The organism is Synechococcus sp. PROS-U-1, assembly GCF_014279755.1.
Classification (GTDB): Bacteria; Cyanobacteriota; Cyanobacteriia; order PCC-6307; family Cyanobiaceae; genus Parasynechococcus.
Map to the genome: position 1 here is coordinate 112,158 of NZ_CP047951.1, position 111,988 is coordinate 224,145.

Here is a 111,988-nt window from a genome sequence, read left to right on the forward strand (position 1 = left end):
GTTTGAGCGATTGCTGAGCAGTCTGTCTGATGCTGTCGGCACCAGGCTAGTTTTTCAGGCAGGTCATTCAGGTCTGCTGCGATCGGCACGTGGGTGTGCCAGGTCTTGAGATGCCGGTAGAACCACTGTTGGCGCTTACTTTCAACGCGTAGGATGCAGCTGCCGCTTAGTAACTTCCACAGCAGGCCCCAAGAATTCACGTTGCCGTCGATATCAATAAGCCAACGGTGTAGTCCCATGTGTTCAGGCTCCATGCGGGGACGCAGCAGGTCGAGTTCAACGAGATGTTGACGGATCACCTGATTGGCCTCGACTGTTGCTGTTTGCACCACTGCACTGAAGCGGGCATCCAGCCATCCTGGATCCTCTAGCGAGTGTCGGCAGAGTTGATAGCGCTGCAAGCTGTTGAATGTGTCCAGCCGGAGTTCTCCAGCGCCAGTGCTAGCCCCTCGCCAGATAGCGATGGGCAATCGCCTATGCCAGTCAGGCAGCTCTGCAAATCGTTGGCGAAGGGCTGCATAGCCTTGGCTGCCCAGGCAGTAGAAGTCTGGGATTAGAGGTAATTGATTGGGGTTCTGATCAGCTGCCGCATCGATCAGAAAGCTGGGGCAGCTGGGCTCATCGTCATGCAACTGAATCGCGAAACGAAGAGTCACGTGTCCCAGCTGTCGAAATCGATGCGCTGCATGGTGAATGAATCCCCTACAGGCTTGAACTCGCGTTAACAAGCCTTTCTCCAAATTTGACGGCAGCTGAACCTCGTTGCTGCCATCAGAGTGGAGCTGAACGACGATCACCTCATCGCGAAGGCGGGAGCTTGCTGGCATGGTGTGTCCTTTCGCCTGCTGACCGGAGAACTCCGGGTAGTCTGCCGCCCATGAAAATCCTGCTGGCGATTGTCCATTACTGGGATCCCAAGGGAAACCGCAGACACCAGTCGTTGCGGCCCAATCCTGCCCCCCGGTGTTTGGCGCTACAAAACCAGTTGTTGGCCCTTCGGCGCCTTGGAACGCAGCAATACATGCTGCACATGGCCGATCGCGTGATCTGTCGTACGAACGACGCCTATCGCCACAAGATTGACATCCGTGTGATAACTGATGGTGAGCATACGGTTCTGGATCGCTTGGAGCCTGGCTACGACCAGTTCACGCATGAGGTTTCGACAACTCCCAACAGCGGCCTGATGCTCGGATTCGAAGCTCAGCGTTATCTCGCTTCACAGCTCGATCAGGGGTATGACTTCTATGGCTATCTAGAGGATGATCTGGTGATTCATGACCTCCAGTTCTTCCAGAAACTGAGATGGTTTCAGTCGTTGATGGGGCCAGAAGACGTTCTATTGCCTCAGCGGGTGGAGCTGTCACGGGAGCCGCATTGGGTGGACCGTTTCTTCATCGACGGCCCTCTGGACACTGCAGAGCTTGAGAAACTTTCGTTGCGTCAGTCTGAAACGGTTGTGTTGAACGCTCCAGGCGGCGAAGTTGCCTTGGAGGTACCCCAGAATCCCCATGCTGGTTGTTTTTTTCTCAGTCATGACCAGCTGCAGCATTGGGTAAACCAGCCGCACTGGATGGACCAAGACACCAGCTTCATCTCCCCGCTCGAGAGTGCTGCCACCCTGGGTCTGGCCAAGACGTTTCGCCTTTGGAAACCCTGTTTTTCCTACGCCAGTTGGTTCGAGCTCCAACACTGGGGCACCTCATTTCATTCCCTGATCCCAAGGCCTGAGGACGATTGAAATGACGGCCAGTATCCAGCTGATCTGGGGCTGTGATCCAGAACGTCAGTTTGAGCGGGCTTGGGTGGCGAGTTTGTTGCAACCCCTTGATGTGAGGGAGGCTCGCTCTGATGCCGCAGCAGCAGTGAGCCATGAGATGCCGCGCCTTTTGGTGGAAACTGGTCTGCTGCGCTTGGAGCGGCAGTTGGATCCACAGCGGCTGACGCTTCAACAGGAACAACGTCAGCATCGTCTCAAGCAGATCGCCAAAAGTGGACCATTCGTGCTGGTGCATCTCAGCGATGAGGAAGGCTTGGATGGCGACGTGTTGTATCCCCAACTGCCCAACGGCACAACGGTCTGGCGTAATTTTTGGTATCCACGCTTTGACCATCAGCAGCGTGTGCTGATCCGCAATTTCCCCATCGGGCCGCGACGCGAATTTCTGGGAAGCGGTCCAGGCCTATTGGCCTCACAACGCTCTTTCCCTTGGGCTTTCATGGGCACGCTCTGGCGATCAGGTCACCGCTTGCTGGCCACCTCCCTCTTTTTAAGCAAGCTGCCCCAGGGGCATTTCTTCGGGGGCCGTCATTTCGGAGTGGGTCTTCCCTTGGCGCAGTACCGCCAACGCCTCCAAGACAGCGTGTTTGCCCTGTGCCCGGAAGGAGATCGTCACTTTGACACCTTCCGCCTCTACGAAAGCCTGCAGATGGGCTGTCTGCCGCTGGTGGTGGAGCGTCAGCAGCAGGCAGTCACGTTGCTGGGTCCTGATTTCCCCTTGCCAATTTTCCCGAGCTGGGCTGTTGCTCTTGCGGAGGTGGAAGCCCTTCTGAAGGATCCACACCAAATGGATCAACTGCAACGGCAGGTGTCGGCGTGGTGGGTCTCACGCAAAGCCGCCCTGGGGCTTCGGCTTCGGCAGGATCTGGAGGAGGCGCGCTGACAATGTTCGTCTGTCGTGGAGGTCGGGCCTGATGCGGCTGCTGCTCATTCATCAGAATTTTCCAGGCCAGTTTCGGCAGTTGGCTCCCTACTTGCAAAAGCAGGGCCATGAATTGGTGGCGATCTGCTCGCACCAGCGCCCGACTGGCGTGAACTGCCGGATCCTTCGCTACGCCGAGCCTCCCCGCCGGGATGATCTCCCGCAGGGTTCATCCTTGGCCCACGATCATCTGCATAGAGCCGCTGATGTGGCCAGGTTGTGCGCCCAGTTGGATCAAGAGGGATGGCGACCCGACTGCATTGCTGTGCACACGGGCTGGGGGGAGTCCCTGGCCTTGCGTGAGGTTTGGCCTGAGGTGCCCCAAGTGCTCTGGCCCGAGCTGTGGGTGTTGCCTGAGCATGGCGGCCACGGCCATGACCCGTTGCTCCCGCCGTCGGACCTGAGCAAGCAGCTTGATCAACTGGCGCGAAACACCTTCACTCGTGCAGCCCTGGCTCAGGCTGAGGCTTGGGTGATGCCGACGCGGCACCAGGCCGCCAGCCTGCCGATTTCACTGCAGGATGATCGGTTGCATGTGATTCATGAGGGCATCTCCACGGCGCAGGCCTGTCCTAATCCGGATGTGAATTACACCGTTGCGGGTCATTTTATTGATCGTTCCGTTCCAACGGTCACGTTTGTGAATCGCAACCTGGAGCGCTTGCGGGGATTTGACCTGTTCATGCGTGCCTTGCCGCCTGTGCTGCGGACCCATCCGCGGTTGCGCGTGCTTGTGGTGGGGGACAACGAACGGGGCTATGGCAGTGGCCATCCCAGTGGACGCCCCCTCAAGGATGTGATGCTGAAGGAATTGCAGGGGAGCATGGATTGCAGCCGCATCCATTTCCTTGGCCGCATTCCTCACGAACACCTGGTTGGAATCCTCCAGGCCAGCTGGGTGCATGTTTATCTGAGCTATCCCTTCGTGATGGGGTGGAGCCTGCTCGAGGCCATGGCCTGCGGTTGTGCCATCGTCGCCAGCCGCGGCATGCCGGTTGAGGAAGCGATCACGGATGGTGTGGAGGGCCTGCTGGTTCCGATGCAGGACCCGCAGCTATTGTCGCAACGGATTCTCTCGCTGCTGGCTGATCCAGGCTTGCGCCGAGGATTCAGTGAACGGGCCCGTGCTCGAGCACTTCATTGGGATCAGCAGAGGATGCTGCCGAAGTTGGAAGCCGTCCTGGCTGTTACCGCTGCCGGCGGGGCTCAGCCCCGGTCCTGAAGCAGGCGTTCCAGCTCAAGGCTGCTTGCGCGAACGCTGAAATGTTGCCTCACGCTGTTCTGCCCATCCCGGGCAATCCGTCGAAGATCTTCCGGCCGCTGTGCGAGCCAGGCCAGTTGTTGGGCCAGGTCTTCGGCATTGCCAGGCTGGAAGCGAAGTCCGGTCTGGCCATGGTCGAGAACTTCGGCGGCGCCGCCGACGCCACTGCTGATCAGGGCCAGGCCGCTGGCTTGGATTTCTGCAGCCACAATGCCGAAGGCTTCAGGGTAAATCGAAGCGAAAACGCCCACATGATGGAGGCCGTACATCCGGGCAAGCTGTGGACGGTTCAGGTTTCCGCAGAACAACACCTGATCCTTCATGCCATGCCGTTCGAGCAGGTCCTCCAGGGCCGTTTGGTATTCGGGCTGGAAAGCGGCACCGGCGATTGTGGCCCTGACATGGATGCCTTGGTTTTGCAGACCAACCATGGCTTGGATCACGGTGTGGGCGCCCTTGCTGCCCATCAGCAAGCCGGCAAAACAGAGTTTCAACGGATTGCTTGTTGTGCCGATCGGCTTGGCATGCCCTGAGAGTGGGCTGGGTAGAGAACGTCCTGTGGCAGCTGGGCCCAGAAGATCATCGCGTGCACCGGGATAGATCACCCGGTTCTTGGGGATGGAGAAACCGGCCTGAATCAGGCTGGTTCGCACCGCTTCACTGGCGGGTGAGATGCGGAATTGGGGGCTGAGCGGTGCTGATGCCACCGGATATGGGGGGGCGACGAATCCCACGTGATGCACCACCGGCACCCCGAAGCTCAGCAGGGACGGCAGGAGTTCTGCGCCCAGGAGGTCCAGGTTTCCCACCAAAACGGCATCCCAGTGCCCATTTCTGAATGTTTTGAGCAGGCTTTGGTTTGTCTGGTCGATGCGGGCTCTTCCGGCTGGATCTCGCATTTCTGAAACGCCGTTATGGAAGCTGCCTTTCAGTTGCAATTTGCGTTGGACCGGCTCTCCGTTCGGCCCGTGAGTTGATGGGCCAAGGTAAGGAGCATCGCTACACAGCACCGAAACCTGATGGCCCCTCTGTTGGAGTCCCCAGCAGAAGTCGCTCATGCAACGTCCGTATCCGCCCAGTTCCTGTGGTGGATACAGATTCGTAACCAGCAGAATATTCAGGGCTCAATCATTCGTATTCCATGAGACTCTCACTTCTTCAGCGCTTGCGCCACTGGTTGATCCGCAGCCGCTGGCAACGTTGGTTGCTGCCGGTTCTGTGTACTGTGCCATATCTGATTTCTTTGCTTTGGCTGCTGACGCGCGGCCAGGTCTGGATCGTTCAGATCATGTTGTCGCCGCTGGTGATGTTGCTGATGATCGCCGCGCTCACCTGGTGGCTGGCGGTACTCGAATTTCGACTAGTGCGGCTTTCAGCCGGTAAAATTCGAAAAAGATATTTCTGAAATGGTGACCCTTCCCGATCAAACCTGGTCTCTGGGAACTGCTTCCGCGGAGGGACATCGTGACGCAATGGCTCGCTTCTGGCTTGCCGCTCCTGCTGATCAGCTTGAACCCCTCTGGAAATCTCAGTTCGGCACGGTCACGGTTGAATTGATTCGTCAGTTGACTCCCCAAACCACCTTCACCACTGAGCAAGTGGCCATGCGTGACCGCATAAACCAGGTGTTAATGCAGGGTGGCCTGCAGCAGCCCCTTGGCCCTCAGCTCATTCTGGCTGTTTTTCTGTATTCACCTAGAGGGTTGATGCAGGTTGCCAATCCGGAGATGAATCTGCCGGCATGGCTGTCGGCTGCCTACAGCCAAATTTATCTAGAGCAGTCATTCCCCCAAGATTCTGCTGCTCAGGTATCTCAAGCACAGGCTGCTCCCGATTTCGGACCGTTTCCTTCGAGTCTTCAGGAGTTGCTTGGAAACAGGATTCAGCTCAACAGGATTCTGGGTCTCTCCAATCTGTACTACATCGATCCGGAAGATCGTGAGATCTGCACTGAGCTGATGGACGTGCGTATTCAGTTGGTGGAGCTCATCCGTCAGGCGCCTGAGGCAGACCTGGAAGGGGTTTGGGCTGGCGATTTCGGGGATCGTTACTGGGCCATGGTTCGTTCCGGCATCCAACAAGAGCAGCGTCGTCCTGAGGATGAGCAGTTCATGCAAGCGGCACTAAAAGCTCTTGATCAAAGCCAGGGAGGAGGTTTCGGCAGGCCCGGGGCTGTGAATGCCTTGCTCATTGCCATGTTGTACTTCAAGCCCGGCACTATGCAGGTGGCTGATGCGGAACGGCAGATCCCGGGGTGGCTGCTCGAGAACTACCGGCAGATTTTTATTGTGGAGCCTGCACAGGCGTCTGCTCCTTAGTGCGGATTCTGTTCAGTCACATCAACCATCCGGCTCAGTTCCGGCGGTTGATCCCTGCATTGGTTGCAGAAGGCCACGATTTGATCTTTCTGGCCCAATCCAACGAGTGGCATGCACCTGACGTAACGGGGTATCGACTTCTACCCGTTCGTTCTCATCGCGATACTGGTGGACCCCACGTTCACCCATTTTTAAGGCGTTGTGAGTCGGCAGTTGTTTTAGGTCAAGCCACCTTTCGCGCTGCATGTGACTTGAAACAGCAAGGTTGGTACCCTGACGTGATCGTCAACCATGTGGGTTTCGGCAATGGCCTTTACCTGTCGGATGTTTTCCCGACGGCTAGGCGTGTCGCCTTGTTCGAGTGGTATTACAACGCTGACGGGAGTGATCTGGCGTTTCTTCGTCCTGAAGGAGTTTCAGACGATCACCGGCTTCGCTTGCGCACTTGGAATGCCCAGATTTTGCTCGAGCTGGCGGATGTCGATATTGCGATCACTCCTACAACCTGGCAACAGGAGCAATTCCCTTCGTGGATCCGGCCTCGTTTACGGGTGATTCACGAAGGTATCGACGTTCCTCGCTTACAGGCCCTTCGCCACCAAATACCAAAGCAGCGTCCCTTCTGCTTGCCACCAGGTGACATCGAAGTGGTCACCTATCTAAGCCGCTGTTTTGAGGAGTATCGCGGCTTCCCTCAGGCCATGCATTCGTTGGCGCGGCTTCAGCGGGAACGTCCCAGTGTTCATTTGCTTCTAGCGGGATCCGATGAGATTGCCTACGGCTCGCCTCGCACCGATGGCCGCAGCTGGCGCCAGTGGGCAAACGACGAACTGGATTTGGATCCCGCCCGAACCCATTGGCTCGGCATCTTGCAGAACGAACAATACGAGCAGCTGCTCCAGTGCAGCGACGTGCATCTTTATCTCACCGTTCCTTTTGTGCTGAGCTGGAGTTTGCTCGAAGCTATGGCAGCTGGCTGCGCCATCGTGGCCAGTAGCACGGCGCCTGTTCTGGAGGTGATGGAGCACCAGCAATCTGGTCTGTTGGTTGACTTTTGGAATGAAGATATGCAGGTGGAGGCCATGCACCGTTTTCTAAATGAATCCGAGGTGCGCAGGCACTGTTCGGCAGGGGCTCGGATTGCGGCTTCAAAGTACAGCGCAGCGGAAGGACTACGTCAATGGCGAGCGGTTCTGTGCGAGGACACCGACCAAACCGCCTGAAATCCTTGTGCAGGACGGTTATTTCAGATATAAATGGACCGTGCAATAGGTATGTTGCGCACACGCCGCCCCCTTGGTGGGTGCGGTAGTGAGGAGATCAACCCACCCACCACGTCTGAAATCGACCTCCATGACTTCGAGTTACAACTCCATCACTGGAACCAGCACAGCGGATGAGCTAACCGCCAATTCCGCAACGGCTGATTCCATTACCGCTCTGGCTGGTAACGACACCCTGACGGGCGTTGGCGGCAATGACATTGCCGACTTGGGCGCCGGTAATGACACGATCTATTCGGCAGTTGCCTCCGATGGCGCGTCGATCCTGGGCGGCACAGGCAATGATTCGCTCGCCTTCAACACCACCGTCTCCAACTCCACTGTGAGTGGTGATGCAGGTGATGACACGATTTATGTCAAGACCGAAGGCAACAGCAACTCCTTGCTCGGTGGTCTCGGTACTGACTCCATCTACATCGCAGATGCGATCGATGGCACCACCATCTACGGCAACGCCGGAGCCGCTGAATCTACCGATGGCAACGACACCATCTACATCAGCGGAACCGCTTCCGGTGCCTATCTGAGTGGTGGCGCTGGTAAAGACACCATCACCATTGGTGGGGCTTCAACAGCTACCACAGTTTTCGGTGGTGCCAATAACGACAGCATATTCATCAGTGGTGCTGCTTCTAGCAGTTCCTACGTAGTGGCTGGTCTGGGTGCCGACTCTCTTGCCATTAAGGGTGCCCTCAATAGCAGTTCCGTTTACGGCAATGCTGCCGCAACTAACACTGCTGACGGTGCAGACACCATTTATGTCAGCGGCACAGCCTCTGGTTTCTTACGTCTCCGCAGGTGCTGGTAGTGACACCATTCATCTCAATGACAATGTCACCAACACAACTGCTCTTGCTGGTGCTGGTAACGACTCTCTCTACTTGAAGTCTGCAGTTACTTCAGAGGTCTCTGGCAACAAAGGTGCTGACACCTTCACCTTTGAAGGTGGCATTGAGAAGTCCAGTATTTACGGTGCTGGTAATGCCATCACTACCGCTGATGGCGCTGACTCCCTTTACGTCTCCGGTGTTGTTTCCAGCTCAACCATTCAGGGTAATGGTGGTTCAGACACCATTTTCTTGGCGGATGCTCTGAATCAATCTGTCCTCAAGTCTGGGGCTGATGGTGACTTTATTTCCTTGGTCGGCCAGGTTTCCAGCGCGGCTGTTTCCGGCAACAAGGGTGATGACACCTTCAACATTCAAGGTGTTTCCACGAATTCCACTGTCTACGGTGGTTCTGCTGGCTCCACGGCTGACGGTTCTGATTACATTTCACTTGCTGGAAGCGTTACAGCTTCGACCATTTACGGCAATGCCGGAAATGACACCCTGGATTTCACCAATTTAATTAATCGTGGTGCCGTCTTTGGTGGTGCTGACAAAGATTTCATCTCTGCTCAAACGACTGTTACCACGTCTGAGATTGCTGGTAACAAGGGTAAGGATACCTTTGTGCTCGCTAGCGATGTCATTAAGTCAAGTATTTATGGTGCAGGCAATGCAATCACCACTGATGACGGTGCAGATTCTCTGAGTCTGTTCGGAACATTGAGTTCCTCCACCATGCAAGGTAACGCAGGTAATGACACCTTCAATTTTGATGGTGGTATTACCAGCTCGTCGGTTCAGGGTGGTGCAGACGACGACCTTGTTGAAGTTGCCGGTGTTATTTCTGCATCACAAGTCCTTGGCAACAAGGGTGATGACAGCATCCAAATTGCTGGTGCAGTTCACGCTTCTTCCATCTTTGGTGCTTCCGACGGCAGTACCGATTCAGGAGCGGATTCACTTGCATTTACTGTCGGTGCTTCTACTTCCTATATCCACGCCGGAGCAGGTGAAGATACTTTCGAAGCACTCCACCTGAGTTCTTCCACCGTCTATGGCGGTGCAGGTGCTGACACCATCGAAATTGCAGGCGCTGGAACAGTTCGTGTCTCCTCCATCCTTGGTGGAGCAGGCGACGATTACATCACGAGCGGAGCAGCTACAACTAACTCTGCCTCTGTTCTGGGTGGATCTGGTGACGACTCTCTGGCCTTCAACTTCGCCACCAATATTTCCAGCTCCAACATCGAAGCTGGAACCGGAAATGACACTCTTGTCTTTGACGGCGCTGGTGTCCTTTCCGACTCCACTGTCCTTGGTTCGACTGACGCTGCAACCTTCCTGACTGGTTTTGCAGGCATCACAGCCTCGAGCGTTGTTGGTGCCTCTGGTGCTGACAGCTTCAACTTTGCTGATGTCACAGCTTCCACTGTCCAAGGTGCTTCTGGTAACGACTCTCTCACTTTGTTTAGTGCCGCTCTAACTAACACCGTCCTTGGTGGTGCCGGTGCAGATACCATTTACTTCATCGCTGGTATTACTGGTGGAAGCCTGAACAGTGGTGCAGGTGATGACTTTGTGAGTGTTGGCGGCAACGTCAGTGCCGCATCGATCATGGGTGGATCAGGTGATGACACACTTGTCTTTACCTATTCAGCAACTATGGCCCTCGCCGGATCTTCGATCGGTGGTGGCGTCGGTAATGACAGTTTCCTCTTTGGAGACGGAATGACAGGTGCTCCTACCGAGACGACCTACTTCTTCGGTACGAACTCTGGTAGCGATACACTCTCGTTTGTTGCCGGCAATGCTTCTGCAAGCACTGGTAACTCTCTTGTTCTTGGCTTCGACACCGCCACTATGGGTGCAGGTGTTACCAATGCAGTTGTGTCCTATGTCCTATGCCCTCGACTCTACTTACACCACCTTCTCTGGTGATGTCGGTGGATCGTTGACAATCATCGGTGCACACTCTTCACTGACTACTGTTACCATTTCGGCTGCTGACATCACTGCATTTGAATCCTGATTCTTCTGCAGTCACCTACAGTTAAACGGGGGGGGAGCTTTGCTCCCCCCCCTTTTTTTTCGTTCTAGAAATATGATGGGGGCTCTAGCCCCCTTTTTTATTTTTAATTTGCGAGAAGTATATTAGAGACATAGTTGCTATTGTTAGTTTAATTTGATTTGTATTTTTTGCTTTGTCTGGTTGCTTCGTCCAATTGATTCCAGCTTGTAGTATTATGATTAGGAATTTCGATAATGATGGCAATTCACTTTTCTGTACTAGAGCAACGTCTTCTTGAATTTCCTTGTAAACAGTCTAGCGGCGTTTCATCGGCTTCTTTAGAAGCCGCTATTATAAATATTCGCCAAGAACATTATTTACAAGCTGAAAGCCATATCCTTGTCTTTTTAACATGTAACCCCTCTGATAAAGTTGGATTATGGCTTTTATGCTATCTCCACTGTGAGCTTTTGAATTTCGATAAGGTTTTGGAAATCTATGAAAAACTAAGTCCATCAATTAAGAATTGCAGTGATATTCCTTGGGCTTATATAAAATTGCGTTGTCTTGCATCTATAAACCAAACAGGCCTTGATTTGAAAGCCCAGTTTGCAGCTATTCATGAATGTCTTTCGAACGAAAAATCTAGCAGCCTCTTTACTCAAATTGCTTGGATAATCTTTCGATTCTCCACCAAGGGTGCTGATAGTGCAAAGTCATTTTTAGATAATTTTCCCTTAAAAGATTGTATTGAATATCGTCGTCAGGTCGCCCGGTACTTGATGCTGAAACGTGAGTTTGACGGTGCTCTCAATTTATTACATACGTTGGTTCAAAAATTACCGACAAATCCAGCTTTGTTAATCCACTTTGCAGAGACATGTATTGATGCTCAAAGCACATCTCTAACTTTGAAAGCTCTTAATGAAGCCTATAACAGACTTGGTGATCATCCTAGAGTGCTTCCGATGATCATACAAATTAAGTTATTACAACGGCAGCCATCAATTGCACTACGGGCTTCCCTTCTATTGAGATCCTATGGAAAGCTACATCTCCGCTCGCGCACAAGACATATTTCAAACCAAATTACTAGTTATGAGGCTACTGGTCGAGTTAGTTGGTTTCCATTTCTTTTGCAGAAATATCGCCATCCTTTGATAAGTGAATCCAAGGGACAACTATCTAATATGATTTACCATTTGTCTAGCATTGAGTCGTCATTGTCTCGCGATCTTGCATCTACCTTTTTCCAGACAAATCAACATATGATTAAAGAATCTCAATTAGTGCATAATCCATGCTCTAATTTAAGAGTTGGTTGGATCACTCCAGATATAACTCCTCACCCTGTCTCTCGTTTTTTGTATTCTTTTCTTAGGCATGCAAGCTCTGCCAATAATGTTTCACATTCTCTGGTTGGAGTTTCCGATAATCGTAATAATGGAACTGAATTGTTTGATTTATTTTCTTCTCTTGATTCTGTTTCGGTTTTGGATTTGGGTTTGAAGAGTTTTGAAGATCGTATTCGTAGTATTCGTAACTCTGGATTCGATGTCGTTATTGATCTTGCTGGCTGGACTGGCGGTGAATTTCAAAAGGGATTTGCAAATAGACTGGCTCCTATTCAGGTTAATTATCTTGGTTACTTTGCCTCTACAGGAAATCCCTGTATTGACTATTGGATTGGCGATAATTCACTTTTCCCCTCTGATCATAAAGAATGGCACACTGAAAAATTACTTCGTTTACAACGATGTTTTATTGCATGGGATCCATCACCACATTTTGCAGAAGGTAAGTTAGACGTTACTGGGCCACCTGCTGGTCCGGTACGTTTTGGAAGTTTTAATCATAATCGTAAGCTTTCGGATCAGACTCTTAAATTGTGGGGAGAAATTTTACGCAGATGTCCAGACTCTAGACTAGTTCTGAAGGCTAATTCTTCTTCTGATCCTGGAACACAAGAACTTCTACGTCGTCGAATGCTCCGTCAGGGTCTTAATACTGAACAAGTAGTTTGGTTACCTCTCGCAGCCAGCCATGAGGACCATTTAAATCAGTACTCCGAAGTCGATATTGGCTTAGATTGCTTCCCCAACGGTGGCTGCACAACTACTTGTGAGGCTTTATGGATGGGCGTACCTGTAATTACCAAGTCTGGTTCAAGTTACGTTAGTCGAATGAGTACAGCTGTTTTGAATGGCGCTGAAATGCCAGAGTTCTGTGCATCGTCTGAAGCGGATTATATTGACATGGCTTTAAAGCAAGTTGATAACTTGATGTGGCTCCGTTCCAATAGAGATTTTTGGCGTAAAAAAATTATAAATACACCTCTTGGTGATGCATCAGATTTGCTAAATCATTTGTGCTATGAATTTCGTAATCTTTGTTCATTATCATAGATTTTTTCTAATTCTCTCGCTAAGCGTTTTGGATCTCCTAGGGATGAAGACATTAATTGATATCTTACCTGCTCTCTTTCTTCTTTGCTGAGGTGGTTGTTATTACATATAGATTTGGCTTTGTTGATATATTCAATTTTATCTTTTGCTACCCATTTCGATAGCCCTGCATTAATTAAAATGCTAGTGCTTAGCCTGCCAACCATTCCTTCCCCAGCTAAGCTCAATACAGGTACTCCCATTATTAACGCTTCGCACGTTGTTGTTGCTCCACCGTATGGTATTGGGTCCAAAGCGATATCAATTTCATTATACATTTTCATGTGGTTATCCCATCCTTCAACCCAAGGCAAAGTAATTAGTTTATCTTCTGCAAGTCCTGCTTCCGCGAACATTTTTTTTATACGATGTTGTTCTACTTTTTCTACAAAGCTGATGCTTTTTAGTAGCAATTTGGTTTCTCTGTGTGTCTCTCTCATCACGTTGCAGAACAATTCTATGCATTCATGAGTTAATTTTCTGGCATGATTGAAGCAGCCAAATTGTAATTGACGCACTTCTCTGATCGCCGCTATTTTTGGCATAGCCTCCGGGAAAAATGACATATATCCACCCTTCACAAGCAATAGCTTATGCGATTCACTATCGGTTGAGTTCAGACCACCAAATAATTCTTTATCTCCTATCCATCCATCAATGCATTTTAGATATGTTGGAGCATAATAACCTAGATAACTGAACTGTAGAGGTGCGGGTTTGTGTACTAAAACACCTAGTCTATTATGAGCCGTATAGCCACCAAGCTCAACCAGAATGTCTAGCTGTTTGTCAGAAAGTATGCGAGCAGCTTCTAAGTCTGTCCTATAATTTATGTTCACCCATTCATCGCACTCCATCCTTATTTTATGAGTCAATATGTCTTCATGAGGCCCACATGTAATTCCAACGACTGTCACTTCATTCTTATTATGATTTTTGAGTACCGGATATATAAAGCGACCTACTGGATGTGTCGTGAAATCAGCAGATAAGTATCCTATTCTTAAAGGTCTTTTTCTCATGTTAGATCTGATTCTGTCCCCCCAGAGTGCTCCAACACCTTCTCTCTGAGTTTTTCCTTCCCACTCACGAGCAATTCTCTTTCTTTCAATACTCTCAATCAGGTTATATCCCGCACCAATAAACTGAATATTGGTTAAGTATGTTGCATTCATAGAGTTAAAGTTATTACTTGCCTCTAATACGCAACTAATTGCTGCTTTGTGTCGACCCATTTCCGCCAATGATTGTCCTAAGGCTAGCTTTAAATCACTATTCAATGGTTCTCGCTTTATTCCCTCTTTAATAACCCTACAGCTTGCATTATTGTGCTTTAAAGCTTTTAGCGTCGCCGCATGGTTAAGCCAGTGGCTGCTATTATAAGGATCTTCCATGCACAAATTTGATAGCAGTCTCTCCGCAGTTTCGTTATCCTGTTTATCCATCAATAGATTTGCTAATGCAGTTTTAATTTGGACACTAGCTTTCTGATTTGGGTCTAAATTTGCATAGATTACTTCTGCTTCTCTATGACGTCCAAGTCTTTGAAGCATTAGAAGTTGATTTGTCGTTCCTCTCTCGTCCTTTGGATGTAATTTTTTCATTTCTTGAAAGATCTCTAATGCCTCTTCCCAATTACCAAGTGCGTCCATTGCTTGGCCAAGGCCTAGAAATCCATTGATGTTGTGTTTGTCTAACTTCAAAAGCTTTTCGAACGTACTTTTTGCCTTCTGATACTCTTGTTTTCCTAAAGAAACTCGGCCAAATGTTTCAAGTAGAGTGCGGTCTTCAGGGTTTAATTTAAGACCTGCAATATTTAAATTCTCTGCTTCCTCAAGTTTTCTGGCTTCGATGAATAGATTTATTGCATTGGCTCTCAGTTGAATGCATTCCGGAATCAATTCTAGAGTATTTTTGTAATGCTTTTCGGCTTCTTTAAGCCTTCCTTGTTGTCTTAATAATCCTCCAAGGTTAATGGCGTCTCTTGAATCAATTTCCCCTTTTTTTGAGCATTCTTCAATGAGCATTCGGTATAATCTCTCAGCTTCCTCTAAGCCGCCCTTTTGATGAAGTGCCCATGCCTTCTCGCGAATCTGCTGAGTGTCCAAGGATATTTTCGTAGATAACCTATTATATTGCTTCTTTTACGGCTTCATCCTGATATAGAATAGCTATCTCAAGAATTTGAGTGTTCCTCATGTCTCCCGTCGTATGCACAATAGTGATCAGGGCAACCTCCTGCATTTGGCTAGCTCTCTGCCAGTATCTGACTTAGATGCTTTTTGTGACACTTGTCTCGCATCTCTTCCTGCTTCTCCTGAAGTGCAGGACTGTACTTTTATGGCGTTAGGTTTGGCGCATTGGAGATCTCAAAGGTATGAAAAAGCTCTTCATTTTCTCGATCAAATTCTTATAACGAACCAAAATAATGCCGACTATCTCGTCTTACGTGGGATGGTGTTGAGGCAGTTGCCTGGTTTGCTTGAACAAGCCTTGAGTACTTTCTGCAGCGCAGTTCTCTTAGATCCGCAAAGGGCAGATACGTATTATAATTTAGCTAATTTATTGTCAGACAATGATAAAGAATTACAGGCTGAGCGAGCATTCCGAATTAGTCTGAGATTTAATCCCAAGGCTGCTCTTGCATTGCACAATTTAGGAATTTGCTTGAATGGACAGCAGAGATTTGAGGAGGCGCTCATTTCTCTTTCGCAGAGTGTCAAGGAGGATCCATTGTCTGCAGATGCTTGGTGTAATTTAGGCCTTGCCTATTTTGGTCTAGATCGTTTCACCGATGCCAAGGATTCTTTTGCCAAAGCAATATCTTTAGACCAATCTCATGGCGCGAGTCATGTAAACATGGGTAATGCGTTGGTAAGTACGCTTGAGCCTGAGCTTGCTTTGTCTTATCTTCAAAAAGGAGTTGAGCTTGAATCTAGTTCGGCTAATTCTCTTTGGAATCTTTCCCTAGCTTATCTTCTTACAGGGGATTTCACTCGCGGATGGGATTTTTACGAGGCGCGGTTTTCTACAAAGAACTTTTCTGATTACGAAAGACCTACAGTCGGTTCACAGCCCCAGTCTCTCGCGGACTGTACTCATGACCCGAATCGCCCGTTGGTTGTTTGGACAGAACAAGGCATAGGTGATGCTGTTCAGTTCTGTCGTTACTTATTGATGCTCCAGACTGCGTCAATTCCTTTTGTGTTTATGACGCGTTCCTCTCTCATGCGTTTGTTCTCTGAATGGTTTGAAATACCCGACCACCTTATCGTCGATCAACCGATGAGTACTAACCCTACCGATGATCGTCAGCAAATACCTTTGTTGAGCCTACCCCGCCTTTTTCGTACGGATATTTTAACTATTCCTTCTGTTACCCCATATTTCAAGGCGTCTTCCAAAACTCCACCTGCCCTTCTAATTTCTCCACCACCAGGTGGACTTTCCATTGGCTTGGTTTGGGCTTCCAATCCCACCAATAAGGCTATGTATCGAAATAAAAGTTGTCCCCTCGAGTTGCTGATGCCACGTTTTCTCCAGCTTCTCGATCTTGACTTAATAGATTTGCACTGTCTGCAGTTCGGTAGTGACTCCTGCCAGCTAGATCCTTGGCGTCTCTCTAATCGAATTATCGACTGGTCGGAGTCGATATCTGACTTCTCAGATACCGCTCATGTGCTTAGTCAGCTTGATCTTGTGATTAGTGTTGATACTGCTGTTGCCCATATTTCTGCCGCTCTAGGTCGCAACACTTGGGTTTTACTGCCGCATAATGCAGATTTTCGTTGGCTTCGTGACCGCGATGATTCCCCTTGGTATTCTTCGATGCGACTATTTCGTCAGCCAGATCACAGAGATTGGCAGGGTTTGGTTGACCTGGTTAATCAAGCCCTTGATGAATTATTCATGTTCGACATAAATTCTCTTTCAAAGGAGGTTTTGGTGTGAGCGATTTGACCCAACCTCCTGTTTTCCTTCCTGAAAAAGTTCAACTAGACTTGCTAAAACGCATGGATATGCGTAGATTATTTATTCGCAGGTGGTTAGAAGAGGAAATTGCTGACCTAGTTCAGGTAGATGAGGCGTGGTTGGAAAACAGGCTCACTAATTTTCTTCAGGGTCAACTACTTGAAGATGTTCTTGCTTCTAATTCCTGGACTTTTTCTGATTTGAGTCTTAATCTTTGGCTGCCCGAGGCTTTGAAGCGTTTTGCAAAATATCGTTTTGGAGCTGGGGTTGAGGAGGAATTTCTGCTGCATGGCTGGAAACGTGATCAAGTTGTATATTCAATGATTCGATTTACTACACCTGAGCTTGCGCGTGAGATTTGGATTCGTGCTGAGGAAAATGAAATTAGTTTCACTGAAGCGGCTACTAAATTTGGAGAAGGACCCGAATCTTCACATCTTGGAGTTATTGGTCCCATAGAGATCCGGCATATCCAGCCTGTAGCTCTTAGGGATTACATCCGCCAACTTGAGCCTGGTCGAATACAAGGTCCAGTGCGCCTTGGTGATTGGTTGATACTAATAAAACTTGAGAGAATCATTCCTAATATTTTTGATCAGTCATCTCGAGACCGGCTGATGGACGATTTGCTTCAAGACTTTCTTGACGACCGAGTTGGCCGATTTATGGAGGGTGAGTCCCTTGATCAGCTCGAGTATCATCCACCCTCATGACCAGTACCGTTGCAACCCTGACCTCTTGGTTGAGCCGTTTTGATGCATTCCAAGGATTAAGCGCTGAGGAACTCGACTGGTTGGCGCATCGTGCCAAGCCCTTTCACTGCGGAGTGGGTCAGGAGCTACTCGCTCGCGATCGTCTTCCGGAGTATTGCTATGCGGTAGTCGAGGGTCGTGGTCGTGTGCTGCACGATGACCCCGGCCTTCGTCGCCCCGTCACCTTGGCATATTCCAACCCCGGTGATCTGGTTGGTTGGGCTGGGCTTGCATCTCGTCGGCCATGCGAGTGGATCACAGCGGCTCAGTCCCTCAAGTTGATCGGCATCAAGGCCGAGGATTTCCAGGAGCTGGAGAATCGCTCGGAATCCTTCCGTTCCTGGCTCGATCGAGCATCGTCGCCGGCGGAACTGATGGCCGTCCTCGCCCCTGCTCTCCGCCAGCGCCCAATGGCAGATCCGCCAGAACGCGATGTTCTCCATCAGCTTCTGCCGGGGTTGAAGGTGATAGCTGCTCGGCAATTACGGGAATTACCGGACGATGGGGCGGTCTGGTTGTGGAATGGTCAGCCCTCCAGCAAGGTTGTCCCCATCGGCACCCCGGTTGATCCAGAAGTGTTGCGGGAGATTCCTCCCGGGGAGTCCCTGCGCTTGCTACGAGTGGAACCCGATCTCTGGGAGCGGGTGCTGAATCCGCCGCTTCAGGCTCCGGAAAACCATCAACAACCTGAAGCCAGCGATCTTTGGGATAACGACCGCTACTCGGATCTACTTGTTCCTGAGCCCCAGGGAGAGAAAGTGGTGAAGCTGGAAGACGCCCCGGCTGAGGCGTCGATTCGGTACCGCGGCAAAGAAATTCCGGTCTGCACGGGCACCCAGCCCTTGGGACACGCCATGGCAAGTCTGGAGATGCTGGCTCGTTATTACAACATTCCTTTTCGCAGGGATGTGATCGAACGGGCGGCCAAGGGTGCTCTTGGCTCTCAGGGGGTGACCCTTCAGCAGTTGGGCAACTTGGCCACCATTCTGGGCTTCACCGGAAGCCTGGCTGACCTGCCTGCCACCCAGTTCTCCCGCCTACCTTTCCCCTGTTTTGCCATCGTGGAAGGGCAGCCGGCCATGCTTCACGACGTCAGTGGTGGCCATGTGAAAGCGGTGTTGCCGGAGTACGGCCGCGTTAACTTGCAGATCGAGGATCTCACCCAGGGCCAGGAGGGCGCCAGCGTTCTGATCCTTAATCCCGGTCGCGACTCGCAACAGCGCAAGCTTGGTCTCTCCTGGTTCATCCCTCAGATCCGAAAGTACCGCCGCAGCCTGATCGAGGTGCTGGTGGCATCCCTGGTTCTGCAGCTGCTCAACCTTGCCCAGCCTCTGGTGATGCAGCAGATTTTCGACAAAGTGATCGGTCAGCAGAACCTCGATACCCTCTACACCCTGGGCCTGATTTTGCTGGGGGTGAGCCTCTTTCAGGGCGTCTTGAATGCATTACGCACTTATCTGTTTGCCGATACCACCAACCGCATTGACATTTCCCTCGGTGCAGAAGTCATTCAGCATCTGCTGCGGCTGCCGCTGAATTATTTCGACAAGCGTCCCGTCGGCGAATTGCAGACCCGTCTGGGAGAACTGGGCAACATCCGCGGCTTCCTCACCGGCAGCCTGTTGACGCTCGCCCTCGATTCGGTTTTTTCGGTGATCTACATCGCCGTGATGGTCAGCTATTCCGGTGTGCTCACAGCAGTCACTCTTGGTGTGATCCCCCTGTTCCTGGGCCTCACCCTGTTGGCGTCGCCGGCGATTAGGGCCCAGTTGCGCAAGGCTGCCGAGAAGAACGCCGCCACCCAGGCCTTCCTGATCGAATCCCTGAACGGTGTGCAGACCATCAAGGCCCAGAACGCTGAGAACACCGTGCGCTGGCGCTGGCAAAAGCGCTACTCCTCTTTCATGAGTGAGACCTTCCGCACCCTCCTGATCGGTGTCTCCACCGGCACGGTGGGAAGCTTCCTCAGTCAGCTCACCGGTCTGCTCACCCTCTGGGTGGGGGCCTACCTTGTAATTAAAGGTGATCTCACCATTGGCCAGCTAATCGCCTTCCGTATCATCTCAGGGTATGTGGTGGGCCCCCTGCTCAACCTGGCCACCAGCTGGCAGACCTTCCAGGGCGTCGCGCTTTCGATCGAGCGTCTGAGCGATGTGGTTGATGCCAAGGCCGAGGGATCTGAACTCGAGGCCGATCTCCTGCCGTTGCCGCCGGTGGCCGGTGAGGTCACCTTCCAGGGCGTTGATTTTCGCTTCAAAGAATCGGCGCCACTCGTGGTGAAAAACGTGAGTTTTCAGGTGGAAGCGGGAGCGTTCATTGGGATCGTCGGCCGGAGCGGCAGCGGCAAGAGCACGATCATGAAGCTGCTGCCAAGGCTTTATGCCCCGGAAAAAGGCCGGATCCTGATCGACGGCTACGACATCAACAAACTTCAGCTGGGGTCGGTGCGTCAGCAGATCGGCATCGTCCCGCAGGACAGCCTTCTCTTTGATGGCAGCATTCGCGACAACATCGCCCTCACCCGGCCTGAGGCCACCAGCGAGGAGATCATGAACGCGGCACGTGTGGCCTGTGCCCATGATTTCATTATGGAACTTTCCAATGGGTATGCGACCCGCGTGGGCGAACGGGGCAGTTCCCTCTCTGGCGGTCAGCGTCAGCGTCTTGCGATTGCCAGGGCAGTGCTCCAGCGCCCCACCTTGCTGATCTTGGACGAAGCCACCAGCGCCCTCGATTACATCACCGAGAGACAGGTGTGCATCAACCTCAAGCGTACCTTTGAGGGAACCACGGTGTTCTTCATTACCCACCGTCTCAGCACCATTCGCAGCGCCGATCGCATTTTGATGATGGATCAGGGCTCGCTGGTGGAGCAGGGGTCCCATGCTGAACTGCTGGACCTTCAGGGTCGCTATGCGGCGCTGTACTCGCAGCAGGAGTCCGACATTGACTGAGATGCCCCCTTCCGCTCCGATTACAGAAGAATCCAAGTCCAAGAAGAAACTGCAGGTGTGGGACGGCAGTGCCGCCATGGTCGAGCAGGGCCGGCACTGGTCCAGTGCCCTGATCTGGACCTTCGCCTTATTGTTCGGCTCCACGTTGCTCTGGGCCTTCACTGCGAAGCTAGATCAGACCATCACGGTGCGTGGTCGCATCGTTCCCGCCGGTCGTGTGCGCGACGTTGAATCCCCCAGTGCTGGCGTGATCAGCCAGGTTCATGTCACCGAAGGTCAGTTGATTGCTCGCGGTGATCCGCTGTTCACAGTGGAGGCCAAGGGCTTGTCCAGCCGTCGCCAGGCCTTGCTCAGCACCGTTCAGCTGCTCGACCTCCAGGCCGAGGGCATGCAGGGCATCCTCTCCAGTGGTGGAGATCCCGATCGCTTGCCTCCCCTGCCCACGGTTCCGGTGGTGGCCGATCCCGACCAGGCCTCCAAGCTGCTCACCGCCAACCAGCAGGCCCTTCAGATGCGCTCGCAGCTGGTGCAGCTGGCCAACAAGCTGGCCAGCGCACGCCAGACCTTGGAACTAAAGACAGCTATTGCCGCCGATATGAAGCCGTTGTTTGATTCTGGTGGCATGTCTCGCAATGCCTACCTCGAGCAGCTCAACCGCCTGCAGGAGATCAAATCGAACGTCGCAAATCTGGAGGAGGAACGCTCCAAGGTGATGGGTCAGGTGGCCAGCCAGCTCAACCAGACCAACCGTCAGCTGCTTGGCCTCCGCGCTGAACTGGAGGGGCTTAAGGAATCGATCTCCTACCGGACGGTCAAGGCGCCGAGCGCCGGCCAGGTGTTCGACACCGCCATCAAACGATCGGATGTGGTCAACACATCCGAAATCGCCCTCAAGATCGTTCCCCGCAACCGGCTTGAGGCCAGTGTCAACATCCAGGATAGAGACATCGGTTTCGTCAAGTTGGGCATGCCCGCCAGCGTCTCTGTTGACTCCTTCCCTTCTGGAGAATTCGGCTATATCACCGGTGAAGTGAAAAGCCTCGGCCTGGATGCCCTACCCCCCACCCAGGAGACCCAGGCCTACAGCTTCCCGGCGAGCATCAGCCTCGATCAGCAGGAGGTTCTGGCTGGTGACAACAAGCTCAACCTGCAGAGCGGCATGGCCGTGAGTGCCAACATTAAACTGCGTTCCCGCCCGGTGATCAGCATCGTCACCGACATGTTCACCAAGCAGTTGGAGGGTGTGAAGCGCTTCCGCTGATCAGCGTTGCTTCGCCAGCACCCGCTCGTAGAGCCTTTCGGTGGCATCCGCGGTGCGTTCCCAGTTGAATTCCTCCAGAATTCGCCTCTTCAGCCGTACTGGACGTTGATCGGTCCGGCCCGCCTGCCAGGCCCCCACCACGGCATCACGGATCGAATCCGGGTTGGCTGGATCCGCCCACCAGCAGTCGTTGCGCAGATATTCAAGCTCGTGGCCGAAGGTGCTGCCCACCACCGGTGCTCCGGCCAGGGCCGCTTCCAGGGTCACGAGGCCGCAGGTCTCCATCCAGCTGGTGAGCACGTGCACCGATGAGGCGGCATAGGCCGACGCAAGCAGCTCCTGCGGCAGGTGGTCGATGATCGTCAGCCGGTTGCCGAGGATCTCGCGGCAGCGATCGGCAAAGCCCTGCCAGCTGCGGGTCTTGCCGATCAGCACGAGCGGCAGGTTGGTGTTGCGCAGGGCCCAGCAGAGCATCAGTTGGTTCTTCGCCGGTTCGATCCTGCCGGCCTGCACCACAAACGGACCCTGAATGCCGAACTTCTGCCGGAACGGCTCGGGGTCCGCATCCAGGAACAGCCGTGGATCGACGCCGTAATGCGCGATCTCGAAGCAGTCGCCGCACCAGTGCAGGTCTTGCTGCACCGCCTTCAGTTCCAGAAAGCTGTTGGGCAGCAAACCATCCACCCCCTGCAGCAGGGCGCCGACCCGCTTCATCCAGCTCATGTCGCGGCTGCCGCGACCATCGGCCTCGATGCTGCCGTCATCCAGATGCACCGTCAGCTCCCGTCCGATCAGCTGGCGCAGCCCTTGATCCGCTTGAGCCCCGGGCTCCTGCACCAGTCGGTTCACCACGGCCATGCTGCCGCGGCTGCCCCAGATCGCCTGGGGGATCGACACCCAGATCGGCGACACCACTGTGGGCACGCCAGCGGCCCGGCAGGCGGCGATCTGCTGCTCGAAGGACTGCGGTGCCCGGCAGTTGAAGATGTGCACCAGATCGAACTCCCTTGGATCCGGCTGGTCGCTGTTCACGGCCACCACCTGATGGCCCCGGTTCGCCAGGCGTTGGGCCGTTTCGCGGATCTGCACGCCATCGCCTCCGCCCATGGAGTCGGCGCCACCGTGGTTGACGAACAGGATCTTCATGGAACTCCGCCGGATCACGGGTCAAAATGACCCGTCGCCCAGTGAACTTAATGCCGGTGCTGCAGCGTTATTGCGGAGAGCCGCTGGGAGACCGCCCCCATATGGTGGTGCTCGGCTCTTGCAAGGTGGGCAACTTCGTGGTGAGCACGCCCGTGCTCCAGGGATTGCGTGCTCGCTTCCCCGATGCCGTGATCGGGTTCCTCGGCAGTGAGGTCACCGCTGCTTTTGAAACCGCGCTCGAGAGCATCGACTGGCGTCATAGCTGGGATGCCTCGGCAGCCGATGCCGGTCTGCAGTTGCAGCAGCAGCTGGCCCAGCACAGGCAACACCACGGTCCCATCGCTCTTGCGGTGAATCTGGATGGGTTCAATCCGGTGACCTGCACCCTCGTTCCTTGGCTGCAGCCTCGCTATGTGGCCGGGGGCAGCCTCAGTGCCAACCTGCGCCGCTCGCTCCCCTGGGGTGATCAGCCCCAGCAACGCTTTCTGGCGGATCCGGACTGGGACAGCCCGACATTCCTGGCCCGTTATGAGGGCGTCTTCGCCAGCAACTACATCGCTGAGTTGTTCGCGCAGCTCGCCTATGTGGCTGATCACGTGGATGTGACGGCGATCGAGCTGCCGTGTGAGCCACCGCCGTTTGCGGTGCCCGATGTGCTGGTTCACTGCACCACGGCTCGCGGTGCCAAGGTCTGGCCCTTCTCCGCCTGGCGTCAGGTGATTGATCACCTCAGTGCCCACGGCGTCAGTGTGGGCCTGGTGGGGAGTCCGCCGGCAGCTCAGAAGGAGGCTTACAACGCCGGTGACGGTGAGGACGCCCTGCTGGAGCAGACGGCTCTGATCGATCTGCGCGGCCGCACCAGCCTGATTCAGCTGGCCGGGGCCTGCGCCCAGGCCAAAGCGGTGGTGAGTGTGGATGCTGGCCCACTGCACATCGCAGCTGCCGTCGGCGTGCCCACCCTGGCGGTGGTCGGCAACGATGCCGATGGCGTCGGCGCCAGTCCGGTGCGTCTGTGGTTGCCCCGCTGCGCCAATGTCACGCGCACGGTGTCGGAGCGTCATTGCGACGCCTGTGCTGAGAACCGCTTCCGCAATGACGACTGCCTGGTGGATGGGCATCCCTGCATGGCCGGCGTGCGTCCTGCGCAGGTGATTGATTGGCTGGATCGCAGCCTGGCCGGATGACCCGGCCCAGGCTTTCCGTTGTGGTGGCGGTCTACAACATGCGCCGGGAGGCTCCGCGCACCTTGCAGACGCTCGCCGCCGCGTATCAGGACGTTCCCCGGGATGCCTACGAGCTGATCGTGGTGGAGAACGGCTCCACCGATCCCCTTGGTGCGGAGGCGGTTGCAGCGATCGATCCCAGCTTTCAGTACCGCTGGAGCGAGCCCGGCAATCCCTCCCCCGCAGCGGCGATCAATGCCGCAGTGCGCCAGAGCCGTGGGGAGGCGGTGGCGCTGCTGATTGATGGCGCCCGCATGCTGTCGCCGGGGTTCCTGCGCTACAGCCTGCTGGCCCTGCAGGCCTACCGCCGGCCGCTGATCAGCACCCTGGGTTGTCACCTGGGCGCTCGGCCTCAGCAGCAGGCCGTGCGGGAGGGTTACGACGCGGCCGCGGAAGATCAGCTGCTGGCGTCGGTGCCCTGGCAGCGGAATGGCTACAGCCTGTTCCGGATCGCCTGTTTGGCCGGGTCGTCCAAGTACGGGATCCTGGCGCCGCTGGCGGAAAGCAATGCGCTGGTGATGCGCCGCCAGATGTTCGATGAGCTGGGTGGTCTGGAGGAGGGATTCACCAGTCCGGGTGGTGGTTTGGTGAACCTCGACTTCTACCAGCGAGCCCAGGCGCTGCCGGGGGTGCAGCTGGTCACCCTGCTCGGGGAAGCCAGTTTTCACCAGATTCATGGTGGTGCTACTACCGGAGCGGCCAACCGCTGGCAGGCGATGACGGCGGAATACGCCGCCCTGCGGGGGAGGCCGTTCGATCCGTATCCGCGCCCCTGGCCACGGCCGGATTTTCTGGGGCAGATCCGCCCTCTGTTCCGCCCCTGGCTGCGGCGGGCTTTGGCGGAACTGCGCCCGCTCGAGCAGGCCCAACCCGGATTGGCCTATGCCGACAGTCCCCATCCGGAGCGCTTTGCGGCCCCCCCGCAGCGGGTGTTGGCGGTGCTCGGTATGCACCGCAGCGGAACCAGCATGCTCACCGGCACGCTCCAGGAAGCGGGTCTTGTGCTGGGGGATGTGGTGACGGCAGCACCCCACAACCGCAAGGGCAATCGAGAGGCGTTGCCGATCCGCACCCTCCACGACGATCTGCTGGCCTCTGCCGGTGGCGACTGGAAAAGCCCCCCGGAGGCAGTGGTCTGGCGGCCGGTGCACCGGCTGCTGCGGGATGCCCTGATCGAACGCTTCGCCAATCAACCCCTCTGGGGTTTCAAGGACCCCCGCAGCCTGTTCTGCCTGGAGGGTTGGCGCGAAGCGCTGCCGCAGCTAGAGGCCGTTGCGATCGTGCGTCATCCCCTGGAGGTGGCTGCGTCGTTGCAGGCCCGGGACGGCCTGCCCCTCGCCGATGGGATGGCGTTGTGGGAGCGCTACAACCGCCGCCTGCTCCACTGGATCGAGCAGTTCGACTGCCCCCTGCTGGTGTTTGAGCCCGAAGCGGAGGGGATCAAGCAGCAGCTGGCGGGCTTGATCAAGACGCTTGACCTGCCCCGTCAGCTCGGCCCTGAGGAGCTGCGCTTTTTCGCCAGCGAACTCCGCCATCAAGGTCTTGCTGCCCGCGAGCAGGGCATCCTCCCGGCTTCGGCTCGCCGGCTCCATCAACAACTGCTGGAGCGGGCTATTCAGGCCTGAGGGGTCTCTGCTTCGAAACGGTGGCGGGTCCAGAGCTGGTCCTGATGGCGCACCATTAGGAAGCGGTAATGCTCCGGCACCGGCTTCATCACCTTCAGCACCGGCAGCAGGATGCCGCTGCCCGCTTGTTCCAGGGGGCCGGAGAGCTGGAAGTCCGAGCTCCAGTGCCGCGGCTCCCAGAAGTTCCTCACCTTCTGAGCCTGCTCGCGGGTGAGGAAATAGCAGCCGGAATGGGGATTGGTGGCGCGGTAGAAGCGCCGCTCACCCAGGGGCCAGGCCATGGCCACGGTTTCGCCGGTGTCCCAGAACAGATCCGGCCGACCGCCATCGGGGTCCCCCGAGAGGATCACATCCCCGCGGCCGGGGATCTGCTCGCAGCGGTGAGGCAGAAAGGCGAACGCGCCGCCACTACAGCCCACCAGCCAGCGGATCTTGTGGAAGAACTCCGGGTCTTCGATCAGCAGGTCGTCCTCCATGTAACCGACCACGTCGTAATCGGCGGCCTGCTCGATCACCCGCCGTGAGGCCAGCATCGGCATCTTGGTGCGGTCCTCCAGCGCTGCCCCGATCAGCTGCACGCCGTCGCAGGGGCTGAGCTGGTCCGCCAGGGTCGTCGCCGGATCGGTGAACACCTGAATGGTGAGGTCGATGCCCATCGCGCTCTGCAGCTCACGCGTCACCACCGGTTTCTGCAGGCCCAGGGAGGCGTGGATCCAGTAGCGGCGGCTGAGCCGGTTCCAGTTGCCTTCCGTGGCGGTGCGCAGGGCTGCCGTTTTCAGCGCCCGCTTCTCTTCCGTCTGCGACGAGTAGAGCGAGCCAGCCTTGGGGGCGAACACATGGGGAATCCCCAGCAGCACTCTCATGGGTCGGTGGGGGTTTGCCAGTGCCGGAGGTCCCAGCCAAGCATGGCCTCCAGGTTGGCGATTTCCGGTGCGTACAGCCGTTGCAGGGCGTCGCGCACAGCTGTGGGGGCTTTGTTTGGGATCGTCTCGGGCTGGGGCAGGGGTCGATTCGGGGTCTGCTCCGGAACCGACCGCCAGGAGATCACCGATTGGGCCCCTTCAAACGGCAGTGGCTCCACACCGAGGTGGGCATGGATCCGCGCCAGGGTTGTGGCGGGCTGCTCCATCAGCTCCTCCTGGCGCAGCAGCAGCAGCTGCTCGCGCGGAAAGTAGCGCCACACCCGCCGGATCTGTTCGCTGTACAGGCCGCGGCTGAGGTATGAACGCACCCGGTGCTGAAGCGGCAGGGACTCGCGGCAGCGTTGTTCCTCCTCGGCCAGGGACAACGGCAGGGGGCCCCTGTCCCTGCCCTTCAGCTGCTCCATCCGCCAGTTGGCATAGGCCCGACTGATCGGATTGCGCAGGATCGCGATCAGCCGCATCGCCGGGTTGTAGCGCCAGATCCGTTCCATCGCCGGCACCCACCACAGGCTCACCGGTGTGGCTTCGCCGCAACAGCGGCCCGACTGCGTGGACGGAAAGTGACGGGCGATGGCCGCATCGATCCGATCGATGCCGGCATCACTCCAATCCGCGGCTTCGTTGTCGAACAGGTGCAGCTCCTTCACCAGCGGCAGGTCGATCTGGGGGTGCCGCCGCAGGTAATCGTGCAGAGCGCTGGTGCCGCTCTTCTGGGCTCCGCAGATCAGGAACGACAGCCGGCGGGTCTTCACGGCCTCCGATGCCGCATTGGCTGGAGTGTATGGCAGCTCTACAGCGCCTACGCTCCCGGGCATGCATCGCCTCGATCCGCACCGGCTGCAGCAGCAGGCGACTTCCGCCGCCGCTGATTTCAGCGGGGCAGCCCCCTTCGCCCATGCCGTTCTGGATGGCTTCCTGCCCCAAGACCATGCCGAGGCCCTGGCCAGGGATTTTCCGGCGCCCGACGATCCGATCTGGGCCGATTGGCGCCAGCGCACTGGTCATCAGTACGGCAAGCAGGGCACTCGCAACAGCGACAACTTTGGCTGCCTGTCCGACACCCTTTATTCCTCACTGCTGGAGTTCAACTCCAGTGTGTTCCTTCAGTTTCTGCAGCAGCTCACCGGCCTTGAGGCGTTGCTGCCGGATCCCTATTTCCAGGGAGGTGGTCTGCATCAGATCGTCAGCGGTGGGATTCTGGACATCCACACCGATTTCAACGACTACCGCCGGCTGGGCATCTACCGGCGCTTGAACGTGCTCCTCTATCTCACGGCCGACTGGCAGCCCGGTGATGGCGGCGAGCTGGAACTCTGGAATGGTCCTCCGCCGGACGGCTCCTGCGTCAGGCAACTGCCGCCGCTGTTCAACCGTCTGGTGGTGTTCAAGACCGACAAGAGCTCGTTTCATGGCCACACCCATGAATGGATGCCCCGCGACCGCACCCGCCGCTCGATCGCCCTGTACTACTACACCTGTGATCCCGAGCCCGGCCAGCACTATGACGCCTGCACCGACTTTCAGTCCGTGGTGAAGAAGGCGTTGCCCTCGCGCAGCTGATCCAGGGTCAGGCTCCAGAAGGCATCGTTCATGTGGATCCGATCGCCGCGGGAGTAGTGCGCCAGTGTCACGCGGTTGCGGTGGCTGCTGTCCGGTTGCAGCAGCAGCTGGATGTCCCGCTCCGCGCAGAACTGTTTCAGACCCTCGATGTAGGCCGCGATGTAGGTCGTGGGGATGTCGCGGTAGTGGCCGTGGCAGTGATGGGCCTCCCAGTGGCTGTCGGCATGGGGGTAGGGATCGCACAGCAGCCAGCAACGACTCGGGGCCAGAGCTGGAAACAGCTGCAGCGGTTCGTTGAAGGCGCCATCGGGCGGCTGCAGCAGGATCCCGCCATCGCTCACGATGCAGTCGAGCAGTTCCGCTGACAGCGGCTGATGGGCCCGGAACACCTTGTGCGGCTGGATCCACTGGCCAATGAATACGATGGCGTCGTAGTGGCTGAGATCGATGCTGCGAACCGGGTGGTAGGCATTGGGCCCGATGCAGGTTCCGCGCACCGGGTAGCGGCCGCCTCGAGCGGACCAGCGGTTGTTCTCCGGCCCTGCCGTTACATAAAAGCTGTTGTCGGCATCAGGCCAGCGCTGGAGGATGTGATCCTGTGCATGGGCCAGGTGGGATCCCCCGCACCAGAGCAGCCGTTTCATGGCGCGAAGGCCTCCAGCAGTGCCTCATCGCAGATCAGATCATCGCTGCCGGGATTGTTCGGATCAACGGCCATGGCTGCTGTGGGCTCAGGCCCGTAGCTCCGTTGAAACACCTCCATCACGTCAGCGACTGCTTCCGCACGGATGCTGCGCAGATTGGCGGTGAAGGCCGAATCGCGGCGGTTGGGGTGGTGAATGATTTCGTAGGAGGGGAAATAGTGAATTCGTTCCTGGTCACGGGCCAGTTCCTGGGCCACGCTGAGCAACGTGGCCTTGGCTTGAAGCGTGGCGCTGAGCACGTGTTGGCCACTGGCGGTGGCGGTGAGCGGCACCGGTGACACCGTCAGCAGCAGCTCGAACGGTCGTCCCCCCCGCAGGCTTTCGATCGTGCTGCGCAGGCTGAGCAGATCCTCCTGGGCCTCCCGGTGGCTGCTGATCCACAGCTCGTGGAGATCGGGATCAAAGCAGCCTGCCTGGGTGCCGGGGGCCATCGGGAACACCGTTCCGGAGGGTCGGTGTCGCCAGCACTCCGTCAGCCCCAGGGTCACCACCAGCCAATCCAGCTGCTCGAGCATCGCGGCCACGCACTGGAGATGGAAACGGCGGTGGGTGACTACCTCTTGCGCGGTTCCAAGACCAATGGGTTCCACGCTGGGCCGCAGCCCATCGATCCAGTGGTTCCCGCGTCGCCAGAGGTGTCCCTCGGGTTGGTGCAAGTCGGTCGCTTCCTCCACCAGCTGACGCAGCTGGCGCACCGTGTAGACGTTTCCGTAACGGGCGCTGTACAGCGAATAGCCGAAGCGATGGTGCTGATTGGCGGCCAGGCCGGGAGGTGGCGGCTCGCAGTCCAGCAGGTTGGTTGTGTTGCGCCGTAGGTGGGCGGCGACGTGCTGGGCAAAGCAGGAACCAGCGGTGGCGATGCGTGCCCCGGGATGGATCCGTTGTTTGGTCTGCACCAGCTCGATCCAGCTGTCTGGCGATGCCGGGGTCTGGGCTACACCGGTTTTCCAGAAGGCCGACCCAGCCAGGTTCTGGTATGGATGACGGGTCATGGCATCCCACGCAGTGTTCTCCTTGGTTCCCGGTGAGCCGCCATCGGCTGTTGCGTTGACCTGTCGCATTCTCACCGTTTGGCGCAGCACGGGTGTGCATGCGGCGGCGGCCGCGTTGGATCAAGTCGATTCACGACAGATGCGGCAGTCGGTGCTGCTGCAGGAACTTCGGTACCGCCTCGACGGTGCACCGGGTCCACGCCTGCTGGTGGATGGAGTGTGGTTCGTGCATCCCCATGGTGGGATCTCCCGGGTGTGGGAGCAGATCCTGCGTTGCTGGGCGTTGCCGGGTTTGGTCGGTCAGGCGGCGCCGGTGCTGGTGGTTGATCGCGACTCCCACTTGGCCGCCATCGATCCGTTCCCGCAGCTGGCGGGGGATGTCTTTGATCCCCTCGACTGGTCGCGGTTGGCCCAGTGTTCCGAGACCAACCGCGCCTTGGTGGGACAAGCCGAGGCGGATGTGTTCGTCTCCAGCTGGATCACCAGCACCGGGGGGGAGCGGGCCTCGATTCCGGAATTGGCCCTGGTGCACGACTGCATCCCGGAGCGCTATTCAGGGCTCGACCCTGCCCTGCGTCAGCTTCGCAATCGCTGGTTGCTCGGTGCTGCTTCCCACCTGGCGGTGTCGGCTGCCACGGCCCGGGATCTCTCCCAGGCTCTGGCCAGCGATGTGGCTTCCATTCCTTGGTGTCATCCCTGCACTGTGCACTGTTTCAGCGCGGAGCCAACCCGTCGGGATCTATGGCCAGCTCTGCAGAGCCGCTTGCAGCTGCCGGAACCGTTCGTGCTGCTTCCAGCCTCCAGTTCAATCGGCAGTTACAAAAATCCCGAGTTGGTGCTGGAGGCGTTATCGGCTGATTCGCTTCAGTCGGTGCAGTTGCTCCTCAGTGGCGTAGCCGCGTTGAAGCATGCGCAGCGTTATCGGGAGTGCTTCCCCCGGCTGGCGGCTCGGATCCACGTGCATTCTCTGAATGATCTGGAGTTACAGCTGCTGTATCGCCACGCTCTGGCGGTGGTTGTTCCCAGCAGGCGCGAAGGCTTCGGGCTGCCGGTGCTCGAGGCTCTGGCCAGTGGTGGTCGAGTGCTCACCATGGACGTGGATGGGTTGCGCGAAGCGGCATCAGGTGCCGTGCCCTGTCTGGATCCAGAAGACCCGACGCTGCTGCGTCGCTGGTTGGAGTTGTTCTTGGATCCCGCTTCGCGGTCTTGGCTGGCACCACACCTGGCCCGCCGTCGTCAGGCGCGGCTGGCTGGGCTCAATTCCGATCTGCTTGGCTTAACGCTCCTGGCTGAGGCCAGGCGGCTGGCTACTCGCCAGTCTCGGTAGGCTGGCTCGCGATTCTGGTAGTTGCCGTAACCATGCTCAAGCTCCTGCTGGGTGATCCCAATGCCCGCAAGCTGAAGCGCTACCAGCCGATCGTCTCTGACGTCAATCTCCTGGAAGAGGAGATTGCTCCCCTCTCCGACGATGACTTGCGTGGCAAGACGGCATTCTTCCAAGAGCGCCTCGCCAACGCTGGCAGCCTGGAGAACCAGCGCCCGATCCTGGACGAAATCCTTCCTGAAGCTTTTGCTGTGGTGCGGGAAGCGGGCAAACGGGTCCTGGGCATGCGTCACTTCGATGTGCAGCTGATCGGTGGGATGGTTCTGCACGAAGGCCAGATCGCTGAGATGAAAACCGGGGAGGGCAAAACCTTGGTGGCCACCCTGCCCAGCTACCTCAATGCCCTCACCGGCCGCGGCGTGCACGTGGTGACGGTGAACGATTACCTGGCCCGCCGCGATGCCGAGTGGATGGGGCAGGTGCACCGTTTCCTTGGCCTCTCCGTCGGTCTGATCCAGCAGGACATGCGTCCGGAGGAGCGGCGTCGAAACTACGGCTGTGACATCACCTATGCCACCAACTCCGAGCTGGGCTTCGACTATCTGCGGGACAACATGGCCGCAGACATCAGTGAAGTCGTCCAGCGCCAGTTTCAGTATTGCGTGATCGATGAGGTCGATTCGATCTTGATCGATGAAGCCCGTACTCCTTTGATCATTTCCGGCCAGGTGGAGCGGCCCCAGGAGAAGTATCAGCAGGCGGCTCAGGTGGCCGAGGCCCTGGAGCGGGCGGCCGAAGTAGGCAAAGACGGCATTGATCCTGAAGGGGACTACGAGGTGGATGAAAAGCAGAGAAGCTGCACCCTCACCGATGAAGGTTTCAGCAAGGCCGAGCAAATGCTTGGTGTGCAGGATCTGTTTGATCCTCAGGATCCCTGGGCCCACTACATCACCAATGCCCTGAAGGCGAAGGATCTCTTCGTCAAGGATGTGAACTACATCGTTCGTGATGGCGAGGCGGTGATTGTGGATGAGTTCACCGGCCGGGTGATGCCTGGGCGCCGCTGGAGTGATGGACAGCACCAGGCGATTGAAGCCAAGGAGAGCTTGCCGATTCAGCCCGAAACCCAGACCCTGGCGTCGATCACCTACCAGAACTTCTTCCTGCTTTACCCGCGCTTGGCTGGCATGACCGGTACTGCGAAGACCGAAGAAGTGGAATTCGAGAAGACGTACAAGCTTGAAACCACGATTGTCCCCACCAACCGCGTGAGGGCCCGTCAGGACTGGGCCGACCAGGTGTACAAAACCGAAGTCGCCAAGTGGCGTGCCGTGGCCAACGAAACCGCCGACATTCACAAGAAGGGACGGCCGGTGCTCGTGGGCACCACGTCGGTTGAGAAGAGCGAATTGCTCAGCTCGCTTTTGGCGGAACAGGACATCCCCCACAACCTGCTCAACGCCAAGCCGGAGAACGTGGAGCGGGAGTCGGAGATCGTGGCCCAGGCCGGCCGCGCCGGCGCCGTCACCATCGCCACCAACATGGCGGGCCGCGGCACCGACATCATTCTCGGCGGCAACAGCGATTACATGGCGCGCCTCAAGCTGCGGGAAGTGCTGTTGTCGCGGCTGGTGAAGCCGGAGGAGGGTCACAAGCCTCCTGTTCCGCTGCAACGCACTGCAGCCGCAGGCTTCTCTGAGAACCCTGTAGCGGCACCAGCTAAGAACCCAGACAGTCTCTATCCCTGTCTGCTCACCGATGACACCGATCAGGCTTTGGGGCAATTGGCCCGGGATCTGGTGAAGCAATGGGGCGATCGTGCCCTCACCGTGATTGAGCTGGAGGAACGCATCGCCACTGCTGCCGAAAAAGCCCCCACCGATGACACCCAGATTCAGGCGCTTCGGGATGCCATCGCTCGCGTGAGGGGTGAGTACGACGCGGTGGTGAAGCAGGAAGAGGCCCGGGTGCGTGAGGCCGGGGGGCTGCATGTGATCGGCACGGAACGCCATGAATCCCGCAGGGTGGACAACCAGCTGCGCGGTCGTGCCGGTCGTCAGGGCGATCCGGGTTCCACCCGCTTCTTCCTCTCCCTCGGCGACAACCTGTTGCGCATTTTCGGTGGCGATCGCGTTGCCGGCCTGATGAATGCCTTCCGGGTGGAGGAAGACATGCCAATCGAATCAGGAATGCTCACTCGCTCCCTGGAGGGAGCCCAGAAGAAGGTGGAGACGTATTACTACGACATTCGCAAGCAGGTGTTCGAGTACGACGAGGTGATGAACAATCAGCGCCGCGCTGTCTATTCCGAGCGCCGTCGTGTGCTGGATGGCCGGGCCCTGAAGAAGCAGGTGATCGGTTACGGCGAGCGCACCATGAGTGAGATCGTTGAGGCCTATGTGAATCCGGATCTTCCGCCGGAGGAATGGGATCTCGCTCAGCTGGTAGGCAAGGTGAAGGAGTTCATCTATCTGCTCGAGGACCTCACCCCTGAACAGGTGCAGGGTTTGGGCATGGACGAACTGAAGGCGTTCCTGCAGGAGCAATTGCGCAATGCCTACGACCTCAAAGAGGGCCAGATTGAGCAGCAGCGACCTGGGCTGATGCGGGAAGCGGAGCGCTTCTTCATCCTTCAGCAGATCGACACGCTCTGGCGGGAACATCTGCAGTCGATGGATGCCCTGCGGGAGTCCGTTGGCCTGCGCGGTTATGGGCAGAAAGATCCGCTGATCGAATACAAAAACGAGGGCTACGACATGTTCCTCGAGATGATGACCAACATGCGCCGCAATGTGATCTATTCGATGTTCATGTTCCAGCCGCAGGCTCCTCAGACCTGATCCGCAGTTGATTCCGTGGATCCAACAGAACAACGGGTCAACGACCTGATCGTTCAAGGGCACTGGGCTCAAGCCTGGTCCCTCACCGAAACTTGGCCTGAGCAGCCGCTCACTCTTTGGGTGCGTGCCAATTACCTGTTGCAGGACTGCGGCGATGACGCAGGCGCCGAGGTGTTGTTGCGTCGTTTGTTGGCTTCGCCGGGATGTCCGGACCAGGTGCACTTGCGGTTGGGCAAGGCGCTACATGGTCAGGATCGTGTGGCTGAAGCGCTACACCACTATCTGCAGGCGTTGGTGGCCTGCCGCCGGAAACCGGGAGCCGGTTTTGAACATGCTGTGAATGCCTATGGCTTGGCTTGCCTGGAGTTGGGGCTGCACCAGCACTGGCTCGACGTTCTCGAACGGCTGGATGACGATGATCAGCCCCTGCCGATGTGCCCCTACATCGCAGCCCTGGCTCATCTGAGCCTGGGTCAGTGGAGGCCTGGATGGCAGCTCCTGGAACAGCGGGAGCCCTGGTTTCACCGTCAGGACGGCTTCAGCTGTCCTCTCTGGCAGGGCCAGCTGCTGGAGCCAGGCCAGACGGTGCTGATCAGCTCCGATATGGGCATCGGCGATTTCCTCTTCTTTCTGCGCTTTGTGCCGGAACTGCGGCGCTGGTACCAAGCGCTCACCTTGGTGCTGCTGGTGCCACCTGGGCTGATGCAACTTGCTTTGGAATGTGAGTTGTTCGATCAGATCGTCACGGATTCATCTCACTTGCCTGGGCATTTCCCCTGGCAGCTTCGCATTGCATCTCTGCCGGCACTCTTGGGGGTTGATCGGCCTGATCAGTTCCCCCAAGCAGGGTATGTCAAGGTTTCTTCGAAGGCTATCTCGGTTTGGAGCGGCCTGGCATCAGCCACAGCCAGGGCCCGTCCTCTCGTGGCCATTAACTGGGCGGGCAACCGTACGGCGGAGTCGCCTGGGCTCACAGTGCGCGGGCGATCTCTCAGCCTCGATCAGATCGAATCCATAACGGCTCTGCAGCAGGTGGATCTGATCAGCGTGCAGGTCGGTGCCGAGCCCAGTGTGCTGCAGTCATCCCTCGCCCACTGTTGTCATCCAGCCCAACGTCGCTTCGAGGCGTCAGCCCCGGATCTGATCGATACGGCCGCCGTGCTGTCGCACTGCGATCTCGTGATCACCAACGACACCTCGGTGGCTCATCTGGGCGGTGCCCTTGGTCGTCCCACCTGGGTGATGCTCAAGCGGCATCCGTCCTGGCAGTGGGGTGAGGCAGGGCTGACGCCCTGGTACAGCTCGGTGCGCTGCTTCCGGCAACAACGGGCGTTCGACTGGGCTGGGGTGATCAGTGATCTGGATCAGGCGCTGCTGGCCTGGATCGCGGCATGGCCGGCAACGCAGCGCCGTTAATGAATCCGCGGGAGCGATTGCGTTTTGGTTTGGCTCGCTTGCATGCGCAGGACTGGCAGGAGGCGGAGTGTTGCTTCGACCGTCTGCATCTGAAGAGGCCGTCAGGGATCGATTTAAGCCGTGTTCGCCTCTTGCTGGCTGCGGCCCGCCATGGTCAGAACAAACTCATGCCTGCCATGCAGCTGTTGCTGCCTTTGCTGAAGGATCAGCGGGATTCCCGTTGGTTTGAGGAAGCCTTGTTGCACTACGGCAGCCTGTGTTTCGAGTTGGGTTTGGCGCAACATTGGCTGGATTCTTGTGATCGCCTTGGTGTCTCATTTGATCTGGAGCGGCGTAGTGGTAACTCGCAGCTGATCGCCATGCGTGGCGCTGCCAAATTGCTGGTGGGGGATTACCGCGGCGGCTGGGCTGATTCCGAGGCGCGTTCGGCTGTCGGCATGTCCCGGTCGTTAGCTCCCTCGATTCCGAGATGGCTGGATGGTCAGAACAACAGCAAGGCCAGGCTTCTGTTGCTGGCAGATCAAGGCTTTGGTGAACTGCTCTTTTCGCTGCGATTCGTGCCCTTGCTGCGTCAGCAGGTGGGCTTTCTTCAGCTGGCATGTCCGCCAGGATTAGGACGATTCATGGAGCAGACCCAGCTTTTTGATGTCGTTCAGACATCAGACGTGCTTCGACCTGCGGCATTTGATTGCTGTGAATATCTCACCAGCCTTCCGGTGTTGCTGGGGATCGATTCTCCGGATCAGGTGCCGCCACCGGTTTTGAAGTTGGCTCCCGAATCGTGCGCTGACTGGACCTTGGCATTGCGTTCCAGCAGGAATGACGCACCTTTGGTTGCGCTCAACTGGCAGGGTGGAAAGGCTGCTGAGAGTATTTATTCCGGCGGCATTCGTGAACGCTCCTTCCCTGCCGAGGCCCTGGAACAGGTGCGCTCCCTGCAGCGTTGTGATCTTCTGTCGGTGCAGGTGGGTGAAGCGGCCCAAGAGATCCAGGGCACCAGCTTGGCCCCACGGCTTGTGCCACAGCAGGCTCGTTTTGATGCCACACCAGCCGACTTCTTCACCACAGCCTCGGCGTTGATGCGTTGTGATCTGTTGATAACGAACGACACCTCCGTGGCGCATCTGGGTGGTTGCCTGGGCCTGCCCACCTGGGTGGTGTTGCGCAAGCATCCGTCCTGGCACTGGGGCGATGGGGGTGAACGGTCACCCTGGTATCCCTTGCTCCGTTGTTTCCGCCAGAGCATTGCTTTCGATTGGAGCAGTGCCCTGGGTCCTCTGGACCAGGCCTTGGCCGTCTGGCTCAGCGATTGGCGTCGTCGCCGAGGAATTCCAGAATCTCCCGATCCTTGAGGCTCTGCGATTCGCCGCGACAGACATCCCGCAGCTGACGCCCCTCGGACACTTCCCGCAGGCAGCGCTGCAGGTTGGTCACGGTGCTCTCTAGCTCGTCGATGCGTTCCATCAGGTTGCGGATCACGTTGGCTTCCGCATCGGGCAGAGCCGAATGCGCCAGGGGATTGATCCGCACGCCGCTCTGATGGATCACGCGTCCGGGGATCCCCACCACGGTGCAGTCGTGATCCACATCGCGCACCACCACGGATCCGGCGCCGATGCGGGTGTTGGCGCCGATCGTGATCGCCCCGAGCACTTTCGCGCCGGCCCCCACCACCACGTTCTCCGCCAGGGTCGGGTGACGCTTGCCGTGATCTTTGCCCGTCCCGCCCAGGGTGACGCCTTGATAGAGCAGGCAGCGGTTGCCCACTTCGGCGGTTTCACCGATCACCACGCCCATGCCGTGGTCGATGAACACGCTGTGCCCGATCCGGGCTCCGGGGTGGATCTCGATGCCGGTGAGCCCACGGGCCAGTTGGCTCAGGCCGCGCGCCACCAGCTTGAGAGGCAGCCGGCAGGTCCAAAGGCGATGGCTGAACCGGTGCAGGCTGATGGCGTGGAAGCCCGGATAGCAGAAAAGGATTTCCAGCCAGCCACGGGCAGCTGGATCGCGCTCGCGGATGATCGCGAGGTCGGCGCGGATCTGATCAAGCATCGAACGGTGGTCAGCTGGCGGCCGACGGGGTCTGCAGGCCGATCTCCTTGCGGAGAAGATCGATCGTATCGGTGCTGAGGTAGCTCTCAGCGCAGTGCACCTGCGGCATCCGCATCAATTGAGAGCGGTTCTGGCGCAGGCTCTGCTCCACCAGCGGCAGGCTTGGTCGATCGCAGAGCACGTGGCTAGATGCTCTCAGCAGGGCCAGCAGGCGGCTGCCCACATCGGGCGTGGCGGTCATCAGCAGCAGTTCATTGCCCCGCATCGAGTGCAGGATCACCTCAGCGGCCCGCAAGATGCCTGGGCTGATGCTAACCAGGCCCACGCAGCTGCCGGGGCGCAGCTCCTTGAGCATGGCCAGCTCCTGGCGGAAATCATTGAGGTCAACGGCCACGGCGCGGACGCTGTGCTTTTTGGCCAGGTCTTCCACCGGCTGGAGGAAGTAGCGGCTGGTCACCACCGTGCCATTGCTCGAGCTTTCCAAAACGCTCTCCAGTTCTTCCATCGGCACCACCTCCACGGGCACGTCAAGGCAGGGTTCCAGTTCTTCAGCGATCAGCATCGAGGCGCCAATGTCTTCCCGGGGGGTGCTCACCAGCACCCGGGCGCCGCAGCGCAGCCGCCAGTCGATCTCGCGGGTCAGCAGCTCTCGGGTTTGCTGCAGCGTGCAGCCGGCGTTGAGCAGGCCATCCACGCACTTGCGTACTTCCCGATCCAGATCCGTCACACCACGGTTGCGGATGTGCGGTGGGGTTTTGATTTCACGCGGCTTCTGCTGATCGCGCACATAGATGCCGGAGCCGGCCATGGCTTCCACTACGCCATCGGTCTCCAGCTGGCGGTACACCTTGCTGATCGTGTTGCGGTGCAGACCGGTCTGCATGGCCAGTTGGCGCGTGCTTGGAAGCCTGTGGCCAGGGGGATAGTGCCTGGCAGCGATGGCGAAGCAGATCTGGTTGTACAGCTGGGTCGACGCCGGGATATCGCTTTCCTGCTGAATGTGGAATCGCACTCCGATGGGCCGGCTCAAGATGCGGCCACCATAAGGAGCGAATTGCCTGGTGACAATTAGGGGTGTGTCCTGTGGACCTGTGACAATTTCTGAATCCGTAGCCGGACGTTGGGTCGTCATCGATGAAGGCCCTGTGCCGCTGCGCGCATGGTGGGCCGCTCCAGTGCCGTTTGAGCGCGAAATTGATTCTTTTTCGTTTCAAAAACGTGTAGTTATCGTGCTGCCCGAGGTGTTTGGCGTGAATGCCTGGCTCCGCAGCATCACCGATCGCCTGGCCGCCCATGGCATTCCAGCCCTGGCCATTCCCCTTTTTGCTCGGACGGCTCCGGATCTTGACCTCGGCTACTCCGATCAGGATCTGAAGGAGGGTCGTCGGCACAAGGACGCCACCACCGCCGCGCAAATCCTCGCTGATGTTTCAGCGACCATTCTTTGGCTGCAAAAGCGTTGCCCGGCTGTTGAGGTGATGGTGGTCGGGTTCTGCTTCGGGGGGCATGCGGCTTTGCTGGCCGCGACCCTTCCCGACGTGGCGGTCACGTTGAATTTCTACGGTGCTGGAGTCAGTCGTTTCCGTCCTGGTGGCGGGGAACCCACGCTCTCTCTGATCCCTCAGGTCAAAGGGCGGCTCATCTGTCTGTTCGGACTGGCTGACTCCCTGATTCCTGAAGACGATCGCCAGGCGGTTGAGCAGGCTCTACGGCAGGTGGATCCGGTTGGTGATCGCCTGCGCATGGAGCTGTTCCCGGAAGCTGATCACGGCTTCATGTGTGACGCCCGGGGCAGTTTTCAGGCCGCGGCGGCTGAGCGGGGCTGGGCTTTGATCCGGGAGGCGGTCGTTTTCTAGGGTCGAATCAGCCCCTGCTTCAGCCACCAGCCCTTGCGGCGGGCATCGGTTTGCTTCAGCAGGGTGTCGTCCCATGCTTGGAAGGGATTGCCGTGGCGCTCGGCTTCGAGCTGGGTTGCAGGGACCGGGGGATTCCAACTGGCAGGAAGGATCTCGCTGGCGAAGTTGCCGAACGCCATGCTGGTGTCCGGCATCCAAGGCGGTAGTTGAGGTGGTGTTGTTTGTCCTTTGGCGATGGCGTGATGTCGACGTTCGTTCAGCTCCGCCACCAGCTGTCGCCATTGCTCCATTACCACCTTCCAGTCGTAGATCCGTTGGACCCGTTCCCGGCCGGCGGCTCCCATCGCCTGCCGCAGCTCCGGTTGGCTCAGCAGGGTGGAGAGGTGGCGTTGAAACTGATCCAGATCCACAGCGATGCCCTGTGACATCCGGCCGACGGCTAGGCCGAAATCGATGCTCTCGTGAAGCATCCCATGGGCCTCCGCGGCACCGAGACCCTCCACCATGCGGGTGGTCACCCGCAGGCCAGTTGCTGCGCCAGTTTCACCGGGTTGAATCACGCTTTCCTTGTATCCATCCCAGTCGCTCACAAGGCAGGGCAGTTCCGCAGCCATCGCCTCCAGCGGAGTGATCCCGAAGGTTTCCTGGGGGTTGTCAGAGAGGCTGACGAACACATCCGCAGCCCAGCGCACCGGTCCGGCCAGGGAGGCGTCCTTGCCGGGGACCCAGTGCACCTTTAGCCGAGGAGCCAGCTGCTGCACCGCTTGGCGCCAGAGGTTCTGCATCGCTGGTGTGGGAGCTTCCCCGTACACCAGCACTTGCAGCTTCGGATGGCTGCTGTCCTGGAGAGCGGCCAAGGCCTGGAAGAGTGGAGCTGGTTGAAATTTGGTCAGCAGATCGAGGCGACCAGCGATCAGCACGATGTCGGCATCCTGGGCAAGGCCCAGTTGGGTTCGTGCATGACGGCAGGCGTCTTGCTTGCCTTCAGGTGGTGCCCATACCTCCGGACTAATGCCCAGGGGGATCACCGGCAGCTGCGGCCGTTCGAAACGCATCGCTTCGTTGTGCCGACGTAACCAGGCTTCCTGCCGTTCCAGAAAGCCTTCGATCGCCACTCTTGAGGCCTGTGACGTGCAGATCAGGGCATCCCAGTGGCGCACTGGTGCGGTGCAGAACTGTCCCAGCGCGTGTTGGACGTTGTAACTGCACAGCGTATGAACGATGCCCAGCAAGGAGAAGCAACCATCCCCCCAGGGCATCCGTTTCCAGCTCCAGTGGTTTAGGCCGGGGTCTGGGAAGTGGAAGGTTCCACTCTGTTCCGCCGCATCGCCCCAGCGGTCGAGAGGCACAGCCAGGGTTCGAGCCTGAGAGTGAAGGGCTTCAGCCTGGGCGTGGAACCATTCCGCCTCGCCGGTCTGGGGAACGGCCAAATGATGATCACTATTCCCGGAGTACTGCAGATATGCCTCGAGAAATGAGGCGCCAGCCGACTGTCGTCCCAGCGGTTGCTGGGGGTTGACCTCAAAACCGTTGCGCGCCATCACCAGCGTGATGGGCAGCGGTTGTCTGTGTTTGGTCGAATCAGCTGGCATCGCGGTGGGCGAGGTTGCGCCTTGGAGTTGATCCTCTCCCACTCAGGCTTACGGGCTGGAGACCTTGGCGGCGGTGGGCCGCGGCGGTGCCGGGATCGTGCGCACGGCCTTGTTGGCGGCTTGCTCCTTTTCCTCCTTCTTCACCAGCGGTGTTTTGCGTGGGGTGAGGAACATGATCATGTTGCGCCCCTCCCGTTTGGGGGCCTGCTGGATTTCGGCCTTTTCCTCCAGGTCCTTGGCCATCCGCCGCAGCAGGGTCTCTGCCAAAGCGGTGTGTTGAATTTCCCGGCCGCGGAAGATCACGGTGCACTTCACTTTGTCGCCGGCCTTGAGGAAGCGCTGGGCCTGACCGATCCGCACGTCGTAATCGTGCTGGTCGATCTTGTACCGCATCTTGACTTCCTTGACTTCAGTCTGGTGTGACTTCTTCTTGGCTTCCTTGGCTTTCTTTTCCTGCTCGAATTTGAACTTGCCGTAGTCCATGATCCGGCAGACCGGTGGATCGGCCTTTTCGCTCACCAGCACCAGATCCAGTTCCCGGTCGCGGGCCACATCCAGGGCTTCTTCCCGACTGATCACGCCCAGTTGAGCGCCGTCTGAATCGACCACCCGCAACTGGGGATAGTTGATCCGGTCGTTGATGTTGGGCAGCTCCCGAACCGGGGCACGACGGTCAAAACGGGGACGTGGGGGCATTCAGGCGATGACGGGGACAAAAGCAGACAACTTCGGTGCATACAACGTCTGCATCCTTCACCTTAGATGCTGCTCGATCAACGTCATCGCATCCGTCACCGATGCCTGCTCTGGCAGCCAGTGGGGGTTGTGCTGACGCCGGAACCAGGTGCGTTGGCGTTTGGCGAACTGGCGGGTGCGTTGACTGGTGATTCGCACCGCGTCTGCCTTCGTCAGGCTGCTAGCGATCACTTGCAGTGCTTCGCCATAGCCGATGGTTTGCAGCAGCGGCAGATCGGCGCTGTAGCGCGCGCTCAGTCTCCGGGTCTCCTCCACTAGCCCTTCCCGGTACAGCTGTTCGGTGCGTTGTTGGATCCGCTGGCGCAGGTTGGCGGGATTGAGGCCCAGTTCCAGAACATTCCAGGGCGGAGGGGTGGCCGTTGCTTGACGGCTCATCGGTTGTCCTGAGGCGTAAAGCACTTCCAGGGCCCGCTGGGTGCGTACGGCATCGGCCGGAGCGATTTTGGCGGCGGCCTTGGGGTCGGCGCTCTGCAGCAGTGGATGGCAGATGCCCTGGCCCAGGGCCGTCAGCTGCTGGCGCAGCTGCGGCTGCGGAGCCACGGCCGGAGGCTGCAGCCCGCTGGTGAGCGCTTTGAGATAAAGGCCACTTCCGCCCACCAGCAGAGCGACGCCCCGCTGCTTCAGCTCACGGGTGATGCAGGGATTGGCTTCCGCCTGGAACTCCTGCAGGGTGATCGGCTGGTCCGGTGAACGCAGGTCCAGCAGATGGTGCTGCACCCGTGCCTGTTGCTCCGCCGTCGGTTTGGCGGTGCCGATATCCATCTCCCGGTAGAGCTGGCGGGAATCCACGTTGATCACCGGCAGATCCAGCCGTTCGGCGATGTCCAAAGCCAGGGCGGTCTTGCCGCTGGCGGTGGGCCCGAGCAGGGCGATCACCAGGGGATTGGAGCTATTCAAAAGCGTGAGGGGGGTGCAGCCCGGCTTGGAACGACCTCTGAGAGGCCTCTGCAAGCCTCTATAGACAGCCGGTGGTAGATTGGCATTGTCAGGTCGAGGTTTAGAGCCGTTGCGCCCGCCCATGACCCGGTTTCCTGGCTTGAGACTTACTGAATGAGCGACGCTTCTAAGGTCCAGAACGCCTACGGCGCTGAGCAAATTCAGGTGCTGGAGGGGCTTGAGCCCGTTCGCAAGCGCCCGGGCATGTACATCGGCACCACGGGGCCGCGGGGCTTGCACCACCTGGTGTACGAGGTGGTGGATAACTCGGTCGATGAGGCTCTGGCGGGCCATTGCGACCGGATCGTTGTTGTTCTCGGTGATGATGGTTCCGCCTCGGTGAGTGACAACGGCCGTGGCATTCCCACCGATGTGCATCCCCGCACCGGCAAGAGTGCCCTGGAGACGGTGCTCACGGTGTTGCATGCCGGCGGCAAATTCGGAGCCGGCGGTTACAAGGTGTCTGGCGGTTTGCACGGCGTCGGCATCTCGGTGGTGAATGCCCTGAGTGAATGGGTGCAGGTGACGGTGCGCCGCCAGGGCCAGATTCATCGCCAGCGCTTTGAGCGGGGCACTGCCATTGGGGCGCTTGCCTCGGAGTCGCAGCCATCGGCGGAGTCTGGCGAGACCGGCACCACCGTCTGCTTCAAGCCCGACCGTGAAATCTTCACCGGCGGCATCGTCTTCGATTACGCCACCCTCTCGGCCCGATTGCGGGAACTCGCCTATCTCAACGGCGGTGTTCGGATTGTCTTCCGTGATGAGCGGGAGTCGGCCCGGGATGAGGAGGGTCAGCCGCATGAGGAGATCTATTTCTATGAAGGCGGCATCAAGGAATACGTCGCCTACATGAACAAGGAGAAGGATGCCCTTCACCCCGAAATCATCTACGTGAATTCGGAGAAGGATGGGGTTCAGGTGGAGGCCGCCCTGCAGTGGTGCTCCGATGCCTACTCCGACAGCATCCTTGGCTTTGCCAACAACATCCGCACTGTGGATGGGGGCACCCACATCGAAGGCCTCAAGACGGTGCTCACCCGTACCCTCAACGCCTTCGCCAAGAAGCTGGGCAAACGCAAGGAAGCTGATTCCAACCTGGCGGGGGAGAACATTCGTGAAGGACTTACCGCTGTTCTTTCGGTGAAGGTGCCGGAACCGGAATTTGAAGGTCAAACCAAAACCAAGCTCGGCAATACCGAAGTGCGGGGCATCGTCGACAACCTGGTGGGCGAGTCGCTGGGGCAGTTCCTCGAGTTCAATCCTTCCGTGATCGGTCTGATCCTGGAGAAGGCGATCCAGGCGTTCAATGCGGCGGAAGCCGCCCGCCGGGCTCGGGAATTGGTGCGCCGCAAGAGCGTTCTGGAGAGCTCAACCCTGCCCGGAAAACTGGCCGACTGCAGCTCCCGCGACCCTGGCGAATCCGAGATCTACATCGTGGAGGGTGACTCCGCTGGAGGTTCCGCCAAGCAGGGCCGGGACCGTCGCTTCCAGGCGATCCTGCCGCTGCGGGGCAAGATTCTCAACATCGAGAAAACCGACGACGCCAAGATTTATAAGAACACCGAGATCCAGGCGCTGATCACCGCTTTGGGCTTGGGGATCAAGGGCGAGGACTTTGATGTCAAGAACCTGCGCTATCACCGCATTGTGATCATGACCGATGCTGATGTGGATGGCGCCCATATCCGCACCTTGATCCTCACATTTTTCTATCGCTACCAAAAAGAATTGGTTGAAGGTGGTTATATCTACATTGCCTGTCCACCGCTCTACAAAGTGGAGCGCGGTAAAAATCATACCTATTGTTATAACGAATCAGATCTGCAAAAAACATTGAAAGGGTTTGGTGAAAAAGCCAACTACACCATTCAGCGTTTCAAGGGTCTTGGAGAAATGATGCCCAAGCAGTTATGGGAAACCACCATGGATCCCAGCACCCGGATGATGAAGCGCATCGAAATCGAAGACGCCCTCGAGGCCGATCGCATCTTCACGATCCTGATGGGTGACAAGGTGGCTCCTCGCCGGGAATTCATCGAAACCCACAGCGCCGAGCTGGACATGGCAGCCCTCGACATTTGATGGGGCCTCTTCTCCGTTGGAGTTGGTTGCTGGGGGTGGCGCTGATGGCCCCGGCGGCCTTGCCGGCCGGTGGTGCTGATCGGCGTCAACCGCAGCCCCGTCGTCGCGTGGTGTCAGGCCCTCTGCACACTGCATCAGATCAGCCATTGCGGCTTAGTCCGCTAGCGGTGGCCCCACGGTTGCGGACCCTCAAGGCGGGATCGTCCCTGCGGCTGCTGCGGCGTTGGTCCGCCGCTGATGGCCAAGACTGGCTGCACGTGCAAACCCTGTCTGGAGAGCAACGCCGTGGCTGGCTCCGCGCCTGAGGTGGTTCTGGTGGGCCTGGGGGCAATCCCTGGGGCCTGGCTGCGCTTGAAGGTGGTGAACCACTTTCAGCCGATGGTGCCGAAGAAGCACTGGGGCACCTTCATGGTGAATGTGGTGGCCTGTTTTGCCCTTGGCCTGGTGCTGGCGCTCAATGAAAGCTGCGCCGCCAGCACCGGTATTGCCTTGCTGATGGGTGTGGGCTTTTTCGGCAGCCTCAGCACCTTTTCCACCTTTGCGGTGGAGCTGCTCAACGAGCTGCGGGCCGGGCAGGTGTTGACGGCGCTGGTGCTGGCGGTGGCCTCGATCGGTGCGGGCCTGTTGGCCTCTGCCGTTGGTTATGGATTGGGGACCCATGCCTGAGACCAAACCGAGCCTTCAATTCGAACTGCAGGAGCTGCTGCTCGTGGGGGTGGGCGCTGTTCCTGGAGCCTTGCTTCGCTGGCAGGTGGTGCTGCATCTGGGGGATCAGAACCTGCTGGTGAACGTTCTGGGGGCTGCCCTCCTGGGCTTCTTGGCCGGATTGCCCACTGCACCGCGGCGTCAGTTGCTGCTCGGCATTGGCTTCTGCGGCTCGCTCACCACCTTCAGCAGCTGGATGCTGGCGGCCATGAAGCATCTCAGCGCCGGTGATTGGGTCGCAGCCTTGGGCTTGATCGGGCTGACCCTAGGGCTGGGTTTGGGAGCGGCTGGGCTGGGATTCTCGTGCGGACGTCGCTTCGCAGACTGATCAGCCACGGATGTTTTTTTACGTCGATCACACGACGCGATTTGCGCACAACACTGGTATCCAGCGCTGTGTGCGATTAACAGCCCGAGCCTTGATCGACCTGGGTATTCCGCTGCGGCCTGTCTGTTGGCGGGCTGATCAGGGCTTTGTGTTGGCGACGATGGATCAGTTGCATCACCTGGAGTGCTGGAACGGTCCGCCAGCTGGTGCCTGGACCATGGATCTCGAAACGCCGATGACGCCGTCTTGGCTTCTTGTGGTGGAGTTGGTGCGGGAAGCGAACAAGCCCACGCCACAGCAGATGCAGGCGGCAGCTCGGGCGCGAGGGCTCAAGGTGGCCTGGGTGTTCCATGACGCGATTCCGATCCGCTTGGCCCATCTCTATGGGGGACTGCAGTCTGTGGCTGCCCGGTCCCATGCGGCTTACATGCGCGGTCTTGCGGTGGCGGACCGGGTGTTGGCCAACTCCCACACCACAGCTGAGCATCTCCGCAGCTTCCTTGCTCACGAACAGTTGCCTTTCACTCACGTTCATGGTCTTCCCCTGGCCCAGGCCTTTCCCAGCCCCCGGCGGAGCAGCCCGCCCGAACCGCATCAGGTCGGGTCACCCTTGCGCCTGCTTTGCGTGGGATCGCTAGAAGCCCGTAAAAACCACCGCAGCCTGCTTAAGGCTCTGGCCTGGTTGGAGGCCCATGCCAGTGGGGCCGTGCACTTGCGCATCGTTGGCTGGGCCAACGAACCGGCGGTTGCGGCGCTGGTTCAACGCGCGGCTCGCCGCGGCCTCCCCGTCAAATGGATCGAAGATGCTGACGATGAGCGCCTCGATCAGCTCTATGAATGGTCGCAGTTCACTGTCTATCCATCTATTGAAGAAGGGTTCGGTCTGCCAGTTGCCGAGAGCCTCTGGCATGGCCGTGGTTGTCTCTGCAGCAGTGATGGCGCCCTCGGCGAACTGGCTGCTGGTGGTGGATGCCTGATGGTGAACACCAACAGCTGGCGATCGATGGCGGATGCCCTGCATAACCTGCTGGCATCACCGGATCGAATCGCCGCATTGAATGCAGATGCGCAACGGCGCCATCTGCGCAGCTGGTCCGATTACGGCCAGCAGTTGCTGGCCGTGTTGACTGCTAATGCTGCCTAACTTCAGGCTGCGAGGGCCTCTTCAATCGCCGCTTTGAGGTCCTCTGGGGTGACGCCACTTTTGAAGCGTGCGATCACCGTGCCGTCCTTGCCCACCAGGAACTTCTCGAAGTTCCACTCCACATCGCCGATGGGGTCCATCTGATTGAGGGTGGTGTACGGCTCTGTGGTGCTTCCCATGGCGTGCACTTTCTCGAACAGCTCGAAGTCAGCGCCGTAGGTGCTGGAGCAGAAGCTCTTGATCTCGTCGAGGCTGCCGGGCTCCTGGGAACCGAAATCGTTGCAGGGGAAGCCCAGAACGGCCAGGCCCTTGGCGCCGTAGGTCTCGTTCAGGGCTTGCAGACCGGCGTATTGCTTGGTGAAGCCACAGCGGCTGGCGACGTTCACGATCAGCAGCACCTTGCCGGCGTAGTCGCCGAGGGATTTGCTGCTGCCGTCGGGGGTGGTGACGGAGACGGAGCTGACGCTGATCGCCATGAGAGAGCACTGATAGAGCGCTGACGTTAACCGGCTGTAACGGCCATACACTGGGCTCCCGGCCGGAGGGGCATGACGGAGGCATCGGGGCTGAGCAGCGTCAGCGTGACGGTGGAACACCACCTGCTGGCGGACGTGGTCGCACAACAGCTGGAAGGGATGCTCGTTGTGGGCAACTACGACGCAGTGAAGCTGCTGCTGGAGCCGGTTCAGCCCGTGGACATCGCTGAAGCGATCAGCAACCTGCCCACCAACCTGCAGGCCATCGCTTTTCGTCTGCTCAGCAAGGACGAAGCGATCAGTGTTTACGAGTACCTCGACACCGCCACCCAGCAAAGCCTGTTGAGCCTGTTGCGCTCCGGTGAGATGCGGGAGGTGATGGAGGAGATGTCGCCCGATGATCGCGCCCGATTGTTCGAGGAGCTGCCCGCCAAGGTGGTACGGCAGTTGCTCAGCGAGCTCAGCCCCGATGAGCGTCAGGTGACGGCGCGTTTGTTGGGCTACCGCTCCGAGACGGCCGGTCGCTTGATGACGACCGAGTACATCGCCCTCAAGGAAAACCAGACCGCGGCTGTGGCGTTGGACATCGTCCGGCGTCGCGCCCGAGATACCGAGACGATTTATTCCTTGTATGTGACCGATGCGGAGCGCCGTCTCACCGGCATCCTGTCGCTCAGAGATCTTGTGACGGCAGACCCCCAGGCCCGTATCGGCGATGTGATGACGGAGGAGGTGCTCAGCGTCAGCACCGACACGGATCAGGAGAAGGTGGCCCGAACGATTCAGCGCTACGACTTCCTCGCGGTTCCCGTGGTTGATCTGGAACAGCGTCTGGTGGGCATCGTCACGGTGGATGACGTGATTGACGTGATCGAGCAGGAAGCCACCCGGGATCTGTACGCCGCCGGCGCCGTTCAGGCCGGCGATGACGATGACTATTTCAGTAGCAACCTGTTCACCGTCGCCCGTCGCCGGGTGGTGTGGCTGGCGGTGCTGGTGCTGGCCAGCTTCTTCACTTCAGAAGTGATTGCCGCCAATGAAGACGTACTTCAGAAGGTGGTCTTGCTGGCGGCGTTCATTCCTTTGCTTGGTGGCACAGGCGGCAATGTGGGGGCCCAGAGCTCCACGGTGGTGATCCGTGGCTTGAGCACTCAGAGCATCTCCAGCCTCGGACCCTTGCGGGCGATTACCCGCGAAGCGATGGCGGGGGCGTTGCTGGGCATTTTGATGATGCTGTTGGTGGTGCCCTTTGCCTGGTGGAGAGGGGAAAGCGCGTTGGTAGGCCTCTCCGTGGGGATGAGTCTTTTGGCGATCACCACCCTGGCTGCCACCGCCGGTGCGGCGTTTCCGCTGCTGTTTGACCGCATGGGTTTGGATCCTGCGTTGATGTCCACGCCTTTCATCACCACCTGTACCGACGTGGCCGGCACACTGATTTACCTGAAGACGGCGGGGTGGCTGTTGGTCCACCTGCCGCAGCTGGTTCAGGCTGCAGGTATTTCTACCCATTTCTTTGCCACGGGCGTTTTCTGAGAGTCTGTTTACGTTTCTTAGGAGTACTCTTCACATAACTCAAAGAAGCGCCATGGCTCCGGCTGCAACCGCTGCTTCCAAGCCGAAAACTGCCGCAAGAGCCGTCACGGCTGATGTCGATCTTGTTCGCTCTTACCTGCGCGACATCGGCAGGGTTCCCCTCCTGACCCACGAGCAGGAGATCACCTTGGGGCGCCAGGTTCAGGAGCTGATGGATATCGAATCCATCGAGTCTGAATTGGAGAGCAAGGAGGGTGAAAGGCCCAGCCGCGACCAGCTGGCTAAGGCTTCTGGTCTGTCCTCGATACAGCTCAAACGCAAGCTGCAGCACGGCCGACGCGCCAAAGAGCGCATGGTGGCTGCCAATCTGCGATTGGTGGTCAGCGTTGCCAAGAAGTACACCAAGCGGAACATGGAACTTCTGGATTTGATTCAGGAGGGCACCATCGGTTTGGTGCGTGGGGTTGAGAAATTTGATCCCACCCGTGGCTACAAATTTTCCACCTATGCCTACTGGTGGATTCGGCAGGGCATCACGCGTGCCATCGCAGAGAAAAGCCGCACGATCCGGCTGCCGATTCACATCACCGAGATGCTGAACAAGCTCAAGAAGGGTCAACGCGAGTTGAGCCAGGAACTGGGTCGGACGCCCACCGTCACCGAGCTTGCTGAGTATGTCGAGCTGCCGGAAGACGACGTCAAGGACCTGATGTGCCGGGCCCGCCAGCCAGTCAGTCTTGAGATGAAAGTTGGCGATGGTGATGACACCGAACTGCTTGAACTTCTCTCCGGTGATGGTGATCTACCCAGCGATCAGGTCGAGGAAGATTGTTTGAAAGGTGATCTGCGTAGCTTGCTGGGGCAGTTGCCCCATCTCCAGGAGCAAGTGCTGCGCATGCGTTACGGCATGGACGGTGAAGACCCGATGAGCCTCACTGGCATCGGTCGGATTCTCGGCATGAGCCGTGACCGTGTTCGCAATTTGGAGCGGGATGGTCTCGCTGGGTTGCGCCGAGTAAGTGATCAGGTGGAGGCCTATGTCGCCTGCTGATTCGACCCTGAATTGACGAGTCGTTGCAGCACCGGATTCACCTGATCCGGTGCTTCATCGTGGGGGCAGTGCCCTGCGTTGGCAATCACGGTGAGTGAGCGCACGCAGCTGATGCTCTGGGCCCATCGTTTGGCTTCTGCGATTGGTTCCCAGGGGTCCTGTTCACCCCAGATCAAATCCACCGGAATTGAGAGCTCTTTCATCAATTGTGGAGCCAAGTAATCGTCGAACAAGTTGATGAAACCCCGGAACGCTTCAGCAGCACCCTCTCGGCGGGTGGGTTGAAACAGCAGGTCGACAAGAGCGTCGTCAATGTTGCTGCCGCTTGGATAGGCCTGTTTCAGCACGCTGCGGATCACGCCGGGCCGTGCCGCATTGCGGAACAGCGCGGTGCTCAACCAGCGCTGCCGCACCATGGCTTTCAGCAGCGGCCGGATCCAGGTCATCCATGTCGGCTGGGTGGCCAGTTGCTTGTCGTCCATCAAGCGCTGGGCGCAATCAATCAGCACCACGCCACGGCAACGCTTTCCCAGAACTTGTGCGGCTCGCAGGGCCACAACCCCGCCGATGGAGTTGCCCACCAACAGCACAGGCCGTTGCACCACCGCATCGCAGAAGTCCGCCACTTGCTGGCCCCAGAGATCAAAGCCGTAATGAACCGCGTCGTCTGCGGCAGGCTCATCCTTTAACCGGGCCCGGGGTTGATCGCTGGCACCGAATCCCAGTAGATCGATGGCGTAGGTCGGTGCCTGCTCGGCCAGCACTGGCTGGTTGAAGCGCCAGTGGTTGGTGTTGGCCCCGAAGCCGTGGATTAGCAGCACCGCTTCTTCGGCATGGGGGTCGCCCATCAGGCTCCAGCCAATGGATCGTTGGTTCCAGCTCCAGAGGTTGTTGCTAGGGCTCACGCCTTGGCTTGCTGCGCCGGTGCATCTTGGCGACTGAACAACCGCTGTTCGAGGTTTTTCACCAGCACATACACCGGCGGTACAACTCCAAGCGACAACACCGTGGCCACCACAAGGCCACCAAAGATCACGGTGCCCAGCGATTGCTGGCTGTGGGCTCCGGCGCCGTTGGCCACCACCAGGGGGAGAAAGCCCGCCAGGGCAGCAATGGCCGTCATCAGGATCGGCCGCAGCCGTGATTGCGCGGATTGCACCGCCGCTTCGGTGATGCTCAGGCCCTGCTCAAGCTTCTGCTCCGCCACCTCCACGATCAGGATTCCGTTCTTGGCGGCCAGGCCGATCAGGGTCACCAGGCCCACCTGGGCATAGATGTTCAGATCAATCGAGCGCATGGCCAGGAAGGCCAGGGCACCGAGCATGGCCAGGGGCACCGTGGCCAGGATGATCACGGGTGTGACGTAGCTCTCGTACTGGGCGGAGAGCACCAGGTACACGATCAGCACGCCCAGGCCGAACACGAGCACGCTGGCGTTTCCAGCGGAGAGCTGCAGCTCAGCCAGCCCGGTGAAAGCCGAGCCGATATTGGTGAAGTCGGCAGCATTGAACAGCGCTTGAATCTTGGCCAGGGCCTGACCACTGCTCTTGCCAATCGCTTCAGCGCCCTGGATCAGGACGGTGCGGTTGAGGTTGTAGTGGCTGATCACCGGCGGCGCACTGCTGAGCTCGGCCGCGGCGAACTGCGACACCTGCACCAGCCCGCCATCGCGATCCCGCACGTAATAACTCAGCACGTCGTCGATGGTCTGGCGTTGATCCGGCGTGCCCTGCACGTAGATGCTGCGCACCTGACCACTCTCATAGGTGAGCCCGGAGTAGTTGCCGCCAGTGAGAGCGGCGATGCTGTCCATCGCCTCCTGATAGTCGACGTTCAAAGCCCCCATCACATCGCGGTTCACCGACAGGCCGACGGCCGGAGAGCTGGGGTTGAACTGGGTGTAGAGCGTGGAGAAATCACCGCTGGCATTTCCCTCCTTGATCAGTTGATCCGCCAGATCCGACAGCTCATTGAGGCTGTACTGGCCGTTGCTGAGGTCGTTGAACTGGAAGTAAAAACCGCCCTGAGATGAGAAACCCGGCACCGCTGGCGGCCCTGATGCCGCCGCCAGCCCTTCGCTCAGCTGGATCAACTTGGTGTTCAGGCGCTTGATGATCGCGTCGGAGCTGTGGCTGGCTCCTTTGCGGTCCTCCAGGGGCTTCAATCCGAAAAAGAAGAAGCCTTGATCAGGGCTGGAGCCATTGAAGCCGGAGCCGCTGATGATTCCGGCATTGGCCACGTCGTCTTCTTCGCTGAGCACCTTGGCGATCTGCATGCCGAGCTTTTTGGTTTCCACCAGGGAGGCGCCGTTCTGGAGTTGGAAGATGCCCAGGCCATAGCCCTGGTCTTCATCGGGGATGAAGGCGGTGGGCAGGGCGGTGAAGGCGAAGCCGGTCAACACGATGCCCACGGCCAAGCCGCCGAGGATCAGCTGGCGCAGGGCGATCACTCGGTTGAGCAGGGCGGCGTAGGCCCGCTGCAGCCGGTCAAAGCCGGCATTGAACGCCGTGAAGATGCGCGGCAAGTTGGCTCCGGTTAGGGCGCCGATGCCCACGCCGGCCAGGTAGGTCCAGCTGCCGAAGGCTGCGGCACTGAACCGCCCGAAGGCCAGACCCACGATCACACCCACAACAATCCAGGCGCGACCGTGCGGTTCGGGGGGTTTCTCCTGGGGCAGGATTAAACCCGAGAGCATCGGCGAGAAGCTGAGGGCGTTGAAGGCCGAAATGGCGATCGAGAAGGCGATCGTTAGGGCGAACTGCTTGTAGATGATGCCGATGCCGCCGGGGTAGAAGGCCACGGGAACAAACACCGCCATCAGCACCAGTGCGGTCGCTAACAGGGCACCGAACAACTCGCCCATGCAGGCCAGGGCTGCCTCGCGGGGCTTCATCCCCTGCTCGATGTTGGTGGACACGGCCTCGATTACCACGATCGCGTCGTCCACCACCAGACCCGTCGCCAGCACCAACCCCAGCAGTGTGAGTTGGTTGATCGAGAAGCCGAACACCTTCAGGAAGGCAAAGGTGCCGATCAGCGAGATCGGGATGGCCAGGCTGGGCACCACCGTGGCGCGCCAGTTCTGCAGGAACAGAAACAGGATCACCAGCACCAGCACGATGGCAAGACCCAGGGCATCAATCACCCCATCCACCGACGCCTCGATGAACTGGCCGATGTCATAGATCTGATTCACCGTCACCCCGGGGGGAACGAGGCTGCGGAACTGATCGAGTTGTGCCATCACCGCATTGGACACATCCAGGGCGTTGCTGGCCGGGGTTTGATAGATCGCCAGGGTCAGCGCCTCATGGCCGTTCTTGTCGATGCCCTGTACGGCGAAACTGTTGGTGCCGTAGCGCACCTCGCCCACGTCCTCGAGTTTGAGCAGGTTGCCTGAGGGGGAGCGGTTGACAATCAGGTTGTTGAAGTCTTCCAGGGAGGTGAGGTTGCCGTTGTTCTCCACCACGATCGGGTAGGTGTACGCCTGATCCCCGGATGCCGGAGGCCCTCCGACCAGCCCCCCCACCGCCAAGCTGTTCTGGGATCCCACAGCATTGAGAACCTCCTCGGCGGTCAGCTGGTTGGCGGCTAGTTTGTCGGGATCGACGAACAGCCAGAAGGCGGGGTTGGCTCCACCAATCACGCTCACCGTGGCTACCCCTTCAACGCGCGATAGGGGGTAATAGAGCTGTTCGTAGACCAGGCCGTTGAGGTAGGCCGCGTCGTACTGGCCCTCCGATGAACTGATCTCGTAGGCCAGCAGAATCGAGGGGTTGCTCTGCTTCACCGAGACCCCGGTGGCCGAGACCTGCTCCGGCAGTTGCGGCGACGCCAGGGAGACCCGGTTCTGCACGTTCACCTGGTCGATATCGATATCGGTCGTCTGATCGAAGTAGACGTTGATCGAGCTGGAGCCCGTCATGTCGCTGGTGGAGGCGATGTAAGCCACCCCGGGCACCCCATTGATCTGTTGCTCGATCGGGTTGGTCACCGCTTGCTCGGTGACCTCGGCGTTAGCACCGGCATACGTCGCGCTCACCTGGATCAGCGGATCGGCGATGTTGGGCAGGTTGGCGATCGGCAGCGTGGGGATCGCAATCAGCCCCACCAGCACGATGAGGATGCTGCAGACCGTGGTGAGAACCGGCTTCTTGATGAAGTTGTCAGAGAAAGACATCGCTTCAGTTGGCTCCGCTCTTCACCTGCACCGGCATGCCACTGCGCAGGCGGCTGGTGTTGCTGATGGCCACCTGATCACCAGCGTTCAGGCCGGCCTTCACGGGGTAGGCGTTGTTCTGTAGATCGCCGAGCTGCACCTTGGTCTGCACCACGATCGGAGTGTCGGCCGGCAGCCGTTCCAGCTTTTTCACCACTTGCTCCGAGGCATTGGCTGAGGCTTTGATCTTGGGCAGTGCCTTGTTCAGGGGAACAACCTTGTAGACGAAGGGTTGCTGGGCCTGCATCATCACGGCCTGCACCGGCACCGCCAGGCTGGATTGGCTGCCGGTGATGATTTCGGAGGCCACGAACTGGCCGGTTTTGAGCTGGCCGGTGAGGTTGGGGAACTCCGCTTTCACCATCAGAGTGTTCGGGGCGTTGCTGCTGCCGCTTACTGCGTAATAGGGGGACACGAAGCTGACCTTGCCTTCACCGGTCACCGGTGGTGTGGTCTGGGAGATCAGCTTCACCGTTTGGCCCACCTTCACCGCAGAGGCCTCGGAGGCCGGAATCTCCATCAGGGTCCAAAGGGTGGAGTTGTCGACGATGCCGGTGATTGTCTGCCCGGTTTTGACGTAGTCGCCGAGCTTCACCGAATCCAGGTCGCCGATGACGCCGTCAATCGGCGCGCGAACAAATTTGTAGCCCAGTTCCGCAGCATCGGAGCGGGCTTCGTCTTGGGCCTGCACCGCCTCGTTGGCGTAGCGATCCCGCTCCTTCGCTGAGACGGCACCCTGCTCGTAGAGGTACGCGTAGCGTTCAGCATTGAGGATGTCTTTGCGTGCTTCGCTGCGGGCCGCGTCGAGGGCAGCACTCTGCTGAACGTTGTCCAGCACCAGGATCACCTGGCCCGCTTTGACCTGCTGGCCGGCGCTGGCCATGATCTGCACCACGGTGCCATCAATTTGAGGCTTGACCGCCACATTGCTGGTGGATTCCAGCGGGCTGATCGCTTCGATCACAGGGGCGAATCTTTCCATTTCGATCCGGCTGGTCTGGATCGAAAGGAAGGTCTTGGTTGGCTTGGTCCCGCATCCGCTCAGGCTCAGCAACGCACCGCTGGCGACCAGCAGCGCTGCTTTCGTTGCTGATCGCATGGCCATGGTGGTCAGTGGACAGCTGGGATCTGATGAACGTAGGAATGTCGGCGTGGACTGTCGGCGTTTTGATGCGAATCGCGAACCCATGGGCGCGCTGATTGAGGCCGATCCTGTGGACCTGTCGACAGCCTTGTTGGCTTGGTGGGAGCGCCATGGTCGCGGCGGTATCCCTTGGAAGCTGTTGCCAGGTGGTGGCCTCCCTGCTCCAGAGCAGCACCTCGACCCCTATGGCATCTGGATCGCCGAGGTGATGCGGTGCTCTGCGGCATAGGTGACTAGCTTGTCTGTGTCGGGCAAGCCTCTCCATGGCGCTGGCTTATTCCTATCGCCGCGTTTCCAGTGGTGGCCAGGCACAAGGCGATAAGTCAGGTCTGCAGCGCCAGGAGGAGGCTCTAAAGGATTGGATGCGCAGGCATCCCGACTTTCGTCTTGCTGAGGAACTTCTCGATCCAGGCGTCAGCGCTTACACCGGCCGGAACCGCACCCAAGGGGCGCTGGGGCGGTTTCTAGAGGCAGCTCGCTCCGGTTCTATCCCGAAGGGGTCCGTGCTGGTCGTTGAGGATCACAGGCGCTTCTCCAGGCAAGAGCCTCTGGATGCACTGGAGTCTCTGATCCGGGATGTCTGGGGGCAGGGGCTTGGGTTTGCGGTCTGCAGCTATCAGGGTGGCTCTCCTTTGTTCAGAGAGACGACTGGGGCCCAAGACCTCGCCATGCTGTCGTTCCTCTTCGCACAGGCTCATGCCGAGAGCGACGAGAAGTCGAAATGGTCTCGTGGTGGGTGGCGCAAGATTTACGAGGCGCAGGATCGTGGTGAGAGGCCGCGGCATCGCAATCCCTACTGGATTGACCGGGATGAGTCGTTGCCTGACAACCCATTTCGCTTAAACGGCTACGCCAAGTCGATCGAGGCCATGTTCAAGATGTGCCTGGCGGGGATGGGCCAGACGCAGATTGCCGATGAGCTGAATACGGAGGGCTATGCAGCCCCTCCTGCATCTAAGGACGGTCGTTGGAACCGTGGTCAAGTGAGTCAACGGTTAAGGGACCCCGCTGTCACCGGCTTGTTGCAGCGCAAAAACAGCCATGAGATACCGGGTTATTACCCCTCTGTTGTTGATCAGGAGACCTTCACAAGAGCCCAACGGGCGAAGGCAACGCGTGATCGGAAGCGTTCAACCACCAAGGCGCGGAAAGTTCACTTCCTGTTCAGTGGTTTGGTCCGTTGCGCGGGTTGTGGGTCTCTGTTGACTTACAGGGCGGCCGGTCGATACGCCAGACCCGGGCATCCCGGTTATGTCACCTGTTCTGACAGTGCTGGTGCGGTCGCAAAGCAGGGTGCGACGCGATGTCGTGAGCAGCTTGGTGCTTGGCGGAAGTCGCCGACCATCAATCTTCCTTTGGATGAGGCCGAGGCGATGCTGATGGCGACCTTGTCGTTGGCCGACTGGCAGAACCTCTTCCCCATCCAGATGGGGCCGGAAGTGGAGGATTTGAGCAGGCAGATCCGTACTGCAAACGATCAGCTTCAGGAGCTCAGTGGAAGGATTCAGCGCGGTGAACATCGTCTTGCTGAAGAGCTGACGAAGGAGCTGCCCAACGAGATTCAGGTCTCTGTTCTGACCGGTGCCATCTCTCAGGCGCGTGAGCAAGTTCTAGAGCTCGAGCGAGAGATTTCTGAGTTGAACTACAGGCTCAGCGAGTTACGCCCTCAGGACCCTGTGCTGAAGGCGCAGGACACAGTCGAGATCGTGTCCCAGTTTCTTCAGCATGGGCTTCAAGAGATTCCCAAACGGATGCAGTTCAACTCTTGGCTTCAGCAGCTCGGTATTTCTTGGGTCATGAGTGGAGACTCGATTCAGCTTCACTACAACCGGCTTGGTCCCAATGGGTTTCCGACGGATTCCTGGGGGACTGCGCTTGGAGAGCTGCATGCCCTGCGAGCGATGGGTTACGAGCGCGGCTTTGCCTTCTTGTTCGCTGGCAAGACTTGGTTCAATCAACTGGTGACAGGACGAGGAGGGGTGATCAAGGAGCCTGGCAAGTTTCCGCGGCCTGTCTTCCCCCCAGAGGTTGTGGCTGGTCTCCAAGAGATTGCTCGCTTCCGTGCATCAGAGCTTGGTTACGAAGTTGATCTTGGAGGCGATAGAAGCGAGGGACGACAATGAAAACAAGCGTGAGCTTCAGCAGTTCCCTGAAGGCGCTCTGTTCGAGTTATCAACAGTCTTCTTTGCTTCGAGCTGAGTGTGGCGACTCTATGGACTGGAAAGATGTTGGACGTTGCCCTGTTTTTGTAGTGGGGTGTGTAGATCTATAGACCCCACTACAAGAATGGGGACAGCTCCAACGCGATCACCTCAAAGCGGTAGGTACGGACGCCATCAACCTGGAGCCTCTGCCTCTGGGTGGTGAACCCCGCCACCTTGAGCAGCGCCTTGGCGAACGTTGCGGGGACGTCGTCGTCTGGTCCAGGAATGGTGACGCGGCCACCGAGGATGTCTCGCAGTTCCCGTGCCTCGTGCTTATTCAGGCTCTGCACCTCTGCTGCCATCGCGCGGAACTCAGCGCTATCGACAGTGAATGACCTTGCAGCGATCAGGTCATGCACCCTGACGCGCAGCATCCACACATAGGCATGGCTGGGGTCTACCGCTGCCAGGTCCACCCAAATGCCGTTCTTGGTCTCCCTACTGGCCTCTGAGTTGGCCTGGTCAATGGTCTTCTGACCAGTCATGACCTCATGGATCAGCTGGGTCCGGCGGCTCAGTTCAGCCTGCTTTTTCTGTTTATCCCGCTGAGCCTTCGGGATAACAACAGCGTTGTCGCTGATCAGCTCGTCAAACGGCCGGAGCGTGTAGCCCTGATCCTTGAGGCGGCATGCCAACACGTGCTCGTTATTGACGGCCTCATAGTTGACCCGAGCTTCGAGGGCGACTGAGTAGCGCACGGTTGCCGGGTCAACGCCTTTCAGGTGGTCTCGGTAGAGCTCCTGCATCTTCGGGTCGATCGCAGTGAACCTGGCACGGCTGACCTCTTCTTGTGATGTCCGCCCAGTTCCGATCTTTGCCATCGGTGCTGAGACAGGCGACAGCATGATCCGCCGATCTGCGCTTCGTGCCCTGGCGACGGCTTGCATGGCGTCTTGGGGGGCCATCGCGAATTGCTGCACACAAGCAGCGATGCCAACGGTTGAGGCCTCATACGAGATGCCAGAGACCACAGATGGGCTGTATCCGACCAAGGTGTACTGACCTGCGACCGCATTGGTGTTGGACATCAGTTCAGCGACCTCCAAGGATGAGGAGTTGTCGCTGTGGATCAGAAAGCTGCGAGAAAAAGGTGCGCTGAATTTCTTCAGTGACTCTGCTTCGCCCATCGAGAGCCAGACCTGCTGGCCTTGATCGATGGTCTGTCCGCACAGCTGCTGGAGCTTGTCGATGTTGTCAGCAGTAGCGGCGCCATAGAACAGGTCGGACTGCCGGCGAAACGTGGTGTTGATGACCTGAGGTTGAACACCAGACAGCGCCTGTAGCCATTCCAGCTCGATGTCGCCTATGCCCGCTTCAGCAGCGATGATGATGAGCTCTGGGTTTCGTATCAACCGTTCAACTGACCGGATCGCCTCACGCCTGCTGTCTCTCATCCCGTCAGTCCCGTCCAGGAGCAGATGCAGGGTTGCTTGGGTGAGCTCGTCAAGGAACAGCACAGCTGGCCTGGGGTTCTCCTCCAGGTCGTGGCTCCATCTCCACATGTCCAACTCGCCGCTGTCCTTCTTGATCGATTCGCAGCAGCAGAACAGACCGTCCCTGCGCTCTCCACGTTCACGCTCAAACGTGCCTCTGGATGAGCTGAGGTCCCTGACACCGAACTCAGCAGCGCCTTTGTGGACCAGCGAGGCACGGTGATACAGACCCAGCACGATGACCTTGTGGCCCAGGGCCTGCTCCATCAGGTCAATGGCACCGACTGAGGCCTTGGTCTTGCCAGTACCCGTGGGGCCCTCCAGGGCGATAATTCGCCCCTGCATCCGCGCCTTGACCAGGTCCTCCGGCTCGAACTCGCGATCGATCGTGGTCGTCCGCCAGTTGCCCTTCAGTCGGGAGTAATGGCCCTTTTGACCCTCGTTCAGGTTGAAGCTGTCGGTTTGATCGGCTGAGCGGTCAAACGTGCCGGCGACCAGTGCCTTGCCCTTCGCCGCGAAGTAGTCGTCCGTCTTGGCCTTGCCTGGATCTGTCCAGGTGAACCAGTTGGCATCAGCTCCAGCTCGATTCAGCTGCCCTGCTACTCGCTGCGCAGCGCGCTCAGAGTTGCTGCCGTTGTCAAACCTGACAATCATCCGACGGCCACCCTTCGCGAGCTTCTGCAGGGGCACACGGAGGCGATCTGATCGGGTCTTTTGCCCTGCTGAGTTGATGCCGTTAATGCCGACGGCGAGCTGACCATGGGAGGTCGCAGACAACGCCTTAAGGGCTGATTCCTCGACCCAGATGGGGACCGCCGGGTTACTGAAGATGAACTGCCATGCCATCTCCGGGGTGTACTCCTCCCGAGTGCAGATGAACCCGTGATGATCCAGCAGATGCAAGGCGTACTCCCACGTCAACGGCGGGAGGTAGACCTTCACCTGGGTGCCGGTGCAGTCGAAGCGAACTTCACCCTTCTCTCGGGTGCGGATGCTGGGGTGCTTGCGTTGGCCTGCAAAGTGCAGTCCGGTCAGAAGCACGCCTTTGTTGGTCATCCCGACGCTGTAGATGTTCCAGTTCTCGGGCGGAGTTTCTCGGAACCTGTAGTCCGTCTTGCGAGTGATGGAGCGCTCTTCCCAGGCGACCTCGTTAGGGCGCAGGTTGAGATTTTCTTTGACCTCCTTGATCTGCTCCTGTGCCTTGCGATTTAACGCCTCACGCCAGCCTTCATCAGCGCCAAGCGTGATCGCTCCGCGGATGTAATCGTCAAGATTAATCAGATGGTCGACAACTAACTCGGCTCTGAGTTGCTCAGTTGTGTGGGGCCTGAGGCCCTGAAAGTTCTTGCGCATTGGGTTTGTGTGTGAGGAAGGTCCGGACCGACCACCTCGCACACACAGGGCCAATGAACCCAAACGAGGTGGCTATCCGGCTCAGGGAGCTACTCCTGAGGTTGTTTAAGTTCGCCACAGAAGTGGCAAGAGAGCAGTTGTTGTTCTCGTTGCAAGTGTTCCGAAGCGGTGGCAACTACCTCGAAATGCCAACCCTTCAAGTTACCTGGGCTTGTTCAGGTTCGTTCGGAATGTCGATAACAACCGGAAGCCTGGAGTAGTTACCTCTCTCTCTTGGCTTCCTTTAGAACCGATCTTGATTCCTTTTACAAGGGCCAACCCAATAGATCCTCAGGATGGATGGAGAGAAGGCGTAGAGCCTTCATCGAGAAGCAGTGGGAGGCGACTGGAGGACGTCCACTTCGCTGGGAATGCTGCCCGCTAGATCACTCTGAGCAGCTACAAAATCACCACCAATCCGAACGGTTTGGCTCTTCCGGATGAAGCTCGATGACGCTGCTTGAAGCCCGTTGGAAGCCTGTTGGAAAGCGCACAAGTCGATGAACTCCTTCCCACAACTCCCTGGTGAGCCCGCAGATGCCTTCGAGCAGCTCCTGCTGCATCGAGACTTTGGCCCCAGTCGTCAGTTCAGTCAGACAGCGGATGTTGTGGGCTGCTCTGAATCAACCCTGCGCCGACGAGCAGAACAGTGGCGCTGGAACGAGCGTCTGGCTGACTACGACTCCGGGATGCTTCAGCAGGCATCAGAGGCACGAACGAAGGAGGACCTTGAGCGCTGCAAATACCAGCTTGAGACGTTCCGACAAGAGCAGCTCGCACGAGCTCGCACCGTTGGAGATCGAGCTGAAGAGCTACTGGCGATGGTCGAGCGCAGCGTCAGGCATCACCTGGAAGCTGGCACCGTTCTCCAAGGGCGTGAGCTTCCTTCCGTAATGGCCGCGGCCTGCAAGGCCTTGGAGGGTGCCATGAACATCGAGGCGACGGCTCTTGGGGTCGCAGGGCTGCTTGAAGATTTTTCGAACTAACGAAGACTTTTGACGGAAAGATGGAGTGAACACAGCATGAGAGCTTCTTGAAGCTGGTCCCCGTCAGCGTCATCTGGCTCCAGAAAACCTCCGGCGTTCAGCTCTAAGGTCTTCCATGCGATGGATTGATGAGGCTGGCCTCGATGCGGCCTTTTGTGCAGCATGTAGAAACCGTCCAAGCGCGCACCCGCTTCAACGACTTTGGAGGAAAAAGCGTTTATCATTGCCACGTTTTTGATCACGAGGATCTCGGCATGATGGGAAATATTTTGATTGAAGCCTGAACACTGCGATACTCGTACGACTGATCAAGCCCCGCCACAAGGCTCCCAGCTCTTCAACATCGTTTTGATCTCAGTCTCCAGCACCTTCAATTCATCCAGGCGCTCATGAATCTCGCTTAATTTTTCGCGCATCGTGGTCTTGAGATCACTGCAAGTACAGATTCCAGATCGCTGTGCCTGAATTACTTTTTTCACCAAATCAAGAGGCAAGTCCATGGCCCGCAGACGAAGGATTAGACTAAGATCGTCAAAAACAGACTCATCAAACAATCGATATCTGGAATCGGTACGTGATACTGGCAGCAATAAACCTTCATCACAATAAAAACGAATCGTTTTCACCGAAATGTTGCTTCTTGCAGAGACAACTCCAATCTTGAGTAGATCGCCAGGCGCTTTAGGCACGAAGGGTTGACTCTCCACTTACTGGAGACTCCACAATAGCGACGTGATTGTTCTTTCCATGCGTCGTATCGCTTTTGCTCTGGCCGCCATCTCGGCACTGCCCCCTCAAGTCGCATTGGCCCAAATGGACCATGGGATGCATCACCCAGCACCCGAGGAGGTCAAGCAAGAGTCGCCCACCCAATCCGGTTCCCATGAGCACCACGCCCATGGCATGGGACCAGCAGGCAGCACCTACGACCTGCGCTTTATCGATGGCATGGTCGAGCATCACACCGGGGCGTTGCGGATGAGTGAGTACGTCTTCAATATCGGCGCCCCTGGGGTGGGAGCCCTTGCGAACAGCATCTGGGACGAACAGGCCCGTGAGATCAAGGCGATGCGCCAATGGCGCAAGGCCTGGTACCCCGATGCGCCCGTGTATCCCGTGGCATTGCGCCCAAACGGCGACCCCAACTCCATGGCCGATCTAGTGCGGATGAGTCCTGCGGTGATTGCCGCCATGCGCATGTCGGCAACAAAACCAACGCGAGAGAACAGAGTGCAGTGGTTTTTAGAGGGCATGATTGAGCACCACGGCGGCGCCCTTCAGATGGCCCATGAGGCCCGCAAAAACTCCACCAACCCAACCATCCTTCGTCTTGCGCGCGAGATCATCGTTGCCCAGCGCAAAGAAATCATCGAACTCCGCAAGATGCTGAAAAGCAAAGGCATGAATAAGCCTGACTACTACAAATTTGATGGCCTTTTCGCGCTGTGAAAGCAATCACCTTTAATGCCTTCACCCCAAGGATGATGGGCTGTATCTCCATCTCATTCGCCCTCATCGCTGCTTTCGTTGTCCATCCGATGGCCAGCCATGCTCACGGCAAAGGCATCTACCCATCCAAAGCTGACGCGCAACAACGTGCCAGTGTGATTGGTTGCAATACGGTGCATCAGAACAACGGAAAGTGGATGCCCTGCGCAGATGAGCGTGAACTCCACCGCCAACTTCGCAAGCTATGAACCAACGTCCGCTTTCACGGCGAGCACGCAAGATTCACCGTTGGCTGGTTCCAATCGCCGCTGTTCCGTTGCTGATCACCGCAGGCACGGGATCTCTCTACAGCTTGCTCTTGGAGCAAGACATTGATGCCTTCTGGCTGCTCAAGATCCACACCGGGAATTTCGGTGTTCTGAATCTTCAGCCCGTCTACCCAATGCTCTTGGGTGGGCTCACCGTCATCGTCACAGTTTCGGGTGCAGCGATGCTGTTAAAACCATCGCGATGACCCCCGTTCCCCGAAGCGGTCTCCCTGAAACCGCTTAGTAACGCGCGAAGACGGAGGTTGTTCCGTCATGGGCAATTGCAAGCACCTCGAAACGTTCAGCCTCGACACCAGCCACCTCCATCCCAGGAGAACCCATTGGCATCCCTGGAACAGCAAGACCACGGATATTGGGCCGTTCCTTCAACAGCCTCTGGATCGCAGAAGCAGGCACATGCTCTTCGATCACATATCCCTCCACAACCGCGGTATGATACGAAGCCTGTTGAGGGCTGACACCACGCGCCTTTTTCACAACATCCATGTCCTCAGTGACATGGTCATCAATGCGAAATCCCGCTGAAGCGATGTGGGATCCCCATGACGTACAGCAACCGCAACTCGCCGATCGATACACCGTTATCTGTGGCCCGGTCGCACCACTAGTGACGGGCATCTCACCATCCCCTTTCGCATCACCATGCGCCTCAACCGGTTGACTCGCTGAAAGCAGAGAGACGACCACGAAGGCTCCGACCAAGCTCTGTCGCAAGGCAGTTGAACACAGGTGCGCAAAACGCGAAGCCTTCATGGATTCCTTTAGGAGACAAATGAGATCAAGCTCCGCATTATCGCGAGTTGAGCTTTGTCCAGACCAGTTCCAGGCTCTTGCTGGCATCGATGCGCAGACAGCACGAATCGTGCTGGAGAACTCGGTAGCTCTGAAGGTGGATAACTCGGGGCTTTATTGAGTTCAGCGTCGGCCTTCATGGCATGCGCTGACTACCCATCGATAAAGTTCGCTGTTACAGGTTCAACCGACGTAGACTTGTGGAACAACCGACTGGATTCCCGTTGTCTTTGCCTGATCGTCCTCTGAGTCCGAGTCGTTGGCTGGCCTACTACCGGGTCAGTACAGATCGCCAGGGAAACTCCGGCCTGGGCCTCGAAGCGCAGCGGGCCAAGGTTGAAGTAATGGCTTCCGAGCGGGGGGCTGTGATTGCGGCTGAATTCGTGGAGGTTGAGAGCGGTCGGAAGAACGATCGTCCTCAGTTGGCCGCGGCTCTGGCTCAGGCTCGCGCGGAGAAGGCTGTCATTGCTGTTGCCAAGATCGATCGTCTGGCTCGTGATGCTGGCTTCGTCTTGAAGCTCGCCAACGAGGCAGAAAAGAACGGGATGGGTGGCTTCATCTTCTGCGACTTGCCAGACATTGATGCCACCACCAGTGCTGGTCGGATGGTTCTCACGATGATGGCCAGCGTTGCTGAGTTCGAGGCACGTCGGATCAGCGAGCGAACTAAAGAAGCGTTGGCCGCGGCCAAGGCCCGAGGCGTGTGTCTTGGGGGGTACCGGGAAGGTGCTGCTCAGAAGGCGTCGGAGCGCAAGCAGAAGGCCATTGCTGAGGCGGAGGGACTGCGCGGGGTTCTTGAGCCAATGGTTCGTGCAGGCTTGAGCTACAGGGCCATGGCTGATGCGCTTGCAGGGGTTGGCAAGCTCAGCAGCACGGGAAAGCCACTGGCTCCGGCGCAGATCGGTCGGATCCTGCAGCGCTTGGGTTTGTCGGGAAAGCTGCTGGGCAGTGACCAGGCTTGGGTCGCTGCCTGATGGGTCAACGACGCAGCGCTGAGCATCGCGACTTCAGTCCTCTAGCGGCTGAGCTCAGTCACTCCCTGCTGGCCTGGTGGGAAGTCCACGGCCGGAAGGATCCTGCGCTGAAGCCGTGGATGTTCACCAAGGACGGAAGGTGGCCCGAGCCCCATGAACATCTCAATGTCCTGGAGTGCTGGATTGCCGAGGTGATGCTGCAGCAGACCCAGTTGGCGGTGGTGCTTCCTTTCTGGACTCGTTGGATGACGGCATTTCCCACGTTGGAGGTGCTGGCGGCGGCTTCCTTGGATGACGTGCGGCTGCAATGGCAGGGCCTCGGCTATTACTCGCGGGTCCGCCGGTTGCATGAGGCGGCGCAGATTCTGGTGGGCGGGCCGTGGCCCCGCAGCTTGGAGGAGTGGATGGCGTTGCCGGGCATCGGCCGCACCACTGCTGGCAGCATCCTCTCCAGTGCCTTCAATGCGCCGTTGCCGATCCTGGATGGCAACGTCAAACGGGTGCTGGCGCGATTGACGGCTCATCCGCGCCCGCCGGCCCGCGATGAGGGGTTGTTTTGGAGCTGGAGCGAGGCCTTGCTTGATCCGGATCGGCCACGGGATACAAACCAAGCCTTGATGGATCTGGGGGCCACGCTTTGCACCCCCCGCCAGCCGTCATGCAACCTCTGCCCCTGGCTCTGGCGGTGTGCTGCCTACGCTTCCGGCGATCCCTGCCGCTGGCCCGTGACCGATGCCCCCAAGCCCCTGCCCTTCAAGGTGATCGGTGTGGGTGTCGTCCTCAACACGGCAGGGGAGGTGTTGATTGATCAGCGGCTGGAGGAAGGTTTGCTGGGGGGCATGTGGGAGTTCCCCGGTGGCAAACAAGAAGAGGGCGAAACGATCGAAACTTGCATCGCCCGCGAGCTGAAGGAGGAACTCGGCATTGCGGTGACGGTCGGCGATGAATTGATCACGGTTGATCACGCCTACAGCCACAAGAAGCTGCGCTTCGTGGTGCACCTCTGCGACTGGGTGTCGGGGGAGCCGCAGCCTCTGGCCAGTCAGCAGGTGCGTTGGGTGCGACCGGATGATCTGAACAATTTCGCCTTTCCAGCTGCCAACGCCAAGATCATTGCGGCGTTGCTTGGCAGGTTGAGCAGCTCTGCCCACTCTTAGGGAAGGTCTTGATGCGGTCGGATGGCACCTGATCCTGTTGTCGTCTGTCTTGGAGAAGCGCTGATTGATCGGCTTGGTCCGCCCGGCGGTGATCCGGCTGTGGATGTGCCGGTAGACGATCGTCTCGGTGGCGCTCCAGCGAATGTCGCCTGTGGTCTGGCGCGCCTGGGAACCAGGGTGGCCTTTGTTGGCCGGCTGGGCCGGGACGCGATTGGTGATGCCTTTACGGATCTGTTCTTGGAGCGCGGTGTGAACCTGTCGCTGCTTCAACGGGATGACCAGCGCCCCAGCCGCATCGTGTTGGTGCGGCGTTCGATGGACGGCGAACGCGAATTTCAGGGATTCGCCGGTGACCAAGGGCTCGGCTTTGCCGATCAGGCCCTGGCTCCGGTTCGCTTACCGCAAGCGGATTGGTTGCTGGTCGGCACCCTCCCTTTGGCGGCATCGGTGTCAGGTGCCGCTTTGCTATCTGCGGTCGAGCAGGCTCAGCAGCAGGGGTTGGCCCTTGCGCTGGATGTGAATTGGCGTCCCACGTTCTGGGATCCTTCGGCGGATCCTGCTGCTGGTCCGTCCAAGCAGGCCCTTGAGGCCATGCAGCCCCTGCTGCTGCAGGCCGCTTTGCTCAAGCTTGCTCGGGAGGAAGCCCTTGGCTTGTTCGGCACTGCTGATCCAACAGCCATTCAACGGATGTTGCCCCAGTCCCCTGATGTGGTGGTGACCGATGGGGCAGCACCAGTGCGTTGGCACATCGGAACGGAGCATGGCGTTCAACCTGCTTTGAAGCCACCCACGGTCGTCGACACCACCGGGGCCGGTGATGCTTTTACCGCTGGCTTGCTGCACCGCTGGTCGGCTCCTCCGATGGAGAGGCTCCGCTTCGCTGCCGCCTGTGGTGCCCTGGTCTGTGGCGGCGCTGGAGGGATTGACCCTCAGCCGGGCGAGGCGCAGGCGGAACGGCTGATGCGGATTGCGGATTAGATCACGGAGCAGAAATCTTTCCCGCCCAGGTTGGATGAACTGTCGAATGTCGCCAGCAATCCACCTTGGTCCTCACCGCCCCAGCCTTTGTTTGCACCATTGCCGTTGAAATACAGCTCACCGGTGCTTTTTATGTAGACCAGCTGAGCATTTTTTTTGCTGGCCTGCATCAGCTTCTGTTTGCCGACACGCTTGCTTTTGATGGTTGTCACTGACAGCTCATCGCCAGCGGAGAGGCCTGGGAGAACTCCCTTGCTGAACGTCAAAGTCGAGCCTTTGGATGCATTAAATCCTGTGATGTGGTCAGCATTCTCTGCTGTGAAGGGCTTGAAAGTTTCAAAGTGGCGGCTCGCTTTGCCGCTGTTGGTGAGATCGGAGATCAGGGCGTCTCCCCCCAGGCTGGCTGTCGTCAGAGAGTATTTCGATGGTGCTTGTTTCCCGTCGATATCGGCGTGATGAAAAACATTGACCAGATAGTCGCCACTGTCAATCAGGGCAATGATGTCTTCCTTCTGGCTGCCTAGATTTTCCGATGCTTTGAAGGAAACGTATGTTCCGTTGCCGTCATTCTTGTATAGCTTCAGGTTGAGGTCGTCGGTAAAGTCTGAGATCTGGCAGTAGAAAAGTGTGGGTTTTTGGGTGTTGATGCTGAACAGATAACGCTGTGAACTCCCTGACGCGATGCGTTCCCTCTGAATCGTGGTGTTGCCGATTCGCTTGGGCGAAAGGCTGATGGACTTGAGTTCCAAGGGTTATTGGCCAGTTTCGGATGATTTTTGCAGCTTTTCCTGCGCAGAGCAGGTTTTTGGTGGCGTGAGCCGCGCGAGTCGGCCCTCGTCTTGGTGGAGCAGGTCCAAGCGCCAGGCTTCCGGGAGGTCGAGCCCTAGACGTTCCGGCCACTCCACCGCCATCAGCGCTCCGGTTGCGCGGGCTTCCTCCTCCTCCTGAAGAAACAGTTCATCAGCGGCTCCAGGGTGCTCCAGGCGGTAGAGATCGAGGTGCACCAGTTGCGGTGTCCCCTGGGGGTAGTGCTGTGCCAGGGCAAAGGTGGGACTGGTGATCGGCTCGGAGATGGCCAGACCCTCGGCCAGACCCTGCACAAGCGATGTTTTGCCGGCCCCGAGGGGGCCGCTCAGCAGCAGAATTGCGCCGCTGGGAAGCTCGCGTGCAAGTGATCGACCCAGCGCCCTTGTTGTCTCAAGGGTCTCAAGGGCCCAGACATGCCCTGTAGAGTCCGGGCTAAGCGAGCCCGAAGCCTCGGCGTCTCTGCAGAGATTCAACTCCACGTTTGCTTTAGGGAGCATTAAAACCATGGTGGCAGCGCCCACGTCCCCAGCTGAGCTGAAGCTCGGCGTCGATTGCGTCATTGCCGACATCAACCAGGCCGATTTCGGCCGCAAAGAACTCGACATCGCCGAGACCGAGATGCCTGGTCTGATGGCACTTCGGCAGAAGTACGGCAGCGAGAAGCCCCTCAAGGGCGCCCGTATCGCCGGCTCCTTGCACATGACGATTCAGACCGCGGTTCTGATCGAGACTCTGGTGGAGCTCGGGGCTGAGGTGCGCTGGGCTTCCTGCAACATCTTCTCCACCCAGGATCACGCCGCTGCGGCCATTGCTGCCAGTGGAATCCCTGTTTTTGCCGTCAAGGGCGAGACCCTTGAGGAATATTGGGACTACACCCACCGCATCCTCGAGTGGGGTGACGGCGGTTCTCCCAACATGATCCTCGACGACGGTGGCGATGCAACCGGTCTGGTGATGCTGGGCAGCAAGGCCGAGCAGGACATCACGGTTCTCGACAATCCTGGTAACGAAGAGGAGACCTTCCTGTTCGCCTCCATCAAAAAGAAGCTGGCTCAGGATCCCAGCTTCTATTCCCGCACCAAGGCTCAGATCCAGGGCGTGACCGAGGAGACCACCACCGGTGTGGCGCGTCTTTACAAGATGCAGAAGAGCGGTGAGCTTCCGTTCCCGGCCATCAACGTCAACGACTCGGTCACCAAGAGCAAGTTCGACAATCTCTACGGCTGCCGTGAGTCATTGGTGGACAGCATCAAGCGCGCCACCGACGTGATGGTGGCTGGCAAGCAGGCCCTGGTGGTCGGCTACGGCGATGTGGGCAAAGGGTCAGCTCAGTCCCTGCGTGGCCTTGGCGCCACCGTCTGCATTGCGGAAGTGGATCCGATCTGCGCTCTGCAGGCCGCCATGGAGGGCTACCGCGTTGTCCGTCTGGAGGACGTGGTCGAGGAGATGGACATCTTCGTGACCGCCACCGGCAACTACCAGGTGATCCGTAACGAGCACCTGGTGAAGATGAAGGATGAGGCCATCGTCTGCAACATCGGCCACTTCGATAACGAGATCGATGTCGCGTCCCTGAAGGAGTACGCCTGGGAGAACATCAAGCCGCAGGTCGACCACATCACCCTGCCCAGCGGCAACAAGATCATCCTGCTGGCTGAAGGCCGCCTGGTGAACCTGGGCTGCGCCACCGGCCACCCCAGCTTCGTGATGAGCAACTCCTTCACCAATCAGGTGTTGGCTCAGATCGAGTTGTTCACCAAGGGCGATGAATACGGCAAAGAGGTGTATGTGCTGCCCAAGCATCTCGATGAGATGGTGGCTCGCCTTCACCTTGGTCGCATCGGTGCCAAGCTCACCGAGCTCAGCAAGGATCAGGCCGACTACATCAATGTGCCTGTGGAAGGCCCGTACAAGCCCGACCACTACCGCTACTGATCACGATCCAGCGGATCGTCCTTGGTTTGTCATGGCCCCATGGAAGACTTGCGCCATCCAGCGCAGTCTCCATGGGGCTTTCTGATCTGATCACACAACTGCCGGATTTGATCGGCCAGGCGGTGGAGGCAAATCAGTGGTTGGGTTACACCGCGATTTTCGCGGCGATGTTTCTCGAGAACCTGTTTCCGCCGATCCCATCCGAGCTGATCATGCCCCTCGGGGGCTTTTATGTGCAGCAGGGTCAGTTGGATCTGGTGCCGGTGGTGCTGGCCGGTTTGCTGGGCACGGTGCTCGGTGCCCTGCCCTGGTACGGGATCGGACGGTTGATCAACGAGGAACGCATCGAAGCTTGGTTGCAACGGCACGGTCGTTGGATTGGCATCAGTGCCGATGAGTTGGCCCGCAGCCGTCGGTGGTTTAGCCGCTACGGCACAGCCCTGGTGTTCTGGGGGCGCCTGGTGCCCGGAATTCGCACTTTGATTTCGGTTCCAGCGGGCATCGAAATGATGCCGATGGCGCCCTTTCTGCTCTGGACCACGGCAGGCAGCCTGATCTGGACGGCACTGCTCACCGTGGCCGGGATGGTGATGGGAGAGGGTTACAGCAACGTTGAGTTGTGGATTGACCCTGTCTCCAAGGCGGTGAAGGTGTTGCTGGTGGTGGCCGTTCTGGCGGGTGCGATCTGGCTGGGACTGCGCATCTGGCGCCGGCGTCAGTCGTCCGACTGAACACCGGCGCTGGGGCCTCCCTCAGGCCTGGGGCTCAGAAGGGAATGTCTTCATCGGATGCCTGGCCGCCAAAGCTGCCGGTGGCCTCCTGGTTGTCACGCTTGGATCCCAGCAGTTCGAGCCGATCAACCCGGACCACAGGCTTGCTGCGCTCTTCACCGCTGGCACGGTCGGTCCAGCGATCCAGCTTGAAGCTGCCGATGATGCCGAGCAGGGACCCCTTCTTCACGTAGTCCGCGGCGACCTGGGCCTGCTTTCCCCAGATCTCAAGGTTGAACCAGTCGGGTTCGTCATCGCGGCTGCGACGGTTCACCGCCATGGTGAGGTTGGCAACCATGCTGCCGGACTCGAAGTAACGCACTTCGGGGTCGCGGCCGGCACGGCCGACGAGGGTGACGGAATTAACGCCCATAGATGAATCATCTCCTGAATTGGGGTTCATGATGCGCCACTGATTGGGTGGCTGCTTTTAAGGAGTTCCACCCAGACCGCCGGGTGTAACAGGCAACTGTGGTGAACGCCCCTATGATCCGGCGATCTTGACTGCGGTGTCTGTGTTCTTTCGTCGTTTCCAGCTGTCGCGTGACATCGGCATCGACCTGGGCACTGCCAACACCCTGATTTATGTGTCCGGCCGCGGCATCGTGCTGCAAGAACCCTCGGTGGTAGCTCTTGATCTCGAGCGTGGCGCCACCCTGGCCGTGGGTGATGAGGCCAAATTGATGCTAGGGCGCACCCCCGGAAACATCCGGGCCGTTCGTCCCCTGCGCGACGGTGTGATTGCGGATTTCGACGCTGCCGAGCAGATGCTCAAAACCTTCATCACCAAAGGCAATGAGGGCCGCGGCATCATGGCTCCCCGTCTTGTGGTCGGCATTCCCAGTGGCGTCACCGGCGTTGAGCGTCGTGCCGTGCGGGAGGCGGGCATGGCCGGTGCCCGCGAGGTGCACTTAATTGACGAGCCGGTGGCGGCGGCCATCGGTGCAGGCCTTCCGGTCACCGAGCCCGTCGGCACGATGATTGTTGATATCGGTGGCGGCACCACCGAGGTGGCGGTGTTGAGCCTTGGTGGAACCGTGCTGAGTGAATCCGTGCGTGTTGCTGGCGATGAGATCAGTGATGCCATCGGCGTCTACCTTAAGAAAGTGCACAACATGGTGGTGGGCGAGCGCACCGCCGAGGACATCAAGATCCGCATCGGCTCCGCCTTCCCAGACAACGAATTCGATCAGCAGTCCATGGATGTGCGGGGTTTGCATCTGCTCTCTGGTCTGCCCCGCACCATCAACCTCAAGGCCGGTGATCTGCGTGAAGCGATTGCAGAGCCTCTCAATGTGATCGTTGAAGCGGTGAAGCGCACGTTGGAGCGCACCCCTCCCGAGTTGGCGGCCGACATTGTGGATCGCGGCATCATGTTGGCCGGCGGCGGCGCACTGGTGCGGGGCATCAGCGACTTGATCAGCCACGAGACCGGCATTTTTGTCCATATCGCCGAAGACCCGCTGCTCTGTGTGGTGAACGGTTGCGGCCAGGTGCTGGAGGATTGGAAACGTCTGCAGCGGGTGGTCGACACCCCGGAATTCGTCCGCTCCGCCGCAGGCGCCTGAAGCCATGGCCCCAACGCTCCGTCCCGGCAAGAGTCGCTGGCGTGGATTGGGGCAGCTCACCCCTTGGCTGCTGCTGGTTGCGGGGTTGTTGCTGGTGCGTTTGAGCAAAGGTGCCGGTTTCAGTGATGCTTACGCCTTGCTCAGCCGTCCTTTCTGGCCCGGTTCGGCCCAGCGTGAATGGGTCACGGCTGCAACGGATCTGGAGGAGCGCTCCCGTCTGCAGCTTTTGGAAGAGGACAACCGCCGGCTGCGCGGACTGCTGGAACTGCAGCAACAGGGAGCAGCGAAGGGAAAAATTCCCGCATCTGTGATCTCCCGTTCGCCGCGCGGCTGGTGGCAGCAATTGGAGCTGGGCAAGGGCTCGCTGCAGGGTCTGGACCAGGGCAACGCTGTTCTCGGTCCTGGTGGCTTGGTGGGGCGTATCGCCAGCGTCACCCCCGCAACGGCGCGGGTGAAGTTGCTCACCGCACCCGGCCATGAGATCGGCGTCTGGCTGCCCCGCAGCCGCCGCCATGGGCTCCTGGTGGGCCGCGGCAGCAGTCGCCTGTCGCTCCGCTTCATCGACAAGGACCCGGATGTGCGGCCGGGGGATCTGGTGGCCACGTCGCCGGCCAGCACCCTCCTGCCCCCGAATGTGCCGGTGGGGGTGATCCAGTCGGTGGATGAACAGGCTGTCCCCGCACCCACTGCAGTGGTTCAGTTGATCGCAGCACCGGAAGCGATCGACTGGGTGCAGGTGCAGATCCGTTGAGATGAGTTGTTGAGATGAGTCGTCTGCACCGTCAACCGATCTGCGTGGCTTCGGCTCTGGTGGTGCCGTTGCTTGCTTTGGCGTCTCCGGCCTGGTTGTCCATTGATGGGGTTGGTCCGGCCTGGGCTGTGCTCTGGTTGCTGCCTTGGGCTCTGGTGGACGGTCCTGTGTCGGGGGCGTTGGCTGGAGTGGCTCTGGGGCTGGTGCTGGATGGTCTCAACTTTGGCGGTTTGAGTCAGGTGCCGGCGTTGCTGCTGTTGGGCTGGTGGTGGGGCCGTCTGGGGCGGCGTGCGGCACCGATTCAACGAAGCCTGAATCTGGGGTTGTTGGCCTGGCTTGGTTCGGTGGGTCTTGGTTTGTCGTTGATCCTGCAGCTCTGGCTGCGTCAAGGTGGAGTCTTGGACCCCCTCACCCAGAGCTGGGGTTTGCAGACCTTGTGGTGTCAGGCCTTGGTGACAGGTTTACTGGCTCCAGTGTTGGTGTCGTTGCAGTTGCTGCTCTGGCGCAGGAGGGTTCCCTCATGAAGCTGACGCGTCGGGATGTGCTGCTGGGGGCAGCGGCCCTGGGGCTAGCGGCCTGTGGTCGAAGCAAGCCGCAGTCCAGGGAATTGGAGTTGTGGACCCTGCAGTTGGCCCCCAAGTTCAACCCCTACTTCGCTGATGTTCTCGGGGAATGGACGGGTCTTCATCCCGACGCGCCCGTGCGTTGGACCGATCTGCCTTGGGGGTCGGTGGAACGCAAGTTGCTGGCGGCGGTGTTTGCGCGCACGGCCCCGGATGTGGTGAACCTCAATCCGCCCTTCGCTGCCAATCTGGCCAGCAAGGGTGGGCTGGCTGACTTGACCCCGCTTCTGCCGGCTGCTGCCTCTAACCGCTATCTGCCGTCGGTCTGGGAGGCCTGTCGCGATCCCGATGCCGGTCAGATCGCGGTGCCCTGGTACCTCACGGTGCGCTTGAGTCTGGTGAACCGTGCGCTGTTGGATCAAGCCGGGATTGCAGCACCGCCGACCCGCTGGGATCAGGTGCCGGCTTTCGCACGGCGCATCCGAGAGCGTACGGGCCGTTATGGCCTGTTCCTTACCACCGTTCCGGATGACTCTGCCGAGCTCTTGGAAACCTTGGTGCAGATGGGGGTGACTCTGTTGGATTCCCAACGCCGGGCCGCTTTCGATAGCCCAGCGGGTCGCCGGGCCTTTCGCTTTTGGAGTGATCTCTATCAGGAGGGGTTGTTGCCCCGGGAGGTGGTGAGTCAGGGGCAACGGCGGGCGATCGAGTTGTTTCAGAGCGGCGATCTGGCTCTTTCGGCCACGGGGGCGGAATTTCTGCGCAGCATCCAGACCAACGCTCCACGGGTTGCCTCGGTGACGGAGCCCCATCCCCCGGTGACCGGGTCTGATGGCACGGCCAATGTGGCCTTGATGACCTTGGCTGTGCCGCGTCAGAGCCAGCGCGCCCAGGACGCGGTGGATTTGGCTCTGTTTCTCACCAATGCAGACCATCAGGCGCGCTTTGCGGCCGAGGCTCGGGTGTTGCCGTCGTCGCTGGAGGCCTTGGTCCGGGTGCGTGAGGAGTTGGAGCAGGAGGTGCCCGGTTCAGCGGCGGAGCGTCAGATTCGACAGGCTCGTTTGTTGTCCGCCAGCACGCTGGATCGAGCCCGGGTGTTGGTGCCGGCGTTGCCAGGCATCAAGCGCCTGCAGAAGATCCTCTACACCCAGATGCAGAGGGCGATGTTGGCCCAGGTCTGCCCTGATCAGGCGCTAACAGATGCCGCGTCGGAATGGAACAGTTACGCCCGTTCACGCTGGCCAGAGACCGGTTCCAATTCTTAAGACAATCGGTAAACCAGCTGCGCGCCAGGGTGTTTGCTTCGATCTTCATCCCCTGACAGGTATGGTTGCGGCTCGTTAAGGGTTTGATTCGGATGACGGGCAACCTGCCCTCACAACCGAAAGCGACCATTCTTGTCGTTGATGACGAGGCGGCTGTACGGCGCGTTCTGGTGATGCGCCTCCAGTTGTCGGGTTACCGCGTCATTTGCGCTGAGGATGGTGAGCAAGCCCTGGAGATGTTCCACAACGAGTCCCCTGACTTGGTGGTGCTCGATGTGATGCTGCCCAAGCTGGATGGCTTTGCAGTGTGCCGCCGCCTGCGGGCTGAATCGTGTGTGCCGATCATCTTCCTTTCTGCCGTTGAAGCGATCTCCGAGAGGGTTGCTGGCCTGGACTTGGGTGCTGATGATTACTTGCCCAAACCCTTCAGTCCCAAGGAACTCGAAGCTCGTATTTCAACAATTTTGCGCCGGGTGGGCCGGGGCAATGCAGTCGTCGAAAGCCGCGAATTGCCGACGGGGCAGGGTGTGCTGAGGCTTGGTGATCTTGTTGTTGACACCAACCGACGCCAGGTCACCCGAGGTTCGGAGCGCATCAATCTCACCTATACGGAATTCAGCCTGTTGGAATTGCTGTTCCGTGATCCAGGTCATGTGGTTCCTCGGGCGGAGATCCTCGAGCAACTTTGGGGCTATCCCCCACGTCGGGCTGCTGACCTTCGCGTGGTGGATGTTTATGTGGCGCGGTTGCGCGGCAAGCTTGAGCCCGATCCCCGCAATCCCGAGCTCATACTCACAGTTCGCGGCATCGGTTATGCCTCCCAACGCATGGGTGAAGCTTCTGCTGCGGGTTGATCAACCCGCGGGCGGGCAGGATGGCGCCCGACTGATCTGCTGCTGTGTCTGAGCTGCGCGACACCCGTCTGGAGAAGGCGAAGACATTGGAAGAGCTGGGGCAGGGTCCCTATGCCCTCACCTTCAGCCCCAGCCACCGCATGGCTGAGCTGCAGGAAACCCACGCCGATCTGCCCAAGGGCGAAGAACGGGAGGTCAGCGTCTCTGTGGCGGGACGGGTGATGACGCGCCGGGTGATGGGAAAGCTGGCCTTTTTCACCTTGGCCGATGAGACGGGATCCATTCAGCTGTTCTTGGAGAAGGCGGGTTTGGAGGCGCAGCAGGAGGGCTGGTTCAAACAGATCACCTCTTTGGTGGACAGTGGCGACTGGCTGGGGGTGAGCGGCACCCTGCGTCGCACCGACCGCGGCGAGCTGTCGGTGAAGGTGAGCGATTGGCGCATGCTGACCAAGGCGCTGCAGCCTCTCCCGGACAAGTGGCATGGTCTGGCCGATGTGGAGAAGCGCTACCGCCAGCGCTATCTCGATTTGGTGGTGTCTCCCGACAGCCGGGAGACCTTCCGGCGTCGGGCCCGCCTGGTGAGTGGCATCCGTCGCTGGCTTGATCAGCGGGATTTTCTCGAGATCGAGACCCCTGTGCTGCAGAGCGAACCCGGTGGTGCTGACGCCCGGCCCTTCGAGACCCATCACAACGCACTCGATCTTCCCCTAACCCTGCGGATTGCGACGGAGTTGCACCTCAAGCGCTTGGTGGTGGGCGGCTTTGAGCGGGTGTACGAGCTCGGCCGGATCTTCCGCAATGAGGGGGTCAGCACCCGCCACAACCCCGAATTCACGTCGGTGGAGATCTATCAGGCCTACAGCGATTACATCGGGATGATGGAGCTCACCGAACAGATGGTGAGCACGGTGTGTCAGGAGGTCTGCGGCACGACCACCATCACGTATCAGGGCAGCGAGATCGATCTGGCACCGCCGTGGCGGCGCGCCACTATGCACGACCTCGTGCAGGAGGCGACGGGGCTTGATTTCAACGGCTTCAGCAGTCGGGAGCAGGCGGCCGCGGCGATGACGGCTAAGGGCTTGCATGCGCCTGAACTGGCCGATTCGGTGGGCCGTCTGCTCAATGAGGCCTTCGAGCAAGCGGTGGAGACGACCCTGATGCAGCCCACCTTTGTTACCGATTACCCGGTGGAGATTTCGCCCCTGGCCCGGCCCCATCGCAGCAAGCCCGGACTGGTGGAACGCTTCGAGTTGTTCATCGTCGGCCGCGAGCATGCCAATGCCTTCAGTGAACTCACTGATCCTGTGGATCAACGTCAGCGACTGGAGGCCCAGCAGGAGCGCAAGGCCGCCGGCGACCTGGAAGCTCAGGGTTTGGACGAGGATTTCGTCATGGCCCTGGAGGTGGGCATGCCTCCTACAGGAGGTTTGGGCATCGGCATCGATCGCCTGGTGATGCTTCTCACCGACAGCCCTTCAATCCGCGATGTGATCGCGTTCCCCCTCCTGAAACCGGAGGCTCGCAAGCAGGACACACCCTCAGTGGAATAATGAAGGCAGTGGCATGGTCCAATCCTCATGAGTGGAGAACGCGTCGGGTTTCGCTTCAAGCACGCTGATGCAGTGGTCAAGCGGAATCCCCAGGGCCGTTCCCGCCGGGGATGGGTGATGGAGCCGGTGGAGCAGACCACCAGTCGCGGCACCAAGATGCCCGCCTATCGCATCCGCTGGCGCGACAGTGAGCGCCCTGAAATCGTGCTGCAGCACATGTTGATTGCTGATCCTGACCCCACGCCTCCGCCCGAGGGTGTCAGCCTTGAGCCCCCCGCTCCCAAGGCTTGAGTTAAGTCAGGCCAGCGTCGCGGCGCAACTGTTGCAACTCTTGCTCCGCTTCAAACAACGCCCAGTCCTTCTCCAACGTTGAAGGGCTGGGCGTTTGCTCTTGCTGGCGAAGCTCCTCCAGCTGCAGCTCCACCTCGTTGAAGCGGCGTCCCAGGTCTTCGAGATCCGCCCAGAGGGCTCGCCCCTGGTTCATCAGGCTGGTGAGGTGTTGTTCGGCCCGCTCGGCCAGATCGTCTGCACCTGCTGCCCTGGCGCGGTTCACCCGGCTGCGCCAAGCCCGCACATCTTCGGCTAGCCGCAGCAGTTGCTGGCGTTGCTGCTTTGCTTCGCTTTGCAGTTGCTGGCGTTGCCGTTGCAGAGCACTGGCCCGGTCCTTCAGGTGCTGCTCGCTGAACAGGTTCTCCTGGACGGGGTTGTTGCGCAGGAAGGCAGAGAGTCTTGCGTCCAGCTCCCGCTCAAGCTGCTCCAGCCAGCTGCTCATGGCTCACCCGGGGTGGTGATCACCGGTTTTTCAATCTCCTTTTCCAGGGGCTCGATTGCAGCTGTTTTGGAGTTGAGAATCATTTGGGTGAGTTGAGCCGCTTTGACCTCACCCACTTCACCCTCCAGTTCCCCCAGGCGATCAAAGGCCGCCATGTACACCGCTTCTAGGTCCTGGATCAGCTGCTGGCGCTGCCGCTTGATCGCTTGACGCCGTTCGTCTGTTTTCATGCCGCCATGAGCTTCTGAGCTCTGTCTGTGGGTTCAGTCTGCCGGCAGAAGCAGATGCAGAGCCATCTGCTGGTGCGGATCTTCCCAGCTGCGCTCGATCCGCCAGCCAGCCCGTGCCACAAGAGCGGCTGCGGCGTCCTGGGAGTATTTGACGCTGTGTTCGGTGATCCAGGCCTCGCCGTTGCGGAAAAACCAGGCCTCACCGCCCAGGTGCACGGTCTGATCCCGCCTGCTGATCAGGGCCATTTCGATCCGCTGATCTTGCGGTTGCCAGCTGGCCTGGTAGCGGAACTGCGTGGGATCGGCATCGCCCTGGAGGTCGCGATTGAGCCGCTGCAGCAGGTTGCGGGCGAAGGCGGCAGACACCCCGGCGGCATCGTCGTAGGCGGCCTCCATCAGGGCCGGCTCCCGCGGTTGATCTACCCCCAGCAACAGCGGGCCTCCGGCCAGCAGCTGCCGGGCATTGCGCAGGAAGTCCACAGCTTCCTCCGGGGTGAAGTTGCCCAAGGAGCTGCCGGGGAAGAAGCCAATGCGCCGTTCTCCGTCCAGAGCAGGATGCCGCGGCAGCTGTTGCAGGCGGGTGTGGTCACAGCAGACGCCCACCATGGCGGTGTTGGGGTGTTGGGCGGCGAGACCGGACAGGGCTTCCTCCAGGGCGCTGAGGCTGATGTCCAGCGCGGCGAAGACGCTGCTGCCAAGGGCCGTGAGCAGCGGATCCACCTTGCGGGCATTGCCGATGCCGAACTCCACCACCAGCCCAGCTCCCGTGGCGTCGGCGATGGCTTCAGCGTGTTGCTTCAGCAGGGTGATCTCCCGGTTGGTGAGGGTGTATTCCGGCTGGCGGCAGATTTCGGCGAACAGCCGGGATCCTTCGGCGTCGTAGAGCATCCAGGCCGGCAGTTGGCGAGGTTTGCGGCGCAAGCCGTCTCGCACAAGGCGCTGCAGATCAGCCTGGGGTGGGTGGAGGTTGAGCAGAGTGATGCTCATCGGGCCAGACGGATGCCAGCGGCCATCCAGCGGCTCGCTGGCGGGAAGAAATTGCGGTAGCTGTCGCGCTCGTGGCCGTTGGGGGTGAGCCAACTGCTGCCCCGCAGCACCATCTGGGAACTCATGAATTTGCCGTTGTATTCGCCGATGGCTCCCTCCACCGGGAGAAAGCCGGGATAGGGGCTGTAGGCACTGGATGTCCACTGCCACAGCACCCGGTGGGCGTGCTCCATGGCGCTCCCCTGCACGCTGCAGGCGTGCTCCCATTCCGCCTCTGTGGGGAGACGGGCACCGCTCCAGCGGGCATAGGCATCCGCTTCGAACCAGCTCAGATGCCGCACCGGTGCCTTGAGTTCGCGCTGGCGGCGGCCAGCAAGGGTGAATTCCTCGTTGTCTCCCCGCCAGTAGCGCGGCGCCTGCCACTGGTGCTGTTGCACCAAGGCCCAGCCTTCACTCATCCACAGCTCGGGGCGCTGATAGCCCCCATCAGCGATGAAGGCGTCATAGGCGGCGTTGCTCACCAGGCTGCTGCTCAGCTCAAACGGCTCAATCCACACCCGGTGCCGTGGCGTCTCGTTGTCGAAGTGAAAGCCGTCACCCCGGTGGCCGATCTCCGTCAGACCGCCGGGACAGGGGAGCCACTGGTGCGGCTCCATCTGCAGGGTCAGTTCGGCCTTGGGGTTGTAGACGGGTTCCAACGGCTGGCGGTGGAAGCCATCCAGCAGGTCCATCAGCAGCAGTTCCTGGTGCTGCTGCTCGTGCTGCAGCCCCAGCTCCACTAGGGCGATCACGTCCGTGGGCGGATCGAGCAGCATTTCTTCCAGCTCGGCATCCACCCGCTGGCGCCAGGCCAGCACCGGGCCAATGGCCGGGCGGCTGAGCAGCCCCCGCTGCGGTCGGGGATGGCGGGCTCCGACGGCCTCGTAATAAGAGTTGAATTGATAGCTCCAGAGAGGGTCGCAGGCCTGGTGCCCAGGGGCATAGGGCTGAAGCACGAACGTGTCAAAGAACCAGGTGGTGTGGCCCAGATGCCATTTGGGTGGGCTGGCATCTGCCATCCCCTGGAGCATCAGGTCTTCCGGCTCTAGCGGTGCAATCAGTGCTTCGCTGTGGCGTCGCACCGCCCGCAGGGTGTCCAGCAGCACGGGCCCGGCCAATCCTCTGCGGACCCTAGGGGGTGCCGAAGACCATCGGTACCATCAGCGCATCGATACGGCTGAGTCCTTTGAGCGGTTCCGGCACGGTGCTGGTGGAGCATTACCGCCTGGATGAGCGGCTGAGTGGGCCCGATCCGGTGCAGGGATCACTGTGGCGCGGCGTGGATGTGATGGCCGGTGATCTGCCGGTGGCTATCCGTCAATTGGAGAACACGGCCGCCCAGGAGCAACTCCAGGCGGTCTGGCCGCAGTTGCAGTCGTTGCTGCATCCGCAGCTGCCCCGCTGCGGAGAGCTGTTGGAGCTGGATGGGGAGTTCTGGTGCGTGCGCGATTGGCAGGACGGCGTCGCTTACGACGTCCTGTTGCGGTTGCGGGCTGCACGCCAGATGCCCTTCGCTGCCGGCGAGGTGCTGCTGCTGCTGCGCCAGATCCTGCCGGTGCTGGCGGTGTTGCACGGCTGCGGGCTGGTGCACGGTGATGTGAATCCCCGCCATCTGCTGCGACGGAGCAGCGATGGCCTGCCGGTGCTGCTGGATGGTGGTCGGGTGCGGAGGAAGGGAGCCACCTCGACGGATGCTCCCTTGAGGGATCTGCATGACCTAGGCATCACCGCTCTGATGTTGCTCAGTGGTAAGGCAGGCGAGGACGCTGGCTGGCCGGAGGACCTGGCGTTGGAGTCAGGATTTCGCCAAGTGCTGGAGCGCCTGCTCTCAGAAGCACCGGAGCAGCGTTTCAGCGAGGCTGCCGAGGTGCTGAAGGCCTTGGAGTCGGTCGCGTTGCCTGCATCAGAGCTGGAGTCCAGCGTGGTGTCCCGAACCAGCAGGGCCATGGCCCGCGACAAGGGAGCGGAGGGTCGTCTCTGGCCCGTTGTGATCGCTCTGGCCCTGTCGGCTCTGGTGGGTTCGGCCATTGGCTGGGTCCTGCTCCCGCGTAGCTCCACTCCAGATAGGGACCCCCGCACCAACGGTGATGGGGCGGCATTGGCTCCAGACGTCAGCCTGCCGCCGGCGGAGCTGGATCAACGCCAGCAGCTGTTTAGCCGGCTGCGGGCGCTTCAGGTGGATCGCAGTTGGTTCCTCAATCTGGTGGAAGCCAGCATGCTCAGCCGTTTCCCTGAACGCGGTGGCAGCCTCCCTTCGGAGTCACTGGAGGATGCACCGCTGCGCAGGGTCTGGACTGAGCTGGCGGAGGAATGGCTGTCTCGCATCGAGCAGCTGCCGCCGGCGATGCGGGCCCGGTTGGGCCGTCTGCGTGATGGGGACTGGGAGCAGCCGCGTCAGACGTTGCTGAAGCAGGGCGTTCACCCGCAGGTGGTGGAACATCTGGTGAGTGCCGCTGCTCAGGATCTGCTGCCGGGGACCATGCAGGGCCAGAAACCTGCCGAACCGTTCCGTCAGCTTTGGATTGCAGCGGCCATGCAGAGCCTTGATGACGTCGACATTGAGCGACTCGTAGCGCGTCCCCTCGAACCCACGAACACGTCCTTGCGCATCCCCGCCGGTGGCGCCCGCCTGGTGCTGGTTCAAGTGCCGGCCGGTAATGCCTTGGCCCTTGGCATCAACGGCACGCCGCTGATGCAGATGATGGTGTTCGCTGCCAACGGGCAGGTGGTGGAGGAGCGCGGTCCGCTGCGGGTGGCCCGGATTGCGGCGGAAGCGGGCTCGCCGTTGCAAGTGCTGATCACCAATGAGGGGGTCTCCTCCGGTCTGCTCACCTTGTCCTGCAGGGCGGACCGTCCTCGCCCCCCCTTGCCGGATGTGGACCTGGATCCGTTGCCCGACTCGGCCACTGGAGAGCTGGTAAGGCCACCGGGGCTGGATTCGAACGTTCAGTAGCGAGCTATCGCCGCCTTCACCTCTTTCTTGGATTGCTTCTCCTTTTCAGCAGCTCGCTTGTCGTGCAGCTTTCGGCCTTTGCCCAGCCCGATGGTGAGCTTGATCCACGAACCCTTGAGCTGGAGGCTCAGCGGGATCAGCGTGAGCCCTTTCTGATCAACTAGACCGCGAAACTTGTCGATCTCGCGGCGATGGGCCAGCAGTTTGCGGGTGCGCAGAGGGTCGTGGTTGAAGTAGCTACCGGCGTGGGTGTGGGGTGAAATGTGCACGTTGTGCAGCTGCAGTTCTCCATTGCGGATCAGGCAGAAGCCATCGCGCAGGTTGGCTTTGCCGTTACGGATCGACTTCACCTCGGTTCCCACCAGCTCGATGCCGGTTTCCAGGGTTTCGAGGATCTCGTATTGATGCCGGGCCTGACGGTTGTCCGCCAGCATTCGGTTGGCTGCGGCCCGTGCGGCGGCTGCGGCTGCTTTTTTCGCTCCTCCCTTGGCCATGGCTGTGGCTGCGTCTTCCGACCCTATCCAGGTCTGGGTACCCTGCCCGCATGGCGATTGTCTCTTCTAGTTCCGGTCGCAAGCCACCACGCCGCCCTGAAGCGCTGGTGGATCCTCAGCCGGCCCCTGAAGAGGGGGTGAGTCGGCCGGAAGACAAGCTTCGGCCTCAGCGCCTTGACGACTACATCGGTCAGAGCGAGCTGAAGCAGGTTCTGGGCATTGCGGTGCAAGCGGCGCTCGGCCGCGGTGATGCCCTCGATCATGTGCTGCTCTACGGCCCGCCTGGGTTGGGCAAAACCACCATGGCCATGGTGTTGGCCGAAGAAATGGGGGTCCACTGCAAGGTCACCAGTGCGCCGGCCCTGGAACGACCTCGAGACATCGTTGGGCTGTTGGTCAATCTGCAGCCCCGCGATCTGCTGTTCATTGACGAGATTCACCGCCTCAGCAGGGTTGCGGAGGAGTTGCTTTATCCGGCGATGGAGGACCGTCGCCTCGATCTCACCGTTGGTAAAGGAAGCACGGCGCGCACTCGTTCCCTCGACTTGCCGCCATTCACCCTGGTGGGGGCCACCACCAGGGCCGGATCCCTGAGTTCACCGCTCCGGGATCGTTTTGGCCTAATTCAGCGGTTGGAGTTTTACGGGCAAGCGGATCTGGAGGCGATTGTGTCGCGAACTGCAGGGCTGATCGGGGTGACCCTCACGCCGGAGGCCTGCAGAAGCATTGCGGCGTCTTGCCGCGGCACGCCTCGGATCGCCAATCGGTTGCTGCGCCGGGTGAGGGATGTAGCCAGCGTCCGCGGTACTGGCACCGGTCCAATAGATCAGTCCCTGGTGGGGGAGGCCCTCAGCCTTCACCGGGTCGACCATCGTGGCCTTGATGCCAGTGATCGGCGATTGCTGCAGCTCCTAATCGAACACCATGGTGGTGGTCCGGTGGGCCTAGAAACTCTGGCGGCGGCCCTTGGCGATGACCCCGTCACCCTGGAGACCGTGGTGGAACCGTTTTTGTTGCAGCAGGGGTTGTTGATGCGCACCCCTCGCGGCCGGATGGTCACGGATGCGGCCCGAACCCATCTTGCGGAGGCGGCATGAACAGGCTTCTGGTGCTGCTGTTGAGCCTGGTGCTGGCGCTGCCGGCGCAGGCTCTGGATCTTCAGGGGCTCTATGAGCAGGCGCTGACGGCCAGCCGCCAGGGGGATTTTGTGGAGGCGCTGCCTCTCTGGGATCGGTTCCTGGAGCAGGCCCCTGAGGATGCAGCCGCGCTGAGCAATCGCGGCAATGTTCGCCTTGCGCTTGGAGATGCGTTCGGGGCCATCGAAGACCAGAGTGCCTCGATCGTTCTGGCGCCGGAGGAAAGTGATCCGCGCTTGAACCGCGGCACGGCGGAGGAGGCGCTTCAAGACTGGTCCGCTGCAGCGGACGACTATCTCTGGATCCTGGATCGGGATCCGCAGGATGCCTCAGCCCTGTACAACTTGGCCAATGTGCGTGGGTCGCAAGGGGACTGGACTGAGGCCCGTGCGCTCTACGGCCGGGCCTCTCTCGCCCGCCCCGGCTTTGCGATGGCCCGTTCCAGCGAGGCCTTGGCGGCCTGGCAGGCGGGAGATCTCGATTGGGCGGAGGCGGAATTGCGCAAGCTGATTCGCCGCTACCCCTTGTTTGCTGATGCTCGGGCGGCCCTCAGTGGTCTGCTGTGGCGATCGGGATCCAGTGGTGAAGCCGAAAGCCACTGGGCCGCGGCGGCGGGTCTGGATCAGCGCTACCGACAGGCGGACTGGCTGCAGCAGGTGCGCCGTTGGCCCCCTCAGCCGACGGCGGATTTGATGGCATTCCTGGCCTTGGAGGCGTCTTGAGATGACCCAAGCGCAGCCTCTCGCTGATCGACTCAGTCGTGAGCTACCAGAGCTACTGGAGCTGCGCCGGCATTTGCATGCTCATCCCGAACTCAGCGGTGAAGAGCACCAGACAGCTGCCCTGGTGGCGGGCGAGTTACGTCAGCTGGGTTGGCGCGTTCGTGAGGGGGTCGGCCGCACAGGCGTCTTGGCGGAACTGGGGCCGGATCAGGGCCCAACGGTGGGGTTGCGGGTCGACATGGATGCTCTTCCTGTGGAGGAACGCACAGGCTTGTCCTATGCCTCCACCCGCCAGGGCCTGATGCATGCCTGTGGCCATGATCTGCACACCTGCACGGGCCTGGGGGTGGCGCGGTTGTTGGCCCAGGAGCCGAAGTTGGGCTGCCGGGTGCGGCTGCTGTTTCAACCCGCTGAAGAGTTGGCCCAGGGGGCGGTGTGGATGCGGGATGCGGGGGCGGTGGAGGGCCTCGATGCCTTGTATGGGCTGCATGTGGTGCCGAATCTGCCGGTGGGCACGGTGGGGATCCGGCGGGGCTGTCTCACGGCGGCGGCTGGTGAGCTGGAGATCCTGGTGCAGGGGGAGGGTGGCCATGGCGCTCGCCCCCATCAGTCGGTGGACGCTGTCTGGCTGGCGGCACGGGTGATCACGGAGCTGCAGCAGACGATTGCCCGCCGCCTGGATGCGTTGCAGCCGGTGGTGATCAGTTTCGGCAAGGTGGAGGGCGGTCGCGCCTTCAACGTGATTGCTGATCAAGTGCGTTTGCTGGGTACCGTGCGCTGTCTGGATCTGCAGCAGCACGCCCAGCTGCCGGCCTGGATCGACGAGACGGTGCAGGGAATCTGTGCCAGCGGCGGTGGCACGGCTGTGGTGAACTACCGCTGCATTGCCCCGCCGGTGCACAACGACCCGCATCTCACAAATCTGTTGGAGCGCTGTGCGGTGGATTGTTTGGGCCGCGACAAGGTGCTGCCGGTGGAGCAACCCTCCCTGGGCGCCGAAGATTTTGCTGAGTTGCTTCGGGATGTGCCGGGAATGATGGTGCGCCTGGGGGTGGCTGGGCCGGAGGGTTGTGCGCCCTTGCATAACGGGGCCTTTGCCTTGGAAGAAGATGCCCTCGGTGTTGGTATTGCGGTGCTGACGTCCACCGTGCTGGCTTGGATCACGGAGAACACCTCGGCATGAACCAACGTCGCGCGGTGATTTGGGTTTCCCTCGGGGCACCGTTGTTGATTCTGCTGGCCTTGTTGGCCACCCAGCAGCGGCAGGGCAAAGACCGGGTTCAGGTGTTGCCGGCGATGCTGGTGGGGTCGGGCCTGATGATCAGCAGCGCTCTCGGTCGGCAGCGTCGCCGCGCCAGGCTGTTGGCCGATCTTCAGCGGGCGCGCACCCCCGGCAGCAACCCATGAGTGAGACCGATCCACAGAAGCCTGATCTCGACTCCGTGCGCCAGGCCATTGCCAGTGGAGATCCTGTGAAGGCGATGCCGGCGATCACCCAGCTTCGTCATTGTTCTGATGCTGAGGCAGTGCCGTTGCTGGTGCTGGGCACGGAGCAGAAGCCCTTTCTGGTGCGCTCGTTGAGTTGCAGCGGACTGGGTTACAAGCGCACTGAGCAGGGTTGGGCTGTGCTGAGTGCATTGATCACGGCGGATGAGGACCCCAACGTTCGGGCCGAAGCCGCCAATGCCCTGGCCAGCTACGGGGTGGAGCGCGCCTGGCCCTTGCTGCGCTCGGCGTTTGAAGCTGATGCCGCCTGGTTGGTGCGCTGCAGCATTCTTTCCGCCTTGGCGGAACAGCCCGACATTGATCTGGCTTGGTTGCTTGAGTTGGCAACCATGGCCATCGCTGATGCTGACGCCATCGTGCGGGTGAGTGGGGCCGAGATTCTCAGTCGGATTGTCCGGGAGGGGGGCAGCGACCCCATCGCGGTGCAGGCCAGAGGCCTGTTGCAATCCCTGCAGCAGGACAGCGATCACCGGGTGGTGGCTGCGGTTCTCAATGGTTTGCAAGCTGGCTGAATGGGGCTTTGAGAAACGCTTGCTAGCGTTCAGGCATCACTAGGGGTGTCTGGGTTTCATCGTGAACTCGGACTGAGATCACACCCTCCGAACCTGATCCCGGGTCATGCCGGCGCAGGGAAGTGTTAGAGCGTGATCTACGGCCACAACGTCGACCCCTGGGCTGTCCGTCGCACCTCAGATCATGCGCGCTTCCTGGGTTGAGTCCCGCAAGGGCCAGGCCAACGTCTCTCAGATGTACTACGCCCGCCAGGGTGTGGTGACCGAAGAAATGGCTCATGTGGCCAAGAGGGAGAACCTGCCTGAGTCGCTGGTGATGGAGGAGGTGGCCCGGGGGCGGATGATCATTCCAGCCAACATCAACCACGCGAATCTTGAGCCGATGGCGATCGGCATCGCCAGCAAGTGCAAGGTGAACGCCAACATCGGCGCATCACCCAATGCTTCGGACGCCGCTGAGGAGGTGAAGAAGCTCAAGTTGGCGGTGAAGTATGGCGCCGACACCGTGATGGATCTCTCCACCGGTGGCGTCAATCTCGATGAGGTGCGCACAGCGATCATCGGTGCCTCCCCAGTGCCGATCGGCACGGTGCCCGTTTATCAGGCGCTTGAGAGCGTGCATGGCTCGATCGAGAAGCTCGATGAGGATGATTTCCTCCACATCATTGAGAAGCATTGCCAGCAGGGCGTTGATTACCAGACCATCCACGCCGGTCTGTTGATCGAGCACCTGCCCAAGGTGAAGGGGCGCATCACCGGCATCGTCAGCCGCGGCGGAGGGATCCTGGCCCAGTGGATGCTTTACCACCACCGTCAGAACCCGCTATACACGCGCTTCGATGACATCTGCGAGATCTTCAAGCGCTACGACTGCACCTTCTCCCTGGGGGACTCGCTGCGTCCCGGTTGCCAGCACGATGCGTCGGATGCTGCTCAGTTGGCTGAATTGCACACTCTTGGTGAACTGACGCGTCGCGCCTGGAAGCATGACGTCCAGGTGATGGTGGAAGGCCCTGGTCACGTGCCCCTCGACCAGATCGAGTTCAACGTGAAGAAGCAGATGGAGGAGTGCAGCGAAGCGCCCTTCTATGTGCTTGGTCCCCTGGTCACCGACATCGCCCCTGGTTACGACCACATCACCTCCGCCATCGGCGCGGCGATGGCCGGTTGGCATGGCACAGCGATGCTCTGCTACGTGACCCCGAAGGAGCATCTCGGTCTGCCCAATGCTGAGGATGTCCGCGAAGGCCTGATCGCCTACAAGATCGCTGCCCATGCGGCCGACATCGCCCGTCACCGCCCGGGTGCTCGCGATCGTGACGACGAGCTCAGCCGGGCCCGTTACAACTTCGACTGGAACAAGCAGTTTGAGCTGTCCTTGGACCCTGAGCGGGCCAAGGAGTATCACGACGAAACCCTGCCGGCTGACATCTACAAGCAGGCTGAGTTCTGCTCGATGTGCGGACCGAAGCACTGCCCAATGCAGACGAAAATCACCGATGAGGACCTCGAAGGTCTGGCCAAGGTGCTTGAAACCAAAGCAGGCGCTGCAGAGCTCACCCCGGTCAAGCTCGACAAAGCTGATTGATCGCGTCGCTTGAATTCAGTCGTTGGCCCGGCGTCCTTCAGGACGTCGGGTTTTTGTTGTTAGGCATTAAAAAAGACCCTCTGCCTCGGCAGAGGGTCTTGCGTTGAAGCTGTGTGGAGATCAGCCGAGCAGAGCTTTGGCCTTGGCGACCACGTTCTCCACGGTGAAGCCGAATTCCTTTAGGCAGGTGCCGCCGGGGGCGGAAGCACCGAAGCGGTTCATTGTGACGCTGTCGCCATCCAGGCCAATGAAACGGTGCCAGCCGAAGGATTCTGCCGCTTCCACCACCATGCGCTTGCGCACGGCGTTGGGGAGTACTTCTTCCTTGTAGGCATCGGTCTGCTCGTCGAACAACTCGACGCAAGGCATGGACACCACGCGCACTTTCTTGCCTTCAGCGGTGAGCTGCTTGGCGGCCTGGACGCAGAGGTCGAGCTCGGTACCTGTGCCAATCAGAATCAGATCGGGAGTGCCGGCGCAGTCCTCGAGCACGTAGCCGCCGAGGGCGACCTTGTCGATGGAGGAGTTCGCCTGGTTGGCCATGCCTTGGCGGCTGAGGCACAGGGAGCTGGGGCGATTGCGGTTTTGGATGGCCACCTTGTAGGCACCGCTGGTCTCGTTGCCATCGCCAGGACGGAACACCAACATCCCGGGCATTGCTCTGAGAGATGGGATGGTTTCGATCGGCTGGTGGGTTGGGCCGTCTTCGCCGACGCCGATGGAGTCGTGGGTGAGCACGTAGATCACACCCAGCATGCTCAGGGCAGACAGGCGCATGGAGCCGCGCATGTAGTCGGCGAACACCAGGAAGGTGCCGCCGTAGGGGATCAAGCCACTGTTGTGGTAGGCGATGCCGTTGAGGATGGCGGCCATGGCGTGCTCGCGCACACCGAAGTGGAGGTAACGCTTCTCCGGGCTGCTGGCCTGGTAGGAGCCGGTTTCACCCTTGATGTCCGTGTAGTTGGAATGGGTGAGGTCAGCGGAGCCGCCAATGAGTTCGGGCAGGTTGGGACCCAATGCACCCAGGCAGATCTGGGAGTGTTTGCGGGTGGCCAAGCCACCGTCTTCGGGGCTGTAGGTGGGCAGGTCCTTGTCCCAACCCTCTGGCAGCTCACCGCGCAGCATCCGCTCGAACTCGGCGGCCTCGGTGGGGTATTTGGTGCGGTAGGTGGCCAGGGTCTGGTTCCACTCGGCCTCGAGGCTGGCGCCACGGTCGATGGCCTTGCGGAACTGGTCGTAGGCATCCTGGGGGATTTCGAAGGGTGCGTAGTCCCAACCCAGCTGCTGACGGGTCAGACCTGCCTCCTCTTCACCCAGAGCAGCACCATGCACTCCGGCGGTATCGGCCTTGTTGGGGGAGCCGTAGCCGATGGTGGTGGTCACCTTGATGATCGACGGCTTGTCGGTCACGGCCTTAGCGGCTTCGATCGCCTTGGCGATGGCATCCACATCAGTGTTGCCCTCGGCCACGTGCTGAACGTGCCAGCCGTAGGCCTCGTAGCGCTTCAACACGTCTTCGGTGAAGGACACATCGGTGCGGCCATCGATGGTGATGTTGTTGTCGTCGTAGAGGGCGATCAGTTTGCCCAGCTTCAGGTGGCCAGCCAGGGATGCAGCTTCTGAAGAGACACCTTCTTGGTTACAGCCGTCACCCATCACCACATAGGTGTAGTGATCCACCACGGTGGAGTCAGCCTTGTTGAACTTGGCTGCCAGGTGGGATTCAGCGATGGCCAGACCCACAGCGTTGGAGATGCCGGCACCCAGGGGGCCGGTGGTCACCTCAACACCTGGGGTCTCAAACGTTTCGGGGTGCCCCGGGGTCTTGGAGCCCCACTGCCGGAACTGCTTGATGTCATCGATGGTCACCGAGTCGTAGCCGGTGAGGTGCAGCAGCGCGTAGAGCAGCATGCAGCCGTGGCCAGCCGACAGCACGAAGCGGTCGCGGTTGAACCACTTGGGGTTCTTGGGGTTGTGATTGAGGAACTTGTCCCAGAGCGCATAACCCATGGGTGCGCAGCCCATTGGCAGGCCGGGGTGGCCGCTGTTGGACTTGTTGATGGCGTCGACAGCCAGCATCCGGATGCTGTTGATGCAGAGCGTGTCGAGTGACGCGGGCGCAGCGACCATGGTGTTAAGAGGAAAGTTGGAGCGATTTTGACGCACAGCGTGAGCGGGAAGGCTCAGCTGGCGCGTTTGAAAGCCAGGCAGACGTTGTGGCCGCCGAAGCCGAAGGAGTTGGACAACACGGTTCCCAGTGTCTGATCCCGCGCCTGATTCGGCACGACATCCAGATCACAGTCGGGGTCCGGGGTGGTGTGGTTGATCGTGGGGGGCACGACGCCGTGTTGGAGCGCCAGCACGCAGGCCACGGCCTCAATGCCGCCGGAGCCACCTAGCAGGTGACCGGTCATCGATTTTGTGGAGCTCACGGGAATGTGCAGCGCCCGGTCGCCCAGTGCGCTCTTGATCGCCGAGGTCTCGTTCTTGTCGTTCGCCGGAGTGCTGGTGCCGTGGGCGTTGACGTAGTCGATCTCCGAAGGATCAATGCCGCCATCGGCCAGGGCGAGACGCATGGCTTCCGCACCACCAACGCCGCCCGGTGTGGGTGAGGTGATGTGGTGGGCGTCGCAGGTCATGCCGTAACCGACCACTTCAGCGAGGATCGTGGCGCCACGGGCTTGGGCGTGCTCGAGGGTTTCGAGCACCAGAACGCCTGCACCTTCACCGATCACAAAGCCATCCCGCTCCTTGTCGAACGGACGGCTGGCCGTGGCCGGATCGTCATTGCGAAACGACAGGGCCTTGGCGCTGGCGAAGCCGGCCACCCCGAGGGGTGTGATCGCCGATTCGGCACCACCGCAGACCATGGCATCTGCCTTGCCCAGCTGCAGCAACCGGAAGGCATCGCCAACGGCATTCGAGCCGGCGGCGCAAGCGGTGGCCACCGCTGAGCTGGGGCCCTTGGTGCCTAAGGCAATGGCCGCCAAGCCTGTGGCCATGTTGGGGATCATCATTGGCACCGTGAACGGGCTCACCCGTCCCGGGCCGCGACCCTCAAGCACGTGAGCTTGCGTTTCCATCGTCAGCAGGCCGCCGACGCCAGAGCCAATGATTGTGCCGATCCGATCCGCATTCGCTTCGCTGATCTCAAGGCCTGCATGGGCCACAGCCTGTTTGGCTGCCACCACGCCGAACTTGCAGAACCGATCCCAGCGCTTGGCTTCCTTCGGTTCGATGAAACCTGTCGGATCGAAATCCTTCACCTCCGCCGCAAAGCGACAGGCGTGCTCGGATGCATCGAACAGGGTGATGGCCTCAACTCCGTTGCTGCCGGAGGTAAGGCCGTTCCAGTAGTCCTGAACCGTGTTGCCGATCGGTGTGACCGCGCCGAGGCCGGTAATGACGACGCGATGGAGACCATCCACCATTGCGTTGCTCAGGCCTGCTTGTCTTCGATGTACTTGACGGCGTCGCCGACGGTGGTGATGCCTTCAGCGGCCTCGTCGGGGATCTCGATGTCGAAGGCCTCTTCGAGGGCCATCACGAGTTCCACGGTGTCCAGAGAATCAGCACCCAGATCGTTCTGAAAGTTGGATTCAGGCTTCACTTCACCGGAATCAACACTCAGTTGCTCCGCAACGATCGAACGCACCTTCTCGAGAATCGCTTCCTGGGACATAGCCGTGGCAACGGGACGCTGCATCTTACGGGCACGCCTTCGGTGGTCCCTTCGCCATTGACTCGCCGTTAACAACGGTGACGGCCTGGCCATGGACCGACCAGGGACGGGTACGTTTGCCGCAAGCCTTCGTATGCATCGGGCACATGTCCCACGCCGTCAAGATCTACGACACCTGCATCGGCTGCACCCAGTGCGTGCGTGCCTGCCCTCTCGACGTCCTTGAGATGGTGCCCTGGGACGGCTGTAAAGCCGGCCAGATTGCTTCCTCCCCACGCACTGAGGATTGTGTGGGTTGCAAGCGCTGTGAAACGGCCTGCCCCACCGACTTCCTCAGCATCCGCGTTTACTTGGGAGATGAGACCACCCGCTCCATGGGTCTGGCGTACTGATCTGATTCGTTTCACCTCATAAGCTCTGCCCGGCTTGAGCCGGGCTTTTTTTTGTATGTGCGGAATCGTTGCCCTGGTGGGCTCCAGAGAAGCGGCACCCCAGCTCCTGGAGGGTCTCCGCCAGCTGGAGTACCGCGGTTACGACTCCGCCGGGATTGCCACGGTGGCCGCTCAGGGGGAGCTGACCTGTCTGCGGGCCAAAGGCAAGCTGCGCAATCTCACCGCCTGTGTGGATACGGAAGGGGCCCCCGGGCAATGCGGCATCGGCCACACCCGCTGGGCCACCCATGGCAAGCCTGAGGAGCGCAATGCCCACCCGCACCGCAGCAGCGATGGGGCGGTGGCCGTGGTGCAGAACGGAATCATTGAGAACCATCGTTCCCTGCGGGAGCAGCTGGAGGCTGCGGGGGTGGTGTTTCAGTCGGAGACGGACACGGAGGTGATTCCGCATCTGCTGGCTGCAGAACTGCAGCAGTTGCAAGCCGCGGGTGGAACCCCAGGCGGTGGGTTGTTGCTGGAGGCCCTGCAGCACGTGCTGCCTCAGCTGCAGGGGGCTTACGCCCTGGCGGTGATCTGGGATCAAGCTCCGGGGGCGTTGGCGGTGGCTCGCAAGGCGGCACCCCTCTTGATCGGCTTGGGTGAAGGGGAGTTTCTCTGTGCCAGCGACACGCCTGCACTGGCGGGGTTCACCCGCACGATCCTGCCGATGGAAGACGGTGAGGTGGCCTTGCTTTCACCACTAGGCGTTGAGCTTTACGACGCTTCAGGGGTGCGTCAGCAACGCATGCCCACCCAGCTCAGTGGCGTGGATCACGTGGCGGACAAGCGTGAGTTCCGTCACTTCATGCTCAAGGAAATCCATGAGCAACCGGAGACGGCGGAGCTGTGGGTCGCACGCCATCTCCCCCAGGGGCTGCCGGCTGATCAGCAGGTGGCTCTGCCTTTGGACGATGCGTTTTATGCCGGGGTTGAGCGGATTCAGATCCTGGCCTGCGGCACCAGTCGCCATGCCGCGATGGTGGGGGCCTATCTGCTGGAGCAGTTCGCCGGGATCCCCACGTCGGTGCACTACGCCAGTGAATTTCGCTACGCCCCGCCGCCCCTGGCCCCCCACACCCTCACGATCGGGGTGACCCAGTCCGGTGAAACGGCCGACACCCTCGCTGCCCTGGCGATGGAGGCGGCGCGAAGGCGCGCCCATGGGGATCCGGCTTTTGCTCCTCGCCAGTTGGGGGTGACCAACCGACCCGAGAGCTCGCTGTCGCGCCAGGTGCCCCACATCCTCGACATCGGCGCCGGTATTGAAGTGGGTGTGGCTGCCACCAAGACCTTCCTGGGGCAATTGCTGGCTTTCTATGGCCTTGCTATGGCGTTTGCTGCGCGTCGTGGCGCACGCCCCGCTGCTGAGATCAAGGCTCTCGCCGATGAACTTCGCGGCTTGCCTCAGCAGCTGCGTCAGCTCGTGGATCTGCACGATCAGCGTTCTGAGGCTCTGGCTCATCGCTTTGCCGACACCCAGGATGTGATTTTCCTGGGACGCGGCATCAACTATCCGATTGCCTTGGAGGGGGCGTTGAAGCTCAAGGAAATCAGCTACATCCATGCCGAGGGTTATCCGGCAGGTGAGATGAAGCATGGCCCGATCGCCTTGCTCGATTCCCGTGTGCCGGTGGTGTCCATCGCCGTGCCCGGTGTGGTGTTCGACAAGGTGCTCAGCAACGCTCAGGAAGCCAAGGCCCGCGATGCTCAACTCATCGGGGTTGCGCCCAAAGGGCCAGATACTGATTTGTTCGACGAACTGCTGCCGGTGCCTTCGGTGAGCGAGTGGATCAGCCCCCTGCTTACCGTCGTGCCGATGCAGTTGCTGAGCTATCACATCGCAGCCCATCGGGGCCTGGATGTGGATCAACCCCGCAATCTGGCCAAGAGCGTCACGGTGGAATGAGCTTCAGCTGGCGCTGATGCTGAGATTGCTGCGGCCGTAGCGATCCTCGAAGCGCACGATGTCGTCTTCCCCGAGGTACTCCCCGCTTTGCACCTCAATCAGCTCGACGGGGATTTTTCCGGGATTGCTGAGTCGGTGTTTGCAACCCAGGGGGATGTAGGTGCTCTGGTTCTCACCCAGCAGTTGCTCTTCGCCGTCGCGTTCGACGATCGCTGTTCCGCGCACCACGATCCAGTGCTCAGCCCGGTGGTGGTGCATTTGCAGTGAAAGGCTGGCACCGGGTTTGACCGAGATCCGCTTCACCTGCCAGCGGCTGTCCTCCACCACACCGGTGTAGGAGCCCCAAGGCCGGTAAATCTTGCGGTGGGCCTTGCCCTCAGGGCTGCCGTCGGCCTCCAGCTGTTTCACCACGGTCTTGATCTCTTGGGCCTTCGAGCGATCAGCAATCAACACAGCGTCGTCGGTTTCCACCACCACCAGGTTCTCGATCCCCAAGCCCACCACCAGGCGGTGTTCACTGCGCAAGTAACAGTCACGGCTGCCTTCGGCGATCACGTGGCCCTGAAGCACGTTTCCTTGGGCGTCCCTCTGTTCTGAGGTTTCCCAAAGGGCACTCCAACTGCCGACATCGCTCCAACCCGCATCCAGCGGCAGCACACTGCCCAGTTCCGTTTTTTCCATCACGGCCACGTCAATGGCCACGTTGGGGCACTTGGCAAAGGCCTCCCGCTCCAGCCGTAAAAATTCCAGGTCTGCGGTGTCCTGCTCGAGTGCTGCCCGGCAACAGCTCACCACCTCCGGGGCCAGCCGCTCCAATTCCGCCAGCATGGCGCTGGCACGGAACAGGAACATGCCGCTGTTCCAGGTGAAGCGGCCGGTGGAGAGGAACTGTTCCGCTGTGGCCTGGTCGGGCTTCTCCACAAACCGCTTGATCGGCATGTGTTCGGCTCGACCGGCGCTGAAGGGTTCGCTGGCTTCGATGTAGCCGTAGCCGGTTTCCGGCGCCGTTGGCACGATGCCGAAGGTCACCAGACGTCCCTCTTCAGCGGGTTTGCGGCCCGCGTCGATGACCTGGCGGAATTGAGCGGCATCGCGGATCAGGTGATCCGCCGCTAGCACCAGCAGCAGGGGGTCGTCGCCATTGGAGGTGGCCTGCAGCGCAGCCACCGTCACCGCCGGGGCGGTGTTGCGGCCCATTGGCTCCAGCAGGATCGCGTTCGGTTCGACCCCGATCTGCCGCATCTGTTCGGCCACGATGAAGCGGTGGTCCTCGTTGCAGATCAGCAGGGGAGCTGCCAGGGCGTCCAGGCCATGGAGCCGTTGTTGGGTCTGCTGCAGCAGCGTTGCTTCGCCGTCACCACTGAGCGGCCAGTATTGCTTGGGATAACTCGCCCGCGATAGCGGCCACAGCCGTGTGCCGGTTCCTCCGCAGAGGATCACAGGAATCAGCGGTGTGGCGGCCATCTCGTCCTGAAAGCGGTGACCCAGATTCGCTTGCCCCAGGGGCTTCTGTCGATGCCCTGGTGCGATGGGTTTGCTTCAGAGCTCCAGGAGGCCAGGCGGAGGGGTGATCAGCAACCAGCCCTCGTTGAGATGCACTTCCGGCACGATCGCCTCCACAAAGGGGATCAGCAGCTTGCGGCTGTCGGCTGTGGTCACCTCCAGCAGATCGTTGCCGCCGCTGATCAGGTTCGTCACGCTGCCGATGCTGGGGCCGGCGGCTGAGAGCCGTGCGTCCAGCCCGACCAGATCGAGCAGGTGAAATTCTCCCTCCTCCAACTCGGGGCGATCATCTGCCGACACCAGTAGCTCTTGCCCTACGAGGGCTTCAGCGGCTCCGCGGTTGTTGATTCCCTCAAAGCGCACAACAAACAGCGACTTGCCCGGCAGTTGCCGGCCTTTTTTGAGTTGGATTTCCGTGGGCTCACCCCCCTGGCGGCTGCGCAGCCATCGGGGCCCTGGTGCCGTGAAGCGCTCAGGGAAATCACTGGCGGGGTTCACCCGCAGTTCCCCCTGCAGCCCCTGAACCCCAACGATCTTGCCGACGCTGAGCCAGTCGTCGCTTTCTGCCATGCCATCCGCCGCACACTCTGCCGATAATGGCGCCAGATCCGTTCGCGACCGAGCCATGGCGTCTGCAGCTGCTCCGATCCTCCCCGGCTCCACCGTGACCGTGGCCGATGCCACCTCGATTTACAACGGTTACACCGGCTTCGTGCAGCGGATCAGCGGAGATCGCGCGGCCGTCTTGTTTGAAGGTGGCAACTGGGACAAGTTGGTCACCCTGCGTTTGAAAGACCTCCAGCCGGCTTAGGGCAATGGACGCGGACCGCAGCTTGCGTCAACGCCTGCGGGCCACGGTGCTGGAAGCCAGCACTCCAGCGGGCAAGGCCTATAACGCCGTCATCTTCGGGGCGATCCTGTTGAGCGTTCTGGCTTTGTTGCTGGAACCCGATCCCTTGGGCAATTCAGCCCTGCGCCAGACGGATGTGCTCTGGATCGATTTGGTGCAGAACGTTTGCCTGGCGGTGTTTGCCGCTGATTTTGTGCTGCATCTGGCTTTGGTGGAACAGCCCCGCCGCTATTTGTTCAGCTTCACCGGCTTGATCGACGCCTCAGCGGTGCTGTTCTTTTTCGTGCCGCAGGTGCGCAGTGAGCTGTTGCTTTGGGTGTTCAAGTTCGGCCGCATCCTGCGGGTGTTCAAGCTGCTCAAGTTCATTGATGAGGCTCGCGTTCTGGGCCAGGCGCTGCGGGGAAGTGCTCGCACCATTGGCGTCTTTCTGTTCTTTGTGTTTCTGCTGCAGGTCGTTCTCGGCTACAGCATCTTCGTGATCGAGAGTGTCCGGCCGGATTCCCAGTTCCAGACGGTGGCGAGTGGCGTCTACTGGGCGATCGTGACGATGACCACGGTTGGGTACGGCGATGTGGTGCCTCAGACGGAACTGGGGCGTTTGCTGGCCTCGGTGGTGATGCTCTTGGGTTTCGGCATCATTGCCATCCCCACCGGGATTTTGACGGTGTCGGGAGTGCGGCATCACCAGCAGAAAGGGGTGGATGTGACCTGCGGCAGCTGTGGGCGTCAGGGGCACCGCAGGGATGCCCGTCATTGCGATTCCTGCGGTGCCTTGCTGCCCTCCAGGATCTGAAGGGCGGTTGCCGCCGCGATTTGCTCCGCTTCCTTGCGGGAGCGGCCCTTTGCTTCGGCCAGCTCCTTGTTGTCGACGCTCACCCGGCAACGGAAGCGCTCAGGGTCGCCGTGCTGGCGGTTGCATTCCTCGGTGAAGTACTGGGGCAGTCCCAGCCCCTGGCCCTGGCTCCACTCCTGCAGGGCTGTTTTGCCGTTGAACTGATGGGGGGTGGCCAGCATCGCTTGGGCTGTGGCCCGCCAGTGGGGGGTGAGCCAGCGGTGAATCGCCTCAAGGTCGCCAAGGGCCGTGTACAAGGCACCGATGAGCGCTTCGGTGGCATCGGCCCGCAGCCTGGATTGAGCAGAACGATCCCCCTGGGCGTGCCGTCCCAGCAGCAGGTGTTGTTCGATGGCAAGCGTTGCACCCACATCCGCCAGCCAGCGATCGCTGACCAGCTGGGCCCGCAGGTTCGAGCAGGCACCCACCGCGAGATCGGCATGGTGGCGGTCGATGAATTCGGTGGCGGCGAGCCGCAGCACCGCATCGCCGAGGAATTCCAGCCGTTCCAGGTTGCGGGCGCGACCTGTCGAGACGTGGGTGAGGGCCTGATCCACCTGGGCCAGCAGTTCCGGGTCGATTGGGACTTCAGCGTCCAGGCGCTGGATCAGGCCGGTGAGCTCTGCGGCGCGGGATGGATCCACAGGCACTCCTGAGCAACACTGATAGGGGGTTGAAAGCAGGACATAAGCCGGGTTCTGTTCACGCCACCACAGAGTTTGATCTGCAGAGGGTGGGTGGCTATCTATCTGGGACCGCCGTTGCCGACGGCCTCGAGCGGCGCGTTCAAGCGGAACGGGGCCAATGGCCAGCCGTCGTTCCTTGGCCTTGCTCCCAGCCGGGGTTTACCGAGCCAGCACCTCTCGATGCTGCTGGTGCGCTCTTACCGCACCTTTGCACCCTTGCCTGTGCCAGCGAACCGGCCATCGGCGGTGTGTTTCTGTGGCACTCTCCTCACGGTCACCCGCACTGGGCGTTACCCAGCAAGCCTGGCCATCAGGGAGCCCGGACTTTCCTCAGCCGACACTCAAAGAGATCGGCCGCAACCACCTCGCCTGCTTTCAGATCTCATCATGCCTCGTGGGCATAATTCAGAGGTCTGGGGCTGTAGCTCAGCTGGATAGAGCGACGGTTTCCTAAACCGTAGGTCGTGGGTTCGAGTCCCGCCAGCCCCGTGAGAATCACCGAAGACGTAGTAAGCGCTACATCTGGTGGGGTGGGCAGATCGCTCACCACCGCTAGGGTTGCCCTAACCGGGTGTGGGTGCCATGACCCAGCTTCACGATCTGCGTCTGAGGCTGTTGGTGCAGCAGGAAAGCGAACGGATTGCTGAATCCCAGCCCACGGATCTGGATCTATCCGTGGTGCAGGCCCGCTGCCTCTGCTGGCTGGCTTTGCTGGCCGAAGCCCATGAGGATCAGGCCAGTGATGCCGAACGTCGGGGAGACACCGAACAGGCCATGGGTTGGTTTGCAGATTCGATGCGACTGCGTGACGTCATCGGTGTGGTGTCCTCGATTGAGATCCCTTTGCCCGACACGGCTGGTGAGGATGGCCCCCAGGCAGAGGAGGACTTTGGACCTCAGGCGGCTTGATCAGTGGCATAGTGGGGAATGACCGCGAGGGACTGCATTGCCGGAAGAGCCCTGCCAGTGCCCGGATTGCCAACGGTTTTACCGGGAGCATGATCGGCTGATCCGGGAATCGCCCACCCTTCGTCAGCAGCAGGAACTCAACTGGGCAGCACTCCAGTCGTTCCGCACACTTTCGGGCCGGGTGCTGGAGGATCTGCAGAAGCAACATGGGTCCCGCCAGACCGCCGAAGCAGCTGCCAAGTCTGCAGCCGCCGGACCTCCAGTTCCGGAAGAATCAGGTGATTCACTCCAACAGGCCATTGCTGATCTGGAGAACATCAACGCCCATCTGTTTTCAATCGAGGCCTTGATGGAACGGGTGTTTGATGTGCGCGTCCCGGAAGAGATCGAGCATAAGTTCCGTGAACTGGCCGGTGAGTTGGCTCCTGACCCGTTGAATGTGGACCGTCTGCGGCTCAACCGCTTGTTGCATCAGACGCCCGACTTACCCGATCGCAGCTGATTTCACCGAAGTGCTGTGGCGCTGGCACAGCCGGGCAATCATTCCCTCCTCATCAGCGGGAACCACAATCACGTCGACGTCTCCCCACCAGGCCAAGGCCTGACGCAGTTCGTTCTGCAGCTGCAGGTCGTGCTCGCCGATGCCGCCCGTCAGGGCCAGTACATCCACCCCGCGCAGGCTGGCGGCCATGGCCCCGAGCAACTGAATCAGGCGGTGAAGGAACACGTTCAGGGCCCGGATCGCCCCGTTGTGGCCGTTCCCGGCAGCAGCTCGGATCTCTCGCATGTCTCCGCTCAGGCCCGATAGCCCCTTCAGGCCAGAGTCCTTCTGCAGGATGTCGGCCATGGCATCGGCGCTGTATCCCTCACGCATCAGTTCCAGCAGCAGGCCAGGATCGATGGAGCCAGAGCGGGTGGCCATCACAAGCCCCTCCAAGGGGGTGAACCCCATGGTGGTGTCGATGCAGATTCCGCCTTTGATGGCGGCCAGGGAGGCTCCGGCCCCCAGGTGAGCACTGATCAGCCGCAGGCTGGCCGGGTCTCGGCCCTGCTGCCGCCATTGCTCCGCCACCGATTCGGCCACGTGCTGGTGGTTGATGCCATGAAATCCGAAGCGGCGGAAACCTTTGCCCCGCAACTGCTGGGGAATGGCATAGGTGCTGGCCGCCGCCGGCAGGCTGCTGTGAAAGGCCGTGTCGAAGCAGGCCCACTGCGGGCAGTCCGGTGCCCGCTGTCGTGCCCAGGCCAATCCTATTAATGCCGGTGGGTTGTGCAGGGGGGCTAGAGGGATGAGTTCTGTGAGCCGGGATTCCACCTCGGGCGTGATCAGTGTCGGTGCAGTGAACCGCTCCCCGCCGTGGACCACGCGATGGCCGATGCGCTGCAGCCGGTGCCCATGGGGCGCAATTGCCGGCGTCAGCCAGCTGTCGAGCACGTCTTCCAGCACGTCATCTTTGGCCAGGCTGCGCCCCTCATGCCAGACGAAAGCCCCGGTGGAGTCCACCAGGGCCGCCTTGAGGCTGGAACTGCCCAGATTGATCACCAGGCAGAGGTCGCCCATCAGCGCACGTCGCAGGTGATCTCCACGTTGAGTGGATCCACGGCCCAGATGTTGTTGCAGTATTCGCTGATCGATCGGTCGGAAGAGAAGAACCCGGTGCGTGCCGTGTTGAGCAGCGACATTCGATTCCAGTGCATCCGATCGCTCCAGGCGCGGCTGACCGCCTCTTGGGCCCGTAGGTAGTCGGCGTAGTCGGCCATCACATAGAACGGGTCGCTGCCAGTGAGGTTGTCGAGCAGGGGGCGGAACAGTTCGCCGTCACCGTTGCTGAAGTGGCCCATCTCAATCAGCCGAAGGGCCTCCTGAAGTTCCGGCAGCGCGGCGATGACGTCGCTTGGGTGGTAGCCGCCCTGCTTCAAGGCCGTGATCTCCTCAACGGTCTTGCCGAAGAGGAAGAAGTTCTCCCCTCCCACCAGCTCGCGGATCTCCACATTGGCTCCATCGAGGGTGCCGATGGTGAGGGCACCATTCATGGCGAACTTCATGTTGCCGGTGCCGGAGGCTTCCTTGCCAGCGGTGGAGATCTGTTCGGAGAGGTCGGAGGCGGGGTAGACCTGCTCGCCCAGCTTCACGTTGTAATCCGGCAGGAACACCACCCGCAGCAGGCCATCCATGTCCGGGTCGGCGTTGATGGTGTCGGCAATGCCGTTGATGAAGCGGATGATCAGCTTCGCCATGTAGTACCCCGGAGCGGCCTTGCCACCGAAGATCACGGTGCGGGGGGCCATGCCGTCGGTCTGGCCGTTTTTGATCCGCAGGTACTGGGTGATCACCTGCAGGGCATTGAGGTGCTGGCGCTTGTATTCGTGGATGCGCTTCACCTGCACGTCGAACAGGCTGGAGGGATCCACCAGCACGCCGGTGTTGCGGTGGATGTAGGTCGCCAGCTTGCGCTTCACCGACAGTTTGGTGTTGCCCCAGAGCTCGAGGAAGCCCTGGTCGTTCTGATGCTCCTCCAGTTTGTGCAGGTTCTCCATGTTGGAGATCCAGTCGGGGCCCACGTGCTCATCCAGTAGGGCGGACATCTCGGGGTTGGCCAAGGCCACCCAGCGGCGTGGGGTGACGCCATTGGTGACGTTGGTGAACTTCTCCGGCCAGAGTGCTGCGAAATCCGGCAGCAGGTCGCTTTTCACTAGATCGGAATGCAGGGCTGCCACACCGTTCACGTGGTGAGCGCCAATCGTTGCCAGGTGCGCCATGCGCACGGCTTTGCTGCCCTCTTCATCGATGATCGAGAGCTTGCGCTGGATGGCGTCGTTGCCGGGGTAGCGCAGTCGCACCTGTTGCAGGAAACGCCGGTTGATTTCGTAAATCAGCTCGAGATGGCGGGGCAGCAGGCTGCTGAACAGGTCGAGATCCCACTTTTCCAGAGCCTCGGGCAGCAGGGTGTGGTTGGTGTAGGCCACGGAGCGGGAGGTGATGTCCCAGGCCTTGTCCCACTCCAGGTGCCGATCGTCGATCAGCAGGCGCATCAGCTCCGCCACGGCGATGGCGGGATGGGTGTCGTTGAGCTGAACCGTCCAGTAGCTGGGGAAGTCTTCAACGGCCAGCCCACGGTTGTCGAGGCTGCGCAGCATGTCCTGAAGGGAGCAGCTGACGAAGAAGTGCTGCTGCTTCAGGCGCAGCCGCCGGCCTTCGTCGGTGCCGTCGTTGGGATACAGCACCTTGGAAAGCGTTTCGCTGCCCACCTTTTCGTCAACGGCGCCGTAGTAGTCGCCGATGTTGAAGGCATAGAAATCAAAGCTTTCGGTGGCATCGGCACGCCAGAGGCGCAGCCGGTCGCAGATGTTGACCCGATACCCAAGCACCGGCACGTCATGGGGGATGCCGATCGCGTGTTCCGCAGGAATCCAGCGCGAGCGGTAGTTACCTTTGTCGTCGATGTAGCTCTCGGTGCGGCCACCGAAGCCCACGAAGCAGGCCTCATCGGGCTGAGGCAGTTCCCAGGGCCAGCCGCCTTTGAGCCATTTGTCGGTGATCTCCACCTGCCAGCCATCGCGGATCAGCTGGTCGAAGATGCCGAACTCATAGCGGATCCCGTAGCCGGTGGCTGGAATCTTCAGGCTCGCCAACGACTCCATATAACAAGCCGCCAAACGGCCGAGACCGCCGTTGCCCAGCCCTGGCTCCTCCTCCACATCCAGGATCTGCTGTAGCGACTCAATGCCGAAATTCTTCAGCGCGTCCTCGGCCTCCTTCTGGATCCCCAGGTTCAGCAGGTTGCTGTGGAGCTGAGGACCGATCAGGAATTCCGCCGAGAGATAGGCCACCGATTTCTGGGGGTGGGCCCGCATCGCCTCGGTGGTGGCGAGGTAGCGCATCATCAGCCGGTCGCGCACCGCATAGCTCAGGGCCATGTAGAGGTCATGGCGGCTGGCGGTGGGAGCGAGCTTGCCGAGCGTGAAGAACAGGTGTTCGGTCATGCCGTCGAACACACTCTTGGCATCCAGGCCGGCGCGCTCAGGGTCGTTGTAACAACCGGGTGTCGGCAGACGCAGATCGAAGGGTTGGGCGGTGGTCATGGCAGGAGGGGGAAAGGGGAGAGCGTTGACTCCCCCCATGGGATGGATGGTGCTGACGGGTCAGGTGTTGGACCCTCCGTGGCCGAAAGTCCAGCGCCAGTTATTGATCTCCGGTGCATCCATGCCGTGGGTGTAGGCGTAGCAGCGGTGTTTCTGGATCTCGTCTTTCATCCGCTCCTTGATGTGAGCGGCACGTGACCCGAGTTTGTCAACCCGGTCGATCACATCGATCACCAGGTTGAAGCGGTCGATCTGGTTGCTGATGGCCAGTTCCAGCGGAGTGTTGATGTTGCCGTTCTCCTTGTAACCGCGAACGTGGAAGTTGGCATGGTTTGTTCGGCGGTAGGTGAGCCGGTGAATCAGCCACGGGTAACCGTGGAAGTTGAAAATCACCGGTTTGTCTGGCGTGAATAGGCTCGTGAAATCCTCTTCTCTGAGACCCTGGGGGTGTTCGCTGGAGGGGGCCAGCGAGAACAGTTTCACCACGTTCACGTAGCGAACCTTGAGCTGTGGGATCTGCTCTCGCAGGATTTCGATCGCTGCCAGGCATTCCTTGGTGGGGATGTCACCGGCGGAAGCGAGCACAACATCCGGTTCATCAAGGTCGGTGCCGCAGTCGTCGTTGCAGGCCCAATCCCAGATGCCGATGCCCTTCGCCACATGGCGACGCGCCTGATCCAATGTCAGGTATTGCAGATGTTTCTGCTTGTCGCAAACGATGATGTTCGAGACGTTGGTTTCGGTAAGGGCGTTCTCGGCGACAGCGAGAAGGCTGTTGGCATCAGCGGGCAAATAGACCCGGGTGATCGACCCTTTTTTGTTGCCGGCCAGATCCATGAAGCCGGGATCCTGGTGGGTGAAGCCGTTGTGGTCCTGCCGCCAGACAGTGGAGGAAATCAGACAGTTCCAGGGTCCGATTGGGGCGCGCCAGGGGATCTCCTCGCAGTGTTCCAGCCACTTGCAGTGCTGGTTGTACATCGAGCTGATCACGTGGGCGAAGGCTTCGTAGGTGTGGAAGAAGCCGTTACGACCGGTGAGCAAATAGCCCTCCATCATTCCCACGAGGGTGTGTTCAGAGAGCATCTCGATCACCGAGCCATCGCGGGAAAGTTCACTGCCGTTGAGATCCTCGGGCAGAAAGTTGGCCATCCACACTTTCTTGGTGGTCTCGTAGACCGCCTGCAGTCGGTTGGAGTGGGTTTCGTCCGGTCCGAAGAGCCTGTAGCCGCCGGGGTTCTCTCGAATCAGATCGCGGATCACCTCTCCCAGGGGGTAGGTGTTTTCAACTTCGCTGCTGCCAGGGCTCTGCACATCAACGGCATATCTCTCGATCGCAGGGAAGAGCAGGTCTTTGCGCAGTACACCGCCGTTGGTGTGGGGGTTGCTGCCCATCCGGCGCTTGCCTGTTGGGGAGAGCGCGCGGATGTGCTCACGCACGGCGCCGTTGTCGTCGAACAGCTCCTCCGGGCGATAGCTCTTCATCCAGTCTTCGAGCAGCCGCAGGTGGCTCTCGTTGGTTTTCACGTCAGCAACGGGAACCTGGTGCGAGCGCCAGAAGTTCTCGATTTTTTTCCCGTCGATGTCGCTGGGGCCGGTCCATCCCTTGGGGGACCGCAGCACGATCATTGGCCAGCGCGGACGGAAGGCTTCCCCGTTGCTGCGGGCCTGTTCCTGCACAGCTTTGATCTCGAGCACGGCCTGCTCAAAGGCCACCGCCATCTCGCGATGCATCGTGATCGGATCGGATCCTTCAACGAAGATCGGCGTCCAGCCGTATCCCTTGAACAGGTTCTCCAGTTCCTCGTGATCGATCCGGCTGAGGATCGTTGGGTTGGCGATCTTGTAGCCGTTCAGGTGAAGAATCGGCAGAACGGCGCCGTCGCGGATTGGGTTGATGAATTTGTTGATGTGCCAGCTGGTGGCCAGCGGGCCTGTTTCAGCTTCACCATCACCCACGCAAGCGATGGTGATCAGCTCGGGGTTGTCGAGCACCGAACCACAGGCGTGCGAGAGCACATAGCCGAGTTCGCCGCCTTCATGAATGGAGCCGGGCATTTCGGCAGTGCAGTGGCTGCCGATGTGACCGGGGAAGGAGAACATTTTGAAGAACTTGCGCAGTCCTTCGGCGTCGAGGGATTTGTCGGGATAACGATCGCTGTAGCTGCCGTCGATGTACACCGGCCCCCGGGCGCCAGGAGCTCCATGACCTGGACCGGACATGTAGATCATGTCCAGGTCGTATTTGTTGATCAGCCGATTGGCATGGGTCCAGATGAAGGCCTGGCCTGGGCTGGAGCCCCAGTGCCCCAACAAGCGATTTTTGATGTGGTCAGGATGAAGGGGCTCTTTGAGCAGGGGATTGTCCTGCAGATAGATCATTCCCACGGCCAGATAGTTGGCCGTGCGCCAGTAGGCGTCGAGTAGATGCAGTTCCTCGTCGCTTGGGGCCGAGACCGGCGCCAGGGATGCTTGATGGGGGGCAGTGGTCATGGGTGTTGAGGGCGCCATGCAACGTCAAATCACCGTCAGGCCCTGGGTGTGCTACCAGATCGCCTGTTGGGGATATTTGGACCGTAGCCATCGCGACACAACCTGCCAGTGCCGCATCGCGCCACTACAACATTCCCGGTCAATCGGGATCATTCAGCGAACAGTTCGTCGGCGGAATCACCACTAAGGTTCGGCGTGAGAGATGCCCGGCGTGATGCTGTTGCCCACCCTGCTGAGCGAAATCAGCAGCCATGACCTCGAGTTGGCGGAAACGCTGATCGGCGTCCTTCGCTTCATGCTGATCTTTGTAGCGGCCCGCTCCCTAGCGGAGGTGCTGGTTCGCTTTGAGCTCCCCACCATTCTTGGTGAACTGCTGGCTGGCGTGCTGATCGGCGCCTCGGGCCTGCACCTTTTGGTGCCGCCGGAGACCCAGGTGCAGCTCTCAGGAGCCTTCTCAGAAGTGGTCTCCAGCCTGTCGCATGTGCCGGTGGAGGAAATCCCAACTCTCTACAACGAGAGCTTCGGTGCCCTGCAGGCAGTGGCCACGTTGGGTCTCTACTCCCTGCTTTTCCTCACCGGTCTCGAGAGTGAGCTGGAGGAACTGATGGCGGTGGGTGCCCAGGCCTTCAGCGTCGCTGTGGTGGGTGTGGTGCTGCCCTTCGCCCTTGGCACCCTTGGTCTGATGGCGATCTTCCATGTGGATGCGATCCCAGCCATCTTTGCCGGTGCCTCGATGACGGCCACCAGCATCGGCATCACCGCCAGCGTCTTCGGAGAATTGGGATATTTGCGGACGCGCGAGGGGCAGATCGTGATCGGCGCCGCCGTCCTTGACGACATCCTCGGCATCGTCATCCTGGCCATCGTGGTGTCCCTGGCCGCCGGCGGCAGCCTGGAGGTTGGCCCCATCGTTCAGCTGGTGGTGGCAGCTGTGCTTTTTGTGGTGGTGGCGCTGCTTTTGAGCCAAAAGGCAGCTCCTGCCTTCGACTGGGTGATTGATCAGCTCAAAGCCCCCGGCGCCAAACTGATCGGGTCTTATCTGCTGCTCGCCGCCAGCTGCTTTGTGGCGTCTGCCATCGGTCTGGAAGCTGCGCTCGGGGCTTTCGCCGCTGGCTTGATTGCCAGCACGTCCAAGCACCGCCACGAGATTCAGGCGGCGGTGACCCCCATCGTTGGGCTTTTCGCCACCGTCTTCTTTGTGCTGGTGGGTGCCGGCATGGATCTGTCAGTCATCAATCCCTCTGAACCCGGTGCCCGTTCCGCTCTGGTGGTGGCTGCCTTCCTCTTTGTGGTGGCGATCATTGGCAAGGTGGCCGCAGGCTGGGCCATCTTCGGCAAGGAAAAGACCAATCATCTTGTGGTTGGTCTGGGAATGATGCCCCGAGGCGAAGTCGGCTTGATTTTCTTGGGCTTGGGAACAGCATCCGGCCTGCTCAGCCCTAGCCTTGAGGCGGCCATCCTTCTGATGGTGATTGGCACCACCTTCCTCGCGCCGGTGCTGCTGCGCATCGTTCTGAAGGGCAAGCCCCCAGAGGATGGCAATCAGGTGCCTGAAGAATTTGCCGCTGATCCACTGGCTGGCAACTGAGCGTTAATCCTCCCGATTGAAGGCAACCAATAGAAGGCTCCAGCCAATGGCGATGGCCGCCAGGCTGGAGGCCCAGCCTGGTCCGAGAGCCCAGCTGGCCCCGAGTTGCGTAATCAGCCCCACCACCAGCGCCAGCAGAAGACTGCTGGTCACCAGCACAATCTGGCGCCACAGCTGAGGCAGAGGGCTGTCCGCAAGGCTGGCCTCAAAGGCTGCCAGAGGTGCACTCAAGGGGATGTAAAGGGCAATGGCCCAGAGCAGGGCACCCCGCCAGATCCCTCCATCGGCGAGGGGGCTGATGAATACACCGGTCTCCTGCATCCAGATCCCCGAAACTGCTGCCTAGCATCGCGGCTCTTGCGCGACGTTGTGGAGTCCACGCCCTGGAACCATCTCGGCCACACCGTTCATGCGGTGCAGCAACAGCCTGATGCCTCTGAAGATCGCCCGGCCCTTCTGTTGGTGCACGGTTTCGGGGCGTCCACGGATCACTGGCGTCACAACATCCCCGTGTTGGCCCAGACCCATGCCGTGCACGCCATCGATCTGCTGGGCTTCGGCAGGAGTGCCAAGCCGGCGGAGCTCAACTATGGCGGTGCCCTTTGGCGCGATCAGCTGGTGGCCTACGTGCGTGAACGAATCGGTCGCCCGACCGTGATTGCCGGCAATTCCCTCGGCGGGTTTGCAGCCCTCGCCGCCGGGGCCGCATTGGGCTCTGATTGTGCGGGTGTTGTGCTGCTCAATGCTGCCGGTCCCTTCAGTGACGAGCAGAAACCTCCGCAAGGTTGGGGGGCGATCGCCCGCCAGAGCATCGGCACGGCGCTGCTCAAGAGCCCGGTGCTGCAGCGGCTGATGTTCGAGAACCTTCGCCGTCGGGCCACGATCCGCCGCACCCTCAACCAGGTGTATGTGGACAAAACCAACGTCGATGACTGGCTGGTGGAGTCGATCCGCCGCCCGTCGCTGGATCCCGGTGCCTTCGGGGTGTTCCGCACCGTCTTCGATATCCCCCGCGGTCAGCCCCTCGATGAGCTTTTCGCGGAACTCACGGCGCCGCTGCTGCTGCTCTGGGGCATCCGTGATCCCTGGATCAATGCCCCCGGTCGCCGCTCCACTTTCCAGCGCCATGCGCCGGCTGCCACCACAGAGGTGGTGTTGGAGGCAGGGCACTGCCCCCATGATGAGGTGCCGGATCAGGTGAATGCAGCTCTTTTGGAGTGGCTTGCGGGTTTGACGTCGGCCACAGCACCGACAAAACCTGATCACGCCGCTATTTGATTGGGCCAGACTTTCCGCAACCTGGCGGATGCCGATGACCCTCACCCAGCAAGCTGCTCCCTATGCCCATTGGGAGTATGTGCACCCCACCAGCGGTGACCGGCTGCGGATCATCCCCGAGCGGGGAGGAATCGTCAGCGAGTGGCGTTGCGGTGAACGCGAAGTGCTTTATTTCGATCAGGACCGCTATGCCGATCCTGCGAACAGCATTCGCGGTGGCATTCCGGTGTTGTTCCCCATTTGCGGCAACCTTCCCGGCGACCTGCTCACCGTTGATGGCGTCGACCACACGCTCCAGCAGCATGGCTTTGCCCGGAATCTTCCCTGGAATTTGCAGCTGCTTGATGACCAGAACGGGGTGCGTCTCAGCCTTTCCAGCACCGATGAAACGCTCAAGGCTTTCCCCTTCGCTTTCCTGGTGGAGATGGAGGTGCGGCCGGTTGATGGTGCGTTGGAGATCAGCACCACCATCCACAACCGCAGCGCTGCAGTGATGCCGTTCAGTTATGGGCTGCATCCCTACTTCAATGTGAGTGATCTGGCCCAGACCCGTCTCACGGGCTTGGCGGAGCGCTGTCTCAACCATCTGGAGATGGCGGATGCCGCCACGGCTGATCAGCTCACCCGGTTGCCCGAGGGGGTGGATTTCCTCTGCCGTCCAGCCGGTGCTGTCACTCTGATCGATGACACCAACGGTGCCCAGCTGCAGCTCCAGCACCAGGATCCGATGGATCTCACGGTCGTCTGGACCGAGCCCCCCCGCCCGATGGTTTGCTTGGAACCCTGGACGGGTCCGCGCCAGGCTTTGATCAGCGGTGATCGAAAACTGGTGCTGGAGCCTGGTGCTGAGCAGACCCTCGCCTGTCGCTACAGCGTCTCCTGATCCACCCCGGGGAGCCGGCCGCGGCTGAGTTGCAGCTTGGGATCGAATTGGCGTTTCACCGCTTCGATCAGCGATCGGGAGGGCCGGTCAACCCAAGCTGGCATGGTCGATCTAGCGGTGCGTTTTAACAGCGTCATTTCGCCGCCGAGGCGACTCACGCTGCGGCGCAGTGCTTGCAGCTGGTGATCCGGTGTCGCTGCATCGCACCAGCCATCACCACAGCCGGCTCCGGCGGCCAGCTCCCAGCACCACGACTTCAGGGCCGTCATGGCCTCGTCCTGCAACAACTCCTGCAATTGGGCCGGCGGCAGCACCAGCCGCAGCAGCTGCGCCGAGGGGCTGGCATCGATGGGGGTGGTCAGGGGATCAGCGCAAGCCTGCCGTTCTGTACTGAGCGGCTGGTTCAGCGCCAACGTTTCGAGCCGCAGCAGCTGGTCTTCCACCGCCTGGTCCGACACGCTGCTCACCACAAGCCGCAGCCGCCAGGAGCCATCGCCGCTGTTGATCCAGTCACAGCGTTCTGGGGTCAGGCTGGAGCGCAGAACTGCATTGCGGAAGTCGTCTTGCGCGGCGAGGTCTCCATCCACGAGCAGGCTGCTTCGGGCAGAGCGCACCGGCTGCAGCCGCAGGGTGAGTTCGGTGATCAGTGCCAGGCTTCCCCAGCTGCCGCAGAGCAGCCGCATCAGGTCGTAGCCCGCCACGTTTTTCACCACCCGTCCACCGGCTCGGGCTTCGACGCCATCAGTCCGTAACAGGCCGATCCCGATGATCTGATCGCGCACCCCCAGATGGCGTTGACGCAGTCCCCCCGCCAGACCCCTGGCCACCAGGCCGCCGATGCTTCCGGGAGCTCCGGCTCGAGGCCAGTCAACCGGCAGCCATTGGCCCTGTTCCGCCAGCAGATCCTGCAGGTCCTGCAGTGGCAGGCCGGCTTCCACCGTGATGGTCAGATCGTCCACGGCATGGTCGATCACCCGGTTGAGGTGGCGACAGGAGAGCACCTCGTGGCTGGGATGCAGCGGCGGGCCCCAGTCCAGGCGAGTTCCCAGGCCACTGGGACTCCAGGGTGTGGCGCTCTGATGCCACTGGCGCACCAGGTTGATCAGATCGCTGCGGTTGGCGGGGGAATGGCTCACGGCACGATGGTGCCATGAAGGTTGTGGTCATTGACGACGATCCCACCGGCTCACAGACGGTGCACAGCTGTCCGCTCTTGTTGCGGTGGGATGTCGACACCCTGCGCCGGGGGCTGCGCCATGCGTCGCCGTTGTTGTTTCTGCTGGCGGACACGCGGGCGCTGACGCCAGAGGATGCAGCCGAACGCAACCGCAGCATTGCCGCTGCGTTGGACCAGGCGTTGCAGCGGGAGGGGTTGGCGCGTGACCAGGTGCTGTTGGTCAGTCGTGGCGATTCCACCCTGCGCGGCCATGGGGTGGTGGAACCGGAGGCCCTGCAGGCATCCTTCGGCCCCTTTGATGCCACTTTTCATGTGCCGGCTTTTCTGGAAGGGGGTCGCACCACCGTGAATGGGGTGCATCTCCTCCACGGCGAACCGGTGCACACCACGCCGTTTGCTCAGGACCGGCTGTTTGGTTTCAGCAGCAGTGATCTGGCCTGCTGGCTGGAGGAGAAAAGCGATGGGGCCATTGCCGCGGCTTCGGTGCAGCGGATGTCTGGCCGGGAGCTCGATGCCTCCTGTGGTGCGGGCTTGCCGCTGTTGATCAATCGCCTCCGTTCTCTTCAGGCCAATGCATCGGTGGTGGTGGATGCCGAGCGTCAGGAGCAGCTCAACGCTTTGGCCGCAGCGGTGCGCGCCCTCCAGGGGAAGAAACGGTTTCTGTTCCGCTCCGCCGCCAGCATGGTCAAGGCGCTGGCGGATCCAGGCCCGCCGCCGTTCGATCCCAAGGGCTTGGCGGCGTTGCGGAGACGGGCTGACGACGGCACATCCCAACCGGGACTTGTGATGGTGGGCTCCCATGTGCCCTTGGCGGATCAGCAGCTGGAGAAGCTGCTGGCGGAACCGGGGTGCCAAGGGGTTGAGCTGCCAGTGCATCGCATCGCTCGGGTGCTGGAGGGACCAACGCCCGATCTGCTGCTGACGGATCTGGAGCGGGTCTGGCTGAAGCAGCTGCGAGCGGTGCTCGAGGCTGACGCCACACCGGTGCTGTTCAGCAGCCGCGGTGAGCTGCGCTGTGCCTCGGAGCGGGAGGGCCGGCAGTTGTCTTGCGCTTTGGCGGAGTTGATGGGACGACTGGCAGCTGCCCTCACCCCAGATTTGGGTTATTTGATCAGCAAAGGCGGCATCACCACCCAGACGCTGTTGGCCCGAGGCCTGGCCCTTCAGTCGGTGCAGTTGGAAGGTCAGCTGCTGCCTGGGCTGTCGCTGGTGAGGCCGTCAGCGGGGCCCTGCCGTGGCCTGCCGATTCTCACCTTTCCCGGCAATCTCGGCACTGCTGACACTTTGCGGGACGCCTGGCAGCGGATGGAGGCCGGCTGAGGCTGCCAGCAGTTCCATTGGGTGCTGCACTCGGGCGCAATCGCCCAGGTGCCGCCGCAGTTGCAGGGTGCAACCGATGTTGGCGCTCGCTACGAATGCAGCGCCGGTACCGCTGAGGTCATCGGCTTTGATTCGGCCCAGTTCGGCGGCTTCCTCGTACTGCACAAGGTTGTAGATGCCGGCACTGCCGCAGCAGACCCCAGCCTCGGTCGCCTCCCGGAGTTGGATGTCGGGGATGGCCCGCAACAGCTGGCGGGGC

At 60.0% G+C, this 111,988-nt stretch carries 104 protein-coding genes, 1 tRNA gene, 1 other RNA gene and 1 riboswitch (2 of these 107 only partly in view); of the genes, 65 read left to right on the plus strand and 41 right to left on the minus strand.

From position 1 onward, the window contains the following. Positions 1–656: the 5' portion of a glycosyl transferase family 90 gene (locus SynPROSU1_RS00555; RefSeq protein WP_186571085.1), read on the minus strand. The gene continues 88 nt to the left of window position 1, outside the view; the window shows 656 of its 744 coding nt (coding positions 1–656); the start codon lies at positions 654–656; the stop codon falls past the left edge of the window. A 221-nt stretch (positions 657–877) separates the two neighbouring features. Here SynPROSU1_RS00555 and SynPROSU1_RS00560 point away from each other — a divergent pair, with 221 nt between their 5' ends. The 3 genes from SynPROSU1_RS00560 to SynPROSU1_RS00570 are packed head-to-tail and all read left to right on the plus strand — an operon-like array spanning position 878 to position 3,924. Beyond that, positions 878–1,741 carry a calcium-binding protein gene (locus SynPROSU1_RS00560; protein WP_186571086.1) on the plus strand — a complete coding sequence of 288 codons (864 nt, stop codon included), beginning with the start codon at positions 878–880 and terminating at the stop codon, positions 1,739–1,741. 1 nt (position 1,742) lies between these two features. After that, positions 1,743–2,663, plus strand: coding sequence for a hypothetical protein (locus tag SynPROSU1_RS00565; RefSeq protein ID WP_186571087.1), 921 nt, complete (start codon positions 1,743–1,745; stop codon positions 2,661–2,663). Between the two features lie 31 nt (positions 2,664–2,694). After that, on the plus strand, positions 2,695–3,924 hold the full coding sequence (locus SynPROSU1_RS00570) for a glycosyltransferase (RefSeq protein WP_186571088.1): 1,230 nt from the start codon (positions 2,695–2,697) through the stop codon (positions 3,922–3,924). On the opposite strand, the gene SynPROSU1_RS00575 is transcribed toward SynPROSU1_RS00570, so the two are convergent. Next, positions 3,909–4,772, minus strand: a complete 864-nt coding sequence (locus SynPROSU1_RS00575; RefSeq protein ID WP_186571089.1) for a glycosyltransferase family 4 protein — start codon at positions 4,770–4,772, stop codon at positions 3,909–3,911. The genes SynPROSU1_RS00570 and SynPROSU1_RS00575 overlap by 16 nt on opposite strands. Before the next feature lie 368 nt (positions 4,773–5,140). Between SynPROSU1_RS00575 and SynPROSU1_RS00580 the strand changes: the two genes are divergently transcribed. The 6 genes from SynPROSU1_RS00580 (at position 5,141) to SynPROSU1_RS00605 (ending at position 12,807) form a co-directional block, all read left to right on the plus strand. After that, entirely contained in the window at positions 5,141–5,368 is a 228-nt protein-coding gene (locus SynPROSU1_RS00580) for a hypothetical protein (RefSeq protein WP_186571090.1), read from the plus strand. Positions 5,369–5,435: 67 nt separating this feature from the next. Then, the gene (locus SynPROSU1_RS00585; protein ID WP_255444718.1) at positions 5,436–6,281 is read left to right on the plus strand and encodes a hypothetical protein; all 846 of its coding nucleotides are present in this window, start codon (positions 5,436–5,438) and stop codon (positions 6,279–6,281) included. Then, positions 6,281–7,504 (plus strand): glycosyltransferase, encoded by a 1,224-nt coding sequence (locus SynPROSU1_RS00590; RefSeq protein WP_186571092.1) that lies wholly within the window; start codon positions 6,281–6,283, stop codon positions 7,502–7,504. The genes SynPROSU1_RS00585 and SynPROSU1_RS00590 overlap by 1 nt, the downstream gene beginning before the upstream one ends. 130 nt (positions 7,505–7,634) lie before the next feature. Next, positions 7,635–8,372 (plus strand): calcium-binding protein, encoded by a 738-nt coding sequence (locus SynPROSU1_RS00595; RefSeq protein WP_186571093.1) that lies wholly within the window; start codon positions 7,635–7,637, stop codon positions 8,370–8,372. After that, positions 8,281–10,332, plus strand: coding sequence for a hypothetical protein (locus tag SynPROSU1_RS00600; RefSeq protein WP_186571094.1), 2,052 nt, complete (start codon positions 8,281–8,283; stop codon positions 10,330–10,332). The genes SynPROSU1_RS00595 and SynPROSU1_RS00600 overlap by 92 nt, the downstream gene beginning before the upstream one ends. Before the next feature lie 324 nt (positions 10,333–10,656). After that, positions 10,657–12,807 carry a hypothetical protein gene (locus SynPROSU1_RS00605; RefSeq protein WP_186571095.1) on the plus strand — a complete coding sequence of 717 codons (2,151 nt, stop codon included), beginning with the start codon at positions 10,657–10,659 and terminating at the stop codon, positions 12,805–12,807. Here the strand turns inward: SynPROSU1_RS00605 and SynPROSU1_RS00610 are convergent. Then, entirely contained in the window at positions 12,774–14,954 is a 2,181-nt protein-coding gene (locus SynPROSU1_RS00610; RefSeq protein WP_222929891.1) for a tetratricopeptide repeat protein, read from the minus strand. The two genes, SynPROSU1_RS00605 and SynPROSU1_RS00610, sit on opposite strands and share 34 nt — an antisense overlap. A gap of 232 nt (positions 14,955–15,186) precedes the next feature. Here SynPROSU1_RS00610 and SynPROSU1_RS00615 point away from each other — a divergent pair, with 232 nt between their 5' ends. From SynPROSU1_RS00615 to SynPROSU1_RS00630, 4 genes are read left to right on the plus strand one after another with little or no spacing between them, the layout of a single operon-like run. Beyond that, positions 15,187–16,797 (plus strand): tetratricopeptide repeat protein, encoded by a 1,611-nt coding sequence (locus SynPROSU1_RS00615; protein ID WP_222929892.1) that lies wholly within the window; start codon positions 15,187–15,189, stop codon positions 16,795–16,797. Continuing rightward, positions 16,794–17,531, plus strand: coding sequence for a peptidylprolyl isomerase (locus SynPROSU1_RS00620; protein WP_186571098.1), 738 nt, complete (start codon positions 16,794–16,796; stop codon positions 17,529–17,531). The genes SynPROSU1_RS00615 and SynPROSU1_RS00620 overlap by 4 nt, the downstream gene beginning before the upstream one ends. After that, entirely contained in the window at positions 17,528–20,524 is a 2,997-nt protein-coding gene (locus SynPROSU1_RS00625) for an ABC transporter transmembrane domain-containing protein (RefSeq protein WP_186571099.1), read from the plus strand. The genes SynPROSU1_RS00620 and SynPROSU1_RS00625 overlap by 4 nt, the downstream gene beginning before the upstream one ends. Before the next feature lies 1 nt (position 20,525). Then, on the plus strand, positions 20,526–21,785 hold the full coding sequence (locus SynPROSU1_RS00630) for an HlyD family efflux transporter periplasmic adaptor subunit (RefSeq protein WP_255444719.1): 1,260 nt from the start codon (positions 20,526–20,528) through the stop codon (positions 21,783–21,785). On the opposite strand, the gene SynPROSU1_RS00635 is transcribed toward SynPROSU1_RS00630, so the two are convergent. Beyond that, entirely contained in the window at positions 21,786–22,931 is a 1,146-nt protein-coding gene (locus SynPROSU1_RS00635; RefSeq protein WP_186571100.1) for a glycosyltransferase family 4 protein, read from the minus strand. Positions 22,932–22,957: 26 nt separating this feature from the next. Here SynPROSU1_RS00635 and SynPROSU1_RS00640 point away from each other — a divergent pair, with 26 nt between their 5' ends. Both SynPROSU1_RS00640 and SynPROSU1_RS00645 read left to right on the plus strand, forming a co-directional pair. Then, positions 22,958–24,115: a glycosyltransferase family 9 protein gene (locus SynPROSU1_RS00640; protein WP_255444720.1), complete on the plus strand. Its 1,158-nt coding sequence runs from the start codon at positions 22,958–22,960 to the stop codon at positions 24,113–24,115. Continuing rightward, complete coding sequence (locus tag SynPROSU1_RS00645) at positions 24,112–25,779, plus strand: glycosyltransferase (protein WP_186571101.1); 1,668 nt, start codon at positions 24,112–24,114, stop codon at positions 25,777–25,779. The genes SynPROSU1_RS00640 and SynPROSU1_RS00645 overlap by 4 nt, the downstream gene beginning before the upstream one ends. Here the strand turns inward: SynPROSU1_RS00645 and SynPROSU1_RS00650 are convergent. After that, positions 25,770–26,642 (minus strand): hypothetical protein, encoded by an 873-nt coding sequence (locus SynPROSU1_RS00650; protein WP_186571102.1) that lies wholly within the window; start codon positions 26,640–26,642, stop codon positions 25,770–25,772. The two genes, SynPROSU1_RS00645 and SynPROSU1_RS00650, sit on opposite strands and share 10 nt — an antisense overlap. Then, entirely contained in the window at positions 26,639–27,517 is an 879-nt protein-coding gene (locus SynPROSU1_RS00655) for a sulfotransferase (protein ID WP_186571103.1), read from the minus strand. The genes SynPROSU1_RS00650 and SynPROSU1_RS00655 overlap by 4 nt, the downstream gene beginning before the upstream one ends. On the opposite strand from SynPROSU1_RS00655, the gene SynPROSU1_RS00660 reads away from it, so the two are divergent. Next, on the plus strand, positions 27,516–28,262 hold the full coding sequence (locus SynPROSU1_RS00660) for a 2OG-Fe(II) oxygenase (RefSeq protein ID WP_186571104.1): 747 nt from the start codon (positions 27,516–27,518) through the stop codon (positions 28,260–28,262). The two genes, SynPROSU1_RS00655 and SynPROSU1_RS00660, sit on opposite strands and share 2 nt — an antisense overlap. Here the strand turns inward: SynPROSU1_RS00660 and SynPROSU1_RS00665 are convergent. Both SynPROSU1_RS00665 and SynPROSU1_RS00670 read right to left on the minus strand, forming a co-directional pair. Next, the gene (locus SynPROSU1_RS00665) at positions 28,223–28,906 is read right to left on the minus strand and encodes a hypothetical protein (protein ID WP_186571105.1); all 684 of its coding nucleotides are present in this window, start codon (positions 28,904–28,906) and stop codon (positions 28,223–28,225) included. The genes SynPROSU1_RS00660 and SynPROSU1_RS00665 overlap by 40 nt on opposite strands. Then, positions 28,903–29,958: a GSCFA domain-containing protein gene (locus SynPROSU1_RS00670; RefSeq protein ID WP_186571106.1), complete on the minus strand. Its 1,056-nt coding sequence runs from the start codon at positions 29,956–29,958 to the stop codon at positions 28,903–28,905. Before SynPROSU1_RS00670 ends, SynPROSU1_RS00665 begins: the two co-directional genes overlap by 4 nt. Here SynPROSU1_RS00670 and SynPROSU1_RS00675 point away from each other — a divergent pair. The 4 genes from SynPROSU1_RS00675 to SynPROSU1_RS00690 are packed head-to-tail and all read left to right on the plus strand — an operon-like array spanning position 29,957 to position 36,890. Continuing rightward, entirely contained in the window at positions 29,957–31,285 is a 1,329-nt protein-coding gene (locus SynPROSU1_RS00675) for a glycosyltransferase (protein ID WP_186571107.1), read from the plus strand. The two genes, SynPROSU1_RS00670 and SynPROSU1_RS00675, sit on opposite strands and share 2 nt — an antisense overlap. A gap of 32 nt (positions 31,286–31,317) precedes the next feature. Next, positions 31,318–34,122, plus strand: a complete 2,805-nt coding sequence (gene secA, locus SynPROSU1_RS00680; protein WP_186571108.1) for a preprotein translocase subunit SecA — start codon at positions 31,318–31,320, stop codon at positions 34,120–34,122. Between the two features lie 15 nt (positions 34,123–34,137). Then, positions 34,138–35,538, plus strand: coding sequence for a glycosyltransferase family 9 protein (locus SynPROSU1_RS00685; RefSeq protein ID WP_186571109.1), 1,401 nt, complete (start codon positions 34,138–34,140; stop codon positions 35,536–35,538). After that, positions 35,514–36,890, plus strand: coding sequence for a glycosyltransferase family 9 protein (locus tag SynPROSU1_RS00690; RefSeq protein WP_186571110.1), 1,377 nt, complete (start codon positions 35,514–35,516; stop codon positions 36,888–36,890). Before SynPROSU1_RS00685 ends, SynPROSU1_RS00690 begins: the two co-directional genes overlap by 25 nt. On the opposite strand, the gene cysE is transcribed toward SynPROSU1_RS00690, so the two are convergent. Then, positions 36,841–37,590 carry a serine O-acetyltransferase gene (cysE, locus tag SynPROSU1_RS00695; protein ID WP_186571111.1) on the minus strand — a complete coding sequence of 250 codons (750 nt, stop codon included), beginning with the start codon at positions 37,588–37,590 and terminating at the stop codon, positions 36,841–36,843. The two genes, SynPROSU1_RS00690 and cysE, sit on opposite strands and share 50 nt — an antisense overlap. A 10-nt stretch (positions 37,591–37,600) precedes the next feature. Continuing rightward, on the minus strand, positions 37,601–38,602 hold the full coding sequence (locus tag SynPROSU1_RS00700; protein WP_186572159.1) for a GntR family transcriptional regulator: 1,002 nt from the start codon (positions 38,600–38,602) through the stop codon (positions 37,601–37,603). 133 nt (positions 38,603–38,735) lie between these two features. On the opposite strand from SynPROSU1_RS00700, the gene SynPROSU1_RS00705 reads away from it, so the two are divergent. Then, a complete protein-coding gene (locus SynPROSU1_RS00705) occupies positions 38,736–39,446 on the plus strand; it encodes a dienelactone hydrolase family protein (protein ID WP_255444722.1) in 711 nt (236 codons plus the stop codon). Here SynPROSU1_RS00705 and SynPROSU1_RS00710 read toward each other — a convergent pair. The 3 genes from SynPROSU1_RS00710 to miaA are packed head-to-tail and all read right to left on the minus strand — an operon-like array spanning position 39,443 to position 42,691. Beyond that, a complete protein-coding gene (locus tag SynPROSU1_RS00710) occupies positions 39,443–41,038 on the minus strand; it encodes a glycosyltransferase family 4 protein (protein ID WP_186571112.1) in 1,596 nt (531 codons plus the stop codon). The genes SynPROSU1_RS00705 and SynPROSU1_RS00710 overlap by 4 nt on opposite strands. A gap of 48 nt (positions 41,039–41,086) precedes the next feature. Beyond that, positions 41,087–41,734, minus strand: a complete 648-nt coding sequence (gene infC, locus SynPROSU1_RS00715; protein WP_186571113.1) for a translation initiation factor IF-3 — start codon at positions 41,732–41,734, stop codon at positions 41,087–41,089. A 57-nt stretch (positions 41,735–41,791) separates the two neighbouring features. After that, on the minus strand, positions 41,792–42,691 hold the full coding sequence (miaA, locus tag SynPROSU1_RS00720) for a tRNA (adenosine(37)-N6)-dimethylallyltransferase MiaA (protein WP_186572161.1): 900 nt from the start codon (positions 42,689–42,691) through the stop codon (positions 41,792–41,794). Positions 42,692–42,844: 153 nt separating this feature from the next. Between miaA and gyrB the strand changes: the two genes are divergently transcribed. Genes gyrB through SynPROSU1_RS00745 form a run of 5 tightly spaced genes read left to right on the plus strand, consistent with a single transcriptional unit; the run spans position 42,845 to position 46,989 of the window. Then, positions 42,845–44,812: a DNA topoisomerase (ATP-hydrolyzing) subunit B gene (gene gyrB, locus SynPROSU1_RS00725; RefSeq protein ID WP_186571114.1), complete on the plus strand. Its 1,968-nt coding sequence runs from the start codon at positions 42,845–42,847 to the stop codon at positions 44,810–44,812. After that, complete coding sequence (locus SynPROSU1_RS00730) at positions 44,812–45,117, plus strand: SH3 domain-containing protein (protein WP_186571115.1); 306 nt, start codon at positions 44,812–44,814, stop codon at positions 45,115–45,117. The genes gyrB and SynPROSU1_RS00730 overlap by 1 nt, the downstream gene beginning before the upstream one ends. Then, on the plus strand, positions 45,098–45,478 hold the full coding sequence (locus tag SynPROSU1_RS00735) for a CrcB family protein (protein ID WP_186571116.1): 381 nt from the start codon (positions 45,098–45,100) through the stop codon (positions 45,476–45,478). Before SynPROSU1_RS00730 ends, SynPROSU1_RS00735 begins: the two co-directional genes overlap by 20 nt. After that, positions 45,471–45,845 carry a CrcB family protein gene (locus SynPROSU1_RS00740; RefSeq protein WP_186571117.1) on the plus strand — a complete coding sequence of 125 codons (375 nt, stop codon included), beginning with the start codon at positions 45,471–45,473 and terminating at the stop codon, positions 45,843–45,845. The genes SynPROSU1_RS00735 and SynPROSU1_RS00740 overlap by 8 nt, the downstream gene beginning before the upstream one ends. A gap of 10 nt (positions 45,846–45,855) precedes the next feature. Further along, complete coding sequence (locus SynPROSU1_RS00745; RefSeq protein WP_186571118.1) at positions 45,856–46,989, plus strand: glycosyltransferase; 1,134 nt, start codon at positions 45,856–45,858, stop codon at positions 46,987–46,989. Between the two features lie 2 nt (positions 46,990–46,991). Here the strand turns inward: SynPROSU1_RS00745 and SynPROSU1_RS00750 are convergent, their stop codons facing one another. Beyond that, positions 46,992–47,465: a glutathione peroxidase gene (locus tag SynPROSU1_RS00750; RefSeq protein WP_186571119.1), complete on the minus strand. Its 474-nt coding sequence runs from the start codon at positions 47,463–47,465 to the stop codon at positions 46,992–46,994. Between the two features lie 72 nt (positions 47,466–47,537). Here SynPROSU1_RS00750 and mgtE point away from each other — a divergent pair, with 72 nt between their 5' ends. Then, on the plus strand, positions 47,538–48,998 hold the full coding sequence (mgtE, locus tag SynPROSU1_RS00755) for a magnesium transporter (protein WP_186571120.1): 1,461 nt from the start codon (positions 47,538–47,540) through the stop codon (positions 48,996–48,998). Between the two features lie 52 nt (positions 48,999–49,050). Further along, positions 49,051–50,049 (plus strand): RpoD/SigA family RNA polymerase sigma factor, encoded by a 999-nt coding sequence (locus tag SynPROSU1_RS00760; RefSeq protein ID WP_186571121.1) that lies wholly within the window; start codon positions 49,051–49,053, stop codon positions 50,047–50,049. Here SynPROSU1_RS00760 and SynPROSU1_RS00765 read toward each other — a convergent pair. The 3 genes from SynPROSU1_RS00765 to SynPROSU1_RS00775 are packed head-to-tail and all read right to left on the minus strand — an operon-like array spanning position 50,034 to position 55,373. Further along, positions 50,034–50,897, minus strand: a complete 864-nt coding sequence (locus tag SynPROSU1_RS00765) for an alpha/beta fold hydrolase (RefSeq protein ID WP_186572162.1) — start codon at positions 50,895–50,897, stop codon at positions 50,034–50,036. The two genes, SynPROSU1_RS00760 and SynPROSU1_RS00765, sit on opposite strands and share 16 nt — an antisense overlap. A 53-nt stretch (positions 50,898–50,950) precedes the next feature. Next, the gene (locus tag SynPROSU1_RS00770; protein WP_186571122.1) at positions 50,951–54,229 is read right to left on the minus strand and encodes an efflux RND transporter permease subunit; all 3,279 of its coding nucleotides are present in this window, start codon (positions 54,227–54,229) and stop codon (positions 50,951–50,953) included. 4 nt (positions 54,230–54,233) lie between these two features. Continuing rightward, complete coding sequence (locus SynPROSU1_RS00775) at positions 54,234–55,373, minus strand: efflux RND transporter periplasmic adaptor subunit (RefSeq protein WP_186571123.1); 1,140 nt, start codon at positions 55,371–55,373, stop codon at positions 54,234–54,236. Here SynPROSU1_RS00775 and SynPROSU1_RS00780 point away from each other — a divergent pair. Together SynPROSU1_RS00780 and SynPROSU1_RS00785 are read left to right on the plus strand one after the other, a co-directional pair. Continuing rightward, complete coding sequence (locus SynPROSU1_RS00780; protein ID WP_186571124.1) at positions 55,366–55,641, plus strand: hypothetical protein; 276 nt, start codon at positions 55,366–55,368, stop codon at positions 55,639–55,641. The genes SynPROSU1_RS00775 and SynPROSU1_RS00780 overlap by 8 nt on opposite strands. Positions 55,642–55,675: 34 nt before the next feature. Continuing rightward, positions 55,676–57,535 (plus strand): recombinase family protein, encoded by a 1,860-nt coding sequence (locus tag SynPROSU1_RS00785; protein WP_006853923.1) that lies wholly within the window; start codon positions 55,676–55,678, stop codon positions 57,533–57,535. 155 nt (positions 57,536–57,690) lie between these two features. Here the strand turns inward: SynPROSU1_RS00785 and SynPROSU1_RS00790 are convergent, their stop codons facing one another. Then, entirely contained in the window at positions 57,691–60,402 is a 2,712-nt protein-coding gene (locus tag SynPROSU1_RS00790; protein ID WP_006853922.1) for a DUF3854 domain-containing protein, read from the minus strand. A gap of 539 nt (positions 60,403–60,941) precedes the next feature. Between SynPROSU1_RS00790 and SynPROSU1_RS00795 the strand changes: the two genes are divergently transcribed. Then, the gene (locus tag SynPROSU1_RS00795; protein WP_006853920.1) at positions 60,942–61,427 is read left to right on the plus strand and encodes a hypothetical protein; all 486 of its coding nucleotides are present in this window, start codon (positions 60,942–60,944) and stop codon (positions 61,425–61,427) included. Positions 61,428–61,555: 128 nt separating this feature from the next. Beyond that, a complete protein-coding gene (locus SynPROSU1_RS00800; RefSeq protein ID WP_006853919.1) occupies positions 61,556–61,711 on the plus strand; it encodes a multicopper oxidase domain-containing protein in 156 nt (51 codons plus the stop codon). 24 nt (positions 61,712–61,735) lie between these two features. Here the strand turns inward: SynPROSU1_RS00800 and SynPROSU1_RS00805 are convergent, their stop codons facing one another. Continuing rightward, positions 61,736–62,134, minus strand: a complete 399-nt coding sequence (locus SynPROSU1_RS00805; protein ID WP_186473045.1) for a MerR family transcriptional regulator — start codon at positions 62,132–62,134, stop codon at positions 61,736–61,738. A 40-nt stretch (positions 62,135–62,174) separates the two neighbouring features. Between SynPROSU1_RS00805 and SynPROSU1_RS00810 the strand changes: the two genes are divergently transcribed. From SynPROSU1_RS00810 to SynPROSU1_RS00820, 3 genes are read left to right on the plus strand one after another with little or no spacing between them, the layout of a single operon-like run. Beyond that, positions 62,175–62,876 (plus strand): DUF305 domain-containing protein, encoded by a 702-nt coding sequence (locus tag SynPROSU1_RS00810; protein WP_186571125.1) that lies wholly within the window; start codon positions 62,175–62,177, stop codon positions 62,874–62,876. Further along, the gene (locus SynPROSU1_RS00815; protein ID WP_370586234.1) at positions 62,873–63,124 is read left to right on the plus strand and encodes a DUF3721 domain-containing protein; all 252 of its coding nucleotides are present in this window, start codon (positions 62,873–62,875) and stop codon (positions 63,122–63,124) included. Before SynPROSU1_RS00810 ends, SynPROSU1_RS00815 begins: the two co-directional genes overlap by 4 nt. Beyond that, positions 63,121–63,390, plus strand: coding sequence for a hypothetical protein (locus SynPROSU1_RS00820; protein ID WP_186571126.1), 270 nt, complete (start codon positions 63,121–63,123; stop codon positions 63,388–63,390). The genes SynPROSU1_RS00815 and SynPROSU1_RS00820 overlap by 4 nt, the downstream gene beginning before the upstream one ends. Before the next feature lie 34 nt (positions 63,391–63,424). Here the strand turns inward: SynPROSU1_RS00820 and SynPROSU1_RS00825 are convergent, their stop codons facing one another. After that, positions 63,425–63,907, minus strand: a complete 483-nt coding sequence (locus SynPROSU1_RS00825) for a DUF411 domain-containing protein (protein ID WP_255444724.1) — start codon at positions 63,905–63,907, stop codon at positions 63,425–63,427. Between the two features lie 320 nt (positions 63,908–64,227). On the opposite strand from SynPROSU1_RS00825, the gene SynPROSU1_RS00830 reads away from it, so the two are divergent. Genes SynPROSU1_RS00830 through SynPROSU1_RS00840 form a run of 3 tightly spaced genes read left to right on the plus strand, consistent with a single transcriptional unit; the run spans position 64,228 to position 67,106 of the window. Continuing rightward, complete coding sequence (locus SynPROSU1_RS00830; protein ID WP_226424812.1) at positions 64,228–64,971, plus strand: recombinase family protein; 744 nt, start codon at positions 64,228–64,230, stop codon at positions 64,969–64,971. Next, on the plus strand, positions 64,971–66,128 hold the full coding sequence (gene mutT, locus SynPROSU1_RS00835; protein WP_186571128.1) for an 8-oxo-dGTP diphosphatase MutT: 1,158 nt from the start codon (positions 64,971–64,973) through the stop codon (positions 66,126–66,128). The genes SynPROSU1_RS00830 and mutT overlap by 1 nt, the downstream gene beginning before the upstream one ends. A 21-nt stretch (positions 66,129–66,149) precedes the next feature. Then, a complete protein-coding gene (locus SynPROSU1_RS00840; RefSeq protein WP_186571129.1) occupies positions 66,150–67,106 on the plus strand; it encodes a carbohydrate kinase in 957 nt (318 codons plus the stop codon). On the opposite strand, the gene SynPROSU1_RS00845 is transcribed toward SynPROSU1_RS00840, so the two are convergent. Then, complete coding sequence (locus SynPROSU1_RS00845) at positions 67,103–67,855, minus strand: hypothetical protein (protein WP_186571130.1); 753 nt, start codon at positions 67,853–67,855, stop codon at positions 67,103–67,105. The genes SynPROSU1_RS00840 and SynPROSU1_RS00845 overlap by 4 nt on opposite strands. Before the next feature lie 3 nt (positions 67,856–67,858). Further along, complete coding sequence (gene tsaE, locus SynPROSU1_RS00850; RefSeq protein WP_255444919.1) at positions 67,859–68,410, minus strand: tRNA (adenosine(37)-N6)-threonylcarbamoyltransferase complex ATPase subunit type 1 TsaE; 552 nt, start codon at positions 68,408–68,410, stop codon at positions 67,859–67,861. 7 nt (positions 68,411–68,417) lie between these two features. Here tsaE and ahcY point away from each other — a divergent pair, with 7 nt between their 5' ends. Both ahcY and SynPROSU1_RS00860 read left to right on the plus strand, forming a co-directional pair. After that, the gene (gene ahcY / locus SynPROSU1_RS00855; protein ID WP_186571132.1) at positions 68,418–69,848 is read left to right on the plus strand and encodes an adenosylhomocysteinase; all 1,431 of its coding nucleotides are present in this window, start codon (positions 68,418–68,420) and stop codon (positions 69,846–69,848) included. Between the two features lie 71 nt (positions 69,849–69,919). Then, the gene (locus tag SynPROSU1_RS00860) at positions 69,920–70,579 is read left to right on the plus strand and encodes a DedA family protein (RefSeq protein ID WP_186571133.1); all 660 of its coding nucleotides are present in this window, start codon (positions 69,920–69,922) and stop codon (positions 70,577–70,579) included. A gap of 34 nt (positions 70,580–70,613) precedes the next feature. On the opposite strand, the gene SynPROSU1_RS00865 is transcribed toward SynPROSU1_RS00860, so the two are convergent. Then, complete coding sequence (locus SynPROSU1_RS00865; RefSeq protein ID WP_038551740.1) at positions 70,614–70,991, minus strand: single-stranded DNA-binding protein; 378 nt, start codon at positions 70,989–70,991, stop codon at positions 70,614–70,616. A gap of 142 nt (positions 70,992–71,133) precedes the next feature. Between SynPROSU1_RS00865 and SynPROSU1_RS00870 the strand changes: the two genes are divergently transcribed. From SynPROSU1_RS00870 to SynPROSU1_RS00900, 7 genes are all read left to right on the plus strand, one after another. Continuing rightward, complete coding sequence (locus SynPROSU1_RS00870; protein WP_186572164.1) at positions 71,134–72,186, plus strand: rod shape-determining protein; 1,053 nt, start codon at positions 71,134–71,136, stop codon at positions 72,184–72,186. A gap of 4 nt (positions 72,187–72,190) precedes the next feature. Next, a complete protein-coding gene (gene mreC, locus SynPROSU1_RS00875; protein ID WP_186571134.1) occupies positions 72,191–72,937 on the plus strand; it encodes a rod shape-determining protein MreC in 747 nt (248 codons plus the stop codon). A 14-nt stretch (positions 72,938–72,951) separates the two neighbouring features. Continuing rightward, positions 72,952–73,461, plus strand: a complete 510-nt coding sequence (locus SynPROSU1_RS00880) for a rod shape-determining protein MreD (RefSeq protein WP_186571135.1) — start codon at positions 72,952–72,954, stop codon at positions 73,459–73,461. Continuing rightward, entirely contained in the window at positions 73,458–74,765 is a 1,308-nt protein-coding gene (locus SynPROSU1_RS00885; RefSeq protein ID WP_186571136.1) for a sugar ABC transporter substrate-binding protein, read from the plus strand. The genes SynPROSU1_RS00880 and SynPROSU1_RS00885 overlap by 4 nt, the downstream gene beginning before the upstream one ends. A gap of 92 nt (positions 74,766–74,857) precedes the next feature. Continuing rightward, a complete protein-coding gene (rpaB, locus tag SynPROSU1_RS00890; RefSeq protein WP_186572165.1) occupies positions 74,858–75,619 on the plus strand; it encodes a response regulator transcription factor RpaB in 762 nt (253 codons plus the stop codon). Between the two features lie 44 nt (positions 75,620–75,663). After that, complete coding sequence (lysS, locus tag SynPROSU1_RS00895) at positions 75,664–77,172, plus strand: lysine--tRNA ligase (protein WP_186571137.1); 1,509 nt, start codon at positions 75,664–75,666, stop codon at positions 77,170–77,172. A gap of 27 nt (positions 77,173–77,199) precedes the next feature. Next, entirely contained in the window at positions 77,200–77,463 is a 264-nt protein-coding gene (locus SynPROSU1_RS00900; protein ID WP_006851112.1) for a hypothetical protein, read from the plus strand. A gap of 1 nt (position 77,464) precedes the next feature. Here the strand turns inward: SynPROSU1_RS00900 and SynPROSU1_RS00905 are convergent, their stop codons facing one another. Genes SynPROSU1_RS00905 through egtB form a run of 4 tightly spaced genes read right to left on the minus strand, consistent with a single transcriptional unit; the run spans position 77,465 to position 80,306 of the window. Next, positions 77,465–77,944, minus strand: coding sequence for a hercynine metabolism protein (locus SynPROSU1_RS00905; protein ID WP_186571138.1), 480 nt, complete (start codon positions 77,942–77,944; stop codon positions 77,465–77,467). Beyond that, a complete protein-coding gene (locus SynPROSU1_RS00910; RefSeq protein WP_186571139.1) occupies positions 77,941–78,174 on the minus strand; it encodes a hercynine metabolism small protein in 234 nt (77 codons plus the stop codon). The genes SynPROSU1_RS00905 and SynPROSU1_RS00910 overlap by 4 nt, the downstream gene beginning before the upstream one ends. A gap of 33 nt (positions 78,175–78,207) precedes the next feature. Beyond that, positions 78,208–79,161, minus strand: coding sequence for an L-histidine N(alpha)-methyltransferase (gene egtD, locus SynPROSU1_RS00915; protein WP_186571140.1), 954 nt, complete (start codon positions 79,159–79,161; stop codon positions 78,208–78,210). Then, entirely contained in the window at positions 79,158–80,306 is a 1,149-nt protein-coding gene (gene egtB / locus SynPROSU1_RS00920) for an ergothioneine biosynthesis protein EgtB (RefSeq protein WP_186571141.1), read from the minus strand. The genes egtD and egtB overlap by 4 nt, the downstream gene beginning before the upstream one ends. Positions 80,307–80,386: 80 nt before the next feature. On the opposite strand from egtB, the gene SynPROSU1_RS00925 reads away from it, so the two are divergent. After that, positions 80,387–82,153, plus strand: a complete 1,767-nt coding sequence (locus tag SynPROSU1_RS00925) for a serine/threonine protein kinase (RefSeq protein WP_186571142.1) — start codon at positions 80,387–80,389, stop codon at positions 82,151–82,153. Here SynPROSU1_RS00925 and smpB read toward each other — a convergent pair. Beyond that, positions 82,147–82,647, minus strand: coding sequence for an SsrA-binding protein SmpB (smpB, locus tag SynPROSU1_RS00930; protein ID WP_186571143.1), 501 nt, complete (start codon positions 82,645–82,647; stop codon positions 82,147–82,149). The two genes, SynPROSU1_RS00925 and smpB, sit on opposite strands and share 7 nt — an antisense overlap. A 50-nt stretch (positions 82,648–82,697) precedes the next feature. On the opposite strand from smpB, the gene ruvB reads away from it, so the two are divergent. The 6 genes from ruvB to thiC all read left to right on the plus strand — a co-directional run bounded on the left by ruvB (position 82,698) and on the right by thiC (position 88,111). Then, a complete protein-coding gene (ruvB, locus tag SynPROSU1_RS00935; protein ID WP_186571144.1) occupies positions 82,698–83,744 on the plus strand; it encodes a Holliday junction branch migration DNA helicase RuvB in 1,047 nt (348 codons plus the stop codon). Then, entirely contained in the window at positions 83,741–84,505 is a 765-nt protein-coding gene (locus SynPROSU1_RS00940) for a tetratricopeptide repeat protein (protein WP_186571145.1), read from the plus strand. Before ruvB ends, SynPROSU1_RS00940 begins: the two co-directional genes overlap by 4 nt. A 1-nt stretch (position 84,506) precedes the next feature. Continuing rightward, positions 84,507–85,688, plus strand: coding sequence for an amidohydrolase (locus tag SynPROSU1_RS00945; protein WP_186571146.1), 1,182 nt, complete (start codon positions 84,507–84,509; stop codon positions 85,686–85,688). Next, the gene (locus SynPROSU1_RS00950; protein WP_186571147.1) at positions 85,685–85,912 is read left to right on the plus strand and encodes a DUF3188 domain-containing protein; all 228 of its coding nucleotides are present in this window, start codon (positions 85,685–85,687) and stop codon (positions 85,910–85,912) included. The genes SynPROSU1_RS00945 and SynPROSU1_RS00950 overlap by 4 nt, the downstream gene beginning before the upstream one ends. Beyond that, on the plus strand, positions 85,909–86,523 hold the full coding sequence (locus SynPROSU1_RS00955) for a HEAT repeat domain-containing protein (protein ID WP_186571148.1): 615 nt from the start codon (positions 85,909–85,911) through the stop codon (positions 86,521–86,523). The genes SynPROSU1_RS00950 and SynPROSU1_RS00955 overlap by 4 nt, the downstream gene beginning before the upstream one ends. Before the next feature lie 31 nt (positions 86,524–86,554). Continuing rightward, positions 86,555–86,661, plus strand: a riboswitch (TPP riboswitch). Positions 86,662–86,707: 46 nt separating this feature from the next. Further along, positions 86,708–88,111 carry a phosphomethylpyrimidine synthase ThiC gene (gene thiC / locus SynPROSU1_RS00960; protein ID WP_186571149.1) on the plus strand — a complete coding sequence of 468 codons (1,404 nt, stop codon included), beginning with the start codon at positions 86,708–86,710 and terminating at the stop codon, positions 88,109–88,111. A 120-nt stretch (positions 88,112–88,231) separates the two neighbouring features. Here the strand turns inward: thiC and tkt are convergent, their stop codons facing one another. The 3 genes from tkt to acpP are packed head-to-tail and all read right to left on the minus strand — an operon-like array spanning position 88,232 to position 91,793. Next, positions 88,232–90,241 (minus strand): transketolase, encoded by a 2,010-nt coding sequence (tkt, locus tag SynPROSU1_RS00965; protein ID WP_186571150.1) that lies wholly within the window; start codon positions 90,239–90,241, stop codon positions 88,232–88,234. A gap of 53 nt (positions 90,242–90,294) precedes the next feature. Continuing rightward, the gene (gene fabF, locus SynPROSU1_RS00970) at positions 90,295–91,542 is read right to left on the minus strand and encodes a beta-ketoacyl-ACP synthase II (protein WP_186571151.1); all 1,248 of its coding nucleotides are present in this window, start codon (positions 91,540–91,542) and stop codon (positions 90,295–90,297) included. Positions 91,543–91,550: 8 nt separating this feature from the next. Further along, complete coding sequence (acpP, locus tag SynPROSU1_RS00975; protein ID WP_011363161.1) at positions 91,551–91,793, minus strand: acyl carrier protein; 243 nt, start codon at positions 91,791–91,793, stop codon at positions 91,551–91,553. Between the two features lie 146 nt (positions 91,794–91,939). On the opposite strand from acpP, the gene psaC reads away from it, so the two are divergent. Next, complete coding sequence (gene psaC, locus SynPROSU1_RS00980; protein ID WP_006850103.1) at positions 91,940–92,185, plus strand: photosystem I iron-sulfur center protein PsaC; 246 nt, start codon at positions 91,940–91,942, stop codon at positions 92,183–92,185. 55 nt (positions 92,186–92,240) lie between these two features. Next, positions 92,241–94,130 (plus strand): glutamine--fructose-6-phosphate transaminase (isomerizing), encoded by a 1,890-nt coding sequence (gene glmS / locus SynPROSU1_RS00985; RefSeq protein WP_186571152.1) that lies wholly within the window; start codon positions 92,241–92,243, stop codon positions 94,128–94,130. Between the two features lie 3 nt (positions 94,131–94,133). On the opposite strand, the gene SynPROSU1_RS00990 is transcribed toward glmS, so the two are convergent. Both SynPROSU1_RS00990 and rimM read right to left on the minus strand, forming a co-directional pair. Then, on the minus strand, positions 94,134–95,594 hold the full coding sequence (locus SynPROSU1_RS00990; protein WP_186571153.1) for a mannose-1-phosphate guanylyltransferase/mannose-6-phosphate isomerase: 1,461 nt from the start codon (positions 95,592–95,594) through the stop codon (positions 94,134–94,136). A 75-nt stretch (positions 95,595–95,669) separates the two neighbouring features. Continuing rightward, on the minus strand, positions 95,670–96,203 hold the full coding sequence (gene rimM / locus SynPROSU1_RS00995; RefSeq protein WP_186572166.1) for a ribosome maturation factor RimM: 534 nt from the start codon (positions 96,201–96,203) through the stop codon (positions 95,670–95,672). 55 nt (positions 96,204–96,258) lie between these two features. On the opposite strand from rimM, the gene SynPROSU1_RS01000 reads away from it, so the two are divergent. Together SynPROSU1_RS01000 and SynPROSU1_RS01005 are read left to right on the plus strand one after the other, a co-directional pair. Next, positions 96,259–96,444, plus strand: coding sequence for an NAD(P)H dehydrogenase subunit NdhS (locus SynPROSU1_RS01000; RefSeq protein WP_186571154.1), 186 nt, complete (start codon positions 96,259–96,261; stop codon positions 96,442–96,444). 4 nt (positions 96,445–96,448) lie between these two features. Beyond that, positions 96,449–97,276: an ion transporter gene (locus tag SynPROSU1_RS01005; protein ID WP_186571155.1), complete on the plus strand. Its 828-nt coding sequence runs from the start codon at positions 96,449–96,451 to the stop codon at positions 97,274–97,276. Here the strand turns inward: SynPROSU1_RS01005 and rnc are convergent. Together rnc and rnpB are read right to left on the minus strand one after the other, a co-directional pair. After that, complete coding sequence (gene rnc / locus SynPROSU1_RS01010; protein ID WP_186571156.1) at positions 97,234–97,959, minus strand: ribonuclease III; 726 nt, start codon at positions 97,957–97,959, stop codon at positions 97,234–97,236. The genes SynPROSU1_RS01005 and rnc overlap by 43 nt on opposite strands. A 27-nt stretch (positions 97,960–97,986) precedes the next feature. Continuing rightward, positions 97,987–98,378, minus strand: an RNA gene (gene rnpB / locus SynPROSU1_RS01015) — RNase P RNA component class A. Positions 98,379–98,416: 38 nt separating this feature from the next. Here rnpB and SynPROSU1_RS01020 point away from each other — a divergent pair. The 3 genes from SynPROSU1_RS01020 (at position 98,417) to SynPROSU1_RS01030 (ending at position 99,412) form a co-directional block, all read left to right on the plus strand. After that, positions 98,417–98,490 (plus strand) — tRNA-Arg (locus tag SynPROSU1_RS01020). Between the two features lie 93 nt (positions 98,491–98,583). Beyond that, a complete protein-coding gene (locus SynPROSU1_RS01025; RefSeq protein WP_186571157.1) occupies positions 98,584–98,910 on the plus strand; it encodes a hypothetical protein in 327 nt (108 codons plus the stop codon). A gap of 37 nt (positions 98,911–98,947) precedes the next feature. Then, positions 98,948–99,412: a hypothetical protein gene (locus SynPROSU1_RS01030; RefSeq protein WP_186571158.1), complete on the plus strand. Its 465-nt coding sequence runs from the start codon at positions 98,948–98,950 to the stop codon at positions 99,410–99,412. On the opposite strand, the gene SynPROSU1_RS01035 is transcribed toward SynPROSU1_RS01030, so the two are convergent. The 3 genes from SynPROSU1_RS01035 to SynPROSU1_RS01045 are packed head-to-tail and all read right to left on the minus strand — an operon-like array spanning position 99,395 to position 105,483. Continuing rightward, positions 99,395–100,471, minus strand: a complete 1,077-nt coding sequence (locus SynPROSU1_RS01035; RefSeq protein ID WP_186571159.1) for an acetate/propionate family kinase — start codon at positions 100,469–100,471, stop codon at positions 99,395–99,397. The two genes, SynPROSU1_RS01030 and SynPROSU1_RS01035, sit on opposite strands and share 18 nt — an antisense overlap. After that, on the minus strand, positions 100,471–102,993 hold the full coding sequence (locus SynPROSU1_RS01040; protein WP_186571160.1) for a glycogen/starch/alpha-glucan phosphorylase: 2,523 nt from the start codon (positions 102,991–102,993) through the stop codon (positions 100,471–100,473). Before SynPROSU1_RS01040 ends, SynPROSU1_RS01035 begins: the two co-directional genes overlap by 1 nt. A gap of 60 nt (positions 102,994–103,053) precedes the next feature. Then, complete coding sequence (locus SynPROSU1_RS01045; RefSeq protein ID WP_186571161.1) at positions 103,054–105,483, minus strand: phosphoketolase; 2,430 nt, start codon at positions 105,481–105,483, stop codon at positions 103,054–103,056. A 214-nt stretch (positions 105,484–105,697) separates the two neighbouring features. Here SynPROSU1_RS01045 and SynPROSU1_RS01050 point away from each other — a divergent pair, with 214 nt between their 5' ends. Next, positions 105,698–107,071 (plus strand): cation:proton antiporter, encoded by a 1,374-nt coding sequence (locus SynPROSU1_RS01050; protein ID WP_186571162.1) that lies wholly within the window; start codon positions 105,698–105,700, stop codon positions 107,069–107,071. Between the two features lie 3 nt (positions 107,072–107,074). Here the strand turns inward: SynPROSU1_RS01050 and SynPROSU1_RS01055 are convergent, their stop codons facing one another. Continuing rightward, positions 107,075–107,392, minus strand: coding sequence for a hypothetical protein (locus SynPROSU1_RS01055; protein WP_186571163.1), 318 nt, complete (start codon positions 107,390–107,392; stop codon positions 107,075–107,077). A gap of 36 nt (positions 107,393–107,428) precedes the next feature. Here SynPROSU1_RS01055 and SynPROSU1_RS01060 point away from each other — a divergent pair, with 36 nt between their 5' ends. Further along, positions 107,429–108,349 carry an alpha/beta fold hydrolase gene (locus SynPROSU1_RS01060; RefSeq protein WP_370586235.1) on the plus strand — a complete coding sequence of 307 codons (921 nt, stop codon included), beginning with the start codon at positions 107,429–107,431 and terminating at the stop codon, positions 108,347–108,349. A gap of 28 nt (positions 108,350–108,377) precedes the next feature. Continuing rightward, positions 108,378–109,232, plus strand: a complete 855-nt coding sequence (locus SynPROSU1_RS01065; protein ID WP_255444727.1) for a galactose mutarotase — start codon at positions 108,378–108,380, stop codon at positions 109,230–109,232. On the opposite strand, the gene SynPROSU1_RS01070 is transcribed toward SynPROSU1_RS01065, so the two are convergent. Then, a complete protein-coding gene (locus SynPROSU1_RS01070; RefSeq protein WP_186571164.1) occupies positions 109,217–110,368 on the minus strand; it encodes an FAD-binding oxidoreductase in 1,152 nt (383 codons plus the stop codon). The two genes, SynPROSU1_RS01065 and SynPROSU1_RS01070, sit on opposite strands and share 16 nt — an antisense overlap. A 14-nt stretch (positions 110,369–110,382) precedes the next feature. Here SynPROSU1_RS01070 and SynPROSU1_RS01075 point away from each other — a divergent pair, with 14 nt between their 5' ends. Beyond that, the gene (locus SynPROSU1_RS01075; protein WP_186571165.1) at positions 110,383–111,729 is read left to right on the plus strand and encodes a four-carbon acid sugar kinase family protein; all 1,347 of its coding nucleotides are present in this window, start codon (positions 110,383–110,385) and stop codon (positions 111,727–111,729) included. On the opposite strand, the gene SynPROSU1_RS01080 is transcribed toward SynPROSU1_RS01075, so the two are convergent. Beyond that, on the minus strand, positions 111,628–111,988 hold the 3' portion of the coding sequence (locus tag SynPROSU1_RS01080; protein ID WP_186571166.1) for a (Fe-S)-binding protein. The gene runs 998 nt beyond the window's last position; the window shows 361 of its 1,359 coding nt (coding positions 999–1,359); its start codon lies beyond the right edge, outside the window — the gene reads right to left on this strand; it ends in the stop codon at positions 111,628–111,630. The two genes, SynPROSU1_RS01075 and SynPROSU1_RS01080, sit on opposite strands and share 102 nt — an antisense overlap.

What these genes read in the sequence shown, in the direction of transcription:
- SynPROSU1_RS00560 (WP_186571086.1), top strand. Translation starts at nt 878, where the DNA reads ATGAAAATCCTGCTGGCGATTGTCCATTACTGGGATCCCAAGGGAAAC.
- SynPROSU1_RS00565 (WP_186571087.1), top strand. Translation starts at nt 1,743, where the DNA reads ATGACGGCCAGTATCCAGCTGATCTGGGGCTGTGATCCAGAACGTCAG.
- SynPROSU1_RS00570 (WP_186571088.1), top strand. Translation starts at nt 2,695, where the DNA reads ATGCGGCTGCTGCTCATTCATCAGAATTTTCCAGGCCAGTTTCGGCAG.
- SynPROSU1_RS00585 (WP_255444718.1), top strand. Translation starts at nt 5,436, where the DNA reads ATGGCTCGCTTCTGGCTTGCCGCTCCTGCTGATCAGCTTGAACCCCTC.
- SynPROSU1_RS00595 (WP_186571093.1), top strand. Translation starts at nt 7,635, where the DNA reads ATGACTTCGAGTTACAACTCCATCACTGGAACCAGCACAGCGGATGAG.
- SynPROSU1_RS00600 (WP_186571094.1), top strand. Translation starts at nt 8,281, where the DNA reads ATGCTGCCGCAACTAACACTGCTGACGGTGCAGACACCATTTATGTCA.
- SynPROSU1_RS00605 (WP_186571095.1), top strand. Translation starts at nt 10,657, where the DNA reads ATGATGGCAATTCACTTTTCTGTACTAGAGCAACGTCTTCTTGAATTT.
- SynPROSU1_RS00615 (WP_222929892.1), top strand. Translation starts at nt 15,187, where the DNA reads ATGGCGTTAGGTTTGGCGCATTGGAGATCTCAAAGGTATGAAAAAGCT.
- SynPROSU1_RS00625 (WP_186571099.1), top strand. Translation starts at nt 17,528, where the DNA reads ATGACCAGTACCGTTGCAACCCTGACCTCTTGGTTGAGCCGTTTTGAT.
- SynPROSU1_RS00630 (WP_255444719.1), top strand. Translation starts at nt 20,526, where the DNA reads ATGCCCCCTTCCGCTCCGATTACAGAAGAATCCAAGTCCAAGAAGAAA.
- SynPROSU1_RS00635 (WP_186571100.1), bottom strand. Translation starts at nt 22,931, where the DNA reads ATGAAGATCCTGTTCGTCAACCACGGTGGCGCCGACTCCATGGGCGGA.
- SynPROSU1_RS00640 (WP_255444720.1), top strand. Translation starts at nt 22,958, where the DNA reads ATGACCCGTCGCCCAGTGAACTTAATGCCGGTGCTGCAGCGTTATTGC.
- SynPROSU1_RS00645 (WP_186571101.1), top strand. Translation starts at nt 24,112, where the DNA reads ATGACCCGGCCCAGGCTTTCCGTTGTGGTGGCGGTCTACAACATGCGC.
- SynPROSU1_RS00650 (WP_186571102.1), bottom strand. Translation starts at nt 26,642, where the DNA reads ATGAGAGTGCTGCTGGGGATTCCCCATGTGTTCGCCCCCAAGGCTGGC.
- SynPROSU1_RS00660 (WP_186571104.1), top strand. Translation starts at nt 27,516, where the DNA reads ATGCATCGCCTCGATCCGCACCGGCTGCAGCAGCAGGCGACTTCCGCC.
- SynPROSU1_RS00655 (WP_186571103.1), bottom strand. Translation starts at nt 27,517, where the DNA reads ATGCCCGGGAGCGTAGGCGCTGTAGAGCTGCCATACACTCCAGCCAAT.
- SynPROSU1_RS00665 (WP_186571105.1), bottom strand. Translation starts at nt 28,906, where the DNA reads ATGAAACGGCTGCTCTGGTGCGGGGGATCCCACCTGGCCCATGCACAG.
- SynPROSU1_RS00675 (WP_186571107.1), top strand. Translation starts at nt 29,957, where the DNA reads ATGGCATCCCACGCAGTGTTCTCCTTGGTTCCCGGTGAGCCGCCATCG.
- SynPROSU1_RS00670 (WP_186571106.1), bottom strand. Translation starts at nt 29,958, where the DNA reads ATGACCCGTCATCCATACCAGAACCTGGCTGGGTCGGCCTTCTGGAAA.
- secA (WP_186571108.1), top strand. Translation starts at nt 31,318, where the DNA reads ATGCTCAAGCTCCTGCTGGGTGATCCCAATGCCCGCAAGCTGAAGCGC.
- SynPROSU1_RS00690 (WP_186571110.1), top strand. Translation starts at nt 35,514, where the DNA reads ATGGCCGGCAACGCAGCGCCGTTAATGAATCCGCGGGAGCGATTGCGT.
- cysE (WP_186571111.1), bottom strand. Translation starts at nt 37,590, where the DNA reads ATGCTTGATCAGATCCGCGCCGACCTCGCGATCATCCGCGAGCGCGAT.
- SynPROSU1_RS00710 (WP_186571112.1), bottom strand. Translation starts at nt 41,038, where the DNA reads ATGCCAGCTGATTCGACCAAACACAGACAACCGCTGCCCATCACGCTG.
- infC (WP_186571113.1), bottom strand. Translation starts at nt 41,734, where the DNA reads ATGCCCCCACGTCCCCGTTTTGACCGTCGTGCCCCGGTTCGGGAGCTG.
- gyrB (WP_186571114.1), top strand. Translation starts at nt 42,845, where the DNA reads ATGAGCGACGCTTCTAAGGTCCAGAACGCCTACGGCGCTGAGCAAATT.
- SynPROSU1_RS00730 (WP_186571115.1), top strand. Translation starts at nt 44,812, where the DNA reads ATGGGGCCTCTTCTCCGTTGGAGTTGGTTGCTGGGGGTGGCGCTGATG.
- SynPROSU1_RS00740 (WP_186571117.1), top strand. Translation starts at nt 45,471, where the DNA reads ATGCCTGAGACCAAACCGAGCCTTCAATTCGAACTGCAGGAGCTGCTG.
- SynPROSU1_RS00745 (WP_186571118.1), top strand. Translation starts at nt 45,856, where the DNA reads ATGTTTTTTTACGTCGATCACACGACGCGATTTGCGCACAACACTGGT.
- SynPROSU1_RS00750 (WP_186571119.1), bottom strand. Translation starts at nt 47,465, where the DNA reads ATGGCGATCAGCGTCAGCTCCGTCTCCGTCACCACCCCCGACGGCAGC.
- mgtE (WP_186571120.1), top strand. Translation starts at nt 47,538, where the DNA reads ATGACGGAGGCATCGGGGCTGAGCAGCGTCAGCGTGACGGTGGAACAC.
- SynPROSU1_RS00760 (WP_186571121.1), top strand. Translation starts at nt 49,051, where the DNA reads ATGGCTCCGGCTGCAACCGCTGCTTCCAAGCCGAAAACTGCCGCAAGA.
- SynPROSU1_RS00765 (WP_186572162.1), bottom strand. Translation starts at nt 50,897, where the DNA reads ATGGGCGACCCCCATGCCGAAGAAGCGGTGCTGCTAATCCACGGCTTC.
- SynPROSU1_RS00770 (WP_186571122.1), bottom strand. Translation starts at nt 54,229, where the DNA reads ATGTCTTTCTCTGACAACTTCATCAAGAAGCCGGTTCTCACCACGGTC.
- SynPROSU1_RS00780 (WP_186571124.1), top strand. Translation starts at nt 55,366, where the DNA reads ATGGCCATGGTGGTCAGTGGACAGCTGGGATCTGATGAACGTAGGAAT.
- SynPROSU1_RS00775 (WP_186571123.1), bottom strand. Translation starts at nt 55,373, where the DNA reads ATGGCCATGCGATCAGCAACGAAAGCAGCGCTGCTGGTCGCCAGCGGT.
- SynPROSU1_RS00785 (WP_006853923.1), top strand. Translation starts at nt 55,676, where the DNA reads ATGGCGCTGGCTTATTCCTATCGCCGCGTTTCCAGTGGTGGCCAGGCA.
- SynPROSU1_RS00790 (WP_006853922.1), bottom strand. Translation starts at nt 60,402, where the DNA reads ATGCGCAAGAACTTTCAGGGCCTCAGGCCCCACACAACTGAGCAACTC.
- SynPROSU1_RS00795 (WP_006853920.1), top strand. Translation starts at nt 60,942, where the DNA reads ATGAACTCCTTCCCACAACTCCCTGGTGAGCCCGCAGATGCCTTCGAG.
- SynPROSU1_RS00800 (WP_006853919.1), top strand. Translation starts at nt 61,556, where the DNA reads ATGAGGCTGGCCTCGATGCGGCCTTTTGTGCAGCATGTAGAAACCGTC.
- SynPROSU1_RS00810 (WP_186571125.1), top strand. Translation starts at nt 62,175, where the DNA reads ATGCGTCGTATCGCTTTTGCTCTGGCCGCCATCTCGGCACTGCCCCCT.
- SynPROSU1_RS00820 (WP_186571126.1), top strand. Translation starts at nt 63,121, where the DNA reads ATGAACCAACGTCCGCTTTCACGGCGAGCACGCAAGATTCACCGTTGG.
- mutT (WP_186571128.1), top strand. Translation starts at nt 64,971, where the DNA reads ATGGGTCAACGACGCAGCGCTGAGCATCGCGACTTCAGTCCTCTAGCG.
- SynPROSU1_RS00840 (WP_186571129.1), top strand. Translation starts at nt 66,150, where the DNA reads ATGGCACCTGATCCTGTTGTCGTCTGTCTTGGAGAAGCGCTGATTGAT.
- tsaE (WP_255444919.1), bottom strand. Translation starts at nt 68,410, where the DNA reads ATGCTCCCTAAAGCAAACGTGGAGTTGAATCTCTGCAGAGACGCCGAG.
- ahcY (WP_186571132.1), top strand. Translation starts at nt 68,418, where the DNA reads ATGGTGGCAGCGCCCACGTCCCCAGCTGAGCTGAAGCTCGGCGTCGAT.
- SynPROSU1_RS00860 (WP_186571133.1), top strand. Translation starts at nt 69,920, where the DNA reads ATGGGGCTTTCTGATCTGATCACACAACTGCCGGATTTGATCGGCCAG.
- SynPROSU1_RS00865 (WP_038551740.1), bottom strand. Translation starts at nt 70,991, where the DNA reads ATGGGCGTTAATTCCGTCACCCTCGTCGGCCGTGCCGGCCGCGACCCC.
- mreC (WP_186571134.1), top strand. Translation starts at nt 72,191, where the DNA reads ATGGCCCCAACGCTCCGTCCCGGCAAGAGTCGCTGGCGTGGATTGGGG.
- SynPROSU1_RS00880 (WP_186571135.1), top strand. Translation starts at nt 72,952, where the DNA reads ATGAGTCGTCTGCACCGTCAACCGATCTGCGTGGCTTCGGCTCTGGTG.
- SynPROSU1_RS00885 (WP_186571136.1), top strand. Translation starts at nt 73,458, where the DNA reads ATGAAGCTGACGCGTCGGGATGTGCTGCTGGGGGCAGCGGCCCTGGGG.
- rpaB (WP_186572165.1), top strand. Translation starts at nt 74,858, where the DNA reads ATGACGGGCAACCTGCCCTCACAACCGAAAGCGACCATTCTTGTCGTT.
- SynPROSU1_RS00900 (WP_006851112.1), top strand. Translation starts at nt 77,200, where the DNA reads ATGAGTGGAGAACGCGTCGGGTTTCGCTTCAAGCACGCTGATGCAGTG.
- SynPROSU1_RS00905 (WP_186571138.1), bottom strand. Translation starts at nt 77,944, where the DNA reads ATGAGCAGCTGGCTGGAGCAGCTTGAGCGGGAGCTGGACGCAAGACTC.
- SynPROSU1_RS00910 (WP_186571139.1), bottom strand. Translation starts at nt 78,174, where the DNA reads ATGAAAACAGACGAACGGCGTCAAGCGATCAAGCGGCAGCGCCAGCAG.
- egtD (WP_186571140.1), bottom strand. Translation starts at nt 79,161, where the DNA reads ATGAGCATCACTCTGCTCAACCTCCACCCACCCCAGGCTGATCTGCAG.
- smpB (WP_186571143.1), bottom strand. Translation starts at nt 82,647, where the DNA reads ATGGCCAAGGGAGGAGCGAAAAAAGCAGCCGCAGCCGCCGCACGGGCC.
- ruvB (WP_186571144.1), top strand. Translation starts at nt 82,698, where the DNA reads ATGGCGATTGTCTCTTCTAGTTCCGGTCGCAAGCCACCACGCCGCCCT.
- SynPROSU1_RS00940 (WP_186571145.1), top strand. Translation starts at nt 83,741, where the DNA reads ATGAACAGGCTTCTGGTGCTGCTGTTGAGCCTGGTGCTGGCGCTGCCG.
- SynPROSU1_RS00945 (WP_186571146.1), top strand. Translation starts at nt 84,507, where the DNA reads ATGACCCAAGCGCAGCCTCTCGCTGATCGACTCAGTCGTGAGCTACCA.
- SynPROSU1_RS00950 (WP_186571147.1), top strand. Translation starts at nt 85,685, where the DNA reads ATGAACCAACGTCGCGCGGTGATTTGGGTTTCCCTCGGGGCACCGTTG.
- SynPROSU1_RS00955 (WP_186571148.1), top strand. Translation starts at nt 85,909, where the DNA reads ATGAGTGAGACCGATCCACAGAAGCCTGATCTCGACTCCGTGCGCCAG.
- thiC (WP_186571149.1), top strand. Translation starts at nt 86,708, where the DNA reads ATGCGCGCTTCCTGGGTTGAGTCCCGCAAGGGCCAGGCCAACGTCTCT.
- tkt (WP_186571150.1), bottom strand. Translation starts at nt 90,241, where the DNA reads ATGGTCGCTGCGCCCGCGTCACTCGACACGCTCTGCATCAACAGCATC.
- fabF (WP_186571151.1), bottom strand. Translation starts at nt 91,542, where the DNA reads ATGGTGGATGGTCTCCATCGCGTCGTCATTACCGGCCTCGGCGCGGTC.
- acpP (WP_011363161.1), bottom strand. Translation starts at nt 91,793, where the DNA reads ATGTCCCAGGAAGCGATTCTCGAGAAGGTGCGTTCGATCGTTGCGGAG.
- psaC (WP_006850103.1), top strand. Translation starts at nt 91,940, where the DNA reads ATGTCCCACGCCGTCAAGATCTACGACACCTGCATCGGCTGCACCCAG.
- glmS (WP_186571152.1), top strand. Translation starts at nt 92,241, where the DNA reads ATGTGCGGAATCGTTGCCCTGGTGGGCTCCAGAGAAGCGGCACCCCAG.
- SynPROSU1_RS00990 (WP_186571153.1), bottom strand. Translation starts at nt 95,594, where the DNA reads ATGGCCGCCACACCGCTGATTCCTGTGATCCTCTGCGGAGGAACCGGC.
- rimM (WP_186572166.1), bottom strand. Translation starts at nt 96,203, where the DNA reads ATGGCAGAAAGCGACGACTGGCTCAGCGTCGGCAAGATCGTTGGGGTT.
- SynPROSU1_RS01000 (WP_186571154.1), top strand. Translation starts at nt 96,259, where the DNA reads ATGGCGTCTGCAGCTGCTCCGATCCTCCCCGGCTCCACCGTGACCGTG.
- SynPROSU1_RS01005 (WP_186571155.1), top strand. Translation starts at nt 96,449, where the DNA reads ATGGACGCGGACCGCAGCTTGCGTCAACGCCTGCGGGCCACGGTGCTG.
- SynPROSU1_RS01025 (WP_186571157.1), top strand. Translation starts at nt 98,584, where the DNA reads ATGACCCAGCTTCACGATCTGCGTCTGAGGCTGTTGGTGCAGCAGGAA.
- SynPROSU1_RS01035 (WP_186571159.1), bottom strand. Translation starts at nt 100,471, where the DNA reads ATGGGCGACCTCTGCCTGGTGATCAATCTGGGCAGTTCCAGCCTCAAG.
- SynPROSU1_RS01040 (WP_186571160.1), bottom strand. Translation starts at nt 102,993, where the DNA reads ATGACCACCGCCCAACCCTTCGATCTGCGTCTGCCGACACCCGGTTGT.
- SynPROSU1_RS01045 (WP_186571161.1), bottom strand. Translation starts at nt 105,483, where the DNA reads ATGACCACTGCCCCCCATCAAGCATCCCTGGCGCCGGTCTCGGCCCCA.
- SynPROSU1_RS01050 (WP_186571162.1), top strand. Translation starts at nt 105,698, where the DNA reads ATGCTGTTGCCCACCCTGCTGAGCGAAATCAGCAGCCATGACCTCGAG.
- SynPROSU1_RS01055 (WP_186571163.1), bottom strand. Translation starts at nt 107,392, where the DNA reads ATGCAGGAGACCGGTGTATTCATCAGCCCCCTCGCCGATGGAGGGATC.
- SynPROSU1_RS01065 (WP_255444727.1), top strand. Translation starts at nt 108,378, where the DNA reads ATGCCGATGACCCTCACCCAGCAAGCTGCTCCCTATGCCCATTGGGAG.
- SynPROSU1_RS01075 (WP_186571165.1), top strand. Translation starts at nt 110,383, where the DNA reads ATGAAGGTTGTGGTCATTGACGACGATCCCACCGGCTCACAGACGGTG.